This window comes from Acetobacterium wieringae (assembly GCF_023700225.1).
GTDB classification, from domain to species: Bacteria; Bacillota; Clostridia; order Eubacteriales; family Eubacteriaceae; genus Acetobacterium; species Acetobacterium wieringae.
Map to the genome: position 1 here is coordinate 863171 of NZ_CP097897.1, position 115343 is coordinate 978513.

Sequence of the window (115343 nt, forward strand, 5' to 3'; positions counted from 1 at the left end):
GCAGACTCTCCCGGCAGACAGTGAATGAGACTCTGATTGAAACGGTGGCTAAACTGGGCTGGGAAAAGCATGTCACCGCCCATATTCTGAGACATTCCTTTGCTTCCAATCTGGTCAGAAATCAGGCTCCCCTGCCAGCAGTTCAGAAGCTACTGGGACACAGCAATCTCACCGTCACCAGTCGCTACATTCATCAGGATATTGGTCAACTGCAGCAGGCTGTCAATCTCATTTAGGGATTGGCAGCGATGATTCAGAAAAAGAAAGGAAAAAAATAATGAAAGCATCAATGGAACCCATCTATGATCAGCGTGTCACCGAGACATTGGCTGGCCTGATGGAAGGAAAAACAAGAAAAGAACTGGCTGAAACCTTTGAACTGGCTAATTGGCGATCCCTGGACACCTATCTGCGCCGAAAAGGCTTCACCTGGGACAGTCACAATCAGACCTACATTCCCGCCGTGACAAAAGCAGACACTATTCTTGACGAACTGGAATCCGGAGCACCATTCAAAGCCGAAATGATCATCAAGCGTTTTGAAGAAATGGGTGATGACAGTGATCCCAGAACCATTGCCCGGGAGTTTGGTTTAAAGATCACCGGGAGTTGGGTGAATACATGGAAAGTAAGCAGTTATTGTGGGATTCTGGAAAGAAAAACTATGTCCTAGTGACGGCGAACACCAGTGACGAAACAATGGCAGAAACGGACAATCTCAATGACAGTGTTTTTAAGTCAGCTGGAAAAAGTGGTGAATCTGCAGTGGGACTGATGGAACTGGAACCCTATCTGCCAATACTTCAGATGCTGCTACAGAACAAAGATCGACTGGTGACACTGCTGATGCCTCAATCCGAAGGAACACTGCCCCGCTATGCCATTCCCGGAAAAGCGGGTTCTCAGACCATCTATTTCTCAGATGCTTTGATTCGACTAATGAAGGAATATTGTGACAGTAAAAATGTGAAACAGCGGGATGTTCTTGAAATCGCTCTGACTGAATTCTTCAGACGTTATGGTTTTCAGCGGGAAATGGACAAGCTGTTGGCCAAATGCTAGCCGGATGATCTTCCCCCCTTTTGTCCCGTTTTTATCGTCAGTGGCGTCAGTACCGACAATGATCTGCCGGGACTGTCAGCATTGTCGATAGTTTTGGAGCAAAAAGGTGGCGAATGAGAGAAGGCTTTTTATCATGATCAAATTTAATAGCATTTTAAAGGGAGATCGATTATAATGATGACAATAGCAAAGAAGGTGAACGAATGAAAGTGACTGAGACAAAAAAGACTGAGAAAAAAGTACAGAATCCCCATGATATGTTTTTCAGGGCGACCTTTGCGAATCTGGAAGTTTCACAGAATTTTCTAAAAGACTCCCTGCCAGATTCGATCTTAAAGACCATTGATCTGAACAATCTGGAACTGCAAAATGGTACCTACGTCAGCAAGAAACTGGAAGAAACCCGTTCAGATCTGTTGTTTCGAACCACCATCAATCAGAAAGAAGCCTATCTCTATCTTCTTTTTGAACACAAGAGTTATCTGGACAAAAATGTGGGATTGCAGTTATTGAACTATCTGGTCAGCATCTGGAATCAAAAAATTAAAAACGAAAAAGCCAAACATATCCCGGTGATCATTCCGATGGTTATTTATCATGGGCAACAAAACTGGGAACTTGGAAACGCTTTGGACACGATGATTCTCGACTATGATGAATTACCCGATGACATCAAGCAAGGTATCCCTAATTTCCGTTACCATGTCTATGATCTGAATCGATTTCCAGATGAGGCAATTGTACTGGGTTCACGTTATTATGTGACGCTTTCAATTCTGAAACATGTCAACAGGGATGACGAACAGGAATTGCTCGAAGCCCTCAAAAGAGTTGCTGCAGCACTGAATGCAATGAATGAAAAAGAGACAGCTACGGAGTACTTTGAAACCTGTCTGCGTTATGTTTACGAAATTGTGCCGGAATTTTCAAAAGTGAATTCAAATATTGTTCAAAAATACATTGAAGGAATTTTTCCTGAAGGGAGTGAAGTAGCGATGACACTTGCAGAAGTTTTAAGAGAAGAAGGTTTTGAAAAAGGAATTTTAAAAGGGAAAGAAGAAGGAATTGAAGAAGGTATCGAAAAAGGCGAAACCAAAGCATTGATCAAAATGGCAATCAAATTATTGACTCAAAAATTCGGCGTCATGTCTGCTGAGTATTCTGAAGCGATCACTAAATTGGATTCAACAAATTTAGAGATATTAATTGAGGGAATTAAAGGTTTTGAAAATTTAGATGATGTCAAAAAGTTTTTAGCCCTCTGAGGCTTGCAGGAGTTTAATTAGTGTGATCGGAAATGCAGATGGAGTGCCACTAATTGCTGAACAGGAATTGCATGATCTCCAAAAATTTTCTCCCGTATTTGCCGTCAGTCCCGGCAGTGCCGACAGTTTGTGTGGGAAGAATCAAAATAGGGATTGCCTGAGATTACAGAATATGCCAAGATAATTTGATTGGACAGAAGGAGGAATCGCTTTGTGGCGAGAACCAAACCAGAAAAGCTTCTTCTTCTGTTTTAATCATTTCTAAGAAGATCACACAGTCATTTTGTCTGACGAGACTGACACGACTGACGGGATTTTAGGAAGAAAAAAGGTGGATGGGTTGGAATTCAGGAACAACATCACCGGGTTTCAGCAACACCAGCCAAAGTAGCACAATCTGTTGGAAACACTTGAATTTTCAGAAAATCGGATGGGAATTTCTTATGTTGAAAACCTGTTTATAGATTTTTTGTTTTTTTTATATTCACAAGGATACCGCTCTGTTTTTTATCTTTAGAAAAACTGTTCTGCGTTAATGGAATCTCTGGAAGTATTGGTTTAAGTGGGTTTTAGCAAAATGATCCAACTCTGATTTTAAGTGCGTTTTCAAATATTATCGCTGCTCAGGCTAGTCTGATTCCAATGCCTAAAGTTGCTGATGTAACTGTAGTTGATGCTACTAGAATTAATGTTAACTACAACACAGCAATGGATATTGTAACTATGGGTACTGCTTCCAAATATTCAGTATCAGGCAATACAGTTGCTTCTGTTGAAGTTTCAGCAGATCATAAAGTAGCGACTTTAACATTAGGCACACCACTAACAAACGTTGACGCAAATACCACAGTTGGCGTAAATGGCGTAAAAGATCCTTACAACAATGAAATCAAAAATTTCGCCAAAGTTTATGTACTTTCTGATAAAGTCCGTCCTGTAGCTGGTTCTCTTGTTTGGGATGACAGCCAAACTTTATCTTTTACAATTGATAAAGATGCGGATTTAGATACAACTAATACATCAGGTAATGCGAAAAATGTAAATGCATTTGTAGCCGTATATGATGCTAACGGAATCAAAAAATTCGGTTTAATCAATACAGGAACTCAGGCAACATATGTCACTGCAAACAACCAAAGCAAAGTTACAGTTAATGTTGCAGGTTTAACAGCCGGCAATTATACATTGCAGGTAGTTGGATTAAAAGACAAAGCTACAAATCTGATTAATCCAAACCCAACTATTCAGTCTTTTACTATCACAAATGATACAACAGCCCCAGCGGTTACTTCAATAACTCCAGTTGGTTATGCAGGTGGTAATGCAACATTTGATGTTGTGTTCACTGAAAGACTTCAAGCAAACCCAACAATTGATATTGATGATGTAACAAAAGCAATCGGAACACCAGTTGTTTCAGCTGATGGAAAAACATATACAATCACAGTAACAACTACTTCAGGTTTACACAAAGTAACAGTTAAAAACTTCAAAGATTTAGCTGGTAACTCTGGAACAGCTGTAGCTCAAATGGTTACATTTACTGCAAGTTCACCACAATTAGTAAGCGCACAATATCAACCAACAGCAGGTGGTAACAAAATTGTAGTCAAATTCGACCGTAATATCGTAGCAGATACACCAGCTGATATTACAGCAGGTTCATATGTTTATGACAATGTACAGTATGCTTTAAGCACATTGACAGATGGTGGAAAAATTGATAAATCTGCCTTAACTGTAGCTGATATAGACAATGATGGTATTAAAGAATTATTAATTAATGCAGACGATTATTCAGGAACAGCTGGTGCTGTTACAGCGCTTCCAGTAGGTTCTTACACAGTAACATTACCTGCAGGCGAAGTAAAAGATGCAGCTGGACAGGCTAACACTGCAAAAACTTTAACATTTGTTGTACCTTCAAATGCTTCAGTTACAACAACAGCTTCACCAGCTGCAAAAGGTACAGCAGCTAATGGCGATGCTAACTATGTAGATGTTACATTTACTCAAAAAGTAACTGATGCAACTGCATTAAATTTAGCTAACTACAAAGTTGAAGGCTCACAAGTATTCACAAATGCGGTATTTACTGATTCTACTAAGAAAATCGTACGCTTAACAATGGCAGCAGGCGCTATCCAAACTAATGGTAGCTACACTGTAACAGTTGATAATGTTGTCGATACAAACGGAAATGCAGTTCAGGCTTTCAGTGGAGCTGTAACTCTGTATGAAAATGTAAAACCATTCATTGCTTTGGCAGAAGTTAATGCAACAAATAATGTTAAAGTAACATTCAATGAAGCTTTAACTGGTACAATTAACAATGCTGACTTAGAAGTATATGTAAATGGCTCAAAAGTTGCTAGCACAGTTTCCTTTACATCAGGTGCATCTATTGCTAACATTACACTAACAACTCCTTTAGCTGATACAACATCTACAGTAGTTGTTAAAACAGCAAGCACATTCAGTGTAGTTGATGCTAATAAGAACGAAGCTGTAACAGGATTTGAAAAAACTGCTGTTTGGAATGTAGTTGTCGATACAACAGCTCCAACATTAAGTGCAATTTCTGCTGGTAACCTTGCAGCAACAACAGCTGACTTGACTTTCACATCAGATGAAGCAGGTACATACTATTACTTAGTATATGCAGCTGCAGATGCTGCGCCAACAGCGGCAACTGTTAAAGCACAAGGTACTGCGGTAACGAAAGGAACTGCTGCTGCTACAGCTGCAGCTCAAACTGTTAATATGACAGGATTGACAACAGCTACTGCTTATAAGGCATATGTAGTTGTTGAAGATGCAGCTGGCAACTTATCAACAGTAGGTGCAACAGCATCATTTACAACACTATAGAATAATAGAACTAAACGGTGCCTGTCACTTAACTTATTCAACTTAACTTATTGAGGTGGATAGTATAGAAACAGAGAATAGAGACGATTCGGGTTCTTCGGGACTCGGGTCGTCTTTTCTTTTTTGCCAGGGTGGAGTGACACGGGGTAAGCGATTCAAAAGGAGGATAACGTATAAGGTGACATGGGGACGTTTGTGTGCCACGAAGGCATAGTATTTAAAATAATACAGAGCTATGCTCTATAGAAGATGAAGGAAGGCCCTTCGGAACCGCCATTCAGGTGGAGGTTTCAAACCACCTTAAGCTGCTCTGGTAAAGAGTCAGGGTAGTGAGCGTTAAGGAAAAGGCAACCAAAGAGTTGTCAGGTGAGAATCATGGAGATGAGTACCAGCGAATCACCGTACAAGTGTCGAAACGTGTTTTAATGTCATCAAAACTGGAGTCTGAACGTCATTCCAGGATAAGTATAGAGGTAACCTGATTACCGACTATATGATGACCGGCATAGAGGTGACATGAACATGATACAGGCTTTTATAGGGAACGTGGGAACCTGTACTGGGGGTGACATGGGGACGTTTCTGTTGTCACATTTAGAATTGAGCACAAGGGGACGGTTCTATTGTGCACTTTGCTGGCTGAAAAATATTGAGCAAACTGTCTGGAAAAGATTTAGCTGGTGGCTCAGGTTTCCAGCTTTTGTCTGTTTCCAATTTGTTGGCCAGTTTTTGCCCAGCTAAACTCGCTGAAGAATTTGAATTCTCCAACCAGTCTATTTTTTTCTCCAAATTGCCGTCAGTACCGACAGTTGTGTCAGACGAAGTGACATGGGGACGTTTCTGTTGTCACATTAGTTAAAAAAGTCTGAGCGATCTGACTGGAAAACTATTCTGCAGTGAATGTGACTTTTCGCTATTGTCTGTTTGCAATGAGTTGAGCCAGTATTCCAGCTGCAAATCTCACTAAAGAATCTGAATTCTCCAACGAGTCCAGAGTGCCACAAATATTTTCTCCCTAAATTGCCGTCAGTGCTGACAGTCGTGACAGGAGCGTTCCGGTCTACAGTGCCAGTCGATTTGATGACAGAGCCAGCTAATCCGGACTACAGTGCCACTGGTTTTGGACTCGGATTAAAAAATCGTCCCAGATTTCGTAAGCGATCAATAACAGGGTGCCTTACATCCTGAATAAATCCATGAGATAATAGACTCCAAACATAAACCAAAGTTTTTCAAGTTGTAGTTTTTCGAGTTTTTCAAGTGACTTTGAAAAACTGCACAGGAGGGTATTGCAAATGGATGAAATAACTCCAGTTAAAACAAAGTTCCGCATGGAACAGTGGACACAACTGATTCAGGATCAACGGTCAAGTGGAATGACCGTCAAGGTCTGGTGTCAGCAGAATCTGGTTAAAGAAACATCCTATTATTATTGGCTGAAACGCATCCGTCAACAAGCTTGTGGCCAGGAAATGGTGTCCACACAACTGGAACCGGATGAACCGGTTACTTTTGCCAAACTTCCGATGAGTCTGGGAAAAACGAACCGGAGTCCAGCAGTGGTGATTAATCTTCCATCGGCAACGATTGAGGTGATGGATGGAGCTGCCCCGGAAACCATTGAATATTTCGGCTGGAAAAACCAGGCTGTCCGGAGGCTCATGTCTCCGAGACCGGACAGTGGTTTCAAACGTTTCGACATGGTGCCAAGTGGCTATTTAAGTGTTTTTAGAATGAATTCCGTAAATTTCTCGCATGGAGCGATCATGCTCCTTGTCGATATACTGAATCTCTATGCTGTGTGAATCGTGAACAATCCGATCAAGAATGGCATCGGCGACAGTGGCTTCAGGAAATTTGGTGTACCAGACGAGTGGGGCGAACTGAGAGCAGAAAATTGTGGAAACCTTTTTATGACGGGCGTGGATAATCTCCAGTAAGTCCCTGGCTTCCGTTTCGGTCAGTTTGATCAGCAACCATTCATCGAGGATCAGGAGGGTGTATTTCTGATAGTGCCGGATCGCTTCTTTGAACTTGCCCTCGCCCCTGGCAACCGCCAGTTCAGCCAGCAGTTCCGGCAGACGGATGTATTTTGTGGCGTAGTAGTGTTTGCAGGCTTCCATTCCCAGAGCACAGGCAATGTAGGACTTACCCGTACCCGTTGCCCCGGCAATGATAATATTGTGTGCTTCCCGGATGTATTCACAGGTCGACAGGCGTTCAATCAGTTTTTTATTGAGTTTTCGACCAGCCTGATAATTGATGTCATGAACATTTGCCTGGGACTGATCAAAACCAGCCTTTTTGATCAATCGCTGCAACCGGTTATTCTTGCGGCTGGTATATTCCCGGTCAACCATCAGACCGAACCGGTCTTCAAGCGGAATATCCGCCATGGAGGGATCGTTCAATTGCAGACGGAAGGCATCAGCCATTGTTGACAGGTGCATTTCGATGAGTTTATTGAGGGTGGCTTCATTCGTCATGATGCTTACCTCCATAATAGCTGGCCCCCCGGGTATATCCGTATTGATTTTCAACAGATGACTCATGATCCTTTTCTGGTTGATCGGACAGTTTATCCTGTCCGGTTGTGAGAATATTTTTAACACTCTTATAACTGGGATGAGGCGTATAGGACAAGGCCTTTTTACAGGCGGCTTCCAGACGGTTGACCGAATATTTATCAGCCAGCTTCAACAGACCCATACAGGATTTGTAACCCTGCTGTTCGACCTTGAAGGAAGCCAGAACCGATTTTACCGTCGTAACGGTATGGGGCCCGATTTTATGGGCCCATTCAATAAAGCGATCGCCATTCCACTCCAGGTATTTCTGATGATCCTCCGGCATATGGGGGAGACATGGGGACGTTTCTGTTGTCACATTTAGAAGAGTGTGATAGAATGTAGTAAAGAGGACTAAGAAGTGAGGTAAAAAATGGCGAGGCAGGCAAGAGTAAGAAGTATGACAAGTATTTATCATGTGATGTTAAAAGGGATAGACAGTCGAAACATATTTATGGATGATGAAGACAAAATGTACTTTATGGAAAAACTGAAGCGAGCTAAGGAAACGGGAGAATTTAAACTCTATGCTTATTGTTTGATGGATAATCATGTCCACTTGCTCATAAAGGAAGGAGAAGAGTTAGGCGTAAGCATTAAACGCATCACAGTTGGGTACGTTAGATTCCATAACCAAAAGTATGGAAGAGAGGGCCATTTATTTCAAAACCGATATAGTAGTGAAGCAGTGGATGATGAACGTTATTTATTGACAGTTCTGCGTTATATTCATAATAATCCATTAAAGGCACATATTGTAGCAACACAGTCTGAGTATAAATGGAGTAGTTATCAAAACTATCTTGATGCATATCATGGGATAACAGCAGAATATGTTGACACTGATTTCATGCAAAGCTATTTTAAACAAGTTTCTGATTTTGAAAAGTTCTCGTGTGAGGTTAATCAGGATGATTGTCTTGATGCGAGTACTTTTGTAAAATATACTGATGACGGGATCAAGGCTATGGTTAAAGAGAATCAGCGATATTCTGGAATAATGAGCTTAAACAAGACAGAAAGAAATGAATGTATCCGGATAATACATAAGGAAACGAGTTGTAGCATTCGGCAATTGAGTAGGGTGCTGGGAATCGGAAAACGAATAATCGAAAACGCGATCAAAGAACAGTAAGTAAGAATTTTATTGCGGTTTCTTACTTTGGTTGCTTTAAAAACAGAGAATAGAGACGATTCGGGTTCTTCGGGACTCGGGTCGTCTTTTTAAGTTTTTGAAGTGGCTGGTAAATATGGGGGAATCTTTTCGCTCCAAATTGATTTAGCGTTGACAGCCGTGACAGGATGTTCCAGACTATAGTGCCATCCGATCTAACCAGCCAATCCCGACGCAGGTGCCAATGGTATTTGTGTTGGAATTTCAATATATAAGAGTCTGTCAAACTTAGATTGCAAAAAAGGGCATTAAGGTGTAAAATTCTAAGGAGAAGCTAACATGAAAAGAAACATAAAACAAATATAAACGGAGGTACAATGTGAAAAAATTAAGAATAGGTATTATCGTAGGTATGTGCATGATGATCATGGGCTTGCCAACCGTTGTTTTGGCCGAAGGAACAGATACCACAGCAGATATGGCTTTTGGTGTGGCGTACCGTACTCATATTGAAAACGAGGGCTGGGCTCAGGGCTGGATGCACGATGGCAGCCTTTCTGGATCGGAAGGCAAAGGTCTGCGTTTAGAAGGAATTGAGATTGAATTATCGGGAGATGTGCCGGATGGTTTAGGAATACAATACCAGACTCATATTCAGAACAAGGGCTGGGCTCAAGGTTGGGTGTCAAACGGTGATCTGGCCGGTTCTGTGGGAGAGGGTCTGCGGCTGGAAGCCATTGAAATCAAACTGACTGGCACAGATGCTGCGGATTATTCAATCAAATATCGCACCCATATTCAAAATCAAGGCTGGGCTCAGGGTTGGGTAGCCGATGGCGCTTTGTCTGGATCAGAAGGTAAGGGTCTAAGGCTGGAAGCCATTGAAATACAAATTGTTGAAACCCCAGTGAAAGTCGCTTTTGACAAATATGAAGCGGTCTTGGGCCAGGTCAATGAAGATGACTATACCAGCGCATCCTGGGATCTTTATCAGGATGTCGTTGCCAAGAATGTTGTCACCAAAGAAGACATCGCCAACAAAATTACTGAAGCAACCACGGCAATTGAAAAAGCGCAACTGAGCCTGGTAAAAAAAGCAGATCTAACCATTTATAATGACGTGCTTGAAAGCGTAAAAGAAGCCGACTATTCGCCAGAATCCTGGGCGATCTATCAGGCTGTAGTGGAAGCCAATGTGGTGACTGAAGAAAATACTCAGGCCGAAGTGGATGCAGCGACCATTGCGCTAATCAAAGCCCAGAAAAATCTATTCAAACTGGCAGATTTAACAAATTATGAAGCTGCCTTGGCAGCCGTGACCCAGGACATGGTCAAGTCTGGTTGGACGGCATATAAGGCTGTGGTTGATGCCAATGTGGTTACAAACATGAATACCCAGGCCGAAGTCGATGCAGCAACTGCTAAAATTTTGGCAGCCCAGAAAAGTCTGGTGCTTTATTCTGATTTAACAAATTTTAATAAAGCGATTGCTCTCTATGTCCAGTATGGTGGAGATGCAGCCAATGCGCCGTATACCTCAAGTACCTGGAATACCTATACAGCAAAGTGCGAGAACTATGGAACGCTGACAGACGGTAAATGGGTATATGATACAATTACCAAAGATACTGCTCAGTCAACCATTGATGCGGCTACCGCCGATATTGACAGTGCCAAGTTGAAATTGGTAAAAACGGCTGATCTAACGGCATTTAATGCAGCGAAAAACATTAAGGTAAGTGATGGTCCCTATACCACTGCTTCATTTACCGCCTATACCAATGACAGTCAGGTGAAGGCTATTACGACTATTGCGGCTGATACCTTAAAGAATTATCCCCAGTCGGTGATAGACAGTTACACGGCCACATTGATCGCACTTCAACAGACTATTTTAGTGAAAGGCGCAGACTTGACGGCTTATAATGCTGCTTTGGCAGCAGTCCAGCAAGCAAATTATACACCAGCTTCCTGGACAACCTATCAAACAGTGGTGACGGCAAATGCGGTGACACCCGATAACACCCAGGCGGATGTGGATGCTGCAACAGCAAAAATTGTCGCAGCTCAGAAAAATCTGGTTTATAGCGCAGCTTATGTAGTTGCCAATGCCAAAATTAACACATCTAATTTTGGGGTTCGCACGGTTGGGGACAATATTCTGACCCGGGCGAATGATATTATTTCTGCAGCGGGAATCGATAAAACGGATTATAGCATCACATTTACTCGGATCGATAGCGGTACCGCAGTGATTAATCCGACAACGGGTTTAATAATCGATGAGGGCAATACGGTGGCAACGGTCACCTTTACAATTACGCCTCTTGATGGTGGTGCAGCTGGGACAACGGCAAACATGGATATCTATATTAATCCATAGATTAATAGGCAAAAAAGAATTATCTCTTAAATTTTAGTGCAATTGTTCGGGTTATTGGGCAATTGCACTTTAATATTTATCCAAAAAAACTAACGAATTGATTTGAAATGTCGATATCTTTAATACGCTGTATGATGGCGAAGGCAATAAATAAAATAATCGAAGTGTTATAAATATATGTGATAACAAGGAGGTAATCGGGATGAAAAAACGAATCAAACAAGGGGTAAGCTGGATACTGGTATTTATGATGATACTGACCTCTATGCCACTTAACGTATGGGCCGAAGACAGTGGAATAACGACGATGGAGACGAATGGCACGTTCACCTGGACGACAGTGGATGGAGGGGTCGAGATCACCGCGTATTCCTTTGCTGATGGAGGACCAACAGTAGAAATCCCCGACACGCTGGGTGGCAAAAAGGTTGTGGGTATTGGCAGCAACGTTTTTAAGGGCCTGGCAATCACCAGCATTAACTTTCCGGATTACCTCCTTTACCTGAAAGATGGGGTGTTTTACGATTGTGATGTCCTGGTTGAAATCGAACTGCCCTCTACCCTGACTGCCATTTATTCAACAGAAGGAAACCCGACCTTTGGCAATTGCTCAAACTTGCTACGTGTCAGCATCCCAAAATCCGTGACAATCATGGAGGGGTACGGCATGTTTAAAGACAGCTTATTGGTAGAACTTTACGGTGAATCACCCTCAACGGCAAAAGACTATGCAATGGAAGCAAATCCGGAAATACCATTTAACGTTATCGAATTTTTGACAGTGGATGAATTTCTGGTCTCACCCGATACTGAAATTGGAGTGGGTAATCCCGTTACGCTAACGAGCGCAGTCTCTGGTGGTACCGGAACCATTAAATATGACTTTTTCTGGGATCTGATCAGCTATGATGGGACGGAGTCGACAGGCACAATTGCGATGGACACCGCCTCGAATGCAGTTAATTTCCCCCCGACTTTGGCCGGCACCTATACCTTTTATGTCAGGGCAACCGATGGCAGTGGTAAGACAGCATTAAAGGCTGTAAGTGGTTACAAGGTAACCAATGAACCAGTGATTGCCGAAAATGGCTTTAAAGCCAGCAAGGTCTCGCCTCAGTATTATGACAGTGAGATTTTGCTGACGGTAGAAACAGTCGCCGATACCGGCAGCGGGACGCTAAATTACCGTTTCTATTATACCAGTGGTGAGGTTTCTCAGGAACTTGGCAATTCGGCAACACCCCAAGCCACCTTTACTCCCAGTCAACCGGGCATATATAATCTTTATGTGGAAGTCACTGATCAACAAGGTTTAATAGCTAAAAGTGAGATGTTGAATTATACCATTGTGGATGATCTGGCTGTCAAATCGTTTACGGCATCACCGGATAATTCGCAGGCCCATGCTATCGGGACGGAGATCCTATTAAATGCCGAAGGTTCTGGCGGGAAAACGGCCTATCAATATCGTTTCTCGGCACTCCATGAGGATGGCGAAGAAATTTTGATTCAGGATTTTTCAACCGCAGCGACGGCCAACTTTACTCCGACAAAGGCCGGCTATTACGATCTTATTCTGGAACTAAAAAACGGCAGTGGTCGAATTATTGAAGAAACCATTGAAAATTTTGAAATTGTTCCGGTAGTCGCTTTGTCTGCGGCAAAAGCTGATGGCAGTCCAGCGTATGTTTGGGATGAAGTCAGCCTGACAACGAACATAACCGGAGCCAAGGCGGGTTATGTGTACTCCTACTATTATACCCTTGGTTCAGATTCGACAAAAATCCCGATTGTTTCCAAAGTGGCCGAAACGACACAAGCTTTCAATCTGCCATCAGCTGGTAATTACCAGTTCTATGTTGAAGTGTATGAAAATGACGTTATGGTAGCCAGTGCCACATCCAACACGGTTACAGTATTACCTAAACCAGAGGTAACCCTGAAATCAGATAAGACATCGCCCCAGAACCGCAATACAACCGTAAAATTTACCGCAACAGCAAGTGGCGGCAAGGGGCCCTATACCTATCAGTTTAGCTGTGACCGTGACGGAGAAAGTGTATATAAGGGCGTAGCCATGGCAACGAACAATTTTAGTCTGCCGTTGGTTGAAGCCGGGGAATTTACCGTTACTGTAGTTGCCAGCGATGCCAATGGGATTCAGACGGAAGCGGAATCACTTGTTTTTATCATTCAGGATAATCCGCTGGTTCAGCTAACCACAGATCGTGATGAGGAAAGCCTTCATTATGCTGGGGATGAAGTCATCCTTCAGGCAGATGTGGAGGGTGGTACCGCACCCTTTACGTATCATTTTTATTATAAATTGGGTACCAAAACAGTGGAACTGACCGATCCTCAGGTTGATGGCAGTGCAGCGTCGATCAGTGTGACGCCATCAGTGGCCGGCACCTATACTTATCTAGTCGAAGTCACCGATCAGACCGGTTTGAAGACGACGGCGACAAAAACCGGCTATAAGGTCTTGTCAGCAGTAGCCACTAAAAGCTTTGTGACGGACAAATTATCTGGTCAGAATGTTAATACCCCGATCAAATTGACGGCCAATGGCAGTGGTGGCAAAACACCATACACTTACAAGTTTTCCTATCAACTAGATGGTGCCAGTCCGGTTGAATTAGATCAAAAAGCGCTGCCGACAACCAATACAGTATTATTCACACCGACTCAGGTTGGTAACTACACCCTGAAAGTAGAAATAACCGATGACAATGGCAACGGGCAAACCACGACCGAGACCATTGAAAACTATAAAATTGTCAATGGTCCAGTGATTGGTGAAATTACTGCGGTCAATAGCAATGATCCCGGAGCGGCAATATATGTCAATGATCCCATTCTGATCACCGCAGTATTGCAGGAGGGCACCGGAACGGGATCGATTCAATATCGTTTTACCATCAAAAATGGATCGAATGTCGTTAAGACGGTGACCCAGACTGATGATAACAGTTTTGAATTTACGCCGACCACGGCAGGAACCTACAGTGTGGTCGTGGATGTTAGTGATGCGGATCAGTTGATAGCGAGCCGAACCCTAAAAAATGTGGTGGTATTAAAAACGCTGACAGCAGTGCTTAAAACAGATAAAGCTTCGGGAACATCAATTAACTCAGCCATAAAACTGTCGGCCTCGGCGGCTGGCGGGAAATCACCTTATTCTTATACTTTTGAATGGGAAGATGCTTTGGGCACTACAGCGACCATTCAAGAAGATTCGATCGTTAAAACAGCAGTGCTCACCTTTAGCAATCCGGAAAATGTGGGCTTCTATACACTGCGGGTGACGGTGACTGATGCCAATGGAATTAAAGTCGTTTCAGAACTGCCGAACTATCAAATCAAGAATCCACCGATTATTAATGAATTTTCGACCAACCCTGTCAAAGGGACACCGGTTTATCCTGGAAAAGAAATCACTCTAAAGGCTGATGTCGCAGAGGGAAGCGGTGAAAATGCACTGGAATACGCCTTTTATGTCAATGGCAGCACAGAAAAGCTCCCGGATAACGATGGTGATCCATCCGATGTTATTTATACACCTTTGAGCGGTGGTTCCTATACCTTTGAGGTAGTTGTTTCTGATGGCGTCAGTAGCGTCAGGAAAAAAATAACTGGTTATAAGGTCAACACTGGACTGGAAGTCACCAGTCTAAAAGCCAGTAAAACCAGCGGACTGATTATCGGTGATACGATTCGCTTAACAGCAGCCGGTAAAGGCGGAGTTTCACCCTACACCTATCAATTCTCATATAAAATTGAAGATGATGAAGGCCATGTAATTAAAGCGCAAACCGATATTGATTCGGCAAACCCTTCATTGAAAAGTATCGATTTTTCATTGACTGAAGCTGGAAACTACACCTTTTTTGTAGAAATTACCGATAAAAACGGGGCTGTCAGTTTAAACACCATTGAAAAGACGCTGGCATTGACAGTAACAGATCCGCCAATTATAACCGGTTTGACAGTAACAGATCCTGAAGCAGAAGAACCGCAACCCAGCTTGACCAGTTCCTATGTAAAAGAAGCGATTAACTTAACCGCCACCAAAAAAACCGGTGCCGGCGGCGACAATTTGACCTATACCTTCGGTTACAAGGTTGGTTCAAAATCAGGCACCATCGATGCTGCCAATGTAACAGGAAATGTGGCCAGTTTCACACCGAACATTGCCGGTACGTATACCTTTTATGTTAGTGCCAAGGATGAAGATTCTGGCTTGACGAGTGAAACGTATACCCTCAGCAAGTTTGTGGTTTTTAGAACCTTCGGGGTAAAAAGTCTTAAAACCAACAAACCGTCAGGTCAGGATATTAACACCGAAATTAAGTTGACAGCCACTCCAGATGGTGGAAAAGCACCATTTACCTATACTTTTTACCAGAAACTGCGAGAAAATGAAGCGGATACAATCGATGAAGCTGATTATGCAGCATGTCTGATCCCGAGCGATAAAACAAAGAATTATGCCACCTTCAAGCCGGAAACGGAAGGAACCTATATTCTGTTGGTAAAAATTACCGATGCCAACGGGATTGCGTCCACCGAAAGCATTGATTTTGATGTCTATAATCCACCGGTGGTGAGCTTAACAACCAATAAAACCGGATTGCCGGTTTATGCTGGGGACTCGGTTGAGCTGACCGCAACGGTGGCTTCCAATACCGGGATTGGTGAAATGAGCTATCTCTTCTATTGGACCAAGGGAACAGTGACCGAATACATGGATACGAAGTCCACAGCAGATCTCCGGATAGCAAACGCTGATTTTGTACCAGATCAGGCAGGTACCTATAACCTTTTTGTGGAAGTGACGGATGACAATTATGCAACGACTACGGCAAAAATTGGCAGCTTTAAGGTGCTGGGAAATGTTGGTGTCAAGAGTTTGGTGGTGGATAAGAAAACACCTCAGAATGTTGGTACAACAATTAAATTGACCGCCACCGGAATCGGTGGAAAAACTCCTTATAAGTATCAGTTCTATTACAAGCTGGATAGCGAAAACGACGAAGATGATGTAGAAACATGGACAAAAATTGGTTCATCGACCACATCCCGATATATCAGCTATCGGCCAATGAAGCCGGGACTTTATTCCTTTGGGGTAGTAGTTACCGATGCCAATAATCTGATCAGCAACATTGATGGCGATGGCGCAACATTGATGGAATATCAGGTGATTGATCCACCGATCATCCGACGTTTTTCCGTGTCGCCTACTGGCAAGCAGTATGAAGGAGAAGATGTTACGTTGACAACCAGCGTTACTGGCGGTAGTGGCGATTATAACTATGAATTCGCGTATCAGCGGGGGAGTGAAGAACCGGTGACGATTACCGAAACAGCCGATGCGACACCGGGAATCATTAGCTTTAAGCTAGACGAAGTGGGCACCTATCAATTCTTCGTTAAGGTAACCGATAATAAAAATGAGGATGTAACTTCAAATACTACCGAAAAAACCATCGACAGCTACGCCGTGATTAAAAAAGCTTCGATAAAAGATTTTCTCATCAGCAAAACCAGCATGGCATTGGGAAGCAGTGTCCGACTGTCGGCCACTGGACAAGATGGCATCAAACCCTATTTCTATCAGTTCTCCATGAAAAAAGAGGGCGACAGTGAAGAGACGATTATTCGAGCTTTTTCAACGACCTACTACTACACCTACAAGCCACCAACAGCAGGGAATTATACCTTCTATGTGGATATAAAAGACAGTAAAAATGAAACGATATCGCGAAGTGAAGTGACCAACTCACTTGCTGTAACAGAATAATCAACTAGATCCGATCGTATTAATTATGGAGCTCTCAACTGGCTGATGCCGGTTGGGAGCTTTATTTCTTTAGAAAACCCAGTTTTGATTTGGAAATTTGCTGAATCCATTAAAGATTTTTTATTTTTTGACGATAACATCATCAGGATAGTATGATATAATTGTCTTAAAATAATTTTATTCAGATTTGACGATCGGTCGACGGATCGATGATATAAGCAATTTAGGACAGATCATAAAAAAGGAGGTCTTGTCATGGCAATAAAAAAAACGACAGCTTCGATGTTATCGGCTGTTTTGCTGACTTCGGTGCTTTTTTCGCCGGCAGTATGGGCTGAAGGCGCTCAGGCATCAATTGTTACCGAACCGGGAGTTCAGTACAAAACACATATTCAGGATTATGGCTGGGAAACCACCTGGAAAAGCAATGGTAGTTTGTCAGGCACGGTCGGAGAGTCGAAACGACTGGAAGCTTTGCTGGTGGGACTAACTGGTTCGCTGCCGCAAGGGGCAAGCATTCAGACCTATGTTCATGTGCAAAATCGGGGCGATTTGGGTCCGTTTGCCATGGGTACGGAAGCTGGAACCAGTGGGCAGGGTCTGCGTCTTGAAAGTGTCCGGTTAGTCCTCAACAATATGCCGGGGTATCGTCTTTTATACAATGTTCAGGTTCAGAACCAGGGCTGGCTAAAGGATATCAACGATCCGAATACCTGGTTTAGAAATGGTGAAACCGCTGGAACATCAGGGCTAGGATTAAGGCTTGAGGGACTTCGAATAAAAATAGTCGAAGTGAATGAGGAGTACGAAACGTATCTTTCGACCCTTAAAGCGGTTAATCCCTATTCATATACCAGCGAATCCTGGGCCGATTATCAGGAAATTGTCGATGCCAATGAGATGACAACGGATAACAGCAAGGAAGAAATTATACAGGCCATTGCCAACATTACGGCGGCACAGAAAGACCTGGTGCTGGCAAAGAATTTAACTGCTTATAGGGCAGCGCTTGCTTCTGTACAGGAAGTGAATTACACCCCGGATACTTGGTCGGTATATCAGGATGTGGTGGCTGACAATGTGGTTACAAAAGATGACTCCCAGGCTGATATCAATACTGCTCTTAAAAATATACTGGAAGCTCAGAAAAAATTGCAGTGGAAGGTTAATCTAACTGAGTATCAGGCAACCTTGGATGCCGTTCGTGAGGAAGACTATACAGCAGAGTCATGGTTAGTATATCAGGGAGTTGTGTCATCTTATGCCATGACGGAAAACAATACTCAGCCTGAAGTCGATGCAGCGGTTAAAAAAATCGATGAAGCCCAGAAAAGAATGGTCAAAAAATTTGATTTTACTGCTTATAATGCACTGCTTAACGCAGTAAAAGAAGAAGACTATATTGAAACCACCTGGGCAATTTATCAGGATGTGGTTGATGCCAATTTCGTGGATGAAACCTTCTCCCAAAGCGATATTGAAAAAGCCATTAAAAATATCGAAGAAGCTCAGAAGAAGTTGATTAAGAAAGCTGATTTAACGTACTATCAGGCGGTATTGGATGCAGTTAGCAAAGAAGACTACACCACGGCCTCCTGGAATGCCTATCAGAAGGAGGTTCGCTCCGTGGTAGTGAATGCCATGAGCAAGCCGGAGGTTATTGATGAGGCTGTTCTTAAAATTTTGTCAGCGCAAATGAATCTGGTACCGGCCGGTGACATGCGTTATTACTATGCAGCCATTAATGGGGTGATTCGAACCGACTATACGACGGCATCATGGGATGCCTACCAGAAAGTAGTGGCGGCTAATGTGGTTGTTCCGGCTGATGGACAGGAAGCCATTGATGCAGCGACCGAAAAAATCGAAGCAGCGCAAAAGAAATTAGAGGGAGCTGCCGAAGATCTTGACGAATATAATGAGTTGATTGGTCTTGATCAAGATAACTATACTTCAGCATCCTGGGCAACTTATCAGAAAGTCATTGATGCCAATTTTCTGAAACCGCAGGACGGACAATCGAAGATCAATACAGCGGTGACAAAACTGCGGGCAGCCAGCTTGAAGCTGGTGGAAAGAGCCAGTGATTATACCGAGTATAACAAAGCCTTGAAATACAATCTTTATTTAGGAAAAGACCCCGCTGATACGACTTCGACAAAACCATTGGTTGAGATGAAACAAGGTGACTACACGACGTCGTCTTGGGCAACTTATCAGAAGGTCCTGGATGCTAATATTATGGATCCGGATAAGTCGCAGACTCAGGTTAACACAGCAGTGGCCAATATTAAAAAGGCTCAGTACAAGCTGCTAAAAGGCGGTGATCTGGCGCGATACAACACGATATTGAATTACAATATTGTTCTTGGTAAAGATCCAGACGACGCTGCTGATCTCCGAACCCTTAAGCCGATGAAAGAGGTCGATTATACCTCCACATCGTGGACAGCCTACCAAAAGATCTTAACTGCTAATGAAATGGATTCTGATAAATCTCAGGCCCAGATTGATGCTGCGGTGGTGAAGATTACCCGGGCTCAACAAAAATTGATGGAACGAGGCGATCTTGAAGAATACTATGACGTCCTCAATCTCGTGAAAAGAGCTGACTATACGACTAAGAGCTGGACTGAATATGCCAAGAAAATAGCATCGAAAGGCTATTTCGTAACCCCGGATAATACTCAGGCAGAAATCAATCGTGCCATTGACTTGATTAAATTAGCCCAGCTTAATCTACAGCAACGGGGTGATACTGATGAGTATTATGATTTGATTGATAAATACTCAGATCAAAGTGTATTTAAGACAGCCCCCTGGAGTGCTTATTTGGCTGTTCTTGCAAAGAATGTTGTTTCGTCAGAGAATACAGACTCTGAGATTAAGATTGCAGTTGATGCGATCAAGCGAGCTCAAGCCGTTCTGGTTCAACCAGAAAATGCAGCATCGATCCTGACTGCTTATAATGAGGCGTTGGCTAAAACAGATGCTGCTGGTTCATACACACCAACATCCTGGCAAACATATCAAAATACAATCAAACCGTATTTAGGCTATACAAAAGACATTGACCAGGCAAAAGTAAATGAAGCAACAGCAAAAATTATTGAAGCGCAACAGTTCCTCATTCGAACAAATCAGGCAGAACTGGATGCTTTTGAAAATGTTATTGAGATGTATCTGAGAAACAAAATGCAAGTTGGAAAAGGTTATGTCGAGCAGCTTAATAAATATGTTGACCCGGGTACCTGGAATGATTATGTTGATACCGTTGAAAAATATGCAGCAGCATATACAGACTATACATGGCAACAAACGGTAATTAATAAAGATAGTCGTCCGGAAGTCATTATTGCTGCGACCGAAGATATCAAAAAGGCAATCAGAAACCTTGATCCTGATGGTATAAACCTCGATCTTGATTATAGTGGCTATGATATAGCAGTAGCAGCCGCTAAACCCTGGCGAGACGATCTTACCGTGTGGCCTAACACGATGGCTCAGGTGGCTCCACTGTATACGCAAAAATCTTATGATGATTATGTCAGAGATTGCATCAATTATGAGATTTTCAATCGGATTGAATCGACCAGAGAAGTATTTATGGATCAAACGAAGATTAATAATGCGACCAGCATGATCACCAATGCTCAAGCGACCCTGTATTATAGAGCTACCGAGTCAGATATTGCTGGCTATAATGCGCAAGTAACAGAATTTAAAACCTTAAGAAGTTCAAAGAGTAACTACACGACAGCGACATGGGATAATTATGAAATGGTTTATCTCAACTCGCCGGCAAACTTGAATGATCTGCCAAACTTGAAACAGATCGATTGTAAGAGTGCTACTGATCAGCTTAAGGCAGCACGAGATGCCCTCAAATATACCGCCGTATATGTGGGAACAAATGTGACTAAAAATAATTTACAATTACCGAGCATTACGACGGGAACAAATTTATTGACCCGGGCTGAAGGTTTGCTGTTAGACAAAACAAAATATAAGGTTGAGGTGGTTTCGGTAAGCGGAACACCAAATGCTGAAGTGGATAATAATGGTGTTGTTACAGGTGTTGCGGGTTCCTTTGCAACGATTAGTTTTAAAATCACCGAATTAGCAGATCCGACAAATAATTATGTGACAGTTACCATTGCCGGATTAGCAATTTCTTGATGCCAAGAAAACTGCAAAAAAAATATAAAGATTTCAGATATCAAAAAAATCCCTTATTAGGAGCTCCTGCTCTTAACAAGGGATTTTTACTTTTTGAACTAATCTTCAGAGATAACGAAGAGTTGGGATCAATCACGATACCCCATTCACCACAACTTCCATCCCCGCCAGATCAAACCCGGTTTCGCAATAAACGGAATAGGTGTATTTATCAGTTTTCCAGGTGGCTAAGCCCATGCCATCGGGGTTGGTCTGGTAGAGAACCGGAATCCCGGAAGCGTTTGCTTTGGTTTCGCCGCTCTGGAATTCGGTGTAAACACCCGCAATGTTGTCGATCATCACATCACCCTTACGAACCGTATAGCTGACACCATCCAGGGTAAAATTGGCCTGGGCAATGTCATCAGAGATGGTGAAGTATTTCACATCCGTGATGCCGGTTGGCAGGGTTTCGAAGGTAAAGCCGATTGCATCCTTAATCGCCTCGCTTGAGGCCTGCTCCACCATCGGGTTGGGCAGTTCGGTTTTGGAATCATCCTTTTTTTCGGCGGCAGGGGTGCAGCCAGTAAAAAGAAGAACCGTGAGAGAAACAAGAATCAAGGGAAACAACAACAGTTTTTTTGATTTCATAATAGACCTCTCTTTATTTTATATTTTAGGTAATTGCAAAACTGCCGTGAGCTTTGCGCCCAGTTTCGCACGAAACAATTTTTACACTGTACGGCGGACAGTTCGCTGAACTGTTCGCCTACACGTTACAAAATTGTTTGTGGAAACTGCACTCAAAGCAATTATTGTTCGATTTTTTTCATTTCGCAATTATCTATTTTATTTTTAGATGTTGGGGCATGTCATGGCAGCGTTTCGTTTGTCATACCGGTTGTTAAATTTGCAGCTAAATCGGACAGTTACTGTCCCTGGCCACATGGGTAAACTGACTCTTGCCGCTGGCATAATCAGCTACGCATTGACCATGACCCAGTAGTTTGTATTTATAACTAAGCAGTCCGTCCAGGCCAACCGGACCCCGGGCATGAAGTTTGCTGGTGCTGATCCCCACCTCAGCGCCGAAACCGAAACGGAAGCCGTCGCTGAAGCGGGTTGAACAGTTCCTAAAAACTCCGGCTGAATCCACCAGGGTCATAAAAGTTTGAGCGGTGGTTTCGGTGGTGGTCAGAATCACATCGGTGTGACCGGAACCGTAGGTGTTGATATGGTTAATGGCCGTGTTCAGATCGGGTACAATTTTAATTGACAGGATGTAATCCAGGTATTCGGTTGTCCAGTCGATCTCGGTAGCTGCTTCCACGGCAATAATCGCCTGAGTGGCAGCATCTCCCTTAATATGAACATTTTTGGCCTCCAGTGCCGTTTTAAGTTGCGGCAACAGAGCAGCGGCGATTTTTTCGTTGACAAGCAGGGTTTCCAGGGTATTGCAGGCAGCGACATACTGGGTTTTAGAATCGACAATGATCGCAACGGCCTGGGTAAGATTGGCATCTTCATGAACATAAACATGGCAGATGCCGTCGGCGTGGCCCATGACCGGAATGTTGGAATTGTTCATAATATATTGAACAAAGCTGTTGGAACCCCGGGGAATAATCAGATCAATGTAGTGATCCAATGCCAGCATGGCAGTGACGTCTTCCCGGGTTTCCAGATTTTGGAGCCAGTCCTTTGGCAGACCCACAGAAGCGGTGGCTTGATTGATGATTTTGGCAAGAAGTCGATTGGTTTCCAGGGCTTCACGGCCGCCTTTTAAGAGTACCGCATTGCCGCTTTTCAGGCAGAGGGTGGAAATCTGAACAAAAGCATCGGGTCGGGATTCGAAGATAACCCCAATGACCCCAATCGGGCAGGTGACCTTATAGAGATCCAGACCTTCATCCAGCTCGGTTGACAATTTGGTAGCTCCCAGGGGATCGGTCAGCTCCATCAGGCTGTGGATTCCCTGGATTACGTCATTGATCTTTGCAATATCGAAGGTCAGACGTTTAAGCAGGGGGGCACCCAGGTTTTCTTCCTGAGAGCGTTTCATATCGACTTGATTGGCAACTGCAAGTGCTTCTTTGTTTTCTTCCAGAGCGTTGGCAATGGCCAGCAGCCCGGCATTTCGCAGCTGACCGTCGGTGGCTGCTAACAGGATGCCCGCCTCCCGGGCGATTTTTCCGCATTGTTCCATTTGCATTGGCATTTCCTCCTAAATTTTGGGATTGGGTTTTTAGGGCGAGGGTCTGACCCCTTGGTCATCACGGATCGCTCCTACAAACTAATGTGTGATAGTCGTATTTAAAAATATGGATTCGTAGGGGCGGGTTTTACCCGCCGGGACGTTTGTATATTGACTAACGTTCCGGGCGAATGCGATTCGCCCCTACACTATGATGTGTGACATTATATGTGTTAACAGAGTTATTGTTTTCTTCGTTGGGGTGGGTAAGCCACCCCAATGACGGCCTTTATTTTGCCAATAAATTTTCTCGAATCTTCTTAAAATCTTTCTCCCGTAGATCCGTTTTTTCCATTAAATAGGTTTCGACATTACCGAAATTGGTGTTTATATAGTCCATGGAAATTTTTAACCACTCAGGCTTGACACCATAAAATTCCCAGAGGTGATAATTTTCAATACCCAGTTCCTCGGACATAATGTTACCCAGCAGGTTAAAACTCTCGTCGAAGGTCAGATTCGTCAGCGTATAGTCAGACAGGATCACATCTTCACTAACGCCTAAAATGCTCAGAATCAGATAAGTCATAAAACCGGTACGATCTTTACCGTTGGTGCAATGATAAAGAATTGGGTATTCCGATGGTTCGGTTAGGTATTTGAGCACTTCGGCAAAGCACTGGGCCCGATCTTCGGTCTGGATTTTGTAAATATGGCGCATAAATGCATCAATTACGCCCGGTTGGGTGAAATCCTGATGATCCAGGCCCATATCTGCACTGGTGAAAATTGGCAGCAGATGGTATTCCGTATTTTTGGGCAACCGATCAGCCTGACGCTTTGATTTGGATTCATTTCTGAAATCAAAGACATGTTTAAGGCGTAGGGCCGAAAAATAGTCGACATCCTTATCGGAAAGGTGGGCCAGCTCTTCACTACGGATCACTTTTCGCCACTTGATTTTGCGACCATCGATTCCCGTGTAGCCGCCGATATCCCGAATGTTGATGGAATTTTCCAGTTGGATCAGACGTTTGCTCAATTGGGTTTCTTCACAAAAAATCAGATTGTTTTCATCTTTGAAATTATATAAGATCCGACCATTGGGGGCAATCAACCCGGGATAGGTGGATTTTTGCGGTTCGGACTCGAAAACTGGAGCAACCTCAGCGGAGGCGGTTATACCCGGTTTATCAGGCTGAGCGGATTCTGTCGTGGACATAGATACTGGGGGCGAATTTTCGTACAGGGGTTCGTCGTGAATCGTTTCTTTATTGAGCGCTTCAGACCAGTCAGTAGATGGGATTGATGGTTTTTTCTTGATTCGTTTTCTAACCAGAAAATAAGCGGGGATAGCGGCAGCAGCGCCAGCAATAATGGCAAGGGTGGTCGTTTTTTTCATTGATGATTTCCTTTCTGTGACTTCCATGATATCTGTTTTTTGATTCATTATATGTTATGATTATAGCATATAATGAATCAAAAAAGTCCTAAAATGTGAGGAGTTAATAATGAATACGTTAAAAGTTGATAGCGGGGGAGGACTGGGTATTTATTGTCATATTCCGTTTTGTCTCAAAAAATGTGCCTACTGTGATTTTTCGTCATTCTCTCATCAGACTGAGGCAGTGATCAGGGATTATTTTGCAGCTTTGCATAAGGAAATTAGAAAATTTTCCGAAGAAAATAAAGGATCAATTTTACCAGCAGTGGATACCATCTATTTTGGTGGGGGAACACCTTCTGCAGTTGATGTCAGACACATCGAAGCTACCCTTTTGCTGTTAAATGAAGTATTTCAGATAAAGGACGATGCCGAAATCACCATTGAAATCAATCCCGGGACGCTGACTACCGATAAAGCCAGACGCTACAAAAAGGCGGGGATCAATCGGGCCAGCGTGGGGCTGCAGGCCTGGCAGGATTTTCTGCTAAAAATCCTTGGTCGGGTTCACAGTCAGGCCGATTTTAAAAAAGCGATGGAGCTCTTAAAAGAAGCGGGATTCAGTAATTTTAGCGTGGATGTAATGGTGGGCTTGCCGGGACAAAAGCTCGAGGATGTAATGGAAACCTTGCAGGCGGTAATAAAATATGCCCCCACCCATCTTTCCTGTTATAGCCTGATTTTGGAGTCGGGAACACCAATGGCCAACTGGGTGGAGTCGGGGCAGTTGGAGCTGCCGGATGAAGATGAGGAACGGGAAATGCACTGGGCCGTGGATGCTTTTCTAAACGAACAGGGATTTTTGCATTATGAAATATCCAGCTTCTGTCGACCCGGATATGAGAGCCGACATAATGTAAAATATTGGGAACTGGTTCCTTACCTGGGTTTTGGTTTGGGGGCTCATGGTTATTTTAACGGCCAACGTTATGGAAACAGTAATGAACTTAACGAGTATTGTCAGTTGCTGAAAGCGGACAAATCACCGTCAATTTTTGAACCGGCGATGACGCCGGAGGAGCAAATGCGTGAGTGGATGTTTTTAGGTTTACGCAAACTGGGTGGGATTCGGGAGGACGATTTTTGCGCCCGTTTTGGAGAAAGCTATTTTGTCCCGTTTGGTGAGGTTATCCAGTCGCTGATCACCGCCAGATTACTGGTATGGGACGGGTCGGTTTTGAAGTTGACACCCAGGGGGCAGGACTTTGGAAATCAGGTATTTATGGCTTTTGTCTAGATGCAATCAGGTCGAAAAAATAACTTAAGAAAACTTTAAAAAGTGAGTAAGCCATTATAGAAACTAGTTGACAAAGTAGGGGTAGGGTGTTATATTTAACTCAGATGTTAGCACTCAATTATTGCGAGTGCTAATAACGAGGTGAATCATGGAACTTAACGCACGTAAAAAGAAAATATTAGAAGTGATCATCCGTGACTACATCAATACCGCCGAGCCGGTTGGCTCCCGGACGCTTTCAAAAAGATGTAATTTGGGTATCAGTCCGGCCACCATTCGAAATGAGATGGCTGATCTTGAAGAACTGGGTTTTCTGGTTCAACCCCATACCTCTTCGGGACGGATTCCAACCCAGCAAGCCTATCGTTATTACGTTGATGAAATTATGGAGATCCAAAAACTTGAGAAGATGATCCGGACGGATATTCATCGCGGTTTTCTGGATCATACCACTGAACTGGGACCGACGATGTCGCATACTGCTCAGGTTTTGTCGCAGCTAACCAACTATACAGCAGTTGTTCTGGCGCCTCGGGTTACAAATTTTAACTGTAAGCATGTCCAAATTGTTTCTTTAATTAAAAACAGGGTACTTATGGTAGTAGTGACTCAGGAAGGGATGGCTAAAAATATTGAGGTAACCCTTTCTCAGGAGGTTGATACCATCCTGGCGCTGAAGCTTTCCAATGTGATTAATGGATTTTTAAAAAATACCGTTCTCAGTGAGATGAGTTCGGATTTAATTGATCAAATTCAGGAATTGTCCCCGGCGGAAAGTAAATTGATCCATGAGATTATCCCGCATCTAAAAAAAGCCTTGATGGAGGACGCTTCGGAGGTTCACTCCACCGGATTAACCAATCTATTTAATTATCCGGAGTTCAGCGACGTCAATAAGATTAAGCAATTGATCAATATTGTTCAGGAAAAGCAGGTGCTCTCAGAAATGATGGCATCCAAGGATGGCAATCAGGTCATTCGGATAAAAATAGGGAGTGAAAATGACAATGAAAATCTTAAAGACTTCAGCATTATTACTTCCACCTACGAGTTGGATGGCGAAATGATGGGCGCCTTTGGCGTAATCGGACCCACCCGGATGAACTATGACAATGTGTCGTCGGTTCTTAACTATATCCGCAATGAGTTAAATTTACATATCTCAAATTTATTAATGAAATAGGTGATTAGATGATAAAAGAAGAGGAAATTAAAACAGAAACCGCTTTTGAAACAGATGAAGCGCTTTTAGATGAAGCAGAAACAGTAGCCGATGAGGCCGCAGCAGAGGAAACCGCAGAGACATCTCCGGAAGAGGTATTAAAGGAGATTGTAAAGGAGGATGAGGCCGTCTTGAATCGCCTGATCAGACTTCAGGCTGATTTTGAGAATTTTAAAAAGCGGAGTCAAAAAGAAAAAACAGAAATGTATCAATTTGCATCAGAGAACTTTGCCACCAAGCTGTTGCCGGTAATGGATAATCTGGAGCGGGCGGAAGCCGCCTTAGCCGATGCCAGCGAGGAAGCCAAGGGTTATATTGATGGACTGGAAATGGTTTTTAAGCAGCTTAAGGATGTTCTCAAAGAAGAAGGACTGGAAGAAATTATCTGCGAAGGTCCTTTTGATCCCAATCTTCACCATGGCGTTGCTGTTGGTGAGGACGAAGAAAAAGAAGACCAGGAGATCATGGATGTATTTCAGAAAGGTTATAAGTTCAAGGGCAAGGTAATCCGGCCAGCCATGGTTAAGGTTTGCAGCAAGTAGCATTGCAGCAGCTAAAAATGAAATTATAATTAGCAATAGAATCATAAAGAATCAAAAATTCGCTGGTCTTATCACCAGAAACGAGTTTTTATTTAAAAAATAGTAAACAATTCAGGAGGAAATAGATATGAGTAAAGAAAAAATTATCGGGATTGACTTAGGAACCACAAACTCTTGTGTAGCCGTATTAGAAGGCGGTGAAGCCGTCGTAATCCCTAATGCTGAAGGAAATAGAACGACCCCATCGGTTGTTGCGTTTGCCAAAGATGGTGAACGACTGGTGGGACAGGTTGCCAAACGACAGGCAGTTACCAATCCGGATCGCACCATTTCGTCAATTAAACGGGATATGGGCACCGACCGTAAAGTAACCGTCGATGACAAAAGTTATACCCCTCAGGAAATTTCAGCCATGATTCTGCAAAAGCTTAAAGCGGATGCCGAAGCGTATTTGGGTGAAACTGTCAGTAAAGCGGTTATCACCGTACCTGCCTACTTCAGTGATGCCCAAAGACAGGCGACCAAAGATGCCGGACGGATTGCTGGTCTGGAAGTACTGCGAATAATCAATGAACCAACCGCAGCAGCGCTGGCTTATGGTTTGGATAAAGATGCCAATGACAAAATTATGGTCTATGACTTGGGTGGCGGAACATTTGACGTATCCATTCTGGAACTGGGGGATGGCGTTTTCGAAGTTAAAGCAACCAATGGAAACAATCACCTGGGTGGTGATGACTTTGACCAGAAAATCATTGACTGGATGGCTGCTGAATTTAAGAAAAGCCATGGAATTGATCTTAAAAATGACAAAATGGCGCTGCAGCGACTTAAAGAAGCAGCAGAAAAGGCCAAAATTGAATTATCGACGGTTATGAAATCAGACATTAATCTACCCTTTATCACCGCCACGGCAGAAGGTCCACAGCATTTGGAATTATCCCTGACCCGGGCAAAATTTGATGAGCTGACCTCAGATCTGGTTAAGAGCACCATTGGACCGGTTGAAAAAGCCATGAAAGATGCCGGCCTTTCTAAAAATGAATTGGACAAGGTAATTTTAGTTGGGGGCTCGACCCGAACCCCATCCGTACAGGATGCCGTTAAAAACATTACCGGTGAAGAAGCTTACAAAGGGATTAACCCGGATGAATGTGTAGCCATCGGAGCGGCAATTCAAGCGGGGGTATTAGCTGGCGAAGTTCATGATGTATTACTGCTTGATGTCACCCCATTATCTCTGGGAATTGAAACATTAGGTGGAGTATTCACCCGGTTGATCGATAGAAACACCACGATTCCGACCAAGAAAAGTCAGACATTCTCAACTGCAGCAGACAATCAAACGGCTGTTGACATCCATGTTTTACAGGGTGAACGAGAAATGTCCAAGGATAACAAGACATTGGGTCGCTTCCAATTAACCGGGATTCCAGCAGCACGACGAGGAATTCCACAAATTGAAGTAACCTTTGATATTGATGCCAATGGTATTGTCAATGTGTCCGCTAAAGACATGGGAACCGGTAAATCTCAAAATGTTGTTATCAAATCGACCACCAACATGAGTGATGAAGAAATTGATAAAGCAGTTAAAGAAGCGGAACAACACGCTGAAGAAGATAAAAAAGTAAAAGCTTTGATTGAAGCTAAAAATATTGCCGATTCCACAATCTATCAAACTGAACAGTCTCTGAAAGAAATGGAAGGCAAGGTTTCAGAAGATGATAAGGCCAAGGTTGAAGCCGCCATTGCCGAGCTGAAAACGGCCAGTGAAGGGGATGATGTGGAAGCCATTACAAAGGCAACCGAAGCATTAAATGAATCCTTCTACCCATTAGCTCAGAAAATGTATGAGCAAGCTGCTGCACAACAGGCACCTGACGAACAGGAAACTACAGATCAGGGTGATGACGATGTTGTGGATGCTGAATATGAGGAAGTTAAAGAGTAAGAATTGCCAGAAACCGGCAAAAACCAGTGGCAGCCAAGGCTGCCACTCTTTTTCGTGGAGGCAACGAGCCAAGCGCAAGCGCGCCTGCAGTTGGCTACTGCCTGCAAACGGCTCAAAATGTGGGTGAGCGTTTTGAAAAGTTTCGTGGAGGCAATTGTAGGGGCGATCCGTGATCGCCTGGAGCGTGGATCAAGAAACTGACGTTTATGTGCGGGCGATCGAGGATCGCCCCTACGGACCATGATTTGCAGGTGGCTGAAAGAGACGCTTCACGAAAAAAGACTTTAACTCTGCTGTTCAAAAAGGTATAATAAGTAGTTGTTTAGTTGGTGTTTAGGATTCAAAAGAGGTGAGAGTATTTATGAGTGAAAAAAGAGATTACTACGAGGTGCTGGGGGTCGGTAAAGACTCCAGTCCGGATGAGATAAAAAAAGCATACCGAAAAAAAGCCATGGAGTTCCATCCGGACAAAAATCCGGGGAATGCTGAAGCTGAAGAAAAGTTCAAGGAAGCCAATGAAGCCTATGAAATTCTAAGTGATGCCGATAAGAAAGCCCGCTATGATCAATATGGTCACGCCGGGGTTGATCCCAATGCTGGTTTTGGCGGCGGTGGCGGCGGATTTTCCGGTGGTTTTGGTGGTTTTGAGGATATCTTTGGCGATATTTTCAGCGCCTTTGGCGGCGGCGGTGGGTTTAGCGGCGGCCGTGGTGGTCGACGTTCCAACCGGGGCTCTGACATGAAGATCAGTATTAATCTGTCTTTCCATGAAGCCGTTTTTGGCATCGAAAAGAAAATTAAGATTAAACGTAATGAAGAATGTGGAAGTTGCGGCGGTTCTGGTGCTGAAAAAGGATCGACTTCAAAAACCTGTGACCAATGTGGCGGTTCGGGTCAGGTTTATGTCAGACAGCAGACGCCATTTGGAACAGTTCAACAGGTTCACACTTGTGACAAGTGTCATGGTGAAGGCAAAATCATTGATAAACCGTGTCCCACCTGTCATGGTTCCGGACTTGAATCCAAAGAACGCACCATTAGCATCAAAATTCCCGCTGGTGTCTATGACGGTTCAATTCTGCCACTGCGAGGTCAGGGCAACGCCGGGCCAAACCACGGCAGTGCCGGTGATCTGCTGGTGTATATAAGCGTCCGGGAAGACCCCTTATTTAAACGCAGCGACGACGATGTTTATTATGAACTGCCCATTACCTATGCCCAGGCGGCGTTGGGTGACAGCATTGTGGTACCGACCATTGACAGCAAAATCAAGCTTAAAATACCAGAAGGTACCCAAAACGGTAAGGTATTCCGACTTAAAGGAAAAGGGATACCCAATGTTAACGGCCGGGGCCGGGGGGATCAGTTTATTACCATTAAGGTGGAAGTACCCCGTAAGCTCAATCGTGAACAGCGTCATGCATTAAACGAGTATGCCAAGGTAACCGGAGAAGACGCGCATCCGGAAGGGAAACGTTTCTGGTCTCGGGTTGAAGCCGAAGAAAAGGAAAGTCATCCTAAAAAAGACGCCTGATCCTAGTGAACACCAACCGATTAGCAGGAGGATACCGATTATGAAAATATCAACTAAAGGGCGTTATGCGTTGCGGCTGATGCTGGATCTGGCGATAAATAACACTGGGGAATATATTCCCATCAAACGGATTGCTGAGCGTCAGGAAATTTCTGAAAAATATCTGGAACAGATTATTACCCAAATTTCCCGGGCGGGGTTTGTCCGGAGCGTCCGGGGTTCACAGGGCGGCTATCAGCTGGCCAATCCGCCGGAAGACTATACTGTCGGGATGATTTTGCGGCTGATGGAAGGGGAGTTATCTCCGGTTGCCTGCTTGGATGAACCGGGTGGCTGTGACCGGGCGGATCGTTGTGTTACAGTTGATGTCTGGCGGCAAATAAAAGAAGCAGTTGAAAATGTGGTGGACAATATTACCCTGGCAGATCTGGTAAAGTCTTATAATGAAAAGGGCACCTGCGAGTATTTTATTTAAACACGATGAAGAGGCAATAAAAATATATGAAAGAAGCAGGTGAACCAATTGGGAAAGGTTAGCGCTGTTTATCGAAGCGTAAAAAAGGGTGAGCGCAATCGTCTGGATCAACCCGCTCTTTTTATCCCGGGGTTTGGACTTGAGGGGGATCATCACGGTGGCCGGGATCAAAGACAAGTATGTTTGTTTGGCCGTGATGACACCGATCAAATAAAAATAATTAATGGGGCAGGTTTATGCACGGGGCGGTTTAATGAAAACATCACCACCGAGGGCATCGAGCTGTTTAAATTGCCGCTGGGTACCCGGGTAAAAATTGGCGAAACCATTCAGGAGATTACCCAGATTGGAAAAAAATGCTTTGGCTGTGAAATCGGTGATGAAAACGGAAAGTGCGTTTTGGCCAATGAGGTTGTCTTTACTGCTGTGATCGTAGGTGGCTATATAAAAGCTGGCGATACCATTGCAGTACTGGTGTAAACTGTTTTGTGTAGTAACATAAATGCCGCTGTTTTCGTTTTGGAAAACAGCGGCATTTTAGGTGTTGTTAATGATTAAACCAGGTTTTTTAGCAACCGGGTGTAGTCGGTGATCGTCGTGTAGTTTCGATGGTTGAGCAGTAGCTCTTTTGAAATGTCCATGCCCAGCAGCGTCGGAACCAATCGGGCGGCTTCGGGCAGCCGCAGCAGATCGTAACAGATGCCCCGATTAGCCAGTCGTGACATCACATTGACACCGGTGTAGGCAAGGGCGTTTTGCAGCTGATCGGTGAGATAGCCTTCCACATCAAGTGTTTTTAAGCTGTAGCTTTCCTCCCGGTGGGCTTCCACCAGTTGGCGAAATTCCGTTTGGAAGGTGGTATAAAGATCGGTGATGGTATCTCGTAGATAGGCCTGAAAATCGGCTTTTTCCGGGGCGGATTGGGTGTCATCGCCAAACCAGGAAAGGTAGTTCAGGGTCAGGCTGGCAGTCAGTCGGCCAAAATCCTGGGCCAGGGGACCGAAACCGGCAAATTCACCATCAATGATGCGGACATCCGTTGCGCTGATCATGATGTTGGAGCTATGAAGATCAGTGTGGATCAGGCATTCCCGATCGTTAAGAAACTTGTCTTCCAGCCGCCTAAACTGAGCTTTAATCTGGGGATTTTCAACCAGTTCAGCCCGTTTTTCAGCGGTGCCAGGAATCATCTCCCGTTCCCAGGAAACGCCGATGTTTTCGTGGAAAAGGAAGGGCACCAGGGCAGTATATTCGGGGTTGACAAAGAAGCGTTCAACCTCGGATTTTTTATAATTGGTAAGATGCAGATTGGATGAGTAAAATAGATTGCGGGCAAAAAAAGCGCCGATTTTTTCGGTGAAGTGCCCGTGTTTAACCATCCGGCACAGCTCAAATCGTAGCAGACTCAAATCCATCAGATCTTCCATGACGATGATTCGATTGGGTTCGTCAAAAAGATAAATTTCTGGGCTGATGCCGGGATAAACCGAGTTCCAGAAAATAAGGGTGGCAATTTCAGAACGCATTCGGCCCAGATCCAGAGTCCAGCCTTCGGAATCGGTATCTTCGACGGTATTATTCTTTTCGTCTTCAATCCGAAACCGGGGCATCGAGAGCATTTGTTTCATGACCACTGATTTACCGGTTTGGTCATAGACGTGATAAATTAAATTGACAAAGCCTTCAATACTTTCCTTGACGGCGTGTAAATCCACCACGGTAAGGAAAGCATCAGCCGGAAAGATCGCTTTTTCTTTAAGGTAGTCGGCAACTCCTGCCGTTGTTAAATTGCCATAGCTGTCATAGGTCATGTTTTCACTTCCTTAATTTAAATAGGGTGCGGGCGAACACGGTTCGCCCCTTTACGAAGTATTAATCAATTAATTGATTAATACGATGCGGTGGTGATATCTTTATTTATTCCGGTGAGGTTCCATAAAATGATGGATGGCGGCTTCCAGTTCGGAGATGCCTTCGCCGGTATAGGAGCTGACCACATAGATGTGTTTGGGATTGATACCGGCATAGATCAGCAGATTACGGCTACGCTTGATATTGCATTCACCCAGATCCGTTTTGGTGATCACCCCGATGGAGGGGATGTTATAGGTGTGAACGAAGTTCGGCGGTACGGCATTCTGAGGATCGACGCAGGAATTGACCAGGATCACCAGTCCGGCATCCATGGTGATATTGATGGCCTGACGTGAAAAAAACGGGAGTTCAATAAACTCCCCCGGGGTATCAATAAACTCGTCATAATATGTGACCATCTGGGTTTTGGAATACTTGAGTTCGTCTTCGCCCAGTCGTTGCATCAGGGTGGTTTTTCCGCTGCCGATTTTTCCGATGAGGGCCACCCGTTTTTTATTGCTGGCCATTGATTTAAGAGTAGGTAATTTTAGGAATGTCGAAACCTAAAATATGATTAAGGGTATTAAGGATTTCGGTCACGGCGGCCTTCACATCAGAGACCCGACCAGTGATGACCAGAGAACCACTGAAACGATCAAGAAATCCGATTTCGACCGGAGCAGCCTTGGTGGCAGCATCAGCGGCAATGATGGCCGCTTCGCTGGGCGTAATGGTTAAAATGCCAATGGCATCAGCATTTTCATCGTCTAAGCCCAATTTAATATAGATTTCATTTTTGGGTTTGGCAATAATGTGGGCCAGGGTTACCTGTTTACCGGGAACGTATTCCTGAATGGTGCGTTTTTTCTTTTCAGTTTCCATCGTGTCACCTTTTCTATCTGTATTTTTGTTTGAGTCTAACAATTGTCGGTATTGTTTTTTTTATCTAGAGATAACTTTGAATTAATTTAAGTATGGCCATTATAGCATTAATCGGGAACCGGTTACATCGATTAACGATATTTTACAGAAAGCTGGCAAAAAAATTTCTGTACCCGCACTGTGCCGTACCGACTAATTGTTAATCTGTTGTCTGCTGCGGGATCGGACAGGTCTATCGCCTGTTCGCCCCGATGCAGACAACATGATGTAACAATTATCGGTACTAGACTAAGACAAAGAAGTGAAAAAATCTATTTCTTTTCTAAGGTAGATGGGTTATAATGATCAATTGTTAAACATGCGGAAAACGTGGTATAATACCACAACGATTAAACTGGAGGTAAGGGAATGCTTTGGAAAGAAGTTCAAATCACAACAACATTGGAAGCGGAGGAAGCAGTGGTTAATGCTTTTTATGAAGCCGGGGCGGATGGCGTAGCCATTCAGACCTTGCAGGATGCGCTTTTAATTCAGCAAGATCCTAAGGTTAATTTTGTCGATGAAGCCCTTCTGGAAATTGATCCCAATGTTTCCATTGTGCGGGGATATTTCAGCGAGGTGGAAGATACCGAAGAAGCAGTACACAAACTGATTAGCTCAGTGAAGATGCTGCCTTCTTTTGGTCTGGATCCCGGTGCTTGTGAGATGCTGATTACCGAGGTGGAAGAGGAGGATTGGGCCAACTCCTGGAAAAAGTTCTATAAACCCACCAAGGTCGGCAAAAGTATTGTCATCAAACCGACCTGGGAAGCCTATGCCCCCGAAGAGGATGAGATCGTCATCAACATTGATCCCGGTATGGCTTTTGGCACCGGCACCCATGAAACCACTCAGCTTTGTGCCATAAAGCTGGAAGAGTATATTAAGCCTGGCGACGTGGTGCTGGATATTGGCTGTGGTACCGGAGTGCTCTCATTGATTGCCGGTAAACTGAAAGCAAAAAAAGTAGTGGCGGTTGATTTTGATACCCTGGCCGTCAAAATTGCCCGGGAAAATGCGGAGCTCAATGATTTAGGCGCTCTGGTTGAAATCCGTGAAGGAAATCTGTTGGATGTCATCGATGAACAGGCCGATGTGATTGTGGCCAATATACTGGCTGCCGCCATTGTCGAGTTGTCAGGGATCATCAAACCCTATCTGAAAGAAAACGGCATCTTTATTTCTTCCGGCATCATCATTGACCGGTTGGGGGACGTCCTCAATGCTCTGGAAGCGGAAAACTTCAAACTGGTTTATGTTCAGCAAATGGGCGAGTGGGTTGGCGTGGTTGCCCAGAAAAGAGACTAGCATGCATCGCTTTTTTGTCGAACCCGGTCAGATCTCCGGATCCACCGTTGTTATTTCCGGGGAAGATTTCAAACATATTACCAAGGTTTTGCGGTTGGGAAAAGATGATCGCATCGAAGTTTGTGATGGTCTGGGCAATGACTATCTGATTGTATTGGACAGCCCCACAGATCGGACAATTTCCGGCTATATAAAGAGCCAGGAACCATCCCAGGGCGAAACGCCGGAGCTTTTAATCACCCTCTATCAGGGCTTGCCCAAGGGCACCAAAATGGAAATGATTATTCAAAAAGGGGTGGAGTTAGGCGTTTATGAGATCGTCCCCTTTTCTTCATTGCGGGCGGTTGTACAAATCAAAGACAAACAGGATAAAAAAATCGAACGCTGGCAGCGGATTGCCTATGAAGCAGCCAAGCAGTCGAAACGGGGCATCATCCCGCAGATCGGGACACCACTCACCCTGGCTGGTGTTTTGCAGGAAACGGATCGCTACGATCTGATACTCTTAGCCTATGAGGATGAAAACCGGCAGACCCTTAAAGAAGCACTGACCGCTTTTGAAAAAAAGCAGGACGCTGATAAACCGCTAAGAATTGCGGTGATTATTGGCCCGGAAGGAGGGTTTGATCCCCAGGAGGCGGCCTGCCAAGCTGCCGGAGTGATCAGCGTCAGTCTGGGAAAACGGATCTTAAGAACGGAAACCGCCGGGATGATGGTGCTCAGTCAATTAAATTTCTGGAAGTGAGGTGGAAAGAAGCGGTATGAACAACACAAATAACAAAGTTGCTTTTATGACCCTGGGCTGTAAGGTCAACACCTACGACAGCGAGGCGATGATGGAGCTTTTTGAGTCGGCTGGCTATACCATTGTGGATTTTTCCGAGGTGGCCGATGTTTACGTCATCAACACCTGTACGGTCACCCATTTGGGCGATCAGAAATCTCGAAAAATGATGCGCAAGGCCAAGCGGATCAACCCCGAGGCGATTATCTGTGCGGTGGGCTGTTATGTCCAGGTAGCTCCTGCGGAAGTGGAAAAAATAGCGGAAGTCGATTTAATGATCGGTACCAAAAATCGCGGTGATATCTTAACCTATATTGAGGCCCATCGCAAAGATATCAGCCAGCGGGATTTTGTCTCGGATATCATGGATGAAAAAGTATTTGAACCGCTGATGATTTCCGAGGTCAAAGGAAAAACCCGGGCCTTTATTAAAATTCAGGAGGGCTGCAATCAGTTCTGTACCTATTGTATTGTCCCCTTTGCCAGAGGTCCGGTCCGAAGCCGCAACCAACAGCAGATTATCGATGAGGTCAACCGGGTGGTGGCAATGGGCTATCAGGAGGTGATCCTGTCTGGGATTCACATTGCCTCCTATGGGGTTGATCAAGAAGACACCGGTAAAACTGATCTGATTGATCTGATTGAAACCCTTGACAAAATTGAAGAGCTTAAACGGATTCGGCTGGGGTCGATGGAACCCAAATTTATAACCCCTCAGCGGCTTAAGCGGCTGGCGGCACTTAACAGCTTCTGTCCGCATTTTCATTTATCTTTGCAAAGCGGTAGTGATACCGTGCTCAAACGGATGGGCCGCCGTTATACGACGGCTGAATACATGGAGATCGTCAACCAGATCCGGGAGGTCTTTCCATTGGCCGCCATCACCACGGATATCATGGTGGGCTTCCCCGGAGAAACGGTGGCAGAATTTGCTGAGACGCTCGACTTTGCCAGGGCGGTAGGCTTCTACCAGATTCATGTATTTAAATATTCCCGGCGATCCGGAACAAAAGCGGCCCATTTTCCGGATCAGATCGATGAAAGCCTGAAAAATTCCCGCAGTCATGAACTGAGCGAATTGTCCCGGGAATTGGAGGCGGCCTTTCTTAAAAAAAATGATGACAGTGTGGTTGAGGTGCTTTTTGAAGCAACCCACGATGATGCTGGCTATACCGGCCACACCAAGAACTATCTGCCAGTGATACTCAAAACCGATGAAGAAATAAGTGGTAGAATCATCCCGGTTAGGGTATCATATATTAGTCGGTATGCTGATAAGTTAGTCGGAGAATCTATATAATAAGGAGGAAGATATGTCCCAAGACTGTATTTTTTGTAAGATCGTCAATAAGGAAATTCCCGCCGATGTGGTTTATGAAGATGACCGGGTCATCGCCTTTAACGATATTGCGCCCCAGGCCCCGGTTCATGTGATTATTATCCCCAAAGAACATTTTGATTCGATCCTGTCGGTTCAGGCAGGCAATGATATTATTTGCCATGTTCATACGGTAGCCAATCGGATTGCCCTTAAAACGGGGATTGCCGAGAGTGGTTTTCGACTGGTGAATAATTGCGGTAAGGATGGTAATCAGACCGTTCCGCATCTGCATTATCATTTATTGGGCGACCGACCATTATTATGGCCACCAGGCTGAAAAATAATTGACAGCGCTCTAAATATTGCGTATAATAAAGTTTGACTCATACCATGTTGATTGACAATACCGGAAATTAGCAACGGATTAGAGGGGGGGTTGAAAATGTCTGAAGTAAAAATCAAAGAAAATGAAACACTCGAAAGTGCATTGCGACGTTTCAAAAGAAAAACTGCAATGGCTGGGGTTATGTCTGAAATTCGCAAAAGAGAGCATTATGAAAAGCCAAGCGTAAAGCGAAAAAGAAAATCAGAAGCAGCTAGAAAAAGAAAGATGAAAAAAAGATAGGATGTGACTAATTGGCATTAAAGGATCAATTACAGGCTGACTTAAAAACAGCAATGAAGGAAAAGGATAAGGTCAAGAAATCGACCGTTACCATGATTCGGGCGGCTATTTTACAAGTCGAGAAGGATCAGCAAGTGGAACTGGCAGATGACCAGATTCTTGAAATTATTGCCAAACAGCTCAAACAACGTCGGGATGGCCTGGCTGAGTTTGAGAAAGCTCAAAGAGACGATTTAATCCAGCAGGCTCGCGAAGAAATAGTAATTATCGAGAGCTACCTTCCTACACAATTAACACTTGATGAAATCAAAGTAATTGTGGCTGAAACAATAACAGAAACCGGTGCTGTTGATGCCAAAGACATGGGAAAAATAATGAGTGCCCTGATGCCGAAGGTTAAAGGTCGGGCGGATGGTAAGCTTGTGAATCAAGTGGTCAGAGAAAGTCTGGCATAACAAAAAAAATAATACTACACATATAAAGAGGTTTGTCCCTGGGGCAGACTTCTTTTTTGTTTAATAAATTTTGCAACAGTTATCAATTGTTAAACGGCGGGATACGCTACAAGGTATTTTAAGATTGTGGTGATATAATCCAACCAGTAAATAACAAAATGGGAGGATTAAATGGATAATCATATCAACCTTGAAATTGGACTGAGTCAAGTCCAGGTTGAAGAAAGGATCGCCGCCGGAAAGGTTAATATCCAGCCCCAATCCAAAACAAAAACCATTGGTAGAATTGTCAGGGATAATAGTTTAACCATGTTTAACATGCTTAACATCATCCTGGCATTAATGGTTATTTTTGTACAGTCATTTCAAAACCTTCTATTTATTAATATTGTCATAATAAACACATTGATTGGTATCATTCAGGAAATTAAGGCAAAAAAAACCATTGATCGGCTCTCGTTGATTTCACAACCCCATGTGACGGTGATCAGGGATGGCAACCGCCAGGAAATTGTTTTTGAAAAAATCGTCCTAGACGATATTCTGATCCTCAAGGCTGGCAAACAGGTGCCATCCGATTCCCGGGTGGTCAAAGGTGAGCTGGAAGTCAATGAATCGTTGCTGACAGGTGAGTCGGATTCGATTATGAAATATGAGGGCGATTCGCTGCTGTCCGGCAGTTTTGTGGTTTCCGGGGAAGCCAGCGTTTTGGTGACTCAGGTTGGTCTGGAAAACTATGCCTCAAAACTGGTTGACGCTGTCAAGGTGGCAAAAAAACCGAACTCTGAAATTATGAAAGCATTGGGCTTTATTATGAAAAGCATCAGCATCGTGATTGTTCCCATTGGTCTGCTGCTTCTCTATAAGCAGTTGATCGTCCAGGCGCTGCCGCTTCAGGCTGGTGTGACCCAGACGGTGGCGGCATTGATTGGGATGATTCCGGAAGGGTTGGTACTCTTAACCAGTGTCGCCCTGGCTGTTGGGGTAATCCGATTGGGACAGCATCAGACGCTGGTTCAGGAGCTTTATTGCATTGAGACGCTGGCCCGGGTCGATATGCTTTGTCTGGACAAAACCGGGACCATCACCGAAGGCAATATGGAAGTATTGTCAATGGAAACCCTTTGTCATGACAAAAATCCGGTTCAGGCGATCCGGGCTTTGATTGCCAATTTAAAAGATGACAATGCTACCTATCGGGCTCTCTGTGAAAGTTGCAAGGGCGAGGCGCCCAAATGGCAGTGTGACCGGGTGGTTCCTTTTTCCTCAGAGCGAAAATGGAGTGGTGCTTTTTTCAGCGACCAGGGCACTTTTGTGATCGGGGCACCGGAATTCATTTTAAAAGAGCGTTATCCGGAAATTCAGGATAAGGTTGAAGGCTATGCCAGTGAAGGCAATCGGGTTTTAATGTTGGGATATGCTTCGGAACCGTTTAAAGAGGATGGGAGCTTGCCGGATCATATCAAAACGGTGGCACTGCTGCCGATGGGCGATAAAATTCGTCAGGAAGCCAAGAAGACCCTGGAGTTTTTCAGAAATCAGGGAGTCACAATCAAGGTTATTTCCGGAGATAATCCAGTAACGGTGTCTCAGGTTGCCCATCGGGCAGGTTTGCTGGATTGGGATAATTTTGTGGATGCGGCTACCCTCACCACCGAGGAGGATGTTCGTAAGTCTGCGCTGGACTATTCGGTTTTTGGTCGGGTAACCCCGGGGCAGAAACGACTATTGATTGAATCGCTTAAAAATCAAGGTCACACCGTGGCGATGACTGGAGATGGGGTCAATGATGTATTGGCTTTAAGAGAAGCGGACTGTAGCATTGCCATGGCCGAAGGCAGCGATGCGGTGCGCCAGGTTTCACAGTTGGTCTTATTGGACTCCAACTTTGCCAATTTTACCCGGGTCTTGATGGAAGGGCGTCGGGTTATTAACAATATTACCCGGGCGGCCTCGCTATTTTTGGTGAAAACCATGTTTTCGTTATTGCTGGCTGTGATTGTGATCATTGCCAATGAGGCCTATCCTTTTGTACCGATTCAACTGACTTTGATCAGTGCGTTGACAATTGGGGCACCCTCGGTTTTTCTGGCCCTGGAGCCCAATAAGAACCGGATTACCGGCAACTTTCTCGAAAAGGTGCTCAAAAAATCCTTGCCGGGGGCGCTGACGGTGGTGTTTAATGTGGTGACGATCATGATCGTCGGCGCTTACCTGTCTCTCGATCATCAGCAAATTTCTACGCTGGCGGTTATTTCCACCGGTTTGATTGGCTTAGTGATTCTTTTTCGGGTCTGCCAGCCACTTGATAATAAGCGCTGGGCCTTATTCTTTGCGATGACGGTTTCATTTTTATGCTGTGTGCTGTTTTTGGAAGATTTGTTTTTCCTGACTCCAATCCAGGATTTTTTGCCAGCGATGTTTATCGTGTTGGGTATTACAACCTTGGATATCTATCCCTTGATCAGAATTTTTGGCTGGGGGGTTAATCGGGTTGAGGGTTATCTGAACCGCCGAGAAAAAGAACCAACCACTGCCAAGGCAACTGTATTGGAAAAATAGATACGGATCAAGCTTTTTCACAAAAGAATCAAAAAAAACGATTCTTTTGTGAAAAAAAGACTTGCATTAGGGTTTGTGATCGTGCTATAATAAGCAAGTCGTCAAAGATAAATCACATCGCAAAGCATAAAGATAAAAAAAGTCCTTGACATCAGACACGAATACATTTATAATAGTTAAGTATTGTATCGAGGTGTAGCGCAGTTTGGTAGCGCACATGGTTTGGGACCATGGGGCCGGAGGTTCGAATCCTCTCACCTCGACCATTTTTTTTAAAAATTACTTGGGGGCCTTTAGCTCAGTTGGTTAGAGCAACCGGCTCATAACCGGTAGGTCCGGGGTTCGAGCCCCTGAAGGCCCACCATATTTTTTTGCCAAGTTTTATATATGCCCAGATAGCTCAGTCGGTAGAGCAGGGGACTGAAAATCCCCGTGTCGGTGGTTCGATTCCGCCTCTGGGCACCACCACTTATAAAGATGACAGCGTAAGCTGTTTTTTTTATTTTTTGGATTAGTGTCTGGGTTTGGTGGTACAGTATCATTAAAGGATCGGTTTGTCGGTTTTTTTCAGATCTTCATGGTTTGTTCACGAGAAGTACACATTATAGATATATAATTGTTACAAATACTGAAGAGGTGGGGAAATGAAAAGAAGAAAAAATGCCATCAGGCGGAAAAGAAGAAGAACAATGATCGGGCTGGTGATCATGACGATCATGGCAATGGGTGTCGTGTCTATCGGTGTCATGGCAAATTCAGATGCCGTTGCGACCAGTGCTTCGAGTATTTTTGATGCGAAACCGGAAAGTAATACGGCTAAAAGTGGAGGCAATATAAAAATTAGAGAAAGTGATGAAACAATCGATAGTGCCATGCTAAAACCGATCAATGACTATTTTGAAACCTATTTCCGTGCCATGGCCAATCTGGAAACGGAGGACTTTACCGGGATTTTTGTTGATCCCACCGGTGAAAATGCCTGGGTCAATCAGAGAGCCATGGACTATCTGATCCAACTGCGACAAAGCCAGAGTAATGATTTGAGAATGAGTGACTATCAATGTGGCTTGACTGTGACAAGCGTTGACACCAATTCGGATGCGATCGAAGTGGTTCTGTTAGAAGACCATACCGTTAACTTTGCCTTTATCCCCGATGTGGAGTCTTCCAGTTCCGGGATTACCCACACCTTTTATCTCACGGAAACCGCTGATGGTTATGCCATCACTGAACATTATAAAGATGAGGACAGCTTTTTGATGCTGGAAGAAGCAATTGAAGGCAGTTATGACGATCCTGAGGTGGTGGCAGATGAACTGCTTAGTGATGCGCTGGCAGTTATCGAAGCGTTGGCCGAGGAAAAGGATGGTTTTAATTCAGGGGCATGGGAAAGCGAGACTGTAACGGTTGATCATGACTATGACACTGAGGCGGCACTGGATTACGCCATGACCTGGGTTGACGCCATTGAAGTCGAGCGAAATGATGAGTATGGCAGTTATGATCGTTACGGCGGTAACTGCAATAACTATATTTCGCAGTGTCTTTTTGCTGGTGGAATCCCCATGGACAGCGACGGTGACAACAAATGGAAATGGTACGGCGAAGAAGTGGATCTGGATGAAGTGGACTGGGGTCGGAGCCCTGCCTGGACCGGGGTCGAGGAATTTTACACCTATGCCAGCGAAAATGATGGCTATGGACTGGTGGCGCTTGTTGACGAAAACGTCTATTCGGGATCAATTGGCGATATTTTACAATATGGACAAAATGGCGACTGGCTCCATTCGGTTATCATTACGGATGTAATTACGGACAGCGATGGAAAAATGGCAGATTATCTCATTAATTCGAATACCACGGATCGAATCAATTATCCAGCCAGTGCCTATGGTTATTCAGAATTGAGGCTGATTAAAATTTTAGGCTGGAACGATGGCCAATAGTTGCAGCAGCATTTAGTGTCATACCTTTTCTCCTGATTTATAAACGAATACCATAGCGAATAAAAAAAGTTTTGACTTACAAAATACTTGTAAAATATAAAACCATATGGTATCATAAATGTAAATAAATTGTAACAGGAGGAGAGGCATGGAAAAAACTCAGATTTTTTTGAAAAAGTCCGAGCAAGAATAAAAAAATACCGATTTAATTGGTCGACCAAGCAAGTTGAACATGATGAATTCGTAGAGATTGAACATGTCAATCACGAGGAAACGTTGAACAAAGACAAAAGGCGGCTGTTTAAAATGCGGGGCTCCGCAGTGGTGGTCTGTACTTTTTTAGTATTAGTGGGAGCCGGAGCAGTTGATGCCCAAACCCGGGCCTACGAGGTGATTTACAAAGGTACCAGTATTGGCTATGTTGACAGTCTGGAAGTGCTGGAAGCAGCAGTCAGCGAAACCAGTGCGGATAAAAGCGGGCGAAGAAACCGGGAAGGTAGCGATTATGAAATTCGAACAGCCCGATCAACGGATTTTTTAACAACAGAAGAAGTAACCCAAGTCATAACTGCCATCAGGACTCAGGATAAGAATAATGAGCCAGAGGTTTTAGTTGCCCGAGTTGACAATCCGGAACCAGCTGCAGCTTCTCCGGAAACACCCATAACAGATACCGAAACGCTTCAAACCGCTTCGGTTGAGGCTGCTAAAGACGAACCAGTCCTTGAACCGGAGATTACAACTGCCAATACGGCTGCGAGTCATACTTCGGAGACTCCGGTAAATCCAACAGAAGAAGTCCCGGCGGTCGTGACAGAGGTGCCGGTTGAAAATGTACCTGTTATCGAAGAACCGATGACTGAGGTTGTTGCCGAGGATATTCAGCCGGAGACACCTCCGGCAGATGAAGTACCGGCGGTGGATACGCCTGTGTTAGAAGAGCTGGCTAATGAAACGCCAGCGGAGGAAAACAACACGACCGCATCACCGGTTACTGAAATTCCGGAAGAACCGGTTGCTGAGGTACCAGTGGTTGAAGCTCCAGCTGCTGAAACCCCAGCGGAAGAACCAGCCAATGAGACACCTCAGGCTCAGTTTATGCTTCCGGCCAGTGGCCGGGTAGGAGAAATTCTCCGCGACTACGATGGCGGCTACTACAGCAACCATTATCGATCGGCTGCGGTTGATATCTTAAACAGCGAAGGAACTGCCATTTATGCAGCGGCCTCAGGAACGGTCACCTTGTCCAGCTGGTATGGTGGTTATGGCAAGTGTGTGATCATTGATCATGGTAACGGCTATTCAACCCTTTATGGACACTTCAGTTCGGTGGATGTCGTAGAAGGTCAGGCGGTTACCCAGGGTCAGCGTATTGGTGGAATGGGATCGACCGGATCGTCCACTGCCAATCATGTCCACTTTGAAGTACGGGTCAATGATGAAGCCCAGCCGATTGGCAATTACTTCAATATCAGTACCGGCGACTATGTTTAAACCATGAGACACCGAAATGACGGTGTCTTTTTTTTACCAAAAATCTTGCAGAATTAATTAGAATATGGTATCATTATGTAACAAAAACGTAACGAATAACTACAAGAGGTAAATAAATGGACGAGACTGTAAAGATTGAAAGAGAAAAACGACGAATACAACGAAAAAGAAAGCGGCAGCGCAGTAGTATTGTCACCATCATGATACTATTTATATTAGCATCAGTGGGGGTTGTCAGTGCTCAAACCCAGGGATATGAAGTTTTTTATCATGGCGAAAGTCTTGGTTATGTGCAGAATTCGGGTGTTTTTAAATCGGCAGTTGATCGGATTGAAACCAACCTCAGAGAATGTTACAATTACGATAATCTTCATTTGGGCAATGGTTTTGAACTGCTCCCGGCACGGGTTGAGAATCCCATGGATTTAGATACCTGTGTTAATGTCTTAAACAGCAAAGGCATTGCGCTTTATGTAGACGGCGCAGCTGTTTTAGTCGATGGCGAAAAAATAGGGACGATGACATCATTGACTGATGCAGAAAGTGTCATTGCGGCATATAAGAATTTAAGTAACAACAAAAATACCAGTGGGATAACATGTGTGGAAGTTACGGTGCCGCTATCGGAAACAAAGGATTTTGCAACGATGTTAACAGCCTTAAAAGTCCATTTAAAGTAAAATTGATCAAACACCAGCTGTAGCTGGTGTGAGGTTGTCGCTAAACTACCGTACCTACAATTGTTAATCTGTTGTATGCGCACAATTCGTACAGTTGCTATAAAAGATTCGGCTAATTATAGCCGTTTCAGCGCAACTGTTCGCCTTGAGGCACACAACATGATCTAACAATTGTCGGTACTGGGTTAGCTTTTTTGACAGTCTGACACCAGCTGTAGCTGGTGTTTTTTTGCAGGAGGAGTGCGATGGGTGAAATAACTCGGGAAAAAGCAATGGATCTGGCGGTAAAATATCTGTCTTTTAAGTCACGAACCAGCAGTGAAATGGTTGGATACCTGAAGAAAAAGAACGTCCCGGATACAATTATTTCTGAGGTGATGCAAAAGCTGGATGAATACCATTATATTGATGATGCAGTATATCTGAAAAATTATCTGGAGAACAATCGACAGCTGAATTGCTATGGTTCCCGACGACTGCTTCAGGATCTCAAAAAGCGGGGCCTTAGCGATGATTTACTGCTTTTACTGGTTGAGCTTTTTCCCAGAGAAGTGGAAATGCTCTGTTGTGAGATGGTGGCAAAAAAAGCTTGGTGCTATTAAAGGGTCAAACGCCATTCCAACAGAAAAAAAAGTGTACGAAAAACTGGGGCGGATGGGTTACCCCACCGAAATGGTTCTGGAAGTGATCAAAAACCTGGAATTAACTGACGAATCCATGGAATTATCGGAAGATGACTTGGTTTGGGAAGAAAAAAAGCAGCAAGAAAAGCTGGATCGGGACTTTCAAAAATATCTGCGTACTCAGCGCCAAAAAGGGCTGGCAGGAAAAGTCTTGATTTATCAGATCAAAAAGAGTTTAATGGGTCGGGGTTATCCCTATGAGTTGATCAATGAAAAGATCGAAGCGATGCAAGAAGAGCTGCTGGACGAATAAAAAATCGGGAGATCATTAATCGCCCGATTTTTTATAGATATCCGATGGACCAAACAGTGTTATCGGAAATGGCGTTAATTTTTACAGCTATAATCCCAAACGTTTTATCAGATAAGGAATGGCCCGCTCAAAACATACGCCATAACGTTTTTCCTGCTGGAGTTCCACCGTTTTGAGAATGCACTCCCGGGTGTAATCCACGGCGATCTGGGTGGCTTCCTGTAAATTAAAGTCGCTAAGCAGTCCGGCCAGTAGTGTGCTTCCAAAAATATCCCCGGTACCATGGAAATAATCAGCCACCCGGTCATTAAAGACGTAGTCAAACGTACGGGACTTCGCATCATAGGTAGCTGCGCCCAGCTTGGAGGGGTCAAATGAAATACCGGTAACCACCACTTTTTTGGAACCCAGTTGGGACAGTCGGAGTAATAAGCCTTCGACATAGTTTTGATCGTAATCTTCGCCAATATAAGGCTCATCCAACAGCAAGGCGGCTTCGGTGAGGTTGGGAACGATGATATCCGCTTTGGCGCAAAGGGTGGTCATCCCCCTGGCCATTTCGGGCGTATAAATCGAATAAAGCTCGCCGTGATCGGCCATTACCGGATCCACCAGGATCAGGTTTGTTTCTGTACGGAAGCGATCAAAGAGACTGGCAACCAAATCGATCTGTTCGAAGGAGCCTAAAAAACCGCTATACAATGCATCAAATTCCAGCTTAAGAGATTGCCAGTGATCAGAAATTGGACGGATGTCGGCGGTTAAATCCCGATAGGTAAAATCCGTAAAACCACCAGTGTGGGTGGACAAAACGGCGGTGGGCAAGACACTGGTATCAAATCCAGCGGCGGAGATAATCGGCAGCGCTACAGTCAGAGAACATCTGCCGACACAGGATATATCATGGATCGCGGCAACCCGCTTTTGTTTATTTTGCATTTGAATCTCCTTGTTTAAATTAAGTCTATTATATGTTAAAATTGAACCGGTGGAAAGTCCCAGTTAGTCAAAAAACTATGGATCCAGATTAGGAGGAGTAATGCTTACCATACCATTCAAAAATAAAGGTTCCTTTTTATATGCAGAAATTTATGAATTTATCAAGCAGGAAATAACGGACGGCAACTTGAAATATGGCGAGAAGCTTCCGTCCAAACGAAGTTTGGCCAGTCATCTGGCAGTCAGCGTGAATACAGTGGATACAGCCTATAGTCAGTTGGTGGCGGAAGGCTACCTGGAAGCCATTCCCAAAAGGGGTTATTTTGTTTGTCAGATCGCAACCTATCTTATGAAAGATGCGAATCGCATTCAGGATAAAAGAGCGACAATAAAAAAAACAGAAGTGGTTACAATTGATTTTTCTCCCAATGCCATCGATCAGCGGATTTTCCCCTATGATGCCTTTCGGAAAATATTCAAATCGACTTTTAATGAGGATGACAACAACTTATTAAACAAACCCGATATTCAGGGGGAACTGGAGCTGAGAAAGGCTCTGGTGGATTTGCTCTATCACTCCCGGGGGGTGCGCTGCCATGAGGAGCAAATCATCATTGGGTCAGGAACCGATCATCTCCTGCAGATTTTAGGGCTGTTGTGGGGCCGAAATAAACCGGTGATATTGGAGAATCCGGTTTACCTAAAAGCCTATCATATTTTTGAAAAAATGGGTAATCCGGTTATTTCCATCGATATCGATGAAAAGGGGATTCAAATTGAACCGCTAAAAAATTATTCGAATGTCGCAATTTATGTGACGCCTTCCCACCAATTTCCTCTGGGGATGAGTATGCCGATCGATCGTCGCATCCGACTGTTGAATTTTGCCAATCAGGAAGAAGGAAACTATATAATCGAGGATGATTACGACAGCGAATTCCGCTATAATGAAAAGCCGTTACCGTCGCTCCAGAGCATTGACAATAGTGGCCGGGTGATATATATGGGCACCTTTTCAAAATCGATCGCTCCGTCATTTCGGATCAGTTATATGGTATTACCCGAAGAATTGCTAAAGGCCTATCAGGAGACGGCGGAGGCTATCAGCTCACCGGTTTCCAGTTTAGAGCAAAAAATGATTGCAGCCTTTATTGCCAGTGGATTTTTTTGAAAAACACGTGAATAAAATGCGGAAAGTCTATAAGGGAAAACGGATTGTTTTGATGAATGCATTAAAAAACCTGGGCAGTCAGGTCAAAATAACCGGGGAAAATGCCGGTCATCATCTATTGGTGCAGCTTGATAATGGCCTTACAGAAGAAGAAATGTATCACCGGGCCCTGGCCCGGGGGATCCGGGTTTATCCAGTATCCCCCTATTTTATCCACGGTTTGCCAAAGCATTATAAAAGTATGGTTTTGCTGGGATACGGTTCACTCACCGATAAGCAGATTCACAACGGGATTGGGATTTTAAAAAAAGCATGGGATTTGTAATGATTATGTTGTGCAAAGAGTAAATAAGCTAAATATTTACTCTTTTTTTTATTTTCCAAGAGTGGTAATATCGAGTAAAAAGAGATAGGGGATAAAAATGGGAAGTAAATGCAAAGCAAATGGCAAGCCGAAGCGTCACAGACGAAATGATCTTAACGGGTTTACACTGATGGAAATGATCGTCGTGATTGCAATATTAGGGGCATTGGCGGCTTTAGCTATTCCACGGTTTACCGGTGTTCTCGCAAATTCTCAGGAAAAGACAGATCAGGCGAATATCCGCATTGTTGAAAGCGCCATTGAGCTTTATCAGGCTGAAAAAGGGGAGCTGCCAACGGGGGTGGATACCTTTAATGAACTGGTTACAGAATTACATCGTGTTGGCTATCTAAAAAATGCAGAACTTAAACCGGTGAGTAAAGGGAAGAGTTTTAGTTATGATGCCACATCAGAAGCGATCAGTTTAGTAGCCAGTCCAGGCAATTAGCAGTTCATTATGGAAACGACTACATCATCCCAATTAAGGGAGATAAATAATAATGAGTTGCGGGGGAATGCTGGTTACACGTTGATGGAATTGCTGGTATCCCTTGCGGTTTTATCACTGTTGACAGTTTTTTTGTATGGCACCGGTTTTGCCAGCCGAAGTTCGTTTAACCAAAACGCTTATGATGCCGAGTGTGATCGTATTCTATACGCTTTGCTTCAGTATCAGAATGAGGCAATAATGGATGGATACCAGCGACAGGTGCGGTTTCTAAGTTCGGGGATGCAGGTGATCTGGACCAAAAACGGGGTGAGCCATCGGGATTTTATTGCCGTGGAAACCTTGACTTTCACAGGAGACTATACCGGTGCGGCAGTATTAAGGCTTTACGAACATGGAACTGTATCTCAGGGTGGGACGGTCTATCTCACTGGCGCCAATGGTGTGGTCAGAAAAATCGTCGTCCAGGTGGGAAATGGAAGGATTTATTTAGATGAACCATAAGCATATAAGGGGTATTTGGCAACTAATCAAACCATCATGCGGATATACGCTCATCGAAGCCATTATAGCCATAGCGGTATGTGGATTTGGTCTGGCAATGATTCTGGGGTTATATGGCATGGTCATAAAAACAGAAATCGTATCAAAAGCTATTTTTTCACAATCGGTTGAAATAAATAGCATCGCTGATGAGATTGGTCTTGGCCTAAAAGACGGATCAACAGAAGATCTGCGGGAAGATATTGAGGTCATCTTAGAAAGCAAGTATCCGGACTACGAGCTGGCGGGATTAAGAAAGGACAGTCAAGCCAGTTTGTATCATCTCGAGATTATTCATAAAGGCAAAAACAGCATGGATAAGCTGTTTCATATTAAGGTTTTCTGGAGTCAACATGAATAACCGAGAATATGAAAATGACCGGGGATTCAGCCTGATTGAAGTACTGACTGCATTGATGGTAATTTCCCTGGTTCTTGGGATGCTGTTATCCGGATTGATCTACATCAATACAATCAGTAATCAGACAAAAATCAATCAGGAATTGTATTATAACGAACGCTATATCGCACTGTATTTTCAAAAACAGGTGCTGAAATCAGAAAAAATCTATTATAAAAACAATCGGATCTATCTTCAGGATCTGGAAAGTCCGGATCTTTATTATAATTATTATCTCTATAGCAACGGATTTTTAAGACGCTATAAGGTTTTCAAAAATGGATTAACCCCGATTGGGTCTGGTGGTAATAGTCAATTTCTTAATCACCTCCAGTCATTTTCACTGTCACTCGGGTCCAATCAGGAAATTATTATCCGATACAGTCTGGCCATTGAGGGTGCTGTATATTATCGGGAAACAGTCATTTCCCATGGAAGAGTGGTGGAGTTCGTATGATTACAACAAATAAGAATGGCTTTGTCTTGCCGTTGGTGTTGGTGGTCGTGGCTCTTATGGCAGCGGGCGCAGGTTATGCGTTAACCCGGGGAATGGCGGAACTGCAGGCAAATGTCCATAATCAGGATTATCAATTGTCAATTTTGACAGGAAAAAATGCGTTGGCGATTTTACAGGCTGAATTGGAAAAAGATGTCAATTATTCGGGAACAAACGGGAAGCAAACTGATGAAAATGGCGGATTTTATGAAATTCGTGTTTTTAAAACAGCGGATCATCTGCGCTATGTGGAGGTCAAAAGTGAGTATCATGATTATCAGAAAAACTTTAGTGGTGCAATCGAATTGCAACCCGATCTGACGGCGGAACCGGGAGGTCAGATTGTAAAGTTTAACTGGAAGATGTTAGGGGGTGTTTAGTCCGTTGAAAAAGAGCAAGCGACTTTGGGTCGTTGATTGGGGAGAAGCGTTGATTAAAATTGTTTTAGGTGAAGTCAATGATTCGGGATCGGTCCGAATTATCGATTTTCGCATTGAAAAAAATCCGAAACAGATTTGGCCTGAAACAAATCCTGAAACGAAGCGGGCAACCAGTAAGCTTTTACGGTTATTATTTAAAGGCTATCAACGTACGGATGAGGTAATGTTGTTAATTAATCAAGCTGAGATGATGGTAGCAACTTTTACCTTTCCAATGATGTCACTTGCAGATTTGGAAGACGCAATTTACTGGCAGATGCAACTGCTTACTTCCGAAGATCTGGATCATTGGCGAATTGATTTTGTTGCTCGGATTCAGAACCAATGGTTTGAATGTCTGGGGATGGACGAACAGACATTAGATGTAGTGGGCGTTGCGATAAAAAAAGCGCAACTGACCAGATATACGCGGTTTTTTAAAAAAAATGGTCGGAGCTTAAATGCCATCGTTCCGCAATTTTATACATTTGATTCACTGCTGATTGAACAGGACGATCAATCAACTTTGATTATTGATATTGGTAACAGAAGCACCCGGCTTTTCCATTACAAAGGAAACGTCCTTAGTGAGAACAATCAGATCGAATTGGAAAGCGGTTGGGATGGGGCGTTTTATTTACAGCAGATAATAAAAGTGGTCGAGCAGATTTTTATATCCCCGCTGGGCTGTGAAAAAGTCGGTCAGGATGGAACTATTTATTTGATGGGAGGCGAGAGTCTGCATCCTGGGGTTCGGGAATACCTGTCGAAGTCAATGGGAAAGGACGTGCAGTCGATTGATATTCTGCTGGAGGCGAACGAGAGCCTGGTTTTTGCCAAACAAATTTCCCGGGCGCAATTATGTTTAATTACACCATGCGTATGCGGTTTGATGAAATATGCGCAGATCAGAGGAGGAAAAAATTGATTTGAAGCATGAAATGAATTTGTTACCAGTGAATCCGGTTAAAAAGAAGCGGCCCGATAAAACACGATCAAAAGGTCTAAAAATCTTCATCGGAGCACTGCTGGGTGTTTTGGTGATTTATGGGATCTTAACGTTTCTTGAGGCATCCTGTCAGACTGAGATCAGGCAACTGGAAATGTTAATTGAGAATAAAGCAGAGTATCAGGTTATTTATACCAATCTTAACCAGCAAAAAGCGATATTGGAACATCGACAATTGCTTTTAGAAACAATCAGCAGTGGAAAGGCGTTGCCACATCTAACGATGTTAGAAATTAACAAAGTGCTGCCCGCCGGGATGCTTTTGTCGAATTACGACTATCAGGAGGGACGGTTGATTATTTCAGGAGAAACCAAAAAGAAAGAGGAGATTTTTGAGTTTAAAGAAAAACTTGCGAATTTGGCGGTTTTTGAAATGATTAATATGGTAAGTACCACTCGAAAAAATGATGTTTCGACTGATAAAATCACGATGGAAGAAACATGGGAATTTACACTCGACATTCAAATAGCTGAGGTATAAACGGTGAAAAGCAAAAAGGCAAGGAAATCCGGTGAAAACAACTCAGGAACGAGAACAACTCGCCAGACAAACCTAAAAATTCAAAAAGGCATAATTGCTGGAGCAGTGATCTTAATACTGATGGCTTTAATGGTGATCCCTAAATATGAAAGTTATTGTAAAAAAAAGCTGATTTTGGCAGAAAAAGAACGTTATAATATGGAACTGCCTGACAAAATGTCCGAAGAGCACTATTTAAACGAGTTGAGAGTGATCAGTCAACAATTGGATGATAACCGGAGTCGTTTGCCGGAACGGTTGGATACGGTCAGTTTGTATGAGAATATCGGCAGGATGGCTGAAGGGGCAAAGGTGGGAGTGATATCTGTGGAGTTTGGAGCAGCGGATGTCCAAATTGATGAAAATCTGGGGATGCAGATTAACCAGGATTTTCAAAACAGCGACGAAAAGACGATTATCGGGCCTGATGGTAAGATTTTAACGCGCTGCGAATATGTTGTGGTATGCACCGGAAATGATGATGCCTTTATTGATTTTCTCAATGAACTGGATCGGTGTGTACCGGTGATTCGGGTTATTAGTTATGAAATAGAAGCAGAAGCGATGGGTGAAAAACGGCTGCGAATGCGACTGGAAAGTTTCGGAATTCTGGCCGATAACCGGGATAATCAAGTGACTGTGACGGGGGATCAATTGGACGAAGCGATTAAGTAAGGTCTAAAAAACAGCAGGCATTTTTGTTTATCGCAAAAAAATAAAAACGATACAGTCGATGAGAGGGGTAGTAAGATGAACGAGATAAAAACGAAGCGAATCATTGGAACGCTTTCAGGTATTGGTATTGGGGCAATTGGTATATATATGATCAGTCACCCAAGAACCTCGGTGGAACAACTGGTTGTATTGTTGATGGCGGCGTTGGTGATTTTTGCTTTGATTAATCTTGTCTCGGTCTTTTTTAAATCCCACGGTGGCAGCAAACGAATGACTGTAATCGGGGCATTGGTCAATTTAGGTTTTGCGGTGGCCTTGTTTTATTTCCGGCTGACTGTAGCTGAACTGATTCCGTATGTATTTGCAATTTATGTGGTGATTAATAGTATTGCCAAATTAATTTCCGCAGTAACCTATTGGCGGGATGGGGTGCCTAATTTCGGCTTTTACTTTATCAGTGGGGTGCTTAATTTTATTTTTGGTATTTATCTGCTTATCAACAGTTATTTTCAGACAGCGAGCTTTGCCATTGTATCGGGACTCTATCTGGTCTGGTATGGGGTGACGTTACTGTTCGATGCTTTTAATGATTGGGAGACGCAGGAACAGATGAGCAAGACGGCGAAGCGGATGCAGCGAAAAATGCGGATTGCGCTGCCATCATTATTGGGAATATTTGTACCGATGGGGCTGATTAGAAAATATGATGCAAAGGTCGCTTCTGAAGATGCCAACGCTTATATATTATCCCAGGAAGTTTTGGTACCGGAAAAAGCGGGAATTAATCCTATGAATGTGGAAATTCTAGTGCACTTATCCAAAAAATTTATGGAAGCGTTTGGGCATGTTGATCTGATTTTTGGAAATGAAGCCCTGTCTTACGGGAATTTTGACGGACACTCCTACCGTCTGGGCGGAGCCATGAGTGACGGGGTGCTTTTTATCTGTGATAAGGATCGCTATTTGCGAGAATCCGTTATTCATGATGGGAAAGTGCTGATCTCGTTTAAAGTTGCTTTTGATGATGATGAGCTGGCGATCATTAAGGAGAATTATCGCACGCTTTCAGGAAAATATGTTTGAATGGTTTTGTGACACCCAATTGGCAGAGCAGGGAATGCTGGCACCAGGGGATTACACGGGTGTGGAAGATGTTATCTACAAAGGTACTGGGGCGCGGTTTTATAAATTTAAGAAGGGGCCGCTAAAGACCTATTTCGCGCTGAATACCAATTGCGTCAAGGTGGCGGATTCACTGTTTGAGAATACCGGTTTTGAAAAGCCGGCGACCGGTAACATTGTTACGCCGGGAGCCTATTATCAATTTCTGATGGGGGCACTGGAACGACCGGGGACTAAAATTTATGAGAAAAAGATATATTCTCGGGAAACCTTTGGCAATGCGGAAGAAATTGCCCGCCAGGAAGAATTATAAGGCGGATCACTTTATAAAAATTCAGCCACTTGTTTGCTAAAACAAGTGGCTGGTAGTATTACTGACGATTGATAACTTCAGTCAGACTGGACTTGATGGTTACAAACAGGCGATGAAGATTGTTAATCTCCTCAGCTGAGAATTCAGCCAGTGACTGATTAAAGGGCTCGAACAGTTTGGCATTGGTGGATTCGAGTTGACTAAAAATAAATTGACCATTCGGGGTCAGGGTAAAGACCACCTCCCGAACGTTAAGCGGCGATTTTTCTTTTTCGATCAATTCTTTTTCAAGCAGTTTGGAGGTGCACTTTGAAATGGCACTTTTTGAAATCCCCAGTTTATTTGCCAATTGGGTCAGGTTGATACCAGAAAATTGTCCAATCATATCCAGGGCTTTCAGTTCGGAAGGATATAGAGAATAGGTTGATTCATCGATTGTAAAGGTTTGGGGCAAAATAAGAATATTCTGGTAAAGCACCGCAGAATCGATCATCAGTTGCTTGACTGCGGCAAGATCAGCAATAGAATCCGGAGAAACGGGATTTGACAGGTTGAGTTTCTCTTTTTTGGGAACGGTACCTGCTTTTTTTTCTTCAGCTACACTTTTCTTCTTGGACTCTTTCTTCGAATCTTTTACTTCTTTGCTTTCCGGTTTCTTGCTTTTTTTCTCTTTTTTCAAAATGACACTCCTTTCAATACAAAATGGTTTCAAGGCACATGCAAACTTAAAAATAGCGAGCAAAAATTGCTTTTTATGCAGTTTCATCTAATATTTTTGTAACGTGTAGGCGAACAGATCATAAAACTGTCTGCTGCATAGTGTAAAAATTGTATTATACGAAACTGGACACAATGCTGATGACGATTTTGCAATTACCTGCAAACAACTTTATTAACAGGGTGAAGAATCGGGTTCACCCTGGTTACAGTATAATAATACCGAATTTATCGCGTAAGTGCAATAAAAACATGGTCCGACCAGTCGATTTATTCAACTTTTTTAGATTGCATTTTAATTGTTTTTTAGTTAAAATATTATCGTGGCTAGGACTGTTTTCTTAATAGTTCTAGACCAGATTAGAAAATAGGAGGAAGAGAATGAAAAAAAGATTGGGAGTATTGATGCTTGCACTGGTTTTAGTGGTTGTAAGCGTTGCCGGATGCAGTTCGGGATCAACATCCAAAAAAGATGAGGTTACCAAGGTGGGCTTTATCTACGTTGGGCCAGCGGATGATGGTGGCTGGTCACAGGCACATGACAATGGTCGGGCAAAAATGGTTGAAAACATGGGTGGCAAAGTCGAAACCATTGTTAAAGAAAATGTCCCCGAAGAAAAAAGCGCTGTTGTATCAACCATCAGAGATATGGTTGACCAGGGATGTACCATCATTTACGGAACCAGCTATGGATTCATGGATGGAATGGTCGAAGCGGCTAAAGAATTCCCTGACGTAAAATTTGAACATTGTTCAGGTTACATGACAGCGGACAATTTAGGAACTTACTTTGGAAAAATTGAAGAACCTCGATACCTGTCAGGTATTGTTGCAGGTTTAACAACCAAAACAAATAAAATTGCTTATGTTGCGGCTATGCCGATTCCCGAAGTTATCCGCGGAATCAACGCCTTCGCTTTGGGTGTGAAATCAGTAAATCCAGCGGCAACCGTTAATGTTTCCTGGACCAACACCTGGTATGATCCAACGGTTGAAAAAGCGGCAGCTGAAGCACTGATTCAACAAGGTTGCGATGTAACTGCACAACATCAGGACTCAACAGCAACCATGGAAGCTGCCAAAGAAGCAGGTAAGCTATCAATCGGTTATGATTTAAGCGCAGCGACAACCATGCCGGAAGTCTACATGACTGCACCGCTTTGGGATTTCAGTGGTTACTACACTGATTCAGTTCAGTCAGTGATTGACGGAACCTGGAAATCGCAGCAATACTGGGGTGGTATGAATGACGGAATTGTCCTGTTGGACGAACTGACAGCACTGGCGCCAGGAACCGCAAAAGGTCAGGTTGAAACGGCTGAAGCAGCAATTAAATCTGGTTCGTTGGTTATCTTTGCTGGTGAGTTAAAAGATCAGACGGGCGCTGTAAAAGTACCGGCTGGAACATCCATGACCGATGAAGCACTGTTGAGCATGGATTGGTTTGTAGACAATGTAGTTGGTAGTTTAAAATAGTAAAAAACGGTTTAACGGACAGAGTCTTTGGGCTCTGTCCGCTATTTTTAGTAAAGGTGAAAGCATGAACAATGATTATGTCGTTAAAATGGAGAACATCACAAAGGTTTTTGGCAAGGTCAAAGCCCTGGATCATGTGGAATTTTCATTAAAAAAGGGAGAGGTACATGCGATATTAGGAGAAAACGGAGCGGGTAAAAGTTCACTGATGAATGTTCTAAATGGCATTTATATGCCGGATGAAGGACAGATCGAAGTGAAGGGACAGCTTGTTAATATCAGCTCGCCTAAGATAGCGCTGGATTTGGGCATTGGAATGCTGCCGCAGCATTATAAATTGGTGGACGTATTTTCAGCCATGGAGAACGTGGCTGCCGGTAGTCGAAAAACAAGTCCTTTTTTAAATAAGAAAAAGATTTTAGATGAGATGGGGAAATTGATCGATCAATTGGGAATGGACATTAATCCCAATAAAAAGGTTTATGAAATGTCAGTCGCTGAGAAGCAGAGTCTGGAAATCTTTAAGGTTTTGTATCGGGGGGCCGATATTTTAATACTCGATGAGCCGACTGCGGTATTAACCCCTCAGGAAATAAATAATCTCTTTGAAATCGTCAAAAAAATGGTGGCGACGGGTTGTTCGGTCATTATTATTACCCACAAACTGGAAGAAGTCATGGAAATCAGTGACCGAATTACGATTATGCGCAAGGGCACTACCATTCAAACAGTGAATAAGGAAGAAACCACGCCCCAGGAATTGGCCGGAATGATGGTTGGCGACGTGATGGAACTTAATGTGCCCTATGTTTCAGTGGAACGGGGCAAAAAATGCCTGGAAGTAAAAGACATTACAGCCATCGATCGCAATAAGGTTCATATTCTGGATCATGTCAGCTTTGATCTTTATGCCGGGGAAATTCTGGGAGTAGCTGGTATTGCCGGTAGTGGACAGAAAGAATTATGTGAAGGAATCGCAGGACTCTATCATATTAAATCGGGAGAAATTATTTTCGAAGGTGAAAACATTGTTGGGAAAAATCCTGAGAAAATCAGCCAGATGGGGATTAGTCTGAGTTTTGTGCCGGAGGATCGTCTGGGGATGGGGCTGGTTTCTTCGATGGATATTATTGATAATGTTTTGTTGAAAGACTACCGCAATAAAAAAGGTCTGGGGATTTCCCGGGAAGTTTCCCGTGATAAGGCCGAAGCCCTGGTGGAACGACTCAATGTATCAACCCCAGCCATTGAGAATCATGCCGTCAGTTTGCTTTCGGGTGGTAATATTCAAAAGGTTTTGCTGGGCCGGGAAATTGAATTGGAACCGAAACTGCTGGTGACTGCTTATGCCACCAGAGGGTTGGATGTAGGATCGTCCCAGATTATCTACGATTTGCTCAATGAACAAAAAGTAAAAATGAAACCGATCATGTATGTTGGTGAAGACTTGGATGTGCTGATGAGTCTGTGTGACCGCATCATGGTTTTATGTGAAGGTCGGGTCACCGGAATTGTCGATCCTAAAAAAACCACCAAAGAAGCCATAGGACTCATGATGTCCGGGGTAAGAAGTGAAGGAGAAGAAGCATGCTCCATATCGTAAAAAAAGAAGTTCCGAAAACTCGGGAAAAAATAATTGTCAGGCTATCAGCTGTTTTGGCCGCTTTGGCCGTGGCGTCGATCATTGTCCTGGTAGCCGGGGCGAATCCGCTTGAGTTGTATATCGGGATTGTCCAGGGCTGCTTTGGTTCGCTTTATCGCTTTGCGGCAACCATTGAAAAGATGGTCCCCTTACTGGTTCTGTCTCTGGGGGTGCTGGTGGCATTTAAAATGCGGTTTTGGAATATCGGTGCCGAGGGACAGTTTCTGATGGGCGCCGTGGGAACCACCCTGGTGGTTCGGCTCCTTCCGGATTTGCCGTTGCCGGTTATGCTCGTGCTGATGATCATCGTTTCATTTTTGTTCGGGGCCGTCTGGCTGATGATTCCGGCCTTTTTCAAGGCCCGATTCGGAACCAATGAAACCCTGTTCACGTTAATGCTCAACTACATTGCGCTGACGCTGGTAACAGCCTTGCAGTATGATTTCTGGAAAGATCCGGCGGCCAACGGGATGCCCAAAATTGCCAATCTTCCGGAAAATGCCTTACTGCCCAGTGCGGGTGGCTTTAATTTAAGTATTTTGATGGCGGTGATCATTGTGCTGGCAATGTATTATTTTATGAATCGTTCTAAAATTGGCTTTGAAATAGCGGTGTTGGGTGAAAGTGAAAACACCGCCCGCTACATTGGGATTAATGTCACCAGAACCATTATCATTGCCGCACTGGTCAGCGGTGGTTTATGCGGAATGGTCGGGATGATGCAAACCACTGGAGTCAGTGGGGCCCTGTCAACTGAAATTACCGGTGGATTGGGTTTTACCGCCATTATTGTGGCCTGGCTGTCGGGGCTTAAGGTTCCCTTTGTGGTGGTCAATTCCTTTGCCTTTGCAGTGCTGCTTCAGGGAGCTTCCTATATTCAGACGGCTTTCCAGATCCCTGGTTCAGTAGCAGAAATGATTCAGGCGATTATTCTGTTCTTTATTTTGGGCAGCGAGTTTGTCCTGCAGTATCGGTTGGTTTCTGATAAAACGAAAAGTGAGGTTGCATAAATGGAATTTGTTTTTTTCTTGGCAGCAGCGGTTAAAGCCGGAACCTGCCTGCTTTATGCAACTCTGGGAGAAATTATTTCGGAAAAAGTTGGACACCTCAATCTGGGGGTCGAGGGGATGATGCAAATGGGTGCCGTCATTGGCTTTATTGCCGGGTTTACTTTTGGTAATCCGTATACGGCGGTTCTTTGTGCTGCTTTGGCCGGTGCTGCCGGAGCCCTTATTTATGGATTTCTGACGATTAGTTTAAAGGCTAATCAGGTGGTTACCGGCCTTACGCTCAGTATTTTTGGCGTTGGCTTCGCTGCTTTTTTTGGTAAGAACTTTGTCGGGAAAAAAGTACCGGAAGCAATTACCACTTTTTTTGCTCCAGTTAAGCTACCGATTTTAGGAGACATTCCTTATCTCGGACAGATCTTTTTTAATCAGAGTGTCTATGTCTATTTTTCCTATTTTTTGGTAATTGCCATTTATATTTATCTCTATAAAACCAAATGGGGACTAAATACCCGGATGGTCGGGGAAAACCCGGTGGCGGCTGATGCCAGCGGCATCCCGGTCGATAAGTACAAGTATTTCAACATTGCTCTTTGTGGAGCTCTCTGTGGGCTGGGCGGCGCCTTTTTATCGCTGGTCTACATTAGTATTTATCCGGTTAATGTGGTCAGTGGCCGGGGCTGGATTGCCGTGGCACTGGTTATCTTTGCCATGTGGAATCCCGGCAAGGCAATGCTGGGGGCCTACTTTTTTGGGGCCCTGGATATTGCCAGCTTCTGGCTGCAGCAGTACAATCTACCGGTTTCGATTTACCTGTTTACCGCTCTGCCATATCTGGCAACGGTGTTCGTGCTGATCTTTACATCGATGCGCAAGAGCAGCAACAAAAAAGAACCGGCCTGGCTCGGTAAAAACTATTTCAAGGAAGACCGATAAGCAGAAAAGACCGTCTTATTTAGGTTTGCCGCGTAAGCTACCGTACCGACCAATTTTAATCTATTGTTCGTCGCGGGATCGGACAGGCTCTGCCATGTCCGCCCCGATGCGTACAATCAGATTAATAATTGTCGGTACTGCTTTAGTGTTTTATTAACCGTCTTTAAAAAGACGGTTCTTTTATAAATTAATCTGTCTCCATTAGAAAGACAGGTGTAAACAAAACTCGAACTATTTTAAGGATGGCAACGTGCTTTATGGTTTTAAATTGAAAAAACTATGATATAATAAAGGTTAAGATTTTAAAGGAGCCGAGATAATGAAGGAATTAATTTGCAAAACAGAGAATACACACCAGTACCCGATTATTATTGAAAAAGGTATTAAAGGGCGGTTGTCCCAAATGAAAGCGCTCTTTTCCCAGTATCATAAGGTGGTGATTATCACCGATAAAAATGTCGCCAAAGAATATTTAGGTGAGGTGGAACGGCAGGTTCGTCAAGCTGGGCCCAAGGTTTACAGCATCGTCATTCCCCCTGGAGAAGCCAGTAAGTGTTTGACCCAAACCGCCGAGATTTACAATGAACTGATTAAATGCAATATCACCCGCAGTGATGCGATTCTGACGCTGGGTGGCGGCGTGGTTGGTGATTTAGGTGGCTTTTGTGCGGCGACTTATCTTCGTGGCATCGATCTGATCCAGGTGCCGACTTCACTATTGGCTCAGGTAGACAGCAGTGTTGGTGGTAAAGTCGGGATTGATCTGGATTATGGCAAGAACCTGGTGGGGGCTTTTCATCAACCCCGGGCTGTGATCATCGATCCTTTATTTTTAGAAACCCTGGAAGATCATTATATGATCGATGGCATGGCAGAAGTCATCAAATACGGTTGCATCAGCAGTGCACCGCTGTTTGTTAAGCTGATGGGGTATGCCTATTATGAGGATCTGGTCGAAGATATGGAAGAGATCATCGCCAAGTGTTGTCAGATCAAACGGGATGTGGTCCAAACTGATGAGCATGAACAGGGTTTGCGCCGGATTTTGAATTTTGGACACACCATCGGTCATGTGGTGGAAACCTATTTTAAATTCAAGAAATACTCCCACGGCGAAGCGGTGGCCATTGGCATGGCCCAGATCACCAAGAAAACTGTTGCTGAAGGGATCAGTCAGAAAGATACCTACGACAACATCATCGAAATACTGGAGAATTACGGGCTACCAACCGAACTGCCTAAAATGCCTTTGGACAAGGTTCAGGAAATACTGTTCACTGACAAAAAATTCGAGAATGACTCGCTTTATATCTGTGCCCTGGAAAAAATCGGCAAGGCCCAGATTGTTAAAATCCAGAAACCCCAGGCCATCGAACTGTTTAGATAGTGGTTGCAAAAACAGAGATTTAGAATACCGTACCGACCAATTGTTAATCTGTTGTTCGCCACACCAATGCGAAATTCGCAATGCTCTTTTCGCATTGATCGCAGGCAGTCGCCAACTACAAGCCAGCTTGTGATTGGTTCGTTACCTTTGCGCAAGCTCGGACAGGCTATGCCGTGTCCGCCTTGATGCGTACAACATGATCTAACAATTTTCGGTACTGGGTTAGCCTTTTTTCCATTTGCGAAGTTGAAAAAGTGATAATAGAAAATTAAGAGGAAGAAAATGAGAACGATAGAAATTACACCAAGGTTATTAAGCGGCAGTCTGGAAATACCGCCGTCAAAAAGTGTCAGTCACCGGGCGATAATTGCGGCTGGGTTGGCTAAGGGTGAAAGCGTGATTTCAAATGTGCTGATGTCTCAGGATATGATTGCCACCTGTGAAGCCATGGTTGCTTTGGGAGCCGGGATAAGCTATCAGAAAGAGCTTAATGGACGTTTTACCCTGACCATTAAGGGTTGCGATCCGCTGGCGCTCACGTCGGAGACGATCCAGTGCAACGAATCGGGGTCAACGCTGCGGTTTATTATCCCAATTGTGTTGCTGCAGCCAAAGCGGGCGATCATTACCGGAAAAGGACGGCTGGTTACCCGGCCGATGAAACCTTATTATGATATATTTGCTGAAAAAGGCATCCAGTATGAACATCTTAATAAGGACCAGGATTTACCCCTGGCAGTGGAAGGAATGTTGACACCAGGCGTCTATCAGATAGATGGCGGGGTTAGCTCACAGTTTATTACCGGGCTGCTTTTTGCCCTGCCGCTTCTCAATGGCGATTCGGTGATCGAACTGACATCAACGCTGGAATCCAAACCCTACATTGACATCACGCTGGACGTTTTAAAGAGTTTTGGGATTGTGATTATCAATGAGAATGGTCAGCGTTTTGTGATCAAAGGGAATCAGGTCTATACTCCCAGTAACTATCAGGTTGAAGGTGATTTTTCTCAGGGCGCATTCTGGCTGGTGGCGGGTACCATTGGTAAACAGATGGATTGTTGCGATTTAAATGTTGCATCGCAACAGGGAGATAAGGTGATTGTCGACATCTTAAAAGAAATGGGTGGCGATATCAGTATTGGCGCAGATAAATTAATTGTCAAAAAAGCTGAAACCGTAGGAACCATTATTGATGTATCCCAGTGCCCGGATTTGGTTCCGATATTGGCAGTTGTTGGGAGTCTGAGCAAGGGTACCACTACGATTATCAATGGCGAGCGGCTCCGTTTTAAAGAATCGGATCGCTTGATGGCCACCGCTGATGTGCTGAACAAACTGGGTGGTAAGGTGGAAGAAACTGCCGATGGTCTGGTGATTCATGGGGTTGACCGTTTCACTGGCGGCCAGGTTACGAGTCATAACGATCACCGGATTGCTATGGCGGTGGCGATTGCATCGATTTGTGCTACTGGCAAAATTATTCTTGATGGTGCTGAAGCTGTTAATAAATCTTACCCTCATTTTTGGGAAGACTTCATGGTAATGGGAGGTGAGTGGATTGGGCTCGACCTGGGGAAATAAATTTAAAGTTTCAATTTTTGGTGAATCCCACGGCAATGGCATTGGTGCCGTTATTGATGGCCTTCCGGCTGGGATTGACATCGATCTGGATCGGGTTCAGAATGAGCTAAACCGTCGGGCCGCCCGGGGAAATCCGCTGGCCACGCCCCGAAAGGAAGGCGATCAGATTGAAGTCCTCAGTGGTGTTTTCAATGGTAAAACCACCGGGGCCCCGCTGGCCGGATTGATCCGCAATGAAAATACCCGTTCCGGTGATTATGCCAAAACCAAGGATCTGATGCGACCGGGTCACGCTGATTATGCGGCCAGCGTGCGCTATGGTGGCTTTCAGGATTATCGCGGTGGCGGCCACTTTTCCGGTCGTTTGACGGCACCTCTGGTATTTGCCGGAGCCATCGCCAAAGAGATCATCCGAGTGATCCGACCAGAGCTGGGAATCGGCAGTCGGATTGTTTCGATCGGGAATGTAAAGGACACTGAGGTTTGTGACTGGAAGGTTTACAAAACCCTGAGCAAGGGTTTTGTAAACCCGGCTTTTCCGCTTTATCATGCCAAACTGGAAGATGCCATGAAACAGGAGATTATTGCGGCGATGGCCGATGAGGACTCGGTGGGTGGTTTGGTGGAAGGCTTTATTACCGGTCTGGAACCGGGAATTGGCAATCCCTTTTTCGAATCCATTGAAAGCCGGTTATCGGCCTTACTGTTTTCCATTCCGGCAGTCAAAGGGGTGACCTTTGGCGCTGGTTTTGAGGTGGCTAGCCTGCGAGGGTCTCAAACCAATGATGCGATGCGCTTCAATGATGGACAGATTGAGACTGTTACCAATTATAACGGCGGCATCAATGGCGGAATTTCCAACGGGATGCCAATTGTTTTTCAGGTGGCTTTTAAACCGACACCTTCTATTGGTAAAGAACAGCAGACCATTAATCTGGCGGAAAGAAAAGAGGCTGTCCTGACCATACAGGGGCGTCATGATCCCTGTATTGTTGTCCGGGCCTTTCCGGTGGTGGAAGCTGCCACCGCCATTTGTCTGGCCGATTTTTTAATTTAAGGAGGTTGCCATTGAAGTCATTAGATGAAATCAGAAATGAAATCGATGCGATCGATGCTCAGATGCGGGTGTTATTTGAGCAGCGAATGGATTGTATTCAGGCGGTTGCTGAATATAAATACAGTAACCACGGGAATATATTCGATCAAAGTCGGGAAGAAAAAATGCTGAAAAAAAATCTGATCCAGCTGAAAAACAAGAATTACGGAAAAGAATATGAACGTTTTCTGAATGAAATTCTGGTTTCCAGCAAGGCGTACCAGAAAGACTGGATACAAAAAAAGAAATCGATGAGCGAGGCAAATAGCAATGGATATCGGAATGCTGATAATTGTGCTGGTGATTGTGATTCCTGGCTATTTTCTGGTTAGACGGCTCTCAACGACGCTTTATTCGGATAACCAGAAGATGGAAGCAGAAACCGAAAGACGCTATGGTTTTCAACGTCTGGAAAATGAACGGATCGAAAAAGCCAAAGCAAAGGAAATTGATGAAGCAAGGAGCAATTCGAAACCGTATCAACGAATTCCCAGAAGAATTGTTCGGGCTCCCCAAAAAACAGATATGACGGTGGTGAAAAAATATCGCCGCCGGGTAACAGACGAAAAGTTAAATAAAGTAAACATTAAGCAGAAGTGACGAGAAATCCGTTTTAAGGCGAAATCAGGTAGAACTGCAGACGAAAAAGCAGCTGAAAAAAATAATTTGATATTCCTGAAAAAATAGCTTTAATATTTCTGTACAATTTTATATAATAGCTACAATTAATTTTTTGCAAATGAGAATTAGGATGCATAAAAATGCATGCAGGAAAGTAGAAGGAAAGATGAAGAAGTTTAATAAAGTACTAATCGCCAATCGCGGAGAAATTGCCATCCGGATTATTCGGGCCTGTCAGGAACTGGGCATTCATACCGTAGCCATCTATGCGCAGGAAGATAAGCTGTCTCTTTTTAGAACCAAGGCTGATGAGTCCTACCTGATCACTGGCACCAGTGGTCCAGTGGAAGCCTATTTGGATATGGATAAGATCATTACCCTGGCCAAGAAAAAAGAAGTCGATGCCATTCATCCTGGTTATGGTTTTCTTTCGGAGAATCCACTTTTTGCAAAACGCTGTGAAGAAGAAGGAATTGTCTTTATCGGACCAACCCATGAAATGATGGAAAAAATGGGTGACAAGATTCAATCGAAGATTGTTGCCAAAAGTGTCAATGTGCCAACCATTCCTGGAGTTGAAAAACCAATTACCTCGGATTCGGAAGCCCTGGAGTTTGCAAAGAAAGCTGGCTATCCGATTATTCTAAAAGCAGCTGCAGGTGGCGGCGGTCGGGGAATGCGAATTGTCCGGGAAGAAAAAGACCTCTTAAAAGAGTTCCATTCGGCTACCAGTGAAGCAACCAAGGCTTTTGGTGATGGGACCATTTTTGTGGAAAAATATCTGGAAGAACCGAAACATATTGAAGTACAGATCCTTGGCGATCACCACGGCAATGTAGTTCATCTTTTTGAGCGGGATTGTTCAATCCAGCGTCGCCACCAGAAGATCGTTGAATTTACACCCTCATTAAGCATCAATGACGAGCAGCGTCAGGCCATCTGCAAGGATGCCCTGAAACTGGCCAAGGAAGTCAATTATCGGAATGCCGGAACGATTGAGTTTCTGGTTGATAAAAAGGGCGATCACTATTTCATTGAAATGAACCCCCGAATTCAGGTGGAACATACCGTCACCGAACTGGTTACCGGCATCGATCTGGTTCAGTCGCAGATTTTAATTGCCCAGGGTTTACCACTGGATTCGGCCGAAATTGGCATTCCCAGTCAGGATGCGATTGAAACCCGGGGCGCAGCAATCCAATGCCGGATTACCACAGAAGACCCGAAAAATCACTTTATGCCAGATACCGGACGATTGGATGTCTACCGTACCGGCAGTGGCTTTGGGATTCGTCTTGATGGCGGTAATGGTTTTACCGGTGCTGAAATCACCCCCTATTATGATAGCCTGCTGGTAAAAAGCACCGCATTTTCCAGAAACTTTGAAGATGCCCGTCGTAAAGCGGTACGGGGACTCAAGGAGATGAAAATTGAAGGGGTTCAGACCAATAAGGATTTTCTGATCAATGTGCTTCAGCATCCCACCTTTATCGGCGGAAAATGTGATACCAAGTTTATTGATGATCATCCGGAACTGTTTGAAATTGAAGATCAAAAGAGTGAAGCATCCAACGTTCTCAAATATTTCGGAAACATCATCGTCAATGAAACCTTCGGTAACAAGCCGGATTATGATGAACCCTATATCCCCACCATTCCCGTGGATACCGAATTCCGGGGCAGTAAACAAATACTCGATGAACAGGGCCCAGCTGGCCTGGTGCAATGGATCAAGGATCAGGAAAAACTGTTGCTGGTTGATACCACCTTTAGAGATGCGCATCAATCCATCGCTGCGACCCGGGTGCGGAGCCGGGATATGATCAAGATTGCCCGGGAAACCGCAGCCCTGGTACCCGATCTCTTTGCTCTGGAAATGTGGGGCGGCGCAACCTTTGATGTGGCGTATCGTTTCTTAAAAGAATCACCTTGGCGACGGTTGGATGAACTGCGCAAGCGGGTACCCAATATTTTGTTCCAGATGCTCCTTCGTGGCGCCAATGCCGTAGGCTATAAAAACTATCCGGATAACGTCATTCGGGCGTTTGTACAGGAAGCAGCTAAAAGTGGGATTGATATTTTCCGGATATTCGACTCCCTCAACTGGATGGACGGAATGAAAATTTCTATTGATGAGGTCTTAAAAACTGATAAGATTGCTGAGGTCAGCATCTGTTATACCGGCGATATTCTCGATACCTCCCGAACCAAATATAATCTTGATTACTACCTGAGAATGGCCCGGGAAATTGAAAAAACTGGGGCACATATTCTGGCGATTAAGGATATGTCGGGTTTATTAAAACCAGGCGCCGCTTATAAACTGATTGAAGCGTTAAAACAGGAAGTCAATATGCCAATCCATCTGCACACCCACGACACTACCGGTAACGGAGTAGCCACGGTGCTCTTTGGACAAATGGCTGGCGCTGATATTGCCGATGCGGCTTTGAATGGAGTCAGCGGTTTGACCTCGCAGCCAGCGCTCAACTCGATTGTGGCGGCACTCAAAAACACCCCTCGGGATACCGGATTAAATGAAGATGAACTCCAGATTTTATCCGATTACTGGGGTGCCACCCGTCAGGTCTACAGCAAGTTTGAATCGGAAATGAAATCCGGATCGACGGAAATCTATAAGCTGGAAATTCCGGGAGGCCAGTATTCCAACCTCCGGGCCCAGGTGGAAAGTTTTGGTTTGGGCCATAAGTTTAGAGAAGTCAAGGAAAAATATCTGGAAGCCAACCTGATGCTGGGAGATATTGTCAAGGTAACCCCTTCTTCAAAAACAGTTGGAGATCTGGCTATCTTTATGGTTCAAAATGATCTGACTGTCGACAATATTAAAACCAAGGGCAAGGAATTAGCTTACCCGGATTCAGTGGTGGATTTTTATAAGGGCATGATCGGGCAGCCGGAAGGTGGCTTCGATCCGGAGCTGCAAAAGATAGTCTTAAAGGGCATCGAACCGATCACTGTGCGGCCCGGAATCCTGTTACCGGACGAAGATTTTGATAAAATAAAAAAAGATTTCCAGGAAGAATTTGGCGTTGAGCTGGATGATCGGGAAGTATTAAGTGTTGCTCTGTATCCCAAGGTTATGAAAGAATACTTCGAATTTCTTCAGGAATACGGCGACTTCATGCGAATGGAAAGTCATGCTTTCTTCTATGGCCTTAAAGTGGGTGAGGTTATCGACGTTGAAGTGTCCAAGGGCAAACGCTTTATCATTAAGCTGGTTAGTATTGGCGTACCCAATGATGAGGGGATGTGTCCGGTGATGTTTGAAGTGGATGGTTTCCGTCGGGAAATTTACATTGAAGACAAGCGCAGTCTTTCAGCTAAACAGAAGGTTACGATGCTGAAGGCTGATCCTAAAAATTCGAAACAGATTGGCTCAGGGATTCCTGGAACGGTTTTAAAAGTATTGGTTAACGAAGGTGAATCGGTTAAACAAAACCAGGCGCTGGTTGTTGTTGAAGCGATGAAAATGGAAACCGAAATGGTCGCCAGCGAAGACGGCAAAGTCAAGCGAATTTACGTTTCTGAAGGGCAAAGTGTCCAATCCGGCGAATTGATTGTAGAAATGGAATAAGTATTAATCACAGGCGTTATAACAAAAAAAGAAGTGACCACCATTAAGTTGGCGGATCACTTCTTTTTAGTTTGTCAGAGTGTTAAACGATGGTGAGAGATACCGGAAGACTGACGGCCGTTACTGGTAGGCAGCCTGCTTTTGTATTGGTAATTTCGACATAGTAGTAAGTGGTACCCGCTGGTCCGGAAGTATCGACGGCAAAGGTTTTACCGGTGGCGCCGTCAATCGGCTTGCCATCGGCATTGATGGCATCGGTGCTTTCAAACCACTGGTAGCTGAGTTCGCCGCCGTCAGTGACCTGTGCATCCACTGTAAAAGAAGCAGTGGTAACATCGGCCTTGGGAGTGCCAAGGGCAGCTTGGGCAGTTCGGGTCGCTTGGGCTAAACTGGTGGCTAAAGCGACACCGCTGAGCTGTGAAATGCTGGTTGGCTGTTCATTGATGGTTGGCATTTCAGATAAATCCGCAGCAGCTGGAGCAGTGGGACTGGTTTCGTCAACTGTTACTGGAGCAGTTGGGTCCGGCAAAACCGCCGGATCAGCGCTGGTAACAACGATACCGGCCAAGACCGTTACCGGTTCAGCATTTTCTGAAGAGATGACACAGGTATAATAGACCGTGCCGGGGGTACTTGATACCGGCGGGTCATAAATTGGACCTGTGATTTCTGGCATCGGAATTTCTGAATCGCCAAAGCGGTAAGACCATTGATAAGTTAAGGTCTTGGCTTCAGTAACACTGGCCTCGACAAAGATTGGCGCAGGATCTTCGTTTAAGTAGACCCGTTGGGACGACAGCTCAGAACTGGCAGTAATCAGAGGTTGAGCAGAAACGGTGAGGGCTATGGAAGCCTCAACATTATTCAGGTTGACATAACCAGCCGGCATGACCAGCGTTCCCGTATAGAGGGTTTCGCCAACCTTTTTAGTATCAACGGTGTTTGGCGTCCAGGTGACAGAACAGGGGAATACTTCACTGCCGTAGCCCTGAACAATGACCACCACTGGCAGGTTATAGCTGCTGTCATAAGCAATGGTCTCAGCAATCGCGTTGTTGGTGGCATTGATGGTATTAATCATGGTGACCGCAGCGATATTGGTTTTAACGGTGATTTTACAGGTATCGGTTTTATTGCCGTCCTGAGTTCGGGCAGTAATCGTGGCTTCGCCATTGGCTACAGGTGTGACAACCCCACTGGTAACCGTCGCAACATTAGTGTTGGAGGATTCCCAGATAATCGTTTGATTCGTCGCATTGGCCGGGAAAATAACGGTATTTAGTTTTAAGGTATTGCCCATAATCACATCGGCTTCCACCGGAGTTACCTGAATCGCTTCCACGGGGATAGTAATGGGTGGGCTGGGGGGAGTCGGCGGTGATGGTGGTTCGACAGGATCAACCGGGTTTAGAGGCGGTGCATCATATTTTGAGTTGATGATCGTTCCCGAACTACTGGAATCGGAATACCAGGTGCTGCTGCCACCGCTAGCTGAAATCGTATCGGCGGTACGGTTCGTGTTGGTTGATACCGTCAGTCCGCCATTGGCATCGGTAACCACCGGCTTGGTGGTTATATACACGACATCCGGGGTGATGGTACCAGTGATATTCAGAACATCATTGGTGGTGGCACTGGTGATACTGCCTTCGCCGGTAATTTCCACTCGGGTTTCGGTGGCCAGGGATGTAATTACGGCATTATTACCAAGGATGATACCGGTTCCTTCACCGGTTGTTGTTAACAAGACGGTTCCCACATTGGCATTAAGAGTCAGAGACACCTTCGATTCGGCGACAATTTTTTCAATAACGGCATTGCTTACCAAGGTGGAACCGCTGGCATTAGTGCCGAAACCAATCAATTTGGTCGGGGTATTCAGAAGGATATCGCTGATGCCCCGGGATTGGATGTTTTCAATGGTACCATTTTCCTGGGTGGTAATCGACGTTCGACTGGCGGCTTTATCGACATTCAGCGTTTTTACCCTGCTTTGGTTATCAACGATGATCGTGGCGGCAGCTCGGGCGGTGAGATTTTCAACCGTTGCTGCACCGAGAAGGACAATTTTTACCCCCTGTTTTTCGAGGATGATATTCTGGTAGGAACCGCCATCCAGATAAACGGTGCCGCTACCTTTGACTAACAATTCTCCCTGAACGGCTGAGTTCGTCAATCGGATATCGCCATCGATGACCGAGTCAACAACGGTCAGATTGCCGGTAAAACTGGCATTTTCAATGTTGACACCAGAAACCTTGATCTCCCCATTCTGATAGGTGGCTGTTTCGGTGTAGGTCCCCGCCACAGTATAGCTTTTCATTTCGCTTCCTTCTTGGCTGCAGCCGCGAACAAACAAAATGGCGGTCAGGAGGATAAGTAGGATAATAATAATAGAGATAATAGAGTTCTTTTTCATGACATTCCTTCCCTTTGTTTATTTTATATTTAAATTGAAATCACAGGTTCTCAGATTTATTCTAAGTGTAATGATTTTAGCACAAAATATTATTTTTGTAAATAGAATGTAACGAAGATGTAAAATAAAAATCGATATGTAAACAAAAATAAAAATCCCTTGGCGAAAATGATGACGTCATTATAAAATGTTGGTAATATGGCCAATCGTCATATTGATTAGCTGTTTATCAGGGATACTTTTGACGATCCAGTAGCTGTGAATAGTGATACAAGATTACATTTTGTATGCTTTTGCAATTGCACACTGCAAATTATTGTGGTATGATCAATTAAAATTCAAAACAAGAAATCTTTATACCATTTAAAAATGCGCAATTATATTATTAATTCAGAAAGAAAGGGTAATAAAATGAAAATTGAAGTAAAACAAGAAGGCGAATTATTTGTAGTAGAACTGGAAGGTCGAATGGACACCAATACCTCTCCGGAGTTTCAAAAAGAGATGGAAGCCTACTACAGCAAAGAAGGATTTCAAATGATCCTGGATTTTGATCATCTGGATTTTGTCAGTAGTGCCGGGTTAAGAGTATTGCTGTTGATCCAGAAAAAATCCAAGGCCCTTAATGGTAGTCTGGTGATTAAAAATGTTAAACCGGAAATTCAGGAAGTATTTGATATGACCGGTTTTTCAGATATTTTAACCATCGAATAAGGGTGAAAAAATGACAGCAGATAAAATTTCGGAAGGAATTCCGAATGACAGCTTTGATGCTTGTTGGGATGAGCGTATTCCTGAGCATTTAAAGGGAATGTCCAATGAACACTTAATCAAAAGTTTTTATATGATGGAAAAAACTCCTGAGGTAACACAATTGCGTGTGCTTCAGGATATTTTAAAATCTGCCCAAAATACTGAGTTTGGAAAAAAAATGGGTTTTTCGGAGATTAAAACAATTGATGATTTCAGAAACAGGGTGCCATTTTCGGACTATGCTCAGGTCGAAGGTGAAATCGAACGGCTTAAAGCAGGGGCACACGATGTTTTTTTTGACGGAGCAGCTGCCAGCTTTATTGCTACCAGTGGTTCCACCGGTATTCCAAAGCTATTGCCGGAAAGTAAAAACGGTGAACTGGTCAAGGGCCTGGTCTCACAGATTCGGGCCATCATATTATTAATGCTGGCTCCGGAAGTGATGGTTCCGGGAAAAAAGGTGCTGGCCATTGCCAACCCTTCGGAATATGGAAAAACTGAAGGCGGCATTCCAATAGGCTCAGCCTCAGGTCAGGCGACCAAGGATATGCCGGTTGAGATGTTAAAAAAAATGGTGTTACCGCCAGAAATGATGCTGGCGAAAGACCTGAGCAACGAGGCGACCGATTATCTAACGATTCGCTATGCTTTAGCAGAAAAGCATTTGGTTGGGGTCGTCTGCAGTAATATTGCTCACTTTAACATCTTGCTTAAAAAAATGAATGCCACTGCCGCTGACTTATTGGAGGATATCAGCACAGGTCAGATCTCTGAAAAAATCAGCATTGACCAGGCGCTGCGGGAAAAACTGGTTGCACATTTACAGCCAAACCCGGAGCGGGCGGAGGAGTTAAGAACGATTCTTGCGCAAAAAAAGACCCTTGATGTGGCGGAAATCTGGCCGGAATTTTCAGTCGTCTCCTGTTGGATGTCGTCCAGTGCAGCAAAAATTGTTGCCGATGTGAAAAAAATTTTACCCTCGACTGTTAAGTTTTTGGAGTGGGGCTATGGTGCCAGCGAAGGCAAGTTCAACATCCCTGACCGGCCTCAGGATGCGGCCGGATTACTGGCGCTTTTTGGTTATTTTTTTGAATTCTTGCCAGTGGGGTCAACAGATGGGAAAACGCGGTTGGCCCATGAATTGATAGAAGGTGATTATTACGAACTGATTATCACCTCTTATTCCGGGCTGTACCGTTACAACATGAAAGATATTGTCTGCGTCACGGAGATCAATGATCAGATCCCAAGGATTGTTTTTGTCTGTAAGGAGTCCGAATATCTGGCCATTGAAAACCAGAAAATGAGGATTTATGAAATCGAAAGAACCCTCCAGACGGTTGCTGCGAAGCAAAATGAAGAAATTCGTTTTTATCAGATTTTTTGGGATCAGGACAATAAAAAACTGGTCTTTATTCTGGAGCCTTATTCGAATACGCTTAACAGTGAGGTGTTCAAACAGGTATTGGAAAACCATTTGTTTGAGATGAATTTTTGTTATAAACAGTTAAGAGAAGCGTACCAACTGTTGGCAGCGGAGGTGATCCTTGTCAAAGATGGTTATCGGGACTCTTTGTTTACCCGATCGATTATGCCGGGTAAGAATGTCAATCAGACCAAGCTTCCGACTTTTGTAAAAAAATACCCGGAAAGTGACTGGATCACTTGCTGGGCAAAGGAAGGCGAAAAATGATAAAATTAATACCTAAACTGGTCTATTCTCTTAATATCAAAAAGGGCTATAAAAAAATCGAGAATTTTGATCATTTAACCCAAAATGCCCCCGAAATTAATAAACAGCTGATGCTTGATATGCTCAAAAAAAATGCCGATACTGAGTATGGCAAACGCTACCACTTTGATCAGATAAATACCATCGAAGACTATAAAAAAATGGTACCATTTTCCATTTACGATGATTATGCCCCCTATATCGAGCGGATGATTGCTGGCGAAACGGATCTGCTGACCACCGATAAGATCGTACACTATGCCCTGACCTCAGGCAGTGTAGATAATCCCAAGAAGATTCCGGTTTCGGAGCAAACCGTTGATCTGTACCGGGAATATGCCACCCAGTTCAGCTTTGCCATCATTGCCCGGGCTCTGGGGAAAAAGTGGCAACGGGGTCGTGGTCTGAATTTGATGGAAGTCAAATTTGAAACCCTGCCCAATGGTTTATTTGCCGGATCCATTTCGGGCCGGGGGGTTTACAGCATAAAAGATCTGCTGTTTCTGATGTTTACCTCGCCCAAAGAAATTGTCTTTCCCCGGGAAATTATGGATACCAAATATGCCCATCTCCGCTTTGCCCTGGAAGAACGGTCGTTATCGTATATTGCTTCAGCTTTTATGACAGCGGTATCGGATTTAATGAAATATCTGGAAATAAACTGGGAACTACTTGTTGATGATATTGAAAAAGGCACGATTCATCCCGATATAAAGATTCCGGATGATATTAAAGCCGAACTGCAAAAGCAGATTAAGCCCAACCCCAAACGGGCGGCTGAACTGCGAAGTGAATTTGAAAAAGGCTTTGAGACCCCAATTATTCCCCGCATCTGGCCGGAGCTGGCCTTTGTGCATGCCATCGGCAGTGGCGGATTTTCAGTCTATACCGATAAAATGCGTCATTATCTGGGAGATATTCCTATTTATTTTAGCGTCTATGCGGCCTCTGAGTCGATCATGGCGATCTGCAACGAAATGGAATCTCAGGAATTTGTGTTGATTCCGGACTCGGCCTTTTATGAATTTATTCCCGTCGATCAGGAAGAAGGCGAAGAAACCCTGACCATGGAGCAACTGGAAACCGGCAAGGATTATGAAATTGTTCTGACAAATACCTCGGGCTTTTATCGCTATCGGATCAAAGATGTGGTTCGGGTGGTGGGCTGGTATAAAAAATGTCCCAAGATCCAATTTGTCTACCGGCTTAACCAGATGGTCAGCATTGCCGGGGAAAAGACGACCGAAGAATGCATTTCCTGGGCGGTTAAAGAATTTGCCAAAGCCACCGACTGTGAACTGGTGGATTATTCGGTTTATGCCGATGTGGCGGTGTCGCCGGGACGCTATGTGATCTTTATTGAAGCAGAAAAACGCTTAGCCAGGGAAAAGTACCAGGAATATCGCCAAATTATGGAAGAGAAGCTGGGCACGGCCAACCCTTCGATTGGTTCCAAGGTAAAAAGTGGGGTCTTAAGTCCTTCAGAGATTTCCTTTGTTCAGGAAGAAACCTATGCCCTCTATCGTGATCTGATGATCATGCGGGGGATCTCCGGGAATCAGTTAAAACCGGTTCGGGTGATTGATACCCTGGTCAAAGAGAACTTCTTCTTTGCTTTAGTGGATAAGGAGTAGCCGATGGTCAGTTTATTGATTCGGTATTTAAAAGATTATCGACTCCAGATGATTCTGGTTTTTGTATTTGTCCTCAGCCAGGGGCATACCAATTGTATTTACCCACGATGATGGGGGATATTATCGAAAATGGTGTGGCCCAGGGGGATGTTGCCTATATTTTAAAAAGCGGCGCGATGATGCTGGCGGTTTCGCTGGTAGCGGCGGTTTGTATGGTGGCATCCAGCTACTACTCGGCCTATGTCACCGCTTCCTTTACCAGTCGGATCCGAGCCGATGTTTTTGACAAGGTCAAGAGTTTTTCTCAGACGGATTTTAATCGCTTTGGGGCTGCCACCCTACTAACCCGTTCGACCACTGATGCCACCCAGATGCAGATTGTGGTCATCAACGGTTTACGATCATTACTGCTGGTTCCGATCACCGGGGTTGGCGCTCTGGTGATGGCTTTTCGGGAGAATGTCACCCTGACCCTACTGCTTCTGGGATCGTTTTTGATTACGACGATCATCATCGGCTTGACCACTGCCCGCAGCATGCCCTTATTTAAGCTGATGCAGCAAAAAGTCGATCGGCTGAACCTGCTGATGAAAGAAAAACTGACCGGGGTTCGGGCGATCCGGGCCTTTAACCGCCAGGATTATGAAACAGAGAAATTTGGCCAGGCTAATCAGGAGGGGATGACTGCTGCCGTAAAAGCCAACTATGCAGTGGCTTTCTTTGCGCCGCTGATGCAGCTGATGATGAACCTGACGATGGTGATTATTTTGTGGCTGGGGGCTCAGGAAGTACAGCAGCAAATTGTCAGTCTCGGCGGATTGATGGTTTTTATTCAATATGTCTTAATGTTTATGTCAGCCCTGGGTCTGGTGTCGGCATTACTGATGGCCTATCCTCAGGCCGCTGTTTCAGCCACCCGGGTTAAAGAGGTGTTGGACTTTGACTTCTCAATTCAGGACCGGGAAGAACCAGTTGCATTAAAAAACGTTACCGGACGGATCGAATTTAAAGATGTCAGCTTTGGATATAGCGGTGCCGAGATCAATGTCTTGGAACGCTTGAATTTTATCGCCGAGCCGGGAAAAATAACTGCGATTGTCGGGGCCACCGGTTCCGGAAAAACCACCCTGGTCAATCTGATTATGCGACTTTATGAGGTTAGCACCGGGTCGATTGTGATTGATGGCGTTGATATTCGGGATTGCAGTCAGCATGATTTAAGAAGTATCATTGCCTATGCCCCACAGGAATCAGTGTTATTTAGTGGCACGGTGCACGAAAACATCCGGGTTGGCAAGGCTGACGCCAGTGAGGCGGAGGTCACTGAAGCCTTATCGATTGCCCAGGCCCTCGACTTTGTCAATGAACGGGAAGGCGGCCTAAACAGTACGATTTCCCAGGGGGGCAAAGATCTTTCCGGCGGCCAGCGGCAGCGGCTTTCGATTGCCCGGGCGGCGGTTAAAAAAGCTCCAATTACGGTTTTTGACGACTGTTTTTCGGCCCTGGATTTTAAAACCGATTCGCTGGTGCGCAAAGCCATTGGTGAGAAATTCGGCGATAAAACAGTGCTAATCGTCGCTCAGCGGATCAGTACCATTAAACATGCCGATCGCATTCTGGTGCTCGACAATGGTGCCATTGTTGGTCAGGGTAAACATGAGGAACTACTCCGTGACTGCCGGGTTTATCAGGAAATTCTGAAATCCCAATCCTATAGCGATGGGAAGGAGGAATCACTGTGAAAGCAAAAAGAAGAAAATACAGTTTTGGTGCCCTTGGCAAGCGACTGAGTCATTATTTAAACGATAAGCGGCATGTCATCTTTTTTGTGGCCGTTGCTTTGATTGCCAGCACTATTTTTGCGATCTTCGCTCCGGTGGTGACCAAAGATGTGACCGATAGTATTGCCGATAGTATTACTAAAAATTCGGATATTGATTTTTCCTATATCGGTCAGCAATTGCTGATTCTGGCAGCGCTTTACATCCTAAGTGCCGGGTTCGCCTATTATGCGACGATGCGCACCACCTATCTGTCGCAATTGGCAATCAAACGCCTGCGATCAGATATTCAGGAAAAACTCAATAAACTGACCCTGAATGTATTGGATCAGAGCGAACGGGGGGATCTGCTTTCTCGAGTCACCAATGATGCCACCACCCTTTCGGGGGCGCTGGAAAGTAATCTGACCCAGATTCTGGTTCAGGCGACCAGCATCATCGGGATAATTGTGATGATGCTGATACTCAATGTGCAGCTGAGTCTGATCTTTTTTGTGGCGATTCCATTGTCTTATTTTGTGATGAAATTGATCACTAAAAAAACTCAGGTGCTGTTTCGGCGGCAGCAAAAAGAACTGGGGGCCTTAAACGGACTGATTGAAGAGGTCTATGATGGTCATTTAATTGTCAAATCGTTTAACCACGAGGCAAAATCGTCAGAAAAATTTGATGCGATCAATCAGCGCTTCTTTAAGTCCTACCTGAGTTCCCGGTTTTATTCAGGCCTTAGCTCACCGCTGATGAAGCTGATCAATAACTTGGCCTATATCGGTATCTGTGTGGTTGGGGGGATTTTTGTTATTACTGGTACCATGACCATTGGGACGATTCAGGCCTTCCTGATCTATGCCAATAATATTGCCAGCCCCACGGCCCTGATTTCCAATAACCTGAACTTTATTCAGGCCGGGGCGGCAGCGGCTGAACGAATTTTTGAGTTTCTTGATCAGGAAGAAGAACAGCCAGATCTGGGCACAGAGGTACTGGATGTGACCACGGCATCCGGCCGGATTGAGTTTAACCATGTCGAGTTTGGCTATATTCCTGAACGAACCCTGTTTCATGATGTGTCGTTGACCGCCGAGCCGGGCGAAATTCTGGCGGTGGTGGGTCCCAGCGGGGCCGGAAAGACGACCCTGGTCAATCTGTTGATGCGTTTTTATGAAATTAATCAGGGCAGCATCTTACTGGAAGGAAAAAACGTTAAAAATCTGACCCGACCTAATTTAAGATCTGCTTTTGGGATGGTGCTCCAGGATACCTGGCTGTTCGATGGAACAATCGAAGAAAACATTGCTTATGGAAAAAGCGGGGCAACCCGGGACGATGTGATCGCGGCAGCAAAAAAAGCGCAGTGTGATGAATTTATCAGAAAATTGCCGCTGGGCTATGAGACCCGGATCGGTGGCGATTTTACCACCTTGTCTGAAGGGGAATGCCAGCTTCTAGCCATTGCCCGGACAATTATTGCCGATCCCAAGGTGCTGATACTGGATGAGGCGACCTCGTCGGTGGATACCCGAACCGAAATCCTGATCACCCAGGCCATGGAAGCGATGATGAAGGGACGAACCACCTTTATTATTGCCCACCGACTCTTTACCATTAAAAATGCCGATAAGATTATTTTTATGAAAGAAGGCGATATTAAGGAGGTCGGCAGCCATGCCGAGTTGATGAAGCTGGGTGGTTTATACGCTCATTTGTATTTAAGTGCATCAGATAATTAAAAGCTCAGATAAATAAATAGGTAATTGCGAAAGTACTGTGAGCTCTGTGCACAGTTTCGCACGAAACAATTTCTACACTGTACGGCGGACAGTTCGATGAACTGTTCGCCTACACGTTACAAAATTGTTTGTGGAAACTGTACACTGAGCAACCATCACTCGATGTTTTATAATTTAGCAAATACCTAAGACAAAAAAATCAAGGAGGTAAAAATGAAAGGTTGGTTATTAAGAAATCCCGGTAAATTGGAAGATCCTTCAATTGTGAAAATTATGAAGGTGGTGGAAGAACTCCATGTCGATCTGACGGTGGTTGATCCGCTTACGATCCATGTGGTCTGTGACCATGACTTTGATGGAAAACTCTATGTCGGGGACGAAATCATGGAGGTGCCGGATTATGTGGTGGCAGCCTTCTTTACGGAAAAAAACTATCATACCGCAGCAGCATTGCGAATGCTGGAATCACTGGGGGTACTGTGCATCAATTCGTATGACGCCATCAAAAATGTCGACGACAAGCTGCTGACCTTTCAGTTGGTCGCCGAGTCGATTGAAGCGGTCTGCTTCCCTAAAACCCTATTGGTCACCGAGTATACCGAAGCGTCCTTTGTCAGCAAACTGTTTGACTATCCCGTGGTGATGAAGGTGATGCATGGCAGTAAGGGCAAAGGGGTGGTGCTGGTTAACAATGAAAAAGAACTGGATAACCTGATTAGTATGAGTACCGCCAGTGAAATTGGTGATCAGATTATTATTCAGGAGTGTATTAAAGCCTCCTCGGGTCGGGATCTTAGAATGATTCTGGCCAACGGAAAGTTTGTTAAATCATTTATCCGCCAGAATGAAAAAAGCTTTCGATCGAATCTGGCCAAGGGCGGTCATATCGTCGAATACACCCCACCGGCCGCAGTGATTGAGGCCGCCGAGAAGGTGGCCCAGCTGCTTAAAATCAATATGGGCAGTGTCGATTTTCTCTTTGGCGAAAATGATACCTTCTATTTATGTGAAGCCAATGCGATGCCGGGAGTGGCTTTTGACATTAAGGTGATGTTTGCTGATTTAATGAAGCAGGTCAAGGATCGCCCGGAACCGCTGTGGAAAAAACGTCTGCGGGAAGGTGGCAAAACATGTTAGGCTGGTTATTAGTTAATCACGAAACCCTGGCTGAACCGTCAATCCAGACAATTATTGCGCTGATTGACAAGATGGGTGTCAATATTCGTACGGTTGACGTCAGTGAGGTTCAGGTGATGTGTGAACCGGGTGCAAGCCAGCATTGTTTTATTGGTGGTGAAGCAGTGGATATTCCGGACTTTTCCTTGTCAGCTTTCTTTGGAGGAAATAATTACCACAGCAAGGCGGTGGTTAAAATGTTGGAATCCCTGGATGTACTGTGTGTCAATAGCTCCGAAAGTCTGAATAACACGGCTGATAAGCTGCTGACCTTTCAAAAACTGGGGGCCGCCAATCAGGGCTTCTTATTCCCCAAAACGGTGCTGATGACCCCCAAAACATCACCGTCTTTTATTGCCAGCGAACTGGGACTGCCCTGTGTGGTCAAGGTGATGCATGGCAGTAAGGGGAAAGGGGTGGTACTGATTAAAACCGAAAAAGAACTGGAGAATATTCTGGATCTTTACGCCGCCATGAATTTTGATGATCACATCCTGATTCAGGAGTGTATCGCCGCTTCAAAGGGCCGGGACATGCGGATTATGCTAAGTGGTGGAAAATTCTCCACCGCTTACATTCGGGATAATGGCGACAATTTTAAATCCAATCTGTCCCAGGGTGGCGATCTGCAGTTTATTACGCCACCGGCAGCGGTGGTGGAAATTGCCGAGCAGGCAGCCGCAGTGCTGGATATTTACTTTGGCAGCATTGATTTTCTGTTTGGCGAAAACGACACGTATTACATCTGTGAAGCCAACTCGATGACCGGGCTGACCTATTCCAAGGATGCCCTTAGCAACAGCCAGAGTAATCCGCTGCTGCTGACCCTGAAGAATATTATGGCGGAAGCCCAGAAGCGAAAAATGAAATAGAATCATTGATGAACAGTCGATATCTTGCGGGATAGTCGGCTGTTTTTTCTTAAAAAAATTGCTGGAGGATAGAAAAAATGATCCATACCTTTGAACCAGTTTATAATAAGAACTCAAAAAGTTTGATCCTGGGAACCTTCCCGTCAGCAAAATCACGGGAACACGGTTTTTACTACCAGCACCCTCAAAACCGGTTCTGGAAGGTTATGAGTGCCCTGGTTGGCTGGCCGATCCCGGGCACGATTGAAGAACAAAAAAGGATGTTACTGGAAAATCAGATTGCACTATGGGATGTAATCTATTCCTGTGATATTGATGGCTCAAGCGACAGCTCAATCAGAAATGTGGTGCCAAATGATATCCGGGCATTATTGGACCAGTCCGCCATCAAAACGATTTATGCCAACGGCGGCAAGGCTTATGAATTGTATAACCGGTATTGTTATCGGGAAACCGGCGAAAAGATCATCAAGTTGCCTTCTACCAGCCCTGCCAATGCCAGTTATTCCCTGGAAAAACTGGTAGCGTGTTGGGGTGAACGGATAAACTTGTAGTGTTGGTTTGGTGGTAATTTATTCTTGATACAGTTTGATCTGGTTACGACCGTTTTCTTTAGCCTGATATAGAGCTTGATCAGCCTTCAAGATAAAATCTTCTAGAACAGTGGTTTCATTGCTGTGGTTTTCCCGACGGGTTTCAGTGACAACATAACCGATGCTTACAGTAACAACCCCAAAGGGAGAGGCTTCATGCCTGATTTGCAGGTCTTGAATTGATTGGCGGATCGCTTCGACCAGCGGTGTTATGCACTCAAGATCAGCCAGTATAATGATGGTAACAAATTCTTCACCGCCATAACGGGTGGTCAGCCCCTCGAATGGATAGTGCGACAGACACTGGGCGACCTGTATCAGGCATTGATCTCCCTGTAGATGGCCATAGGTGTCATTATAGTTTTTAAAATAATCAATATCGACCATCAGCAGGGCAAACGAGGTGTGGGGATGATCTGAATAGTAACTTTCCAGCTTCCGGCGGTTGGGAATTCGGGTCAGACCATCCAGGTTGATGAGATATTCCAGTTCTTTTTTCTGATCCAGGATGGTCTGAGTACTGGCGAGCTGTGTCAGTTTTGAAGTTAGGATTGTCTGGGCAATGACAACGGCAAAAGCGGTGCTGGCAATCACATTGACAAAGTTTCCCTGAACCAACAGGATAGAACCAGGGGTAAACAAAATGGATAGTACCAGAACCAGGAAACTGGGTGCGATGATACAAATCATTTCCGGCAAGGAGAGGTATAAAAAGCTGCCAATCAGTAAAATATTAATCAGATAGAGAAAGGTGGAGCCTTGTTCGACTGATAAAACGGCGGTGATTAAACTGGCAAAGAGCAGACAGAGTCCGGTGGCGCCATAAAAAAAGATGAACTGTCTTTTCTTTATGGCCTCAGGAGAATGGGGGCTTCCAACGCCGATGATATAAATAATACTGGCCAGAATCCAGCAGATTCGCAAAGTCGCCTCGATGGTTGTTAACCCGCTAAAACCACGGTCTAAATAATAGAGCACTAACAATAATAAATTGACAGATGAACCGATGATCCCAATAATTTTTAAGCGCTTGACATTATCGCACATCAAGGTTTTCCTTAATCGTGTGGATTGTGTTTTTTCATAAGCAGCATAAGGATTGAGTGTCTGAATTACCGAATGCAGTGTTTTCATAGGGCTCCTTTATTTCAATGACAATTTTTAAGCTTATTTTAACAGATATCATCGATGAAGAGAAAAGAAATCTCTGTGAGGAGAGATTATTTTAAGTTTTGGAAGGGCAAAATTCTAATGGTATGGTGATACGAGTGTTCAATTTCATCTTCCACCCGCAGGCATAAAAAAAGAGAACCATAAACGGCTCTCTAATGCAATTCTTATTGGTGGAGATGAGGGGACTCGAACCCCTGGCCTTCTGACTGCCAGTCAGACGCGCTCCCAGCTGCGCCACACCCCCAAAACTTTATAACTTTTGGACACTTGTATAGTATACTGGAGTTGACACCGAAATGCAAGTGTTTTTTAAAAGAATATGATAAAATCTCACTTATATTTTATCTGTGGATAAAGTTGGTGGAAAAGTACTGGTTATAAGATGTTAGTCGAAGTAAAATTAAGTTTTTGATTACAACCGATAAAATTCGGAGTGGTTGAAATGGCTGGGGTCAAGAAAATATCTGATTTACCTAAAACAACAATAAATAATAAAATACGAAGCAAGATAATGCTGATACAAAGCAAAATATTCTAAAACAGTAAAAAAAATGCCAAAAATTTCCTGTATGTGTTATAATATTACTCAGTGGAAATCGATGTAAAATGAAAATTATGGGATTATTGTCTAAAGGGGTTGTTTTATGAGAGTCTTACTTAAGATTACTGACATTATTGACGTAGAGGTGCTACAAAGAATTCAGGATTCTTTTTCAGATGCCACCGGACTCGCCGCTGTAACAGTTGATTACAAGGGTAATCCGATTACGGAATACAGTAATTTTTCAGAATACTGTACCTGTGTCAGAAAAGAAAGTAGTAACCGGGAGTGCTGTTTTCAGTCGGATGCCCATGGCGGTATTGAATCGGCACGATCGGGAAAACCATCGATTTACATTTGTCATGGTGGACTGGTAGATCTTGCCGTACCCATCATGGTAAAGGGAAATTATCTGGGTGCAATTATGGCCGGCCAGGTAAAAATTGATGAAGAAGAAATGAAGCGTCTGCCTTTTGGTACCAGCCATGAATTAACTGATTTTTCAAAAAACCCTGAAATTTTAGATTTGTATGACAAAACCTTAAAAACGACATTAACTCAGGTAAGAGCAGCGGCAGATCTGCTGTACACCATTGCCAATTATTTGGTTGAGAAACAGATGATTCACATTATCCAGGAGGAATTGCATAATAAAAACCTGGAATTAATGGAAGAGGTTAAATTACGCAGTGAGGTTGAAGCTTCCCTAAAAGAAGCCGATTTAAAAGCCTTACAGGCACAAATTAATCCGCATTTTCTGTTTAATGTTTTAAATACCATTGGTCGTCTGGCCCTGCTGGAAGGTGCAGATAAAACTCAGGAAATGATTTATGCGTTTTCCGATATGATGCGATACACTCTAAAAAAGGAAAAAAATAATGTCGTCACGCTTAAAGAAGAGATGGAGCATGTGCAAAACTATCTGTCAATTCAGAAAATGCGTCTGGGTAATCGTCTGAATTACTTAGTGAAAGTGGATGAAATGGCGGAAGATATCTTATGTCCGTTTATGACTGTTCAACCATTTGTAGAAAATGCCATTATTCATGCGATTGAACCCAATGCCAAGGGTGGCGAAGTTCGAATAACAGCGGATATCCTTAAAGAAATCGCCATTTTAAAGATTGTGGATGATGGTAAAGGGATTCCGGATGATCGCATCCATAAAATTTTGGACGGAACCTATGAAGCGGATGGACGGGAAAAGAACACCGGAATCGGGATTAATAATGCAAATAAACGACTGATGTATTACTATGGCGTTGATTATGGGGTTGAAATAAAAAGTGAACTGGAAAAGGGCACTGAAATCACTATTAAGATACCTCGTAAATCTCTAACGGGGAGGGGATTATAATCATGTATAAACTGTTTATTGTTGAGGACGAGCATTTAGAAATTGAAGCGATTAAACTCATTCTTAGTCAACACGGCGAAAATATTGAAGTTATTGGCGAAGCATCTTCAGGATTGGTGGCAATTGAAGAAATCCGTCGTTTAAATCCGGATATTATCCTGTTGGATATTAACATTCCGGAAATTAATGGTATTGATGTATTAAAAACGATAAAAAAGGAAGACCATGAAAAGAAGGTCATTTTGATAACGGCATTTAATGAATTTGATTTTGCGCATCAGGCCATCAAGGCTCGGGTCGATGATTTTCTGTTAAAGCCGATTCGCCCCCAACAACTGATGGATTCCATAAATCAGAGCATTGCTTCATTAAAGAATAACGCCAAAGAACGTTTTGATGAAAAAATGAATGAAGTTATTTTTGCTATTATCCAGAAAAAATACAGTGATGCCAGAACGGCCCTGATCAGTTATCTGGACATGATTTATGATTACCATACCTATGATATTATGTCGGTACAGGCAGAAATCAAACATTTTATGGAGGAACTTAATATTGTGACCCAGGATATGTGCGGTTACGAGCTGAATAGTCCTCTTTGTTCAAGCAATAATATGCAATTTGTCAATGGGTATAAAAATCGTTATGATCTGAAAATCGAAATCATGAAAACTATTGACAAGGTTTTTGATCGGATGCTTGATAATAAAGAAACCCGTAAAAACAATATCGAAGATATTCTTAACTATATTGACCGGAACTGTTACAAGGATATTTCCCTTGATCAGGTTGGGGAGTATGCCAATATGAGTTCCTACTATTTAAGTAAGATCTTTAAAAAGGAAACTGGGGTTAATTTTGTAACCTATTTAACAGAACGTAAAATTGAAATCGCAAAGGATATGCTGGCAAATACCGATGTTCCAATTATCAATATAGCACTGGATCTTTCTTACCACGAACCGAATTATTTTAGCAAGGTATTTAAAAAGAGCACCGGGATGACTCCCACCGAGTATCGGAAAGAGCGACGTGGAACGGCGCTTGAGGAAGATGAACAGTTAGGGAATAACCATCCCAAAGATGAAAAATTCGCCGAAAAACATCGGGAAGTATCCTGATAAAAAAAGCAACAGAATAAGTAAAAAATATTGAACAGGAAAACCTGAGGGTGAACCTGTTCTTTTTATGTCAAAAAAACAGAACGGATTACATTAAAGTGCAGGTGTTTGACAAAATATTCCACTGTATTTTTATGAACAGATACAAAAAACAGCGACAGTAAAAGGTTTTCAAGATGTATCGCAGAAATCCAGAATATTTTTATAAGAACAGCACAAGTAATTATCATCGACTTTGCATTAGAATATAGGTAGTTCAGTAACAAAATCTTGTAATTAAGGAGGATAGAGCTTATGACAAACGAAGCTTTAGGCATGATCGAAACCAAAGGTCTGGTGGCAGTAATTGAAGCTGCTGATGCAATGGTTAAATCAGCTAACGTATCATTAGTAGGCTACGAAAAAATCGGTTCTGGGTTAGTAACTGTTATGGTTCGTGGTGATGTTGGAGCTGTTAAAGCTGCAGTTGATGCAGGTGCTGCGGCAGCTGACAAAGTTGGACAAGTTGTTTCAGTACACGTAATCCCAAGACCACACGGTGATGTGGAGAAAATTTTACCAAGTCTATAATATTTTATAATTACGGAGGTGTAAATTAATGAAAGATGATTTAATGAACAAATTGATGGAAGAAGTTATGAAGAAAATGAGTGAAGTTGAAGAAACAGGCACAGTTGCCGCTGCAACCGGTGTTTGCGGATTAACTGAGTTTGTTGGTACTGCAGTAGGAAACACAATTGGTTTTGTTATTGCAAACGTGGACAGAACTTTACATGAAGCAATGAAAATTGATCCTAAATACAGATCAATCGGTATTCTTTCCGCCAGAACTGGTGCTGGTCCTCAGATCTTCGCTGCTGACGAAGCTGTAAAAGCGACTAATTGCGAAGTTGTTTCTTGTGAATTGGCAAGAGACACTGAAGGTGGTGCAGGTCATGGTTCTTTAATTATCTTTGGTGCAGAAGATGTATCTGATGCAAAACGTGCTGTTGAAGTTGCTCTTAACGACTTAAACAGAACCTTCGGAGATGTATATGCAAATGCTGCCGGACATCTGGAATTCCAGTATACAGCCCGTGCAAGCTTCGCTTGTAATATGACTTTAGGTGCTCCAATCGGAAAAGCCTTCGCAATTATTGTTGGTGCTCCAGCTGGTATCGGCGTATTAATGTCAGATGCTGCTTTAAAAGCTGCTAACGTAGAACTTTGTGGTTATGCTTCACCTGATAATGGCGGTACTAAATTCTCGAATGAATCAATGATCTTCATTTCTGGAGACGCTGGCGCAGTTCGTCAAGCCGTATATGCTGCTAGAGAAGTTGGTAAACAAGCTTTAGAAGCTCTTGGCGGTCCTTGCCCACCTGTAACAACTCCTTATATTTAAGTAGCTGTTGTTAGTTTTCTAAGAAAGAAGGAGGAATAATGACTATGAAGTCAAAAAGATTTGAAGCTTTAGCAGCTCGTCCAGTCAAAAAGGATGGTTTCGTTAAAGAATGGCCAGAAGTCGGTCTAATTGCAATGAACAGCCCTCAAGATCCAACACCAAGTCTGGTTGTTGAAAATGGGGTAGTTGTTGAACTGGATGGAAAAAAACGAGCTGATTTTGATATGCTTGATACATTCATCGCTAACTATGCAATTCGTTTAGAAAAAGCCCAGGAATATATGGCAATGGATTCTTTAAAAATTGCCAATATGCTTGTTGATATTAATGTACCAAGAGACGTTGTTGTTGATATTACAACATCAATCACTCCTGCAAAAATTGTAGAAGTACTTGGTCATATGACAGTGTTAGAAATGATGATGGCTCAAAGTAAAATGCGAGCTCGTTTAATGCCTTCTAACCAATGCCACGTTACTAACGTAAAAGATAACATGGTTCAAATCGCTGCTGATGCTGCAGAAGCTGCTATCCGTGGATTTGACGAAATGGAAACAACAGTAGGCATCGGTCGTTATGCGCCATTTAATGCGCTTGCCATCATGGTTGGTGCAAATGTTGGTCGTCCTGGTATCTTAACACAATGTGCTGTTGAAGAAGCGACCGAACTTGACCTCGGTATGAAAGGTTACACTGCTTACGCTGAAACGATTTCTGTATATGGTACAGAACCAGTTTTCATGGACGGTGATGATACACCATATTCTAAAGCTTTCTTGGCATCAAGCTACGCTTCCCGTGGTTTGAAAATGCGTTTTACATCTGGTTCCGGATCAGAAGTACAAATGGGTTATGCAGAAGGCAAATCTATGCTTTATCTTGAAGCGCGATGCTTATACATCACTAAGGGTGCCGGCGTACAAGGAAGCCAGAATGGTTCAGTTTCTTGTATCGGTGTTCCAGCTGGTGTACCAGGCGGTATCCGAGAAGTATTGGCTGAAAACTTATTGGCAGCATGCCTCGATTTAGAGTGTGCTTCTTCTAATGACCAGACCTTTACTCACTCTGACTTACGACGAGTTGCTCGTTCATTAATGCAAATGGTACCAGGAACTGACTACATCTGTTCTGGTTACTCTGCTACACCTAACTATGATAATATGTTTGCAGGCTCTAACTGGGATGCAGATGATTATGATGATTGGAATGTCATCCAACGTGACTTAAAAATCGATGCCGGTTTACAACCTGTTGATGAAGATACAGTTGTTGCTGCACGTGCTAAAGGCGCTCGCGCAATGCAGATCCTATTCAGAGAATTAGGCTTGACCGAAATCACTGATGCTGAAGTTGAAGCTGCAACTTATGCTCGTGGATCTCAAGACATGCCGGACCGTGATGTTGTAGCTGACTTAAAAGCTGTTGAAGATTTAATGAATCGCGGTGCAACTGCGGTTGACTTCATTAAAGCTCTAGACCGAGGTGGCATGAGAGATGTCGCTGAATCGATCTTTAACATCCAGTTACAGAAATGTGCTGGTGACTACTTACACACTGCTTCTAAATTAAGCTCTACATGGGAATGTATTTCAGCAGTAAACTATCCAAATACCTATCATGGAGTAAAAACTGGTTATGTAATCAGTGATGAAAGATGGGCACAAATCCAAGATATTCCATGGGCTGTTGACCCAGCAAGCATATAGGAAGGGGTGTAATAAAATGGCTATAAACGAACAAATGTTAAAAAGCATTATTGAAGATGTTTTAAAAGAAATGACAGGCGCTGCGCCAGCTTCCGCACCAGCTGCATCTGCTGCCGGCGCTGTGAAACTTTCTCCAGTCGGAGAAGCAAAACAGGGAATGGCAAGTGATGAAGTAGTGATTGGTTTGGCTCCTGCTTTTGCAGATTCTCAAACCGTAACCATCACCGGAATTCCGCATGATAAAGTTCTTAAAGAAATCATCGCTGGTATTGAAGAAGAAGGTTTAAAAGCCCGAATTATTAAAGTTTACCGAAGTTCTGACGTTGCTGTTTGCGGCCACACGGCTGCTAAACTGTCTGGATCTGGAATCGGCATTGGCTTACAGTCAAAAGGCACTTCTTTGATTCACCAAAAAGATTTACCACAGTTAAGTAACTTGGAATTATTTTCTCAAGCACCATTGATCGACTTGGAAACATATCGAATGATTGGGAAAAATGCTGCAAAATATGCCAAAGGCGAAAGCCCGGCACCTGTTCCAGTAAGAAACGACCAGATGGCTCGTCCAGCTTACCAGGCAAAAGCAGCCTTATTACATATCAAAGAAACTGAACATGTTGAAGCCGGTAAAAAAGCCGTCGAACAACAAGTTTCGTTTGTATAAGTGGAGGTGACCAGAATGACACAAGAACAAATGTTGGAACAAATCGTTAAACAAGTTATGAGTTCTATGAGTGCTGCTGCAGCTCCATCACCAGCAGCTTGCGGAACTGTTTCGAAAGCTGATTATCCAATCGGAGATAAAAGACCAGAACTGATCTTATCTGCTACGGGAAAAGCTTATAAAGAATTAACATTAGATAAATTATTAGCTGGCGAGTTGACACCAGAAGATTTACGAATCAGACCAGAAACGCTTGAACTGCAAGCGCAGGTTGCTGAATCTGTAAATCGTGATGCATTTGCCAGAAATTTAAGAAGAGCAGCTGAACTGATTGCTGTTCCAGATGCCCGTTTATTAGAAATCTACAATGCCCTTCGTCCATATAAATCAACTAAAGAAGAATTAATGGCGATTGCTGCAGAACTTAAAAATCAATACAATGCTCCTATCTCTGCATCTTTAGTTGCTGAAGCAGCAGAAGTTTACTATGCAAGAAAGCGATCTAAAGAATTTATCTAAGCAAGTATTTTAGGAAGTGTTGGGAGGACATAAGATGATTATTGCAGGAATAGATATTGGTAACGCCAGCACGGAAACCGCACTGGCCCGATATGTCGACGGAAAGCCTGAATTTCTCTGCAGTGGTATTGTTGATACCACTGGAATGAAAGGAACCCGTCAGAATATTCATGGAGTTTTCGCCTCTCTCAAACAAGCCCTTGAAAAAGCTGATTTAACCGTAGAAGATGTTGATTTAATCCGGATCAATGAAGCTGCACCCGTAATTGGTGATGTAGCAATGGAAACAATTACGGAAACAATTATTACGGAATCAACCATGATCGGTCACAATCCCTCTACACCAGGGGGATTGGGGATCGGCGTGGGTGTGACTGTAGACATAAGAGAAGTTAATAATTGCGATAAGGGCGAGTCAGTGATCGTTGTTATCCCCAGAGAAGTGGATTTTGAAGATTCCTCTCGGATTATTAACCATGCTGTTAATAACGGCATATTTATTAATGGTGCCATTGTCCAACGTGATGATGGCGTTTTAATTAATAACCGTCTTACAAAAAAATTCCGATTGTTGGATGAAGTTTCGCTGATTGATAAGGTGCCGAGAAACATGCGAGCTGCCATAGAGGTCGCCGCAGCAGGTTCGGTAGTCGAACAACTATCTAACCCATACGGAATTGCAACCGTATTTGATTTAACGTCCGATGAGACCAAGCAGGTTGTGCCTGTTTCACGTGCGCTTATCGGGAATCGTTCAGCTGTTGTTATCAAAACGCCGGCAGGGGATGTCAAAGAAAGAAAAATCCCGGCTGGTCAAATTATTATTCAGGGTACGAACAAAAAGGCCCAGGTTAATGTCGATGACGGCGCTGAAAAAATCATGGATGCAATACGTTCCGTAGCTCCTGTAGAAGATATTAGAGGGGAAGCTGGCACGAATGCTGGTGGAATGCTTGAAAAGGTCAGACAGGTCATGTCGCACCTGACAGATCAACTACCAAGTGCAATTAAGATTCAGGATTTATTAGCCGTTGATACATTTGTGCCGCAAACGGTCAAAGGCGGGGTGGCGGAAGAGTTTTCGATGGAAAATGCCGTCGGTATTGCCGCCATGGTTAAGGCAGATAAATTACAGATGAACATGATTGCCCATGAATTGGAAGCTGAACTGGGTGTAAAAGTTGAAGTGGGCGGAGTTGAAGCCGATATGGCCATCCGTGGTGCACTTACCACACCAGGTAGCAATAAACCTTTAGCAATTATCGATATGGGTGCTGGATCGACTGATGCAGCAATTATTAACAGGGCAGGTGAAATCAAATCCATTCATTTAGCAGGTGCCGGTAACATGGTCACGCTGCTAATCGCTTCGGAATTAGGATATGACAACATGGCGCTGGCAGAAGATATTAAAAAGTATCCCCTGGCTAAGGTTGAAAGTTTATTCCATATTCGTCATGAAGATGGAACTGTTCAATTTTTTGATAAGCCATTGGATCCCAGAACCTTTGCCCGGGTGGTTATTTTAACACCCAATGGAATGGTGCCAATGCCGGGGAATTACTCCTTGGAGCGAATCCGAGCTGTCCGACGCGAAGCAAAGACAAAAGTATTTGTTGTAAATGCCATTCGTTCATTAGAACGAGTGAGTCCGACTGGAAATGTTCGGGATATTGAATTTGTTACTCTGGTTGGTGGATCGGCTCTCGATTTTGAGATTCCCCAATTAGTAACAGATGCCTTATCCAAGTATAGTATTGTTTCCGGACGGGCGAATATCAGAGGGGTTGAGGGTCCGCGTAACGCAGTCGCCACCGGTTTGGTACTTGCCTACGAAGAAGGTGAATAAGATGCGGATGGATTTTGATGCTCCAAAACCAGAAATAAAAATAGTCCATGGGAAAAATATAATGTTTCAAAAAGTTGTTGACGAAGTATTGCACGGAATTGAAGAGGAAGGCGTGCCATTTTCCATCGAAGAATTGGAAGATGCCAATCCAGTTGAGCTTGCTTTTCGGGGTGCAGAACTTTCGCATCTTGGTGTAGGCATTGGAATTACTGAAAATGAAGTTGTTCTTCATTTTATCAAATTGAAAGAAGATCAGCCAATTTTCAGAATTCCAGCTTACAGTAACGAAGCAACATTACGGGCAATTGGAAGCAATGCTGCCCGACTGGTAAAAAAAATGCCTTTCAAAAATCTGGATAATACGGAACTGTCGTAAGGAGGGGTTGATTTGAATAGAGGAGAGGCCATTGGCCTAATAGAAGCTATTGGGTTGGCCACAGCGGTTGAAGCTGCCGATGCGGCAGTCAAGTCAGCAAATGTAAGACTGATTGGCTATGAAGCGTGTAAGGGTGACGGGATGTCAACCATTAAGGTGGCTGGTGATATTGGAGCTGTTAAGGCAGCAGTTGATGCGGCTACAGCGGCTTGTGCTAAAGGTCGTGGCGTTTGGGCAACCAAAGTGATTGCTAGACCCAGTGAAGGAATTGAAAAATTAATTTACAACAGTGAAACAGTGGGTTATGACCCACCGGTAGAACCAAAAGCTGAAGTTGTCACTATAGAAGAAAATGAAGAAACAGCAGAAATAAACTCAGAGGAATAATTGCTGAGTCGGCTGAAGGATTCAGACAGAAATGATCTTTTGAAGAAAAGGTGCTAGCATGAACGAAAATGAAAAACAAGTAATTGAGCAAATCGTAATTAACACAGTTAAAAAACTGATTGCTGAAAAAGATAGTCCGAATCGTGTAGTATTGGGAATCTCCAATAAACACATCCATCTTTCAAAAAAAGACATTGAAACACTTTTCGGAGAAGGTTATGAACTGACCAATATGAAAGACTTAAAGCAACCTGGACAATATGCAGCAAAAGAAACGGTTAAAGTGATTGGGCCAAAGGGTTGTTTTGACAAGGTTCGAATTTTAGGACCCGCCCGGCCGGAAAGTCAGATTGAAATTTCACTGACAGATGCCAGAACGCTGGGAATCAAAGCGCCGGTTTGCGAATCGGGACAGCTGGAAGGAACACCGGGGATTATCCTCGAGGGTCCATGCGGAACCGTTACCCTCACGCATGGTGTGATTGTTGCCCTACGGCATATTCATATGCCTCCTGATATTGCCCAAAAGTTAGGCATAAAAGATAAAGACTGGGTCAGTGTCGAAACATGTGGTGTTAGAAAAACAATTTTCTGCAATGTACTCGCGCGTGTATCCGATAAATTCGACTATGAAATGCATTTGGATACTGATGAAGCGAATGCGGCAGGACTTAACAACGATGATTATCTAAAAATAATCCCAAACAGGTGAAACAATGGATTGGAAATCTGGTAATGACGCAATATTGGAATTCGCAGAATTAATCCGGGAAAAAAAGCCAATGCTTACACAGGTGAGCTAAAAGTTGGCGTCGATCTCGGGACTGCAAATATTGTCATCGCAGTGGTTGATGAAAATGATCGTCCCATTGCTGGAGCGACTCAAGGCGCGTCAGTTGTTCGCGACGGAATTGTCGTTGACTATCTCGGTGCGAGTCAAATTGTACGAAAACTTAAAGGTGAGGTTGAAGGTATCCTGGGTGTTGACTTGACATATGCCAAGGCCGCCACAGCCATTCCTCCTGGTATCCTGGCGGGGAATACAAAGATTATTTCCAATGTGGTTGACTCAGCCGACTTTGTGGTAACAAATGTGGTTGATGAACCGACTGCAGCTGCAACGGTGCTTGGCATCCAAAATGGTGCGGTCGTTGATGTTGGGGGTGGAACCACTGGAATTAGTATTCTCAAAGATGGTGAAGTTATTTTCACAGCCGATGAAGCGACCGGAGGGACACATATGAGTCTGGTACTGGCAGGTTTTCATCACATTAGCTTTGAAGAAGCAGAAGAACTTAAAAAGAACGAGTCACAGAAAAAAGTCTTCCCGATTATTAAGCCCGTGGTACAGAAGATGGCTTCCATCGTCAACCGCTTTGTGATCGGGTATGATGTTGACGTTATTTATGTGGTCGGTGGAGCGTGTGTCTTTAATGATTTTGAAAAGATTTTTGAAGATGAAACAGGCATCAAGACCATTAAACCGGTAGAACCATTATTGGTAACACCCTTAGGGATCGCCTTTAATTGTCAAAGGTAAGAAATGTGGTGATAGAATTTGGACATGGAGAAAATGCTCGAAAACGGATTATTGGATGTACTTATTCAAAAAATCGTTGACGAGGTTGTCAGGCGAATAAAAAATCAACCTAAAAAAGCAGTTGTTTTCTTTACGGGAGCGACGATTGGTTTTAAGGATTCGATGGATTCACTGTTGAAATTACAAAAAGATGGTTGGCAATTAAAAGTTGTTCTTTCTGATGATGGCATGAAGGTGTTAGATCCTGTTGCGATTCAAAAAGAATTAAATCTTGATGTAATTTACCACAGTGGCAACATAAAAAGCCAAAAAGAGCTATATGGATCGGCAGATATGTTTGTGATCGCTACCATGAGCGTGAATACGGCTGCTAAACTGGCGGTGGGAATAACTGATACAGTGCTGTTATCGCTCATTAATCATGGATTTATGGCTGGAACGCCAGTAGTTGCAGCAGTTAATGCCTGTAATCCGGATGATCCTCAAAGAGCATCACTGGGGATGGGCAAATCATCGCCTAAATATCGGGAAATGTTAAATAATAACATTGAAACACTGCGTGATTTTGGGATGAAGTTAGTATGTGGCAAAGACTTATATGCTACTTGTGTTGGTGGAACTCCCACAGAAACAAATGATTTAATCGTTACAAAGACAGCTGCCCCAGCTAAAAGCGAAGCGGTGGTAAATCAGGTCTCAGCTCATAATACTGGTGAGTGTCTGATTGATAAAAACGTTATCTCGCGGGTTGATATTTTAAAAGCCCGGGGATCAAATGTGATTAAGATACCTTCAGCATCAATTTTGACAGGGTATGCAGCGGAAGCCGCCAAGGAATTTGGGCTTCAGATTATCAGGGTTTAATAAGGGTGGTGAATATATGCAGTTAGCAAAAGTAGTTGGAAACGTCGTATCAACCCAGAAAGATCCGAATCTTGTGGGATGTAAATTATTAATCATTAAAAAAATTGATGAGTATGGTGAATTTGAAAAATATTCAAGTTCGTCGACAGCAATAGCCGTTGATTCAGTAGGTGCAGGTATCGGAGAAACGGTGATCGTAACGTCGGGGAGCAATGCCCGTTATGTTTACGGTGACAAAATGGCTCCGCTGGATATGACTATTGTTGGCATTGTTGACGAAATTCAGATTGTTTAGTGGGGTGATGTGATGCCAAATGTATATACCCGAGGAGGGGACAAAGGGGAAACGGGTCTTTTTGGATCCAGTCGTACCCCGAAGGATAATATCCGTGTCGATGCATATGGAACCATGGACGAAGCAAATTCGGCCATTGGTTTAGCATATTCACTTTGTGATGATCAGGAAATCAGAGAAATACTGCACTATCTGCAGAAGCGCATTTTTGTTCTCGGAGCAGAACTTGCCAGCGATGAAAAAGGCAAGACCATGCTGGCGGACAAAATTACTCAGGCAGATGTGGATTACATGGAATGCACGATGGAACACTATTTAGCAATTATTGGTCCTCAAAAGGCGTTCATTATTCCTGGTGCCAGTCCAGCATCAGCAGCTTTACATGTTGCCCGCACCGTTGTCAGACGCGGTGAGCGATTGATTGTAAAATATAATCGCGAAAATGAAGAAAGTCGTCCAGAATTGGTAAAATTCGTCAATCGACTCTCGGATACCCTTTTTGTGCTGGCGCGGACAGTTGAGTTTAATGGTGTTGTAAAACAAATAGTCGACCGGGTCAAAGAAAAATTGAATCTGTTAGAAACTGAGCAAGCAGAAAGTATCAATGAAGACACGTGTGATAAAGAATATAGTCTACTGACACTGGCCAAGAAAATGGCTGCTGCTGCCAGAGTAAAGGCTGAAGAAATCAATGTCCCCATTGTCTTTTCAGTGGTCGATTCCGGTGGAAATTTAGCCTACTTTGAACGGATGGAAGATGCTTTAATGGTCAGCATTGATATTTCAGTGAATAAGGCCTATACTGCCAATGCATTGAAAATGTCCACGGATAAAGTTGCCAGCGTCGTTAAAGAAGATGGCTCTCTCTATGGCCTCCAATGGACCAATAATGGTCGGATGGTCGTCTTTGGCGGGGGATATCCTTTAAAAGTCAATGGCGAAGTCATTGGCGGAATTGGCGTAAGTGGTGGAAGTGTCGATGAAGATATGATTATTGCAAAGAGTGCGTTAGCTGTGTTATAAAAATACTAATTAATCAGGAGGAAGAAAAATGACGACTACTGGAAAATTATTAGATATGGCAAAGAAAATGGCAGAAGCGGCGGCTGCAAAAGCAATCGAAATCGATGTACCAATGGTTATCGTAATTTGTGATGCCAGTGGTAACACCGTATTATTTAACCGGATGGAAGATTCTTTATTGGCCAGTATGGATATCGCAACCAATAAGGCTTATACTGCAGTTGCTCTTAAAATGGGCACCGATCAGGCAGCTGACCTTGCAAAAGAGTCAGGACAACTTTTTGGAATTGCGAGCTGCGATAAAGGAAGAATGGTTGTGTTTGGCGGTGGCTTCCCGATTTTTGAAGCGGGTAAAATCATCGGCGGTATCGGAGTAAGCGGCGGCAGTGTTGCAGAAGACATGACTGTTGCTCAAGCTGGACTAGACGCTATAAAATAAGACAAAAAATTAACACGATCCAGGAGGTACCTCGTATGAATATAGATACTACAGGTATAGAATATATTGTAAAAAAAGTAATGGCAGAAATCGATTGTGCAGTTGAAGGCGGAAAGCCACTTAAAGATGGTGAGCTTGGGATCTTTAATGATATGGAGAACGCCATTGATGCAGCTTATGAAGCGCAGAAAACCTTCATGAGACAGCCAATAGCCTTTCGAAGCAAATTGATAGCAGCGATGCGGGCAGAAATGCTCAAAAAAGAAAATATGGAAATGATTTGCCAGTTGGCAGTTGAAGAAACTGGCATGGGAAATTATGAACATAAACTTTTAAAACATGAATTGGCAACAGTAAAAACACCCGGTGTGGAAGATCTTGTTGCCGATGCCTTCACTGGTGATGACGGGTTAACCTTAATTGAACAGTCTCCATTTGGCGTGATTGGCTCAGTTTCACCTTCGACTAATCCCAGTGAAACAGTTATCTGTAATTCAATTGGCATGTTAGCGGCAGGAAATACAGTCGTATTTGCACCCCATCCCAGCGCAAAAAAAACCAGTGCTTTAACAGTTAAATTGTTAAACAAGGCGATTTTAGAGGTTGGTGGTCCGGAAAACCTGATTGTTACAACTGCAGAACCAACAATTGACAGTGCCAATACCATGTTTGCCAGCCCCAAAATCACCATGCTTTGTGCTACCGGTGGACCAGGTGTAGTCAAGACTGTATTACAGAGTGGCAAAAAAGCGATTGGAGCTGGTGCCGGAAATCCTCCAGCGCTGGTTGATGAAACCGCTGATATCGAAAAAGCCGGGAAAGATATTATTGATGGTTGTTGCTTTGATAATAATCTTCCCTGTATTGCGGAAAAAGAAGTTGTTGTCGTCGAACAAGTTGCCGACTACCTGATCTTTAACATGAAGAAAAATGGTGCTTATGAACTGAAAGACGCCAAGAAAATTGCCGAATTGGAAGAGCTGGTTATTCCCGGTGGTCGCCTGAGTCGTGACTATGTGGGACGAAGCGCCAAAGTAATTCTTAAAGGTATTGGAATTGACGTTGACGACTCCATCCGGGTAATCATTATGGAAACCAGTAAAGATCATATCTTCGCTGTTGAAGAATTAATGATGCCAATCCTTCCCATTGTTCGTGTAAAAGATATTAAAGAAGGAATTGATGTGGCTGTTGCGCTGGAACATGGTAATCGACATACTGCGATTATGCATTCAACAAATATCAATAACTTAACTGAAATGGCAAAAAGAGTGCAAACCACTATTTTTGTTAAAAATGGCCCTTCATATGCTGGTATCGGAGTTGGTGGGGAAGGCTATACAACCTTTACCATTGCTGGTCCGACCGGTGAAGGTCTAACATCTGCTAAGACATTTACTCGTAAACGAAGATGTGTATTAGTAGGAGGATTTACGATTAAATAATAGAGGTGTTGTTCATGAGCGCAAATTTAGTAGAATTGGTACAAAACGCCGGCATTGTAGGTGCAGGCGGGGCAGGGTTTCCAACCCAGGTCAAATTAAATTGCAAAGTTGATACCGTCGTTGTCAACGGAGCAGAATGCGAACCACTATTGCGCGTCGATCAACAACTGATGGCACTGGAGGCTGTTAAAATGTTAACGGCACTCCAGGCTGTTATGGATCACACACAAGCAAAGGAAGGCATTATTGGCCTCAAGAAGAAATATACACCTGCTATTGAAGCATTAAACAAAGAATTACCAGCATTTCCCAAGATTAGAATGCACTTGTTAAAGAATTTCTATCCAGCGGGAGATGAACAGGTCCTTGTTTATGAAACAACGGGACGGATTGTGCCTGAAGCCGGAATTCCGTTAAATGTTAATACATTAGTTATAAATGTGGAGACACTTTTGAACATTTATGATATAATGGTAGACAATAAACCGGTTACAGATACATATTTGACATTAACAGGTGAGGTTAAGAATAAGCTCACAACAAAGGTACCACTTGGTATTACTGTTCGCGAAGCTTTGGAATTAGCCGGCGGAACAACCATCACGGATTTTGTCGTGATCAACGGCGGACCGATGATGGGTAAAATCGTCGATTTAGAGTCAACGATTACAAAAACAACGAAAGGACTGATTGTTTTAGCAAAAGATCATCCATTGATAATTTCTAAGACAAAGTCCATCAAGGAAACCATGAAAATGGCAGGGATGGCTTGTATGCAATGTAACTATTGCACCGAGCTGTGTCCGCGATACGCTTTGGGCCATAACCTGGAACCCCATAAGTTAATGCGGATTGCTGCCTATGGTTCAACCTGCGATACGTCCACTCAAGCTACAAACGCTTTTCTATGCTGTGAATGTGGCTTATGTCAATATGCATGTGTAATGGACTTACAACCTTGGAAGTTCAATACCATGCTAAAGCGAGAACTGGGAAGTAAGGGGATCAAAAATCCTCACCACAATGCACCAACATCAGCTGTGCCCTTCAGAGAAGGCAAACAGTTTAACGTTTACCGTTTGGTATCACGATTGGGACTGACGAAGTATGATCTTCCGGCTCCGATGGTTGAAACGGATAAGACGTTTACTAAAGTCAACCTATTATTGTCACAACATATAGGTGCTCCTGCAGTAGCAGTTGTAAACGTTGGGGATCATGTGGAACGAGGACAACTTATCGGGGATATTCCTGAAGGTAAACTGAGCTCAAAAGTTTTTGCTAGTATTAGCGGTAGGATTTCAGCCGCGGATAGTGAAAAAATCACTATCGAGTCCTAAATCATATTTTAAGGGGGATAATTATGGACTTTACAATGTTAATCGCCGCATTTGGCGGTGGCGTCTTAGCCACATTTATGGGCGGGATCACAGCCTTTGTTTTCACCGGTTTAACCGTTTTGGCGGCAATCATGGGTGGAGATTTTGGGGCACCTGCAATTGGTATTATTAGTTTTGGTTCTTGGTTTGGTCCACATGTTGCCTTCGCTGGTGCTGTAGCTGGTGCTGCGTTTGCAATGACAAGAAATCATATTGAAAATGGTCAAGACATCGTAACACCACTGGTAAAATTTGGTGATCCAATGGTATTGATCGTTGGTGGTATCTTCGGTATGGTTGGTTTCCTGATCCAATACATTGTTGGACCACTGGTTGGACCAATTCTCTTTAATGGTATTTTGGGAGAAGGCGCTGCCGGCTGGACCGACACTGTTGCTTTCACCGTAATGCTGTCTGGTATTATTGTACGTTTAGTATTTGGTAAAACTGGTATCACAGGAAAAACACCAGCTGGTGAAAAACGCGAATGGATTACTACTGGAAGCCGTTTAGGATTTGTTCTTACTTACGGCGCAGGTATTGGTATCTTAATTGGTGGCGTTGCTGCTACATTAGGTACATTAGGTTTAGTTGGCGGAAGTGAAGAAGCTGCATACTTATTCTCAATGACACCAGTAATTGGGTTCTCTGTTGCTGCTATCTCACTGATCCTGATTATGTGCGGACATTATTTTGAAGGATGGCATCATATTGTTTTACCTTCTGGTTCAACCGCAGTAATCGTATTCTCAGCTACATTGAATCCGTTTGCTGCCATTATTGGCGCAGCAATTACAGGTATGTTCACAGCATTTGTTGGTGAATGGGCTGCAAAAACTTTAAATAGCCATTGCGATACCCATATCGACCCTCCTGCTGTAACAATCTTTATTACACAGTTCATTAACTTTACAATTTTAGGCGGATTCATTTTCGTTTAAAACGCATTAACGCAATCTGGTAAAATAAAAACATTCACAGTATAGAAAGAAGTGGTATTTTGAAAAAAGCAGTTGGTTTTATGGAATTTAAGAGCATTCCAGTTGGTATAGAATCCACTGATGAAATGCTGAAATCCGCTAATGTTGAGCTGCTGATGGCATCACCCTTATGTCCTGGAAAATACGTCAGTATTATTGCTGGAGATGTCGGTGCTGTTGAGGCGTCAATAAAGAATGGGGCGCATGTGGGTGGTATCCATATGTTAGAATCTCACGTTATACCGAATATTCACCCTGATGTTCTGCCAGCAATGCTAGGCGCTGGGGAAATCGGTGATGTGAAATCGCTGGGTATTGTTGAAACGATTAATGCAATTTCTTCAATTTTAATCGGAGATATTTGTGCGAAAGCATCAAACGTAGAACTCCTGGAAATTCGAATTGCTAGAGGCTTGGGTGGTAAAGGCTTTGTATTAATCACTGGCGAAATTTCTTCTGTTAAAATGGCCATTCAAACGGCCCAGACGGAAATGGCAGAATCGAATCTCATTACGAGTTATTCGGTAATATCATCTCCACATAAGGATATTGCAAAAATTCTATTTTAACTGAAGATTAAAAATTAAAATGTATAAAAAACAAATGGCTTCGGTCATTTGTTTTTTATACATCAAAATTCTGTTTTTTATAAGTGCACCAAGGCCATTTATAAAAAATAGAAGGAAAATTACGTCATTAAAAAGGAGATCGTCATGGCTCGTAAAAGTAAACCTAAATCACAATTAACAAAGGACACAGCTATTCAAAGTGGTTCGGATCTATCGAATTCAAGTGAAGTGGGGAATGAAGAAGTGGGAAAATTGGACGATTTTATAAAAAAGGTTGGCAGAGTGATCACGGGCAAAGAGGATAATGCCGAGGATTCGAGTGATAGCAATCCCAAGAAATCGGAAGCATCAAAAACTGAGGTACAGGTAGAAGTCGAAAAAGAATTAAAGACAGAAGCCAAAGCAGAAGCAGAGGCAAAAGCCAAAGCAGAAGCAGAAGCAGCGGCGAAAGCCAAAGCAGAAGCAGAGGCAAAAGCCAAAGCAGAAGCAGAGGCAAAAGCCAAGGCAGAAGCAGAGGCAAAAGCCAAAGCAGAAGCAGAGGCAAAAGCCAAAGCAGAAGCACAGGCAAAAGCCAAAGCAGAAGCAGCGGCGAAAGCCAAAGCAGAAGCAGAGGCAAAAGCCAAAGCAGAGGCAAAAGCCAAAGCAGAAGCAAAAGCCAAAGCAGAAGCAGAGGCGAAAGCCAAAGCAGAAGCAGCGGCGAAAGCCAAAGCAGAAGCAGCGGCGAAAGCCAAAGCAGAAGCAGCGGCGAAAGCCAAAGCAAAAGCAGCGGCGAAAGCCAAAGCAGAAGCAGAGGCAAAAGCCAAGGCAGAAGCAGCGGCGAAAGCCAAAGCAGAAGCAGAGGCAAAAGCCAAGGCAGAAGCAGAGGCAAAAGCCAAAGCAGAAGCCAAAGCAGAAGCAGAGGCAAAAGCCAAAGTAGAAGCAGAGGCAAAAGCCAAGGCAGAAGTAGAAGCGAAAGCCAAAGCAGAGGCGGAAGAACTTGCTCAAAAAGCAGCAGAAGCAAAAGCAGCTGCTGAGAAGAAAGCTAAGGCAGTGGCAGAAAAATCCAAGGCACTAATCGAAAAAGTGCATCATAAAGTTCAGGAAGAAGCAGCTGCAATTAAAAAAGCAGCGATTGAGAAACAAGCGTTGGAAGAAGCAAAAAAACAGGAACAAGCAAAAAAACAAGCAGAGCTTGAAGCCAAAAAAGAAACTGAAGCCAAGGCAGAATTAAAGGCCGAGCAAGAAGAAGCACAAAAAATCGAGCGGGCTCGTCAAAAAGAAGCCGAAGAAAAGGAAAAAAACAAAATCGAGCTGGAGGATCGGCTACGGAAAGAAATCAGGAATAAAGCAAAAGAACTGCAAGAATTGACGGCAAGTGCGATTGAACGTGCAATTGCAAAAGAAAAAAACGTTCGCGCAGAAATTGCCGAAAAAAGAAAAAAAGCTCAAGCTGAAAAAGAACAGGCAAAAAAAGCTAAAAAAGAAAAAGAACTACCGTTTCATCTTCTATAAAAATTTAGGAAGTTCCTTTTGATATCTCAAAAGGAACTTCTTTTTTGATAAATGACTGTCATGGGGTATGCATGCATTTGACTATACAATTAATTACGATTGTAATATAATAAAGTAGAATAAAGTAAAATTAAGTACAGGAAAATGAGGGAACAATGTCATACTTAGCGCTCTATCGAAAATATCGGCCACAAACTTTCGATGAGGTTGTGGGACAGGATAGTATTACGAAAATACTAAGAAATCAGATTAAGTTTAACCGAGTTGGACACGCTTACCTTTTCTCCGGAATTAGAGGAACCGGAAAAACATCGTTGGCAAAGATATTTGCAAAAGCAATCAATTGTCCCAATGGAATTGATGGAAACCCATGCAATCGCTGTGATGTTTGTTTGAAAATCGATCGTCCGGGAGTAATGGATATCATCGAAATCGATGGTGCTTCCAATCGCGGCGTCGATGAAATTCGCGAAATTCGTGAGCGCATAAAATATCCGCCGACTGTTGGCAAGTACAAGGTATACATTATCGATGAAGTACACATGCTCACAAAAGAGGCTTTTAATGCGCTATTAAAAACGCTGGAAGAACCACCGGAACATGCCGTATTTATATTGGCGACAACAGAACCGAATAAATGTCCGGTGACAATTTTATCCCGTTGTCAACGCTATGAAATCCGTCCGATACCGAAAGCGTTAATCATCGAACAGATGAAAAAAATCTGTCAGGATATTCAGGTGACCATGTCCGATGAGAGTTTTGATTTTATTGCAAGCCGGGGGGAGAACTCAATGCGTGATTCTCTCAGCTTATTGGATCAGATTATTGATCTCAAGGATGAAGCTGGCCATGTCACGGTTGAAGACCTACTGGCGTTTACTGGTATGGCAGAAAAACAGGCTATTGGTGACCTGGTAAAACTGATTCTTGCTCATGACAGCGCTGGCGTCTTGAGTAACTTACGGAACCTGGTTGATAATGGTAAAGATTCAATACTGTTAATGGATCAGATCATCGAATTTCTACGGGGAGTGCTGATTACAAAAACAGCAAAAGACACGGCTAAAGAAATACTACTCTGTAGTCCTGATGACTTTATCATATACCAACAATTAGGAAAAGAATTAACGTTTGACCGACTATATCGAATGATCAGCCTTTTAATAGAAGAAAAAAATAAACTCAAATACAGTAATCTACAGGCAATTATCGTTGAAATGGCTTTGTTAAAGATATGCCTCGGTGATCAACAGACAGCTTTGATTCCGGCGGTCGAAACAGTTTTCCAAAACAACGAAAAAAAACCGCTGCTGCAAAGTAGACCTCACGATAGGCTGGAGAAAACATGCCGAAAGTCAGAAATTCAGGCAGAGTCACTAAAACGTCCAGCTGAATATGAAATAGTAAAAAGTGAAATAAGCAAGTCGGCGGCAGATGTTATTTCGGTGCCAGCAGAGAAATCTGAAACAACTAATAGCGCAGACGAGGGGCCGGAAGGTGAATCGGACAAGGCTCCGGTTCATGCAAAATCGGATATTAAAATAAAAAGTGGAAGCAGCCGTCACGATGGGATGCTATTCTTTAAAATGCTTTGTGAAGAAATCGGAAAAACAAACTCAGGTCAGGCTATGTTTTTAAAGCGCGGTGAACCGACGTTGGAGGATGAGACACATCTTTTGATTGTTTATTCGCCTGAAAACAGAAACTTTTACCAGTTTGTCAATAAACCAGAGTTAATTAAAGGTTTTGAAATGGCTCTTTTGCAAAAGTTGGGCAAGGAAATTTCGATCACAATTAAACTGGAAGACGAGAATTTTAACGAACTTGACCTGGTCGAAAAAACCTTGAGAATCGTTAATGATCAGGCAGTAAAAATAATCAATGCCGATGACGAACTGTAAAATTAGGGTAAAAAGATAGTGATAATCATAGACCATTAGTGTTATAATAATGAAGTTATTAAGAATAGAAAATCACAGGAGGATAGAATGGCAAAAAGAAAATTGCCGGTCGGAATGGGCGGCATGGAAACATGAATAACATGATGAAACAAGTGCAGAAAATGCAACAAGATATGGCGAAGTTACAAGCCGAACTGGAAGAACGTGAAGTAGAAGCTACTGCAGGCGGTGGTGCTGTTAAAGTGGTTGCAACAGGAAAAAAAACGATTCTGTCAATTAAGATCGATCCGGAAGTGATTGATGAAGATGATATTGAAATGCTGGAAGACCTGGTGGTTGCTGCGGTCAATGAGGCCATCGTCAAAGCAGAAGACATGGTTAATGCTGAAATGGGCAAAATTACCGGTGGAATGAATATTCCAGGTTTAATGTAGTGCTCGATGGGTTATTATCCAAAAACCCTTGAGCGGTTGGTTCTGGAGTTGGGTAAACTACCGGGGATCGGAGAAAAATCAGCACAACGATTAGCCTTTCATATTCTTAGCCTCTCGGATGAAGAGATTGCAAGCTTATCTGAGGCACTAACGTCTGCTAAAGCTAAAATTGGACTATGTCAGAAGTGTTATACCATCACGGATAAAGAAATCTGCGATATTTGTGAGAATCCGAAGCGGGATCAACAAACCATCTGCGTTGTACAAAACAGCCGGGATATTTTTGCAATTGAAAAAACCCGGGAGTATAATGGGCTGTACCATGTTCTGCATGGTGCCATCTCACCGCTGGACGGGATTGGACCGCAGGACATCAAAGCCAGAGAACTATTACTGCGTCTTGGAGAAAATGACATTAAAGAAGTTATCATGGCAACAAATGCTACCGTAGAAGGGGAGGCCACAGCCATGTATTTAGGGAATCTGATCAGTCCCCTTGGTGTAAAAGTCACCAGGTTGGCAAAGGGTATTCCCATCGGTGCGGATCTTGAATATACAGATGAAATCACATTAATTAAAGCCTTTGAAGGAAGAAGTGAGATATAAACCTCTAATAATTAAAGGAGAATTAAGATGTTTGTTAAAGAAGGAATCATTGCATCACCTGGTATTGTCATTGCGAAGGCACTTGTTTACGAAAAAGTCATAGTTGAAGTAAATAAAAATAAAGTTGAAGACCCAGACAAAGAAATCGAAAAGTTTCAGAATGCCATAAAGAAAAGTCATGAGCAGTTGGAAACAATCCGGATACAAGCAATTAGTGAGCTCGGGGAGGAAGAAGGTGCGATCTTTGAAGCCCATGCCATGGTTTTGGATGATCCGGAATTTGTTGAAGGGGTAGAAGCAGAAATTAATGATAGTCATCTCAGTGCCGACAATGCGGTTAAGATTGTAACCGATCGTTTTTATGAGATCTTTGATCAGATGGATGATCCCTATTTCAGCGCCCGGGCAGCCGACATAAAAGACGTCGGAACACGAGTGCTCCAGAATATTCTGGGAATTGTCCAGGCAGATTTATCCCAACTGGATGAAGATGTGATTATTATCGCCGATGATTTGACGCCATCGGATACGGCACAGATGGATAAAAAGCGGGTGAAGGGTTTTGCCACCAATATTGGCAGTCGAACATCGCATACCGCCATTATGGCCCGTAGTTTGGAAATTCCAGCTGTTCTTGGTTTGTGTGATATTACGGAGACTGTTAAAACCGGAGACTTAATGGTTGTTGATGGTTTGACAGGCAGGGTTTGCGTTAATCCCGGCAATGAAGAGTTGGAGTCCTACGAAAAAGAAAAACAAAAATATCTGGATTATTTAAAAGAGTTGGAAGAATTAAAAGATTTGGATGCGATTACGCTGGATGGCAGAAAGGTTGAGCTGGTTGGAAATATCGGCGAACCCAATGATGCGGCAGGAGTTCTGAAGAACGGAGGTGTCGGTGTTGGGCTATACCGAACCGAATTTCTGTACATGAACAGCGATGTAATGCCCGGCGAAGAAAAACAGTTTGCGGCCTACCGTTCAGTATTAGAAGCGTTTCCTGACGGGCCGGTAATTATCCGAACCCTGGATATCGGCGGGGATAAAAAACTCCCCTATTTGCCGATGGATGACGAACTGAACCCATTTTTGGGTTTACGGGCAATTCGTTTGTGTTTTAAAGAGGTCGGCTTATTTAAAATCCAACTCAGGGCAATCCTGCGGGCCAGTGTATATGGTCATGCACATATTATGTTTCCGATGATCTCCTCGATTACCGAGGTGAGACAAGCAAAAGCCATCCTGCAAGACTGCATGAAAGAACTGGATGATGAGCAGATTGCTTATGACAAGGACGTAAAGGTGGGAGTTATGATTGAAATTCCGTCGGCAGCGATTGCCGCCGACATTATTTCAAAAGAGGTTGATTTCTTCAGTATTGGCACAAACGATCTCTGTCAATATACGCTGGCGGTAGACAGAATGAATCAGGAAGTCTCATACCTATATGACCCGTTTAACCCAGCTATATTGCGTCTGATTCAATTGGTAACGGCTACGTCGGACAAAAAAGATCAGTTCTTTACCGGGATGTGCGGTGAAATGGCTGGCGATCCTCTGGCGGCAATACTCCTATTGGGTCTGGGTCTTGATGAATTCAGTATGAGTGCGTTATCAATTCCTCAGATTAAGAAGATTATTCGCAGTGTTCGCTATGAAGATGCAAAGGCCATCGCTACGGCCGCTCTTAATATGGAGACGGGTGAGGAAATAATGGATTTTGTACAGGAATCAATGAAAAAATTAAATCTATATAATTAAAAACAATCATTAGGAGGATTACAATGATAAAAAAAGAAGTAACAGTTTTAAATGCAACAGGTTTGCATGCCCGCCCTGCGTCAATGTTTGTGCAAACAGCCGGAAAGTTCAAATCAAAAATATTTGTAATCAAAGAAGGAAATTCAATTAATGCCAAGAGCATTATGGGCATTATGGCTGGCGGGATTTCTCAGGGAACAACCATTGAGATTCAGGCCGAAGGCGATGACGAAACTGAAGCAGTGGATGCACTGGTGCAATTAATTAATGATAAGTTTGGCGAATAGTTTCTTTGAAATAAAAAAATTAAGAAATAACTGTTAATTGAGGAGATTATGAGGTAAAATGAGATAAATATCACAATGAATAATGGAGGAATTAAAATGAGCAGTAACAAATTATATTTTGTTGGCGGACTTTTTCTGGGAACCATCATCGGCGGGACATTGGGTGTGTTGCTGGCGCCATCGTCAGGCGATGAAACTCGAAAGAAATTGATTGAAGGCACTGAAGGCGCACTGGGTAATGCCTATGATCAAGCCGTTGAATATGGTGAAAATCTCAAAGAACAATTCCAGGATATGCAAGAACAATTTACTGAACGGGTAAATGAATATAAGAATCAGATTGAAAGCAAAATTCAGGAAATTCAAGACGAAGTTGAACAGGATATTGCTGATCTGAGTGAGGAATTGGAAGCCCTTGAAAAAGAAGAAGCGGAGTCAAGTGAAGAGGCTGAAGTTGCAGCTAAAGAAGAGTAGAGGTTGGAAGTCATAAATGATAACGCTAAATTTTAGCTTGTGGGAACTGGCTCTATTACTTGTGGGTGTTGCCTTCGTATTTGGAACCGTTTATTTAGTTAAGCTGTTTAAAAGTCTGGCAGCAACCTTCGACACAACCACAAAGCTTTTGGAAGAAAACCGTTTGGCTCTTCACAGCATTATGGAAAATACCGACGATATCACAAAATCGACAGCCCAGATTGTGGATAAGTCAAATCTGATGGTAGATGAGGTTGAATTGGCGTTTAATACCATTAAACAGGATGTGATTGACCCCGTGGTTAAGGCCGCATCGATTTTGAAGAGAGGCTTGGGAGTTTTTCAAACCAGAAATAGAAAAGATAAGGTATAGGCCGTGGATTACAGCCCTGGGCCCAATGACGGTGGTTACCTCATTGGGCCTTGTTTTGAATTTACAGATTAATTGTGAAATGGAGATTATATGAGCAGTAACAGCATAATTGAAATGGAAAAAACAAGTATGGTCAGTATTAAAGGCGAAATCGACATTTATTCTATTGAAAAATTCAGGGAAATAATTGAAGAAAAAATAAGAACACAGGCCCCGGAAATCATTTTAGACTGTTCTGAGTTATCTTATATGGATAGCACCGGCATGGGGGTTCTCATTGAATTGCGAAATAAAACAAAAGAAATGGGACAAAAAATTATTATGATAAATCCACGGCCCAACATCAAAAAATTGTTGTCACTCACAGGCGTTGATAAGATCATTGAAATCGTAGACAACCCTGTAAACTAAGCAAATTGAGAAGGGGAAGAAGAATGGATAGTATAAAACTGACATTACCGACCAAACCTGAGTATGTCAGCCTGGCACGGCTAACAATTGCGTCAGTGGCAAATAATATGGGATTTTCAATCGGCGACGTGGAAGATCTGAAAGTTGCCGTATCCGAGGCGTGTACAAATGCCTTAAACCATAGTAAGAATACCGATACAACCTACGATTTGACCTATGTTGTTGAGAACAATAAATTAGTTTTTACGGTAACCGACCGAGGTATTGGTTTTGAGCCAGAAACAGTGGCCAAGCCGGATCTTAATGGCCAACAATTAGGGGGGTTTGGTTTATTTATCATCAAATCACTAATGGATAGGGTGGAAATAGTTAGTGAGAGAGGATCTGGAACCTCAATTACCATGATCAAGAACCTATCGACGACCCATGAAATATGAAAGAAAAATCAGTAAGGAAGATGTCAAAAAGCTATTTGCCGAGTACGAAGAAACACGGGATCGGGAGCTAAGAGATCTGATTATCGAGAATTATCTTTATATTCCCAAGATTCTGTCCCGGAAATATGGGCATAAGAACGGCGATAATGAAGATATTTTTCAGGTCGCCTGTCTGGGTTTAATGTATGCGGTGGAACGCTTTGACGTCAGTCGCGGCTATGAGTTTGATACTTTTGCCACACCAACGATAATTGGCGAAATAAAGCGCTATTACCGGGATCGAGAATGGCTGATCCGGATACCTCGTAAGGTTCAGGATCTCAATCGGGAGATAAACCAAACCCGAACGACCCTGGAACATAAGCTGATGCGGTCGCCAACGATCTCTGAAATTGCCGTGTATCTGGAGATATCAGAAGAGAGTATCATAAAAGCGATGGAAAGTAGCAATGCGTACTATCCGAAATCGTTATCAATGGAATATGAAAGCAATCAGGATGGACAGGAAGTCAGCCTGATGGATTTATTGGGAAACCTGGATAACAATATGGAAAATGTCGAGAATATCGATCTTTTAAAGCAAAAAATTCAATCACTTAATCCGGTTGAACGGATTATTGTGGAACAGCGATTTTTTCGGGGTAAAACCCAAAAAGAAGTGGCCGAGTTTATTAACAAATCCCAGATGACGGTATCGCGAATTGAAAAAAAAGTTATGAAAAAAATAAAAGAAGATCTATAAATAAATCTTTTTGTGGATTATTTTTTAGAAATAATATAAAATAGCTTTATACCAAAAAAACCAATTAAATCATTGGCAAAATAAGCGAGGGGGAAACAGCATGAAAACGTATCCAACAAAGAACATCCGTAACATTCTTATACTAGGTCACGGTGGGAGCGGAAAAACAACCTTGACTGAAGCATTGGCATTTAATGCAGGTGCCGTTGATCGTATGGGAAAAATTGACGAGGGAAATACCCTATCGGACTTTGATCCAGAAGAAAAAAGACGAAAGTTTTCAATTTCATCATCTATTATTCCTTTAGAATTTGGTGGACATAAGATCAATCTTATTGATGTGCCAGGTTATTTTGATTTTATTGGGGATGCCTATGCGGCACTTCGAGTGGCCGATGCGGTTGTTATCGTCGTTGATGCACTTTCGGGTGTTCAGGTCGGAACTGAAAAAGCTATCGAACTTTTGGAAAAAACAAATATTCCAGCATTTATTGTTGTTAATAAAATGGATCGTGAAAATGCCACCTTTGCCAAGGTGATGGACGAATTAAAAGAAACCTTTGGCAATAAGGTTGTGCCTTTTGAATTACCAATGGGTGAAGGAGAGGCGATGAATGGGGTTGTCAACATCGTTGATCTGACTGGTAGCCAGCGAAAAGACAATCGTTGTTTTGATGTGCCCATCACAGATGAAATGAAAGCAGAACTGGAACCCTATCGGGATATGATTATGGAGTCAGTAGCCCAAACCAGTGAAAGTCTGATGGAGAAATACTTTGAAGGTGAAGAACTGACCCGGAATGAAATCCATACCGGGATTCGTCAGGGGATCGATAATGGTGAAATAATTCCGGTATTGTGTACCTCTGCCGTTTTGAATATTGGGGTGGAAACCCTGGAAAACATGATTATAGAATACCTGCCATCGCCAGGCAAGGGGAAATTTGAAATTGGAAAAGATCCCCGGGACAAAAAAGAAATCGAGCGCAAATGTAGCAATAATGAACCATTTTCGGCATTGGTATTTAAAACGATTGCCGACCCCTATGTTGGCAAGTTATCAATTTTTAAAGTGATGTCAGGGGTTTTGGATCATTCAGTTGAAGTATATAATGCAACCCAGGAAGTTAAAGAAAAAGCCAATCATATTTACGTATTAAGAGGAAATAAACAGATCGAGGTCGAAAAGCTGGAAGCTGGGGATATCGGAGCGTTTTCCAAGTTAAATGATACGGTTACCGGGGATACCTTAACCAGCATCAAATCGCCCATCGTGTATGATAAAATAGAATTGCCCAAGCCAATTATATCGATGGCGATTGAACCCAAAACCAAAGCAGATATCGATAAATTGGCCACTGGCCTGCACCGTCTGGTGGAAGAAGATCCAACCATGACAGTGAGCCGAAATAAGGAAACCAAGCAAACATTGGTCTCCGGTTTGGGAGAGATGCATCTGGAAATTATTTCTCAAAAACTGAAACAAAAATTCGGTGTCGATGTCAATCTGGTTGATATGAAAGTGCCATATCGGGAAACCATTAAGAAAAAAGCAACGGCTGAAGGAAAACATAAAAAACAATCCGGTGGTAGCGGCCAGTTTGGTCATGTCTGGATTGATTTTGAGCCCGGCGATGATCCCAATGCACCATTTCAATTTGTTGATAAGGTTGTTGGTGGGGCGGTTCCGCGTAACTTCATCCCGGCCGTGGAAAAGGGTTTGGAAGCGTGTATGATTGAAGGTGTTCTGGCTGGTTATCCGGTTACTGGTGTCAAAGCAACGCTCTATGATGGATCCTATCATGCTGTGGACTCCGATGAAATGTCCTTTAAAATGGCGGCCACCTTGGCTTACCGCAAAGGCATGAAGGAAGCGGCACCAGTTCTTCTGGAACCAATTTATCACATTGATATTACCGTCCCGGAAGAGTATATGGGTGATATCATGGGTGATTTAAACAAAAAACGTGGGCGTATCATGGGAATGGAATCAGCAGCGGGGGGACGACAACGAATTTTAGCAGAAGCACCGCTGGCGGAAATGTTCAAGTATGCCACGGAGTTACGTTCGATGACCCAAGCGAGAGGTGAGTTTTCAATGGAATTCGTTCGTTATGAAGAAGCTCCAATGATTATTGCTGAAAAAGTTATCGCTGCGGCACAAAAAAGAAAAAGAACAATAAAGCTGACTTTAACAGCCTGAGGCGGGAAGAGATTCCCGCCTTTCTTTCTGCAAAGAAACGGAGTGGAATCGTGGTTGTTCAAATCAACAAGAGTATGTTATAATAATTCGATTAGGTTACGAAGGAGCAGTCAATGGAATTATTAGAAGAAAAAATCAGACAAGAAGGCCTCGTCAAAGGCCAGGGAATCCTAAAAGTGGATTCTTTTTTAAATCATCAGTTGGATGTGAAATTATTTGAAGAAATGGGAAAGGTTTTTGCCAAACGCTTTGCCGGAGAGGGAGTCAATAAAATCCTGACAATTGAGACATCAGGAATTGCCATTGCAACCAGTACCTCCAGGTATTTTGACTATTGTCCGGTGGTTTTTGGAAAAAAATATGTATCGCTTAATTTAGACGAGGAAATTTATTCCAGTGATGTCTATTCTTATACCAAACAGCAGGCTTATAAAATTATGGTATCAAAGAAATATCTAAATCCAACCGATCGTATTTTAATTATCGATGATTTTCTGGCCAATGGCAAAGCGGTCGAAGCGTTAATCGATTTAATCAATCAGGCCGGGGCCACCCTGGTGGGCGTGGGAATCGCTATCGAGAAAGGTTTTCAGGATGGCGGGGCGTTAATCCGTGAGCAGGGTGTCGCCCTGGAATCTCTGGCGATCATCGATGACATGAGTAAGGAAAAAGGGATTATATTCCGTGATCAATCAGGAAAGAAGTGAAACGATGGACAACAATGGACCCATTGGCGTCATCGATTCGGGCATCGGTGGTTTTACCGTCCTGAAAGCACTTCAAGACCGGCTGCCCAATGAAAATTATCTCTACTTTGGCGATTCAATGCGAATGCCTTATGGTGAGCGGGAAAACGACGAACTGATCATGCTGGCAAATACCATAATCCGTGATCTCGAAAATAGAGGGGTAAAAGCTGTGGTATTAGCCTGCAACACCCTTTCTTCGCTGATTGTTGAGCTGAGCGCCCGGGTGCCGCTCTTTAGTGTCATTGAAGCCGGAGTTCAGGAAACGCTCAACTGGCGGGATCGCGGTCTGGTTGGACTGATTGCCACAACGGCCACCGTCAAAAATCGGGGCTACGAAAAGGAACTGGAGTTGTGGACCCGGGAGGTCGAGTATATCGCTCAGGGAACCCATACCCTGGCCAAGGTCATTAATGATGGTCAGGGTGATTTAAAAATCCTGAAAAATAATATCCGAGAAGCCGTTGAACCGATTTTACTAAAAGGCATCAAACAAGGCATTATTATCGAAGAACTGTTACTGGGGTGTACTCATTTTCCGATTGTGGCAGTCACCATCCGACAAATGTACCCGGAGCTTGAGCTGATCAACCCGGCCAATGGCCTGGTTCGGCAGTTAAACAAGCACCTGACCGAGTTTAACTATTTCAACACCCAGGAGGAAGTTGGCAGTACCCAAATTCTCACGACAGCCGATTATGATATTTTCGAGCGAATGATCAAAGAATTGGAACTTGATTGTGATTCGCTGGAACTGACAGAATTGGAATTACCATAAACCTGCTCAGTACAGAAATTTAAAGAGATCATGGCAGTTGGTCGAAAACCAAGAATGACCTGCCATTAAAATAAGGAGTAACTATGACAACAGAAGCACCAGTAAAAAAAATAGTATATAGCGGCATCCAACCATCGGGAACCTTTACCATTGGCAATTATTTTGGCGCCATGAAAAACTGGGTAAAGATGCAGGAGGACTATCGTAGCCTTTTTTGTGTGGTTGATCTGCATGCCATCACCATGCCCCAGAACCCGGCCGATTTACGCAGACGGACTTATGAATCGATTGCGCTGCTGTTAGCCCTGGGGATTGACCCGGAAAAATCGATCCTTTATGTGCAATCAATGGTACCGGAGCATTCAGAGCTGGCCTGGATTCTAAATTGTTCAACCTATATGGGCGAACTGAGCCGCATGACGCAATTTAAAGACAAATCCCAAAAGCAGGGGGAAAACATCCGGGTTGGCTTGTTTGACTATCCGGTGCTGATGGCCGCAGATATTTTACTTTATCAAACCGATCTGGTGCCGGTGGGCAACGACCAGCGTCAGCATGTGGAACTGGCCCGGGACATTGCCATTCGTTTCAATCAGAATTTTGGTAACGTCTTTAAGGTGCCGGAAGCGTATTTTGGCGAGTCGGGAGCTCGGATTATGAGTCTTCAGGAACCAAATCGAAAAATGTCCAAATCGGATGAAAATGCCAATGCCTTTATTTCGTTGTTGGATGACTCTAAAACGATTGTCAAGAAGTTTAAACGAGCTGTTACCGATTCGGATATGGCTGTCTATCATAATCGTGAAGAAAAACCTGGGGTTTCTAATTTAATGGAAATTTATTCCTGTGCCACCGGAAAAAGTCTGGAAGAAGTCACCCGGGAATTTGATGGCAAGGGCTATGGAGATTTCAAGCTGGCCGTCGGCGAAACGGTCGCCGATACCCTTTTGCCAGTTCAAAACGAGTATCACCGGTTACTCGGTGAAAAGGCTTATCTGGAACAGATTATGCATGTTCATGCCGAAAAGGCCTCCCAGATTGCCTGGCGAACCCTGTCAAAGGTGCGCAAAAAAGTAGGTTTTGTGACCGTATAATATTCAGGACAGTTTTGATCACCATCTTCCAAAAAGGGATGGTGATTTTTTAGAATAGCGGATAATTAAGAGGGAGAAATTCAGAAAGGAAAAACGGATGGGAATTA

The 115343-nt window shown here is 43.6% G+C and carries 105 protein-coding genes, 4 tRNA genes and 2 pseudogenes (2 of these 111 running past the window's edge); 98 read left to right on the forward strand and 13 right to left on the reverse strand.

Going from position 1 to position 115343, the window contains the following annotated elements; translation table 11 throughout:
* From CHL1_RS04300 to tnpA, 6 genes are all read left to right on the forward strand, one after another.
* On the forward strand, positions 1–236 hold the 3' portion of the coding sequence (locus tag CHL1_RS04300) for a tyrosine-type recombinase/integrase (RefSeq protein WP_250934838.1). It extends 625 nt beyond the left edge of the window; the window shows 236 of its 861 coding nt (coding positions 626–861); its start codon lies beyond the left edge, outside the window; its stop codon occupies positions 234–236.
* A gap of 41 nt (positions 237–277) precedes the next feature.
* Positions 278–673 (forward strand): hypothetical protein, encoded by a 396-nt coding sequence (locus tag CHL1_RS04305; protein ID WP_070372853.1) that lies wholly within the window; start codon positions 278–280, stop codon positions 671–673.
* On the forward strand, positions 622–1062 hold the full coding sequence (locus CHL1_RS04310; RefSeq protein WP_139142417.1) for a hypothetical protein: 441 nt from the start codon (positions 622–624) through the stop codon (positions 1060–1062). Before CHL1_RS04305 ends, CHL1_RS04310 begins: the two co-directional genes overlap by 52 nt.
* A 203-nt stretch (positions 1063–1265) precedes the next feature.
* Positions 1266–2327, forward strand: coding sequence for an Rpn family recombination-promoting nuclease/putative transposase (locus CHL1_RS04315; RefSeq protein ID WP_070372855.1), 1062 nt, complete (start codon positions 1266–1268; stop codon positions 2325–2327).
* Between the two features lie 642 nt (positions 2328–2969).
* Positions 2970–5198: a hypothetical protein gene (locus CHL1_RS18620; RefSeq protein WP_175440988.1), complete on the forward strand. Its 2229-nt coding sequence runs from the start codon at positions 2970–2972 to the stop codon at positions 5196–5198.
* A gap of 1295 nt (positions 5199–6493) precedes the next feature.
* On the forward strand, positions 6494–7003 hold the full coding sequence (gene tnpA, locus CHL1_RS04325; protein WP_250934840.1) for an IS66 family insertion sequence element accessory protein TnpA: 510 nt from the start codon (positions 6494–6496) through the stop codon (positions 7001–7003).
* Here tnpA and istB read toward each other — a convergent pair.
* Both istB and CHL1_RS04335 read right to left on the reverse strand, forming a co-directional pair.
* Positions 6917–7684 (reverse strand): IS21-like element helper ATPase IstB, encoded by a 768-nt coding sequence (gene istB / locus CHL1_RS04330; protein WP_250934841.1) that lies wholly within the window; start codon positions 7682–7684, stop codon positions 6917–6919. The two genes, tnpA and istB, sit on opposite strands and share 87 nt — an antisense overlap.
* Positions 7674–8054, reverse strand: a pseudogene (locus CHL1_RS04335) (IS21 family transposase); the annotation flags it as partial. The pseudogene CHL1_RS04335 and the gene istB, both read right to left, overlap by 11 nt.
* Before the next feature lie 111 nt (positions 8055–8165).
* Between CHL1_RS04335 and CHL1_RS04340 the strand changes: the two are divergent.
* The 4 genes from CHL1_RS04340 to CHL1_RS04355 all read left to right on the forward strand — a co-directional run bounded on the left by CHL1_RS04340 (position 8166) and on the right by CHL1_RS04355 (position 21247).
* Positions 8166–8900: a transposase gene (locus tag CHL1_RS04340; protein WP_250934843.1), complete on the forward strand. Its 735-nt coding sequence runs from the start codon at positions 8166–8168 to the stop codon at positions 8898–8900.
* Positions 8901–9258: 358 nt separating this feature from the next.
* Positions 9259–11262, forward strand: a complete 2004-nt coding sequence (locus CHL1_RS04345) for a hypothetical protein (protein ID WP_250934845.1) — start codon at positions 9259–9261, stop codon at positions 11260–11262.
* A 202-nt stretch (positions 11263–11464) separates the two neighbouring features.
* Entirely contained in the window at positions 11465–17068 is a 5604-nt protein-coding gene (locus CHL1_RS04350; RefSeq protein WP_250934846.1) for a leucine-rich repeat protein, read from the forward strand.
* Between the two features lie 255 nt (positions 17069–17323).
* A complete protein-coding gene (locus CHL1_RS04355) occupies positions 17324–21247 on the forward strand; it encodes a hypothetical protein (protein WP_250934848.1) in 3924 nt (1307 codons plus the stop codon).
* Positions 21248–21379: 132 nt separating this feature from the next.
* Here the strand turns inward: CHL1_RS04355 and CHL1_RS04360 are convergent, their stop codons facing one another.
* The 3 genes from CHL1_RS04360 to CHL1_RS04370 all read right to left on the reverse strand — a co-directional run bounded on the left by CHL1_RS04360 (position 21380) and on the right by CHL1_RS04370 (position 24822).
* Entirely contained in the window at positions 21380–21877 is a 498-nt protein-coding gene (locus CHL1_RS04360) for a hypothetical protein (protein ID WP_250934850.1), read from the reverse strand.
* A gap of 265 nt (positions 21878–22142) precedes the next feature.
* Positions 22143–23438, reverse strand: coding sequence for a glutamate-5-semialdehyde dehydrogenase (locus CHL1_RS04365; RefSeq protein ID WP_250934859.1), 1296 nt, complete (start codon positions 23436–23438; stop codon positions 22143–22145).
* A 271-nt stretch (positions 23439–23709) separates the two neighbouring features.
* Positions 23710–24822 carry a tyrosine-protein phosphatase gene (locus CHL1_RS04370; protein ID WP_250934861.1) on the reverse strand — a complete coding sequence of 371 codons (1113 nt, stop codon included), beginning with the start codon at positions 24820–24822 and terminating at the stop codon, positions 23710–23712.
* Positions 24823–24931: 109 nt separating this feature from the next.
* On the opposite strand from CHL1_RS04370, the gene hemW reads away from it, so the two are divergent.
* From hemW to CHL1_RS04405, 7 genes are all read left to right on the forward strand, one after another.
* A complete protein-coding gene (gene hemW, locus CHL1_RS04375) occupies positions 24932–26101 on the forward strand; it encodes a radical SAM family heme chaperone HemW (protein WP_250934862.1) in 1170 nt (389 codons plus the stop codon).
* Between the two features lie 148 nt (positions 26102–26249).
* Positions 26250–27284, forward strand: coding sequence for a heat-inducible transcriptional repressor HrcA (hrcA, locus tag CHL1_RS04380; protein WP_070371775.1), 1035 nt, complete (start codon positions 26250–26252; stop codon positions 27282–27284).
* Positions 27285–27292: 8 nt separating this feature from the next.
* Positions 27293–27865, forward strand: a complete 573-nt coding sequence (gene grpE, locus CHL1_RS04385) for a nucleotide exchange factor GrpE (RefSeq protein ID WP_250934864.1) — start codon at positions 27293–27295, stop codon at positions 27863–27865.
* 127 nt (positions 27866–27992) lie between these two features.
* Complete coding sequence (gene dnaK, locus CHL1_RS04390; RefSeq protein ID WP_250934865.1) at positions 27993–29819, forward strand: molecular chaperone DnaK; 1827 nt, start codon at positions 27993–27995, stop codon at positions 29817–29819.
* A 361-nt stretch (positions 29820–30180) separates the two neighbouring features.
* A complete protein-coding gene (gene dnaJ / locus CHL1_RS04395; RefSeq protein WP_250934867.1) occupies positions 30181–31353 on the forward strand; it encodes a molecular chaperone DnaJ in 1173 nt (390 codons plus the stop codon).
* 40 nt (positions 31354–31393) lie between these two features.
* Entirely contained in the window at positions 31394–31828 is a 435-nt protein-coding gene (locus CHL1_RS04400) for an RrF2 family transcriptional regulator (RefSeq protein WP_070371780.1), read from the forward strand.
* A 48-nt stretch (positions 31829–31876) separates the two neighbouring features.
* Positions 31877–32308, forward strand: coding sequence for an MOSC domain-containing protein (locus CHL1_RS04405; RefSeq protein WP_148637393.1), 432 nt, complete (start codon positions 31877–31879; stop codon positions 32306–32308).
* A 74-nt stretch (positions 32309–32382) separates the two neighbouring features.
* Here the strand turns inward: CHL1_RS04405 and CHL1_RS04410 are convergent, their stop codons facing one another.
* From CHL1_RS04410 to CHL1_RS04420, 3 genes are all read right to left on the reverse strand, one after another.
* A complete protein-coding gene (locus CHL1_RS04410) occupies positions 32383–33639 on the reverse strand; it encodes an S-methyl-5-thioribose kinase (protein ID WP_250934868.1) in 1257 nt (418 codons plus the stop codon).
* A gap of 102 nt (positions 33640–33741) precedes the next feature.
* The gene (locus CHL1_RS04415; RefSeq protein ID WP_228882474.1) at positions 33742–34209 is read right to left on the reverse strand and encodes a EutP/PduV family microcompartment system protein; all 468 of its coding nucleotides are present in this window, start codon (positions 34207–34209) and stop codon (positions 33742–33744) included.
* A gap of 4 nt (positions 34210–34213) precedes the next feature.
* The gene (locus tag CHL1_RS04420; protein WP_070371784.1) at positions 34214–34564 is read right to left on the reverse strand and encodes a BMC domain-containing protein; all 351 of its coding nucleotides are present in this window, start codon (positions 34562–34564) and stop codon (positions 34214–34216) included.
* A 408-nt stretch (positions 34565–34972) separates the two neighbouring features.
* Here CHL1_RS04420 and prmA point away from each other — a divergent pair, with 408 nt between their 5' ends.
* From prmA to CHL1_RS04495, 15 genes are all read left to right on the forward strand, one after another.
* The gene (gene prmA / locus CHL1_RS04425; protein WP_070371785.1) at positions 34973–35911 is read left to right on the forward strand and encodes a 50S ribosomal protein L11 methyltransferase; all 939 of its coding nucleotides are present in this window, start codon (positions 34973–34975) and stop codon (positions 35909–35911) included.
* 1 nt (position 35912) lies between these two features.
* Entirely contained in the window at positions 35913–36656 is a 744-nt protein-coding gene (locus CHL1_RS04430; protein ID WP_250934870.1) for an RsmE family RNA methyltransferase, read from the forward strand.
* A gap of 16 nt (positions 36657–36672) precedes the next feature.
* Positions 36673–37995, forward strand: a complete 1323-nt coding sequence (mtaB, locus tag CHL1_RS04435; RefSeq protein WP_250934872.1) for a tRNA (N(6)-L-threonylcarbamoyladenosine(37)-C(2))-methylthiotransferase MtaB — start codon at positions 36673–36675, stop codon at positions 37993–37995.
* A 13-nt stretch (positions 37996–38008) separates the two neighbouring features.
* Positions 38009–38353 carry a histidine triad nucleotide-binding protein gene (locus CHL1_RS04440; RefSeq protein WP_250934874.1) on the forward strand — a complete coding sequence of 115 codons (345 nt, stop codon included), beginning with the start codon at positions 38009–38011 and terminating at the stop codon, positions 38351–38353.
* Positions 38354–38458: 105 nt separating this feature from the next.
* Complete coding sequence (rpsU, locus tag CHL1_RS04445) at positions 38459–38641, forward strand: 30S ribosomal protein S21 (RefSeq protein WP_013379247.1); 183 nt, start codon at positions 38459–38461, stop codon at positions 38639–38641.
* A gap of 11 nt (positions 38642–38652) precedes the next feature.
* Positions 38653–39096: a GatB/YqeY domain-containing protein gene (locus CHL1_RS04450; RefSeq protein ID WP_070371789.1), complete on the forward strand. Its 444-nt coding sequence runs from the start codon at positions 38653–38655 to the stop codon at positions 39094–39096.
* A gap of 171 nt (positions 39097–39267) precedes the next feature.
* Positions 39268–41658: a cation-translocating P-type ATPase gene (locus CHL1_RS04455; RefSeq protein ID WP_250934876.1), complete on the forward strand. Its 2391-nt coding sequence runs from the start codon at positions 39268–39270 to the stop codon at positions 41656–41658.
* A 189-nt stretch (positions 41659–41847) separates the two neighbouring features.
* Positions 41848–41924: transfer RNA gene (locus CHL1_RS04460), tRNA-Pro, on the forward strand.
* Between the two features lie 21 nt (positions 41925–41945).
* Positions 41946–42022: transfer RNA gene (locus CHL1_RS04465), tRNA-Ile, on the forward strand.
* A gap of 25 nt (positions 42023–42047) precedes the next feature.
* Positions 42048–42123, forward strand: a tRNA-Phe gene (locus tag CHL1_RS04470).
* Between the two features lie 179 nt (positions 42124–42302).
* A complete protein-coding gene (locus tag CHL1_RS04475) occupies positions 42303–43604 on the forward strand; it encodes an amidase domain-containing protein (protein WP_250934878.1) in 1302 nt (433 codons plus the stop codon).
* Positions 43605–43880: 276 nt separating this feature from the next.
* Entirely contained in the window at positions 43881–45098 is a 1218-nt protein-coding gene (locus CHL1_RS04480; RefSeq protein ID WP_250934880.1) for a M23 family metallopeptidase, read from the forward strand.
* Positions 45099–45214: 116 nt separating this feature from the next.
* Positions 45215–45778, forward strand: a complete 564-nt coding sequence (locus tag CHL1_RS04485; protein ID WP_148637399.1) for a hypothetical protein — start codon at positions 45215–45217, stop codon at positions 45776–45778.
* A gap of 245 nt (positions 45779–46023) precedes the next feature.
* Positions 46024–46380, forward strand: coding sequence for a regulatory protein RecX (locus CHL1_RS04490; RefSeq protein WP_250934882.1), 357 nt, complete (start codon positions 46024–46026; stop codon positions 46378–46380).
* Between the two features lie 31 nt (positions 46381–46411).
* The gene (locus CHL1_RS04495) at positions 46412–46714 is read left to right on the forward strand and encodes a hypothetical protein (RefSeq protein ID WP_250934884.1); all 303 of its coding nucleotides are present in this window, start codon (positions 46412–46414) and stop codon (positions 46712–46714) included.
* Positions 46715–46801: 87 nt separating this feature from the next.
* On the opposite strand, the gene CHL1_RS04500 is transcribed toward CHL1_RS04495, so the two are convergent.
* The gene (locus tag CHL1_RS04500; RefSeq protein WP_250934886.1) at positions 46802–47653 is read right to left on the reverse strand and encodes a pyridoxamine kinase; all 852 of its coding nucleotides are present in this window, start codon (positions 47651–47653) and stop codon (positions 46802–46804) included.
* A gap of 100 nt (positions 47654–47753) precedes the next feature.
* On the opposite strand from CHL1_RS04500, the gene pdxR reads away from it, so the two are divergent.
* The 12 genes from pdxR (at position 47754) to CHL1_RS04560 (ending at position 55133) form a co-directional block, all read left to right on the forward strand.
* Entirely contained in the window at positions 47754–48824 is a 1071-nt protein-coding gene (pdxR, locus tag CHL1_RS04505; RefSeq protein WP_250934895.1) for a MocR-like pyridoxine biosynthesis transcription factor PdxR, read from the forward strand.
* 16 nt (positions 48825–48840) lie between these two features.
* Entirely contained in the window at positions 48841–49149 is a 309-nt protein-coding gene (locus CHL1_RS04510) for an aminotransferase-like domain-containing protein (protein WP_250934897.1), read from the forward strand.
* A 97-nt stretch (positions 49150–49246) separates the two neighbouring features.
* On the forward strand, positions 49247–49636 hold the full coding sequence (locus CHL1_RS04515) for a competence type IV pilus major pilin ComGC (RefSeq protein ID WP_228882455.1): 390 nt from the start codon (positions 49247–49249) through the stop codon (positions 49634–49636).
* Positions 49637–49645: 9 nt separating this feature from the next.
* Positions 49646–50140, forward strand: coding sequence for a prepilin-type N-terminal cleavage/methylation domain-containing protein (locus tag CHL1_RS04520; protein ID WP_084633674.1), 495 nt, complete (start codon positions 49646–49648; stop codon positions 50138–50140).
* Positions 50130–50540, forward strand: coding sequence for a type IV pilus modification PilV family protein (locus CHL1_RS04525; protein ID WP_250934898.1), 411 nt, complete (start codon positions 50130–50132; stop codon positions 50538–50540). Before CHL1_RS04520 ends, CHL1_RS04525 begins: the two co-directional genes overlap by 11 nt.
* On the forward strand, positions 50533–51036 hold the full coding sequence (locus CHL1_RS04530; RefSeq protein ID WP_250934900.1) for a prepilin-type N-terminal cleavage/methylation domain-containing protein: 504 nt from the start codon (positions 50533–50535) through the stop codon (positions 51034–51036). The genes CHL1_RS04525 and CHL1_RS04530 overlap by 8 nt, the downstream gene beginning before the upstream one ends.
* The gene (locus CHL1_RS04535; protein WP_250934902.1) at positions 51033–51455 is read left to right on the forward strand and encodes a hypothetical protein; all 423 of its coding nucleotides are present in this window, start codon (positions 51033–51035) and stop codon (positions 51453–51455) included. The genes CHL1_RS04530 and CHL1_RS04535 overlap by 4 nt, the downstream gene beginning before the upstream one ends.
* Positions 51456–51459: 4 nt before the next feature.
* Complete coding sequence (pilM, locus tag CHL1_RS04540) at positions 51460–52422, forward strand: type IV pilus biogenesis protein PilM (RefSeq protein ID WP_250934903.1); 963 nt, start codon at positions 51460–51462, stop codon at positions 52420–52422.
* A gap of 1 nt (position 52423) precedes the next feature.
* The gene (locus CHL1_RS04545; RefSeq protein ID WP_250934905.1) at positions 52424–52984 is read left to right on the forward strand and encodes a PilN domain-containing protein; all 561 of its coding nucleotides are present in this window, start codon (positions 52424–52426) and stop codon (positions 52982–52984) included.
* A 3-nt stretch (positions 52985–52987) separates the two neighbouring features.
* Positions 52988–53698 (forward strand): hypothetical protein, encoded by a 711-nt coding sequence (locus CHL1_RS04550; protein ID WP_250934907.1) that lies wholly within the window; start codon positions 52988–52990, stop codon positions 53696–53698.
* 75 nt (positions 53699–53773) lie between these two features.
* Positions 53774–54781 carry an HdeD family acid-resistance protein gene (locus CHL1_RS04555; RefSeq protein WP_250934909.1) on the forward strand — a complete coding sequence of 336 codons (1008 nt, stop codon included), beginning with the start codon at positions 53774–53776 and terminating at the stop codon, positions 54779–54781.
* Positions 54774–55133 (forward strand): hypothetical protein, encoded by a 360-nt coding sequence (locus tag CHL1_RS04560; RefSeq protein WP_250934911.1) that lies wholly within the window; start codon positions 54774–54776, stop codon positions 55131–55133. The genes CHL1_RS04555 and CHL1_RS04560 overlap by 8 nt, the downstream gene beginning before the upstream one ends.
* A gap of 58 nt (positions 55134–55191) precedes the next feature.
* On the opposite strand, the gene CHL1_RS04565 is transcribed toward CHL1_RS04560, so the two are convergent.
* Entirely contained in the window at positions 55192–55812 is a 621-nt protein-coding gene (locus CHL1_RS04565) for a MarR family transcriptional regulator (RefSeq protein ID WP_070371805.1), read from the reverse strand.
* 419 nt (positions 55813–56231) lie between these two features.
* Here CHL1_RS04565 and CHL1_RS04570 point away from each other — a divergent pair, with 419 nt between their 5' ends.
* The 10 genes from CHL1_RS04570 to CHL1_RS04615 all read left to right on the forward strand — a co-directional run bounded on the left by CHL1_RS04570 (position 56232) and on the right by CHL1_RS04615 (position 69194).
* The gene (locus tag CHL1_RS04570) at positions 56232–57326 is read left to right on the forward strand and encodes a BMP family ABC transporter substrate-binding protein (RefSeq protein ID WP_070371806.1); all 1095 of its coding nucleotides are present in this window, start codon (positions 56232–56234) and stop codon (positions 57324–57326) included.
* 64 nt (positions 57327–57390) lie between these two features.
* Positions 57391–58929, forward strand: coding sequence for an ABC transporter ATP-binding protein (locus CHL1_RS04575; RefSeq protein ID WP_250934913.1), 1539 nt, complete (start codon positions 57391–57393; stop codon positions 58927–58929).
* On the forward strand, positions 58914–59978 hold the full coding sequence (locus CHL1_RS04580) for an ABC transporter permease (RefSeq protein ID WP_070371808.1): 1065 nt from the start codon (positions 58914–58916) through the stop codon (positions 59976–59978). The genes CHL1_RS04575 and CHL1_RS04580 overlap by 16 nt, the downstream gene beginning before the upstream one ends.
* The gene (locus CHL1_RS04585; RefSeq protein ID WP_250934915.1) at positions 59979–60911 is read left to right on the forward strand and encodes an ABC transporter permease; all 933 of its coding nucleotides are present in this window, start codon (positions 59979–59981) and stop codon (positions 60909–60911) included. It abuts the gene before it with no gap.
* 319 nt (positions 60912–61230) lie between these two features.
* Positions 61231–62298, forward strand: coding sequence for a 3-dehydroquinate synthase (aroB, locus tag CHL1_RS04590; protein WP_148637412.1), 1068 nt, complete (start codon positions 61231–61233; stop codon positions 62296–62298).
* A gap of 282 nt (positions 62299–62580) precedes the next feature.
* On the forward strand, positions 62581–63882 hold the full coding sequence (gene aroA / locus CHL1_RS04595) for a 3-phosphoshikimate 1-carboxyvinyltransferase (RefSeq protein ID WP_228882432.1): 1302 nt from the start codon (positions 62581–62583) through the stop codon (positions 63880–63882).
* Positions 63860–64939 carry a chorismate synthase gene (gene aroC / locus CHL1_RS04600; RefSeq protein ID WP_250934917.1) on the forward strand — a complete coding sequence of 360 codons (1080 nt, stop codon included), beginning with the start codon at positions 63860–63862 and terminating at the stop codon, positions 64937–64939. The genes aroA and aroC overlap by 23 nt, the downstream gene beginning before the upstream one ends.
* Before the next feature lie 11 nt (positions 64940–64950).
* The gene (locus CHL1_RS04605) at positions 64951–65310 is read left to right on the forward strand and encodes a chorismate mutase (protein ID WP_250934919.1); all 360 of its coding nucleotides are present in this window, start codon (positions 64951–64953) and stop codon (positions 65308–65310) included.
* Positions 65261–65578 carry a hypothetical protein gene (locus CHL1_RS04610; RefSeq protein WP_228882426.1) on the forward strand — a complete coding sequence of 106 codons (318 nt, stop codon included), beginning with the start codon at positions 65261–65263 and terminating at the stop codon, positions 65576–65578. Before CHL1_RS04605 ends, CHL1_RS04610 begins: the two co-directional genes overlap by 50 nt.
* A 187-nt stretch (positions 65579–65765) precedes the next feature.
* A complete protein-coding gene (locus CHL1_RS04615) occupies positions 65766–69194 on the forward strand; it encodes a pyruvate carboxylase (protein WP_250934921.1) in 3429 nt (1142 codons plus the stop codon).
* Positions 69195–69276: 82 nt separating this feature from the next.
* On the opposite strand, the gene CHL1_RS04620 is transcribed toward CHL1_RS04615, so the two are convergent.
* A complete protein-coding gene (locus CHL1_RS04620) occupies positions 69277–71517 on the reverse strand; it encodes an Ig-like domain-containing protein (protein ID WP_250934922.1) in 2241 nt (746 codons plus the stop codon).
* A gap of 507 nt (positions 71518–72024) precedes the next feature.
* Here CHL1_RS04620 and CHL1_RS04625 point away from each other — a divergent pair.
* The 8 genes from CHL1_RS04625 to CHL1_RS04660 all read left to right on the forward strand — a co-directional run bounded on the left by CHL1_RS04625 (position 72025) and on the right by CHL1_RS04660 (position 81845).
* Positions 72025–72327: an STAS domain-containing protein gene (locus CHL1_RS04625; RefSeq protein WP_070371936.1), complete on the forward strand. Its 303-nt coding sequence runs from the start codon at positions 72025–72027 to the stop codon at positions 72325–72327.
* Between the two features lie 10 nt (positions 72328–72337).
* A complete protein-coding gene (locus CHL1_RS04630) occupies positions 72338–74059 on the forward strand; it encodes a GH3 auxin-responsive promoter family protein (protein ID WP_250934924.1) in 1722 nt (573 codons plus the stop codon).
* The gene (locus CHL1_RS04635) at positions 74056–75732 is read left to right on the forward strand and encodes a GH3 auxin-responsive promoter family protein (protein WP_070371818.1); all 1677 of its coding nucleotides are present in this window, start codon (positions 74056–74058) and stop codon (positions 75730–75732) included. Before CHL1_RS04630 ends, CHL1_RS04635 begins: the two co-directional genes overlap by 4 nt.
* Before the next feature lie 92 nt (positions 75733–75824).
* Entirely contained in the window at positions 75825–77474 is a 1650-nt protein-coding gene (locus tag CHL1_RS04640) for an ABC transporter ATP-binding protein (protein WP_250934926.1), read from the forward strand.
* Positions 77471–79243 (forward strand): ABC transporter ATP-binding protein, encoded by a 1773-nt coding sequence (locus CHL1_RS04645; protein ID WP_070371820.1) that lies wholly within the window; start codon positions 77471–77473, stop codon positions 79241–79243. Before CHL1_RS04640 ends, CHL1_RS04645 begins: the two co-directional genes overlap by 4 nt.
* Positions 79244–79456: 213 nt before the next feature.
* Positions 79457–80380 (forward strand): ATP-grasp domain-containing protein, encoded by a 924-nt coding sequence (locus tag CHL1_RS04650; RefSeq protein WP_070371821.1) that lies wholly within the window; start codon positions 79457–79459, stop codon positions 80378–80380.
* The gene (locus CHL1_RS04655) at positions 80374–81291 is read left to right on the forward strand and encodes an ATP-grasp domain-containing protein (protein ID WP_070371822.1); all 918 of its coding nucleotides are present in this window, start codon (positions 80374–80376) and stop codon (positions 81289–81291) included. Before CHL1_RS04650 ends, CHL1_RS04655 begins: the two co-directional genes overlap by 7 nt.
* A 77-nt stretch (positions 81292–81368) precedes the next feature.
* Positions 81369–81845 carry a DNA-deoxyinosine glycosylase gene (locus tag CHL1_RS04660; RefSeq protein ID WP_070371823.1) on the forward strand — a complete coding sequence of 159 codons (477 nt, stop codon included), beginning with the start codon at positions 81369–81371 and terminating at the stop codon, positions 81843–81845.
* 18 nt (positions 81846–81863) lie between these two features.
* On the opposite strand, the gene CHL1_RS04665 is transcribed toward CHL1_RS04660, so the two are convergent.
* Together CHL1_RS04665 and CHL1_RS04670 are read right to left on the reverse strand one after the other, a co-directional pair.
* Entirely contained in the window at positions 81864–83018 is a 1155-nt protein-coding gene (locus CHL1_RS04665; protein WP_084633678.1) for a GGDEF domain-containing protein, read from the reverse strand.
* 207 nt (positions 83019–83225) lie between these two features.
* Positions 83226–83301 (reverse strand) — tRNA-Ala (locus CHL1_RS04670).
* Between the two features lie 400 nt (positions 83302–83701).
* Here CHL1_RS04670 and CHL1_RS04675 point away from each other — a divergent pair.
* The 36 genes and pseudogenes from CHL1_RS04675 to CHL1_RS04850 all read left to right on the forward strand — a co-directional run.
* Positions 83702–84955 carry a sensor histidine kinase gene (locus CHL1_RS04675; RefSeq protein ID WP_070371825.1) on the forward strand — a complete coding sequence of 418 codons (1254 nt, stop codon included), beginning with the start codon at positions 83702–83704 and terminating at the stop codon, positions 84953–84955.
* A 2-nt stretch (positions 84956–84957) separates the two neighbouring features.
* A complete protein-coding gene (locus tag CHL1_RS04680; RefSeq protein WP_070371826.1) occupies positions 84958–86076 on the forward strand; it encodes a response regulator transcription factor in 1119 nt (372 codons plus the stop codon).
* Between the two features lie 294 nt (positions 86077–86370).
* Positions 86371–86646 carry an ethanolamine utilization microcompartment protein EutM gene (eutM, locus tag CHL1_RS04685; protein ID WP_070371827.1) on the forward strand — a complete coding sequence of 92 codons (276 nt, stop codon included), beginning with the start codon at positions 86371–86373 and terminating at the stop codon, positions 86644–86646.
* A gap of 28 nt (positions 86647–86674) precedes the next feature.
* Positions 86675–87460, forward strand: a complete 786-nt coding sequence (pduB, locus tag CHL1_RS04690) for a propanediol utilization microcompartment protein PduB (protein ID WP_070371828.1) — start codon at positions 86675–86677, stop codon at positions 87458–87460.
* Between the two features lie 44 nt (positions 87461–87504).
* Complete coding sequence (locus CHL1_RS04695) at positions 87505–89166, forward strand: propanediol/glycerol family dehydratase large subunit (RefSeq protein WP_070371937.1); 1662 nt, start codon at positions 87505–87507, stop codon at positions 89164–89166.
* Positions 89167–89182: 16 nt separating this feature from the next.
* Entirely contained in the window at positions 89183–89830 is a 648-nt protein-coding gene (locus CHL1_RS04700) for a propanediol/glycerol family dehydratase medium subunit (protein WP_070371829.1), read from the forward strand.
* A gap of 15 nt (positions 89831–89845) precedes the next feature.
* Entirely contained in the window at positions 89846–90349 is a 504-nt protein-coding gene (locus CHL1_RS04705; RefSeq protein ID WP_070371830.1) for a diol dehydratase small subunit, read from the forward strand.
* A 34-nt stretch (positions 90350–90383) separates the two neighbouring features.
* Positions 90384–92198 (forward strand): diol dehydratase reactivase subunit alpha, encoded by a 1815-nt coding sequence (locus CHL1_RS04710; RefSeq protein WP_250934929.1) that lies wholly within the window; start codon positions 90384–90386, stop codon positions 92196–92198.
* 7 nt (positions 92199–92205) lie between these two features.
* The gene (locus CHL1_RS04715) at positions 92206–92574 is read left to right on the forward strand and encodes a glycerol dehydratase reactivase beta/small subunit family protein (RefSeq protein WP_228882360.1); all 369 of its coding nucleotides are present in this window, start codon (positions 92206–92208) and stop codon (positions 92572–92574) included.
* A gap of 12 nt (positions 92575–92586) precedes the next feature.
* Complete coding sequence (locus CHL1_RS18305) at positions 92587–92961, forward strand: BMC domain-containing protein (RefSeq protein WP_070371833.1); 375 nt, start codon at positions 92587–92589, stop codon at positions 92959–92961.
* Positions 92962–93019: 58 nt separating this feature from the next.
* On the forward strand, positions 93020–93673 hold the full coding sequence (pduL, locus tag CHL1_RS04725; protein WP_070371834.1) for a phosphate propanoyltransferase: 654 nt from the start codon (positions 93020–93022) through the stop codon (positions 93671–93673).
* 4 nt (positions 93674–93677) lie between these two features.
* Positions 93678–94501: pseudogene (gene eutJ / locus CHL1_RS04730) on the forward strand (ethanolamine utilization protein EutJ).
* A 51-nt stretch (positions 94502–94552) separates the two neighbouring features.
* Complete coding sequence (locus CHL1_RS04735) at positions 94553–95365, forward strand: flavoprotein (protein ID WP_250934930.1); 813 nt, start codon at positions 94553–94555, stop codon at positions 95363–95365.
* Positions 95366–95381: 16 nt separating this feature from the next.
* Entirely contained in the window at positions 95382–95660 is a 279-nt protein-coding gene (locus CHL1_RS04740; protein ID WP_014356937.1) for a EutN/CcmL family microcompartment protein, read from the forward strand.
* A 12-nt stretch (positions 95661–95672) separates the two neighbouring features.
* Positions 95673–96683, forward strand: a complete 1011-nt coding sequence (locus CHL1_RS04745) for a cob(I)yrinic acid a,c-diamide adenosyltransferase (protein ID WP_148637432.1) — start codon at positions 95673–95675, stop codon at positions 96681–96683.
* A 28-nt stretch (positions 96684–96711) separates the two neighbouring features.
* Positions 96712–97122, forward strand: a complete 411-nt coding sequence (locus CHL1_RS04750; RefSeq protein WP_070371838.1) for a GlcG/HbpS family heme-binding protein — start codon at positions 96712–96714, stop codon at positions 97120–97122.
* Between the two features lie 35 nt (positions 97123–97157).
* Positions 97158–98567 carry an aldehyde dehydrogenase family protein gene (locus CHL1_RS04755; RefSeq protein ID WP_070371839.1) on the forward strand — a complete coding sequence of 470 codons (1410 nt, stop codon included), beginning with the start codon at positions 97158–97160 and terminating at the stop codon, positions 98565–98567.
* A gap of 14 nt (positions 98568–98581) precedes the next feature.
* On the forward strand, positions 98582–99907 hold the full coding sequence (locus CHL1_RS04760) for a 4Fe-4S dicluster domain-containing protein (protein WP_070371840.1): 1326 nt from the start codon (positions 98582–98584) through the stop codon (positions 99905–99907).
* A gap of 23 nt (positions 99908–99930) precedes the next feature.
* Positions 99931–100887: a DUF7973 family transport facilitator gene (locus CHL1_RS04765; RefSeq protein ID WP_070371841.1), complete on the forward strand. Its 957-nt coding sequence runs from the start codon at positions 99931–99933 to the stop codon at positions 100885–100887.
* A gap of 59 nt (positions 100888–100946) precedes the next feature.
* On the forward strand, positions 100947–101495 hold the full coding sequence (locus tag CHL1_RS04770) for a BMC domain-containing protein (protein WP_070371842.1): 549 nt from the start codon (positions 100947–100949) through the stop codon (positions 101493–101495).
* 144 nt (positions 101496–101639) lie between these two features.
* Positions 101640–102986, forward strand: coding sequence for a hypothetical protein (locus CHL1_RS04775; RefSeq protein ID WP_070371843.1), 1347 nt, complete (start codon positions 101640–101642; stop codon positions 102984–102986).
* 155 nt (positions 102987–103141) lie between these two features.
* A complete protein-coding gene (dnaX, locus tag CHL1_RS04780; protein ID WP_070371844.1) occupies positions 103142–104890 on the forward strand; it encodes a DNA polymerase III subunit gamma/tau in 1749 nt (582 codons plus the stop codon).
* A 131-nt stretch (positions 104891–105021) separates the two neighbouring features.
* Positions 105022–105324, forward strand: coding sequence for a YbaB/EbfC family nucleoid-associated protein (locus tag CHL1_RS04785; RefSeq protein WP_250934931.1), 303 nt, complete (start codon positions 105022–105024; stop codon positions 105322–105324).
* 6 nt (positions 105325–105330) lie between these two features.
* Complete coding sequence (gene recR / locus CHL1_RS04790) at positions 105331–105930, forward strand: recombination mediator RecR (protein WP_070371846.1); 600 nt, start codon at positions 105331–105333, stop codon at positions 105928–105930.
* Between the two features lie 27 nt (positions 105931–105957).
* A complete protein-coding gene (ptsP, locus tag CHL1_RS04795; RefSeq protein ID WP_070371847.1) occupies positions 105958–107691 on the forward strand; it encodes a phosphoenolpyruvate--protein phosphotransferase in 1734 nt (577 codons plus the stop codon).
* A gap of 23 nt (positions 107692–107714) precedes the next feature.
* Entirely contained in the window at positions 107715–107978 is a 264-nt protein-coding gene (locus CHL1_RS04800; RefSeq protein ID WP_070371848.1) for an HPr family phosphocarrier protein, read from the forward strand.
* Between the two features lie 96 nt (positions 107979–108074).
* Positions 108075–108452: a YtxH domain-containing protein gene (locus CHL1_RS04805; protein ID WP_070371849.1), complete on the forward strand. Its 378-nt coding sequence runs from the start codon at positions 108075–108077 to the stop codon at positions 108450–108452.
* Between the two features lie 16 nt (positions 108453–108468).
* Complete coding sequence (locus tag CHL1_RS04810) at positions 108469–108825, forward strand: DUF948 domain-containing protein (protein WP_070371850.1); 357 nt, start codon at positions 108469–108471, stop codon at positions 108823–108825.
* Positions 108826–108939: 114 nt separating this feature from the next.
* The gene (locus CHL1_RS04815) at positions 108940–109236 is read left to right on the forward strand and encodes an STAS domain-containing protein (protein WP_242871621.1); all 297 of its coding nucleotides are present in this window, start codon (positions 108940–108942) and stop codon (positions 109234–109236) included.
* A 23-nt stretch (positions 109237–109259) separates the two neighbouring features.
* Positions 109260–109673 carry an ATP-binding protein gene (locus CHL1_RS04820; protein WP_070371852.1) on the forward strand — a complete coding sequence of 138 codons (414 nt, stop codon included), beginning with the start codon at positions 109260–109262 and terminating at the stop codon, positions 109671–109673.
* Positions 109663–110415: a SigB/SigF/SigG family RNA polymerase sigma factor gene (locus CHL1_RS04825; RefSeq protein WP_148637435.1), complete on the forward strand. Its 753-nt coding sequence runs from the start codon at positions 109663–109665 to the stop codon at positions 110413–110415. Before CHL1_RS04820 ends, CHL1_RS04825 begins: the two co-directional genes overlap by 11 nt.
* A 100-nt stretch (positions 110416–110515) precedes the next feature.
* The gene (gene fusA, locus CHL1_RS04830; protein ID WP_250934932.1) at positions 110516–112618 is read left to right on the forward strand and encodes an elongation factor G; all 2103 of its coding nucleotides are present in this window, start codon (positions 110516–110518) and stop codon (positions 112616–112618) included.
* 113 nt (positions 112619–112731) lie between these two features.
* A complete protein-coding gene (locus CHL1_RS04835) occupies positions 112732–113325 on the forward strand; it encodes a xanthine phosphoribosyltransferase (protein WP_070371854.1) in 594 nt (197 codons plus the stop codon).
* A gap of 4 nt (positions 113326–113329) precedes the next feature.
* A complete protein-coding gene (locus tag CHL1_RS04840) occupies positions 113330–114142 on the forward strand; it encodes a glutamate racemase (protein ID WP_070371855.1) in 813 nt (270 codons plus the stop codon).
* Between the two features lie 83 nt (positions 114143–114225).
* Entirely contained in the window at positions 114226–115236 is a 1011-nt protein-coding gene (trpS, locus tag CHL1_RS04845) for a tryptophan--tRNA ligase (RefSeq protein ID WP_070371856.1), read from the forward strand.
* 97 nt (positions 115237–115333) lie between these two features.
* Positions 115334–115343, forward strand: the 5' portion of a protein-coding gene (locus CHL1_RS04850; RefSeq protein WP_070371857.1) for a PD-(D/E)XK nuclease family protein. It continues 3341 nt past the right edge of the window; the window shows 10 of its 3351 coding nt (coding positions 1–10); the start codon lies at positions 115334–115336; the stop codon falls past the right edge of the window.

Coding starts and splice junctions, on each gene's coding strand:
- CHL1_RS04710 (WP_250934929.1), top strand. CDS start 90,384: ATGATTATTGCAGGAATAGATATTGGTAACGCCAGCACGGAAACCGCA.
- CHL1_RS04740 (WP_014356937.1), top strand. CDS start 95,382: ATGCAGTTAGCAAAAGTAGTTGGAAACGTCGTATCAACCCAGAAAGAT.
- CHL1_RS04610 (WP_228882426.1), top strand. CDS start 65,261: ATGCTGATAATTGTGCTGGTGATTGTGATTCCTGGCTATTTTCTGGTT.
- CHL1_RS04365 (WP_250934859.1), bottom strand. CDS start 23,438: ATGCAAATGGAACAATGCGGAAAAATCGCCCGGGAGGCGGGCATCCTG.
- CHL1_RS04570 (WP_070371806.1), top strand. CDS start 56,232: ATGAAAAAAAGATTGGGAGTATTGATGCTTGCACTGGTTTTAGTGGTT.
- CHL1_RS04805 (WP_070371849.1), top strand. CDS start 108,075: ATGAGCAGTAACAAATTATATTTTGTTGGCGGACTTTTTCTGGGAACC.
- aroA (WP_228882432.1), top strand. CDS start 62,581: ATGAGAACGATAGAAATTACACCAAGGTTATTAAGCGGCAGTCTGGAA.
- CHL1_RS04825 (WP_148637435.1), top strand. CDS start 109,663: ATGAAATATGAAAGAAAAATCAGTAAGGAAGATGTCAAAAAGCTATTT.
- CHL1_RS04475 (WP_250934878.1), top strand. CDS start 42,303: ATGAAAAGAAGAAAAAATGCCATCAGGCGGAAAAGAAGAAGAACAATG.
- CHL1_RS04420 (WP_070371784.1), bottom strand. CDS start 34,564: ATGGAAACTGAAAAGAAAAAACGCACCATTCAGGAATACGTTCCCGGT.
- CHL1_RS04455 (WP_250934876.1), top strand. CDS start 39,268: ATGGATAATCATATCAACCTTGAAATTGGACTGAGTCAAGTCCAGGTT.
- CHL1_RS04655 (WP_070371822.1), top strand. CDS start 80,374: ATGTTAGGCTGGTTATTAGTTAATCACGAAACCCTGGCTGAACCGTCA.
- CHL1_RS04620 (WP_250934922.1), bottom strand. CDS start 71,517: ATGAAAAGCTATACTGTGGCGGGGACCTACACCGAAACAGCCACCTAT.
- CHL1_RS04835 (WP_070371854.1), top strand. CDS start 112,732: ATGGAATTATTAGAAGAAAAAATCAGACAAGAAGGCCTCGTCAAAGGC.
- CHL1_RS04760 (WP_070371840.1), top strand. CDS start 98,582: ATGAGCGCAAATTTAGTAGAATTGGTACAAAACGCCGGCATTGTAGGT.
- CHL1_RS04305 (WP_070372853.1), top strand. CDS start 278: ATGAAAGCATCAATGGAACCCATCTATGATCAGCGTGTCACCGAGACA.
- dnaJ (WP_250934867.1), top strand. CDS start 30,181: ATGAGTGAAAAAAGAGATTACTACGAGGTGCTGGGGGTCGGTAAAGAC.
- CHL1_RS04585 (WP_250934915.1), top strand. CDS start 59,979: ATGGAATTTGTTTTTTTCTTGGCAGCAGCGGTTAAAGCCGGAACCTGC.
- dnaX (WP_070371844.1), top strand. CDS start 103,142: ATGTCATACTTAGCGCTCTATCGAAAATATCGGCCACAAACTTTCGAT.
- CHL1_RS04355 (WP_250934848.1), top strand. CDS start 17,324: ATGGCAATAAAAAAAACGACAGCTTCGATGTTATCGGCTGTTTTGCTG.
- CHL1_RS04310 (WP_139142417.1), top strand. CDS start 622: ATGGAAAGTAAGCAGTTATTGTGGGATTCTGGAAAGAAAAACTATGTC.
- prmA (WP_070371785.1), top strand. CDS start 34,973: ATGCTTTGGAAAGAAGTTCAAATCACAACAACATTGGAAGCGGAGGAA.
- pdxR (WP_250934895.1), top strand. CDS start 47,754: ATGCTTACCATACCATTCAAAAATAAAGGTTCCTTTTTATATGCAGAA.
- CHL1_RS04555 (WP_250934909.1), top strand. CDS start 53,774: ATGAACGAGATAAAAACGAAGCGAATCATTGGAACGCTTTCAGGTATT.
- hemW (WP_250934862.1), top strand. CDS start 24,932: ATGAATACGTTAAAAGTTGATAGCGGGGGAGGACTGGGTATTTATTGT.
- CHL1_RS04340 (WP_250934843.1), top strand. CDS start 8,166: ATGACAAGTATTTATCATGTGATGTTAAAAGGGATAGACAGTCGAAAC.
- CHL1_RS18620 (WP_175440988.1), top strand. CDS start 2,970: ATGCCTAAAGTTGCTGATGTAACTGTAGTTGATGCTACTAGAATTAAT.
- CHL1_RS04705 (WP_070371830.1), top strand. CDS start 89,846: ATGACACAAGAACAAATGTTGGAACAAATCGTTAAACAAGTTATGAGT.
- CHL1_RS04765 (WP_070371841.1), top strand. CDS start 99,931: ATGGACTTTACAATGTTAATCGCCGCATTTGGCGGTGGCGTCTTAGCC.
- CHL1_RS04350 (WP_250934846.1), top strand. CDS start 11,465: ATGAAAAAACGAATCAAACAAGGGGTAAGCTGGATACTGGTATTTATG.
- CHL1_RS04745 (WP_148637432.1), top strand. CDS start 95,673: ATGCCAAATGTATATACCCGAGGAGGGGACAAAGGGGAAACGGGTCTT.
- CHL1_RS04750 (WP_070371838.1), top strand. CDS start 96,712: ATGACGACTACTGGAAAATTATTAGATATGGCAAAGAAAATGGCAGAA.
- CHL1_RS04400 (WP_070371780.1), top strand. CDS start 31,394: ATGAAAATATCAACTAAAGGGCGTTATGCGTTGCGGCTGATGCTGGAT.
- CHL1_RS04370 (WP_250934861.1), bottom strand. CDS start 24,822: ATGAAAAAAACGACCACCCTTGCCATTATTGCTGGCGCTGCTGCCGCT.
- CHL1_RS04660 (WP_070371823.1), top strand. CDS start 81,369: ATGATCCATACCTTTGAACCAGTTTATAATAAGAACTCAAAAAGTTTG.
- CHL1_RS04535 (WP_250934902.1), top strand. CDS start 51,033: ATGATTACAACAAATAAGAATGGCTTTGTCTTGCCGTTGGTGTTGGTG.
- mtaB (WP_250934872.1), top strand. CDS start 36,673: ATGAACAACACAAATAACAAAGTTGCTTTTATGACCCTGGGCTGTAAG.
- CHL1_RS04510 (WP_250934897.1), top strand. CDS start 48,841: ATGCGGAAAGTCTATAAGGGAAAACGGATTGTTTTGATGAATGCATTA.
- rpsU (WP_013379247.1), top strand. CDS start 38,459: ATGTCTGAAGTAAAAATCAAAGAAAATGAAACACTCGAAAGTGCATTG.
- CHL1_RS04580 (WP_070371808.1), top strand. CDS start 58,914: ATGCTCCATATCGTAAAAAAAGAAGTTCCGAAAACTCGGGAAAAAATA.
- CHL1_RS04755 (WP_070371839.1), top strand. CDS start 97,158: ATGAATATAGATACTACAGGTATAGAATATATTGTAAAAAAAGTAATG.
- ptsP (WP_070371847.1), top strand. CDS start 105,958: ATGTTTGTTAAAGAAGGAATCATTGCATCACCTGGTATTGTCATTGCG.
- CHL1_RS04695 (WP_070371937.1), top strand. CDS start 87,505: ATGAAGTCAAAAAGATTTGAAGCTTTAGCAGCTCGTCCAGTCAAAAAG.
- CHL1_RS04560 (WP_250934911.1), top strand. CDS start 54,774: ATGTTTGAATGGTTTTGTGACACCCAATTGGCAGAGCAGGGAATGCTG.
- CHL1_RS04785 (WP_250934931.1), top strand. CDS start 105,022: ATGAATAACATGATGAAACAAGTGCAGAAAATGCAACAAGATATGGCG.
- CHL1_RS04530 (WP_250934900.1), top strand. CDS start 50,533: ATGAATAACCGAGAATATGAAAATGACCGGGGATTCAGCCTGATTGAA.
- CHL1_RS04625 (WP_070371936.1), top strand. CDS start 72,025: ATGAAAATTGAAGTAAAACAAGAAGGCGAATTATTTGTAGTAGAACTG.
- CHL1_RS04440 (WP_250934874.1), top strand. CDS start 38,009: ATGTCCCAAGACTGTATTTTTTGTAAGATCGTCAATAAGGAAATTCCC.
- CHL1_RS04500 (WP_250934886.1), bottom strand. CDS start 47,653: ATGCAAAATAAACAAAAGCGGGTTGCCGCGATCCATGATATATCCTGT.
- CHL1_RS04430 (WP_250934870.1), top strand. CDS start 35,913: ATGCATCGCTTTTTTGTCGAACCCGGTCAGATCTCCGGATCCACCGTT.
- CHL1_RS04520 (WP_084633674.1), top strand. CDS start 49,646: ATGGAAACGACTACATCATCCCAATTAAGGGAGATAAATAATAATGAG.
- hrcA (WP_070371775.1), top strand. CDS start 26,250: ATGGAACTTAACGCACGTAAAAAGAAAATATTAGAAGTGATCATCCGT.
- CHL1_RS04575 (WP_250934913.1), top strand. CDS start 57,391: ATGAACAATGATTATGTCGTTAAAATGGAGAACATCACAAAGGTTTTT.
- CHL1_RS04630 (WP_250934924.1), top strand. CDS start 72,338: ATGACAGCAGATAAAATTTCGGAAGGAATTCCGAATGACAGCTTTGAT.
- dnaK (WP_250934865.1), top strand. CDS start 27,993: ATGAGTAAAGAAAAAATTATCGGGATTGACTTAGGAACCACAAACTCT.
- CHL1_RS04485 (WP_148637399.1), top strand. CDS start 45,215: ATGGACGAGACTGTAAAGATTGAAAGAGAAAAACGACGAATACAACGA.
- CHL1_RS04815 (WP_242871621.1), top strand. CDS start 108,940: ATGGAAAAAACAAGTATGGTCAGTATTAAAGGCGAAATCGACATTTAT.
- tnpA (WP_250934840.1), top strand. CDS start 6,494: ATGGATGAAATAACTCCAGTTAAAACAAAGTTCCGCATGGAACAGTGG.
- CHL1_RS04680 (WP_070371826.1), top strand. CDS start 84,958: ATGTATAAACTGTTTATTGTTGAGGACGAGCATTTAGAAATTGAAGCG.
- pduB (WP_070371828.1), top strand. CDS start 86,675: ATGAAAGATGATTTAATGAACAAATTGATGGAAGAAGTTATGAAGAAA.
- CHL1_RS04515 (WP_228882455.1), top strand. CDS start 49,247: ATGGGAAGTAAATGCAAAGCAAATGGCAAGCCGAAGCGTCACAGACGA.
- CHL1_RS04810 (WP_070371850.1), top strand. CDS start 108,469: ATGATAACGCTAAATTTTAGCTTGTGGGAACTGGCTCTATTACTTGTG.
- CHL1_RS04700 (WP_070371829.1), top strand. CDS start 89,183: ATGGCTATAAACGAACAAATGTTAAAAAGCATTATTGAAGATGTTTTA.
- trpS (WP_070371856.1), top strand. CDS start 114,226: ATGACAACAGAAGCACCAGTAAAAAAAATAGTATATAGCGGCATCCAA.
- CHL1_RS04840 (WP_070371855.1), top strand. CDS start 113,330: ATGGACAACAATGGACCCATTGGCGTCATCGATTCGGGCATCGGTGGT.
- grpE (WP_250934864.1), top strand. CDS start 27,293: ATGATAAAAGAAGAGGAAATTAAAACAGAAACCGCTTTTGAAACAGAT.
- CHL1_RS04675 (WP_070371825.1), top strand. CDS start 83,702: ATGAGAGTCTTACTTAAGATTACTGACATTATTGACGTAGAGGTGCTA.
- CHL1_RS04615 (WP_250934921.1), top strand. CDS start 65,766: ATGAAGAAGTTTAATAAAGTACTAATCGCCAATCGCGGAGAAATTGCC.
- fusA (WP_250934932.1), top strand. CDS start 110,516: ATGAAAACGTATCCAACAAAGAACATCCGTAACATTCTTATACTAGGT.
- aroB (WP_148637412.1), top strand. CDS start 61,231: ATGAAGGAATTAATTTGCAAAACAGAGAATACACACCAGTACCCGATT.
- CHL1_RS04650 (WP_070371821.1), top strand. CDS start 79,457: ATGAAAGGTTGGTTATTAAGAAATCCCGGTAAATTGGAAGATCCTTCA.
- istB (WP_250934841.1), bottom strand. CDS start 7,684: ATGACGAATGAAGCCACCCTCAATAAACTCATCGAAATGCACCTGTCA.
- eutM (WP_070371827.1), top strand. CDS start 86,371: ATGACAAACGAAGCTTTAGGCATGATCGAAACCAAAGGTCTGGTGGCA.
- CHL1_RS04775 (WP_070371843.1), top strand. CDS start 101,640: ATGGCTCGTAAAAGTAAACCTAAATCACAATTAACAAAGGACACAGCT.
- CHL1_RS04820 (WP_070371852.1), top strand. CDS start 109,260: ATGGATAGTATAAAACTGACATTACCGACCAAACCTGAGTATGTCAGC.
- pduL (WP_070371834.1), top strand. CDS start 93,020: ATGAACGAAAATGAAAAACAAGTAATTGAGCAAATCGTAATTAACACA.
- CHL1_RS04525 (WP_250934898.1), top strand. CDS start 50,130: ATGAACCATAAGCATATAAGGGGTATTTGGCAACTAATCAAACCATCA.
- CHL1_RS04415 (WP_228882474.1), bottom strand. CDS start 34,209: ATGGCCAGCAATAAAAAACGGGTGGCCCTCATCGGAAAAATCGGCAGC.
- CHL1_RS04800 (WP_070371848.1), top strand. CDS start 107,715: ATGATAAAAAAAGAAGTAACAGTTTTAAATGCAACAGGTTTGCATGCC.
- CHL1_RS04360 (WP_250934850.1), bottom strand. CDS start 21,877: ATGAAATCAAAAAAACTGTTGTTGTTTCCCTTGATTCTTGTTTCTCTC.
- CHL1_RS04410 (WP_250934868.1), bottom strand. CDS start 33,639: ATGACCTATGACAGCTATGGCAATTTAACAACGGCAGGAGTTGCCGAC.
- CHL1_RS04635 (WP_070371818.1), top strand. CDS start 74,056: ATGATAAAATTAATACCTAAACTGGTCTATTCTCTTAATATCAAAAAG.
- CHL1_RS04715 (WP_228882360.1), top strand. CDS start 92,206: ATGGATTTTGATGCTCCAAAACCAGAAATAAAAATAGTCCATGGGAAA.
- recR (WP_070371846.1), top strand. CDS start 105,331: ATGGGTTATTATCCAAAAACCCTTGAGCGGTTGGTTCTGGAGTTGGGT.
- CHL1_RS04665 (WP_084633678.1), bottom strand. CDS start 83,018: ATGAAAACACTGCATTCGGTAATTCAGACACTCAATCCTTATGCTGCT.
- CHL1_RS04315 (WP_070372855.1), top strand. CDS start 1,266: ATGAAAGTGACTGAGACAAAAAAGACTGAGAAAAAAGTACAGAATCCC.
- CHL1_RS04490 (WP_250934882.1), top strand. CDS start 46,024: ATGGGTGAAATAACTCGGGAAAAAGCAATGGATCTGGCGGTAAAATAT.